This is a genomic window from Sphingomonas sp. Leaf20, from assembly GCF_001421535.1.
Classification (GTDB): Bacteria; Pseudomonadota; Alphaproteobacteria; order Sphingomonadales; family Sphingomonadaceae; genus Sphingomonas.
In genome coordinates this window covers 56,337-171,679 of the sequence record NZ_LMKN01000010.1, presented here as the reverse complement: position 1 = coordinate 171,679, position 115,343 = coordinate 56,337, and the positions used below count along the sequence as shown (strand labels likewise).

At 66.9% G+C, this 115,343-nt stretch carries 99 protein-coding genes, 2 pseudogenes and 1 other annotated feature (2 of these 102 cut by a window edge); of the genes and pseudogenes, 58 read left to right on the top strand and 43 right to left on the bottom strand.

Annotated elements, in window-relative coordinates; all coding sequences use genetic code 11:
- Nucleotides 1-1,484 carry the 5' portion of a ribonuclease R family protein gene (locus ASE72_RS17735; protein WP_056024776.1) on the bottom strand. The gene continues 733 nt to the left of window position 1, outside the view, so the window shows 1,484 of its 2,217 coding nt (coding positions 1-1,484); its start codon is at nt 1,482-1,484; the stop codon falls past the left edge of the window.
- A 132-nt stretch (nt 1,485-1,616) separates the two neighbouring features.
- On the opposite strand from ASE72_RS17735, the gene ASE72_RS17730 reads away from it, so the two are divergent.
- Entirely contained in the window at nt 1,617-1,886 is a 270-nt protein-coding gene (locus ASE72_RS17730; RefSeq protein ID WP_056024772.1) for a hypothetical protein, read from the top strand.
- 15 nt (nt 1,887-1,901) lie between these two features.
- Here ASE72_RS17730 and ASE72_RS17725 read toward each other — a convergent pair whose 3' ends face one another.
- A complete protein-coding gene (locus ASE72_RS17725; RefSeq protein ID WP_056024768.1) occupies nt 1,902-2,897 on the bottom strand; it encodes a polysaccharide deacetylase family protein in 996 nt (331 codons plus the stop codon).
- Nucleotides 2,894-4,741: a sensor histidine kinase gene (locus tag ASE72_RS17720; protein WP_235532435.1), complete on the bottom strand. Its 1,848-nt coding sequence runs from the start codon at nt 4,739-4,741 to the stop codon at nt 2,894-2,896. The genes ASE72_RS17725 and ASE72_RS17720 overlap by 4 nt, the downstream gene beginning before the upstream one ends.
- A gap of 195 nt (nt 4,742-4,936) precedes the next feature.
- Here ASE72_RS17720 and ASE72_RS17715 point away from each other — a divergent pair, with 195 nt between their 5' ends.
- On the top strand, nt 4,937-5,404 hold the full coding sequence (locus tag ASE72_RS17715) for an Lrp/AsnC family transcriptional regulator (RefSeq protein ID WP_056024765.1): 468 nt from the start codon (nt 4,937-4,939) through the stop codon (nt 5,402-5,404).
- A 114-nt stretch (nt 5,405-5,518) separates the two neighbouring features.
- Here ASE72_RS17715 and ASE72_RS17710 read toward each other — a convergent pair whose 3' ends face one another.
- On the bottom strand, nt 5,519-6,811 hold the full coding sequence (locus ASE72_RS17710; RefSeq protein WP_056024762.1) for a hypothetical protein: 1,293 nt from the start codon (nt 6,809-6,811) through the stop codon (nt 5,519-5,521).
- Between the two features lie 165 nt (nt 6,812-6,976).
- Between ASE72_RS17710 and yaaA the strand changes: the two genes are divergently transcribed.
- The 4 genes from yaaA to ASE72_RS17690 all read left to right on the top strand — a co-directional run bounded on the left by yaaA (nt 6,977) and on the right by ASE72_RS17690 (nt 11,804).
- On the top strand, nt 6,977-7,726 hold the full coding sequence (gene yaaA / locus ASE72_RS17705) for a peroxide stress protein YaaA (protein WP_056024881.1): 750 nt from the start codon (nt 6,977-6,979) through the stop codon (nt 7,724-7,726).
- Entirely contained in the window at nt 7,723-8,409 is a 687-nt protein-coding gene (locus ASE72_RS17700; RefSeq protein ID WP_056024760.1) for an SDR family NAD(P)-dependent oxidoreductase, read from the top strand. Before yaaA ends, ASE72_RS17700 begins: the two co-directional genes overlap by 4 nt.
- A 267-nt stretch (nt 8,410-8,676) precedes the next feature.
- Nucleotides 8,677-11,457 (top strand): DNA gyrase subunit A, encoded by a 2,781-nt coding sequence (gene gyrA, locus ASE72_RS17695; protein WP_056024757.1) that lies wholly within the window; start codon nt 8,677-8,679, stop codon nt 11,455-11,457.
- The gene (locus tag ASE72_RS17690) at nt 11,454-11,804 is read left to right on the top strand and encodes a DUF952 domain-containing protein (RefSeq protein WP_056024754.1); all 351 of its coding nucleotides are present in this window, start codon (nt 11,454-11,456) and stop codon (nt 11,802-11,804) included. Before gyrA ends, ASE72_RS17690 begins: the two co-directional genes overlap by 4 nt.
- A 102-nt stretch (nt 11,805-11,906) precedes the next feature.
- Here the strand turns inward: ASE72_RS17690 and ASE72_RS17685 are convergent, their stop codons facing one another.
- Nucleotides 11,907-13,388 (bottom strand): SulP family inorganic anion transporter, encoded by a 1,482-nt coding sequence (locus tag ASE72_RS17685; RefSeq protein ID WP_056024878.1) that lies wholly within the window; start codon nt 13,386-13,388, stop codon nt 11,907-11,909.
- A 68-nt stretch (nt 13,389-13,456) separates the two neighbouring features.
- Nucleotides 13,457-13,512: a sequence feature (sul1 is cis-regulatory element that is thought to sense ions involved in sulfur or methionine metabolism; They are found in Alphaproteobacteria), on the bottom strand.
- 117 nt (nt 13,513-13,629) lie between these two features.
- Between ASE72_RS17685 and ASE72_RS17680 the strand changes: the two genes are divergently transcribed.
- Genes ASE72_RS17680 through ASE72_RS17665 form a run of 4 tightly spaced genes read left to right on the top strand, consistent with a single transcriptional unit; the run spans nt 13,630 to nt 16,649 of the window.
- Nucleotides 13,630-14,283: a PepSY-associated TM helix domain-containing protein gene (locus ASE72_RS17680; RefSeq protein WP_056024875.1), complete on the top strand. Its 654-nt coding sequence runs from the start codon at nt 13,630-13,632 to the stop codon at nt 14,281-14,283.
- A gap of 11 nt (nt 14,284-14,294) precedes the next feature.
- Nucleotides 14,295-14,777 (top strand): DUF2271 domain-containing protein, encoded by a 483-nt coding sequence (locus tag ASE72_RS17675; RefSeq protein ID WP_056024751.1) that lies wholly within the window; start codon nt 14,295-14,297, stop codon nt 14,775-14,777.
- 41 nt (nt 14,778-14,818) lie between these two features.
- Complete coding sequence (locus ASE72_RS17670; RefSeq protein ID WP_056024748.1) at nt 14,819-15,655, top strand: DUF4198 domain-containing protein; 837 nt, start codon at nt 14,819-14,821, stop codon at nt 15,653-15,655.
- 4 nt (nt 15,656-15,659) lie between these two features.
- Entirely contained in the window at nt 15,660-16,649 is a 990-nt protein-coding gene (locus ASE72_RS17665) for an FAD:protein FMN transferase (RefSeq protein ID WP_235532434.1), read from the top strand.
- Between the two features lie 19 nt (nt 16,650-16,668).
- Here the strand turns inward: ASE72_RS17665 and ASE72_RS17660 are convergent, their stop codons facing one another.
- From ASE72_RS17660 to ASE72_RS17645, 4 genes are all read right to left on the bottom strand, one after another.
- Entirely contained in the window at nt 16,669-17,352 is a 684-nt protein-coding gene (locus tag ASE72_RS17660) for a Fe2+-dependent dioxygenase (RefSeq protein WP_056024745.1), read from the bottom strand.
- The gene (locus ASE72_RS17655) at nt 17,346-18,095 is read right to left on the bottom strand and encodes a tetratricopeptide repeat protein (RefSeq protein WP_156350629.1); all 750 of its coding nucleotides are present in this window, start codon (nt 18,093-18,095) and stop codon (nt 17,346-17,348) included. The genes ASE72_RS17660 and ASE72_RS17655 overlap by 7 nt, the downstream gene beginning before the upstream one ends.
- Before the next feature lie 8 nt (nt 18,096-18,103).
- Nucleotides 18,104-20,521 carry a TonB-dependent receptor gene (locus tag ASE72_RS17650; RefSeq protein ID WP_056024742.1) on the bottom strand — a complete coding sequence of 806 codons (2,418 nt, stop codon included), beginning with the start codon at nt 20,519-20,521 and terminating at the stop codon, nt 18,104-18,106.
- A gap of 69 nt (nt 20,522-20,590) precedes the next feature.
- Nucleotides 20,591-21,022, bottom strand: a complete 432-nt coding sequence (locus ASE72_RS17645; RefSeq protein WP_056024739.1) for a DUF488 domain-containing protein — start codon at nt 21,020-21,022, stop codon at nt 20,591-20,593.
- 58 nt (nt 21,023-21,080) lie between these two features.
- Here ASE72_RS17645 and trmFO point away from each other — a divergent pair, with 58 nt between their 5' ends.
- A complete protein-coding gene (gene trmFO / locus ASE72_RS17640; RefSeq protein WP_056024866.1) occupies nt 21,081-22,448 on the top strand; it encodes a methylenetetrahydrofolate--tRNA-(uracil(54)-C(5))-methyltransferase (FADH(2)-oxidizing) TrmFO in 1,368 nt (455 codons plus the stop codon).
- On the opposite strand, the gene ASE72_RS17635 is transcribed toward trmFO, so the two are convergent.
- Nucleotides 22,384-22,857, bottom strand: coding sequence for an EF-hand domain-containing protein (locus ASE72_RS17635; RefSeq protein ID WP_056024736.1), 474 nt, complete (start codon nt 22,855-22,857; stop codon nt 22,384-22,386). The genes trmFO and ASE72_RS17635 overlap by 65 nt on opposite strands.
- Nucleotides 22,858-22,933: 76 nt before the next feature.
- A complete protein-coding gene (locus ASE72_RS17630; protein ID WP_056024733.1) occupies nt 22,934-23,632 on the bottom strand; it encodes a hypothetical protein in 699 nt (232 codons plus the stop codon).
- Nucleotides 23,633-23,678: 46 nt separating this feature from the next.
- On the opposite strand from ASE72_RS17630, the gene ASE72_RS17625 reads away from it, so the two are divergent.
- The 3 genes from ASE72_RS17625 to ASE72_RS17615 are packed head-to-tail and all read left to right on the top strand — an operon-like array spanning nt 23,679 to nt 26,619.
- Complete coding sequence (locus ASE72_RS17625; protein ID WP_082446260.1) at nt 23,679-25,352, top strand: TadE/TadG family type IV pilus assembly protein; 1,674 nt, start codon at nt 23,679-23,681, stop codon at nt 25,350-25,352.
- Complete coding sequence (locus ASE72_RS17620; protein ID WP_056024727.1) at nt 25,349-25,975, top strand: TadE/TadG family type IV pilus assembly protein; 627 nt, start codon at nt 25,349-25,351, stop codon at nt 25,973-25,975. The genes ASE72_RS17625 and ASE72_RS17620 overlap by 4 nt, the downstream gene beginning before the upstream one ends.
- The gene (locus ASE72_RS17615) at nt 25,972-26,619 is read left to right on the top strand and encodes a TadE/TadG family type IV pilus assembly protein (protein ID WP_056024723.1); all 648 of its coding nucleotides are present in this window, start codon (nt 25,972-25,974) and stop codon (nt 26,617-26,619) included. Before ASE72_RS17620 ends, ASE72_RS17615 begins: the two co-directional genes overlap by 4 nt.
- A 75-nt stretch (nt 26,620-26,694) precedes the next feature.
- Here ASE72_RS17615 and ASE72_RS17610 read toward each other — a convergent pair whose 3' ends face one another.
- Both ASE72_RS17610 and pdhA read right to left on the bottom strand, forming a co-directional pair.
- Entirely contained in the window at nt 26,695-28,119 is a 1,425-nt protein-coding gene (locus ASE72_RS17610; protein ID WP_056024720.1) for a pyruvate dehydrogenase complex E1 component subunit beta, read from the bottom strand.
- Complete coding sequence (gene pdhA / locus ASE72_RS17605; protein ID WP_056024717.1) at nt 28,119-29,168, bottom strand: pyruvate dehydrogenase (acetyl-transferring) E1 component subunit alpha; 1,050 nt, start codon at nt 29,166-29,168, stop codon at nt 28,119-28,121. The genes ASE72_RS17610 and pdhA overlap by 1 nt, the downstream gene beginning before the upstream one ends.
- A 393-nt stretch (nt 29,169-29,561) precedes the next feature.
- On the opposite strand from pdhA, the gene ASE72_RS17600 reads away from it, so the two are divergent.
- Genes ASE72_RS17600 through ASE72_RS17590 form a run of 3 tightly spaced genes read left to right on the top strand, consistent with a single transcriptional unit; the run spans nt 29,562 to nt 33,237 of the window.
- A complete protein-coding gene (locus ASE72_RS17600; protein ID WP_056024714.1) occupies nt 29,562-30,914 on the top strand; it encodes an MFS transporter in 1,353 nt (450 codons plus the stop codon).
- Nucleotides 30,911-31,831 (top strand): cysteine synthase A, encoded by a 921-nt coding sequence (gene cysK, locus ASE72_RS17595; RefSeq protein WP_056024711.1) that lies wholly within the window; start codon nt 30,911-30,913, stop codon nt 31,829-31,831. Before ASE72_RS17600 ends, cysK begins: the two co-directional genes overlap by 4 nt.
- Before the next feature lie 5 nt (nt 31,832-31,836).
- A complete protein-coding gene (locus ASE72_RS17590) occupies nt 31,837-33,237 on the top strand; it encodes a cell wall hydrolase (RefSeq protein ID WP_082446263.1) in 1,401 nt (466 codons plus the stop codon).
- Nucleotides 33,238-33,348: 111 nt separating this feature from the next.
- On the opposite strand, the gene ahcY is transcribed toward ASE72_RS17590, so the two are convergent.
- Both ahcY and ASE72_RS17580 read right to left on the bottom strand, forming a co-directional pair.
- Nucleotides 33,349-34,782 (bottom strand): adenosylhomocysteinase, encoded by a 1,434-nt coding sequence (gene ahcY / locus ASE72_RS17585; RefSeq protein ID WP_056024708.1) that lies wholly within the window; start codon nt 34,780-34,782, stop codon nt 33,349-33,351.
- 178 nt (nt 34,783-34,960) lie between these two features.
- Entirely contained in the window at nt 34,961-35,521 is a 561-nt protein-coding gene (locus ASE72_RS17580; RefSeq protein ID WP_056024705.1) for a YqgE/AlgH family protein, read from the bottom strand.
- A gap of 112 nt (nt 35,522-35,633) precedes the next feature.
- Here ASE72_RS17580 and ASE72_RS17575 point away from each other — a divergent pair, with 112 nt between their 5' ends.
- The 3 genes from ASE72_RS17575 to ASE72_RS17565 all read left to right on the top strand — a co-directional run bounded on the left by ASE72_RS17575 (nt 35,634) and on the right by ASE72_RS17565 (nt 38,253).
- On the top strand, nt 35,634-36,113 hold the full coding sequence (locus ASE72_RS17575; protein WP_056024702.1) for a peroxiredoxin: 480 nt from the start codon (nt 35,634-35,636) through the stop codon (nt 36,111-36,113).
- A gap of 86 nt (nt 36,114-36,199) precedes the next feature.
- Nucleotides 36,200-37,651: an AMP nucleosidase gene (locus ASE72_RS17570; protein ID WP_056024699.1), complete on the top strand. Its 1,452-nt coding sequence runs from the start codon at nt 36,200-36,202 to the stop codon at nt 37,649-37,651.
- 110 nt (nt 37,652-37,761) lie between these two features.
- On the top strand, nt 37,762-38,253 hold the full coding sequence (locus tag ASE72_RS17565) for a hypothetical protein (RefSeq protein WP_082446259.1): 492 nt from the start codon (nt 37,762-37,764) through the stop codon (nt 38,251-38,253).
- Between the two features lie 183 nt (nt 38,254-38,436).
- Here ASE72_RS17565 and ASE72_RS17560 read toward each other — a convergent pair whose 3' ends face one another.
- Together ASE72_RS17560 and ASE72_RS17555 are read right to left on the bottom strand one after the other, a co-directional pair.
- Entirely contained in the window at nt 38,437-40,269 is a 1,833-nt protein-coding gene (locus ASE72_RS17560) for a M2 family metallopeptidase (protein ID WP_056024857.1), read from the bottom strand.
- Nucleotides 40,270-40,443: 174 nt separating this feature from the next.
- On the bottom strand, nt 40,444-41,205 hold the full coding sequence (locus ASE72_RS17555) for an alpha/beta fold hydrolase (RefSeq protein ID WP_056024696.1): 762 nt from the start codon (nt 41,203-41,205) through the stop codon (nt 40,444-40,446).
- Nucleotides 41,206-41,540: 335 nt separating this feature from the next.
- Between ASE72_RS17555 and ASE72_RS17550 the strand changes: the two genes are divergently transcribed.
- Nucleotides 41,541-42,179, top strand: a complete 639-nt coding sequence (locus ASE72_RS17550) for a YitT family protein (RefSeq protein WP_056024854.1) — start codon at nt 41,541-41,543, stop codon at nt 42,177-42,179.
- A gap of 133 nt (nt 42,180-42,312) precedes the next feature.
- On the opposite strand, the gene ASE72_RS17545 is transcribed toward ASE72_RS17550, so the two are convergent.
- A complete protein-coding gene (locus ASE72_RS17545) occupies nt 42,313-43,341 on the bottom strand; it encodes an aspartate-semialdehyde dehydrogenase (protein WP_056024692.1) in 1,029 nt (342 codons plus the stop codon).
- Nucleotides 43,342-43,537: 196 nt separating this feature from the next.
- Nucleotides 43,538-45,874 (bottom strand): S9 family peptidase, encoded by a 2,337-nt coding sequence (locus tag ASE72_RS17540; protein ID WP_056024687.1) that lies wholly within the window; start codon nt 45,872-45,874, stop codon nt 43,538-43,540.
- 262 nt (nt 45,875-46,136) lie between these two features.
- Here ASE72_RS17540 and ASE72_RS17535 point away from each other — a divergent pair, with 262 nt between their 5' ends.
- Complete coding sequence (locus ASE72_RS17535) at nt 46,137-46,832, top strand: DUF6975 family protein (protein WP_200916373.1); 696 nt, start codon at nt 46,137-46,139, stop codon at nt 46,830-46,832.
- A 68-nt stretch (nt 46,833-46,900) separates the two neighbouring features.
- On the opposite strand, the gene bla is transcribed toward ASE72_RS17535, so the two are convergent.
- A complete protein-coding gene (gene bla / locus ASE72_RS17530; RefSeq protein ID WP_056024684.1) occupies nt 46,901-47,770 on the bottom strand; it encodes a class A beta-lactamase in 870 nt (289 codons plus the stop codon).
- A 124-nt stretch (nt 47,771-47,894) separates the two neighbouring features.
- Here bla and ASE72_RS17525 point away from each other — a divergent pair, with 124 nt between their 5' ends.
- The 5 genes from ASE72_RS17525 (at nt 47,895) to ASE72_RS17505 (ending at nt 52,528) form a co-directional block, all read left to right on the top strand.
- Nucleotides 47,895-48,749 (top strand): AAA family ATPase, encoded by an 855-nt coding sequence (locus ASE72_RS17525; protein ID WP_056024681.1) that lies wholly within the window; start codon nt 47,895-47,897, stop codon nt 48,747-48,749.
- A 67-nt stretch (nt 48,750-48,816) separates the two neighbouring features.
- Nucleotides 48,817-50,286 (top strand): hypothetical protein, encoded by a 1,470-nt coding sequence (locus ASE72_RS17520; protein WP_056024677.1) that lies wholly within the window; start codon nt 48,817-48,819, stop codon nt 50,284-50,286.
- Nucleotides 50,287-50,344: 58 nt separating this feature from the next.
- Nucleotides 50,345-50,890, top strand: coding sequence for a CHAP domain-containing protein (locus tag ASE72_RS17515; RefSeq protein WP_056024674.1), 546 nt, complete (start codon nt 50,345-50,347; stop codon nt 50,888-50,890).
- A gap of 63 nt (nt 50,891-50,953) precedes the next feature.
- Nucleotides 50,954-52,132 carry a vWA domain-containing protein gene (locus ASE72_RS17510; protein WP_056024671.1) on the top strand — a complete coding sequence of 393 codons (1,179 nt, stop codon included), beginning with the start codon at nt 50,954-50,956 and terminating at the stop codon, nt 52,130-52,132.
- 93 nt (nt 52,133-52,225) lie between these two features.
- Complete coding sequence (locus ASE72_RS17505; RefSeq protein ID WP_156350625.1) at nt 52,226-52,528, top strand: hypothetical protein; 303 nt, start codon at nt 52,226-52,228, stop codon at nt 52,526-52,528.
- A gap of 91 nt (nt 52,529-52,619) precedes the next feature.
- On the opposite strand, the gene ASE72_RS17500 is transcribed toward ASE72_RS17505, so the two are convergent.
- A complete protein-coding gene (locus ASE72_RS17500) occupies nt 52,620-53,759 on the bottom strand; it encodes an anhydro-N-acetylmuramic acid kinase (protein WP_082446258.1) in 1,140 nt (379 codons plus the stop codon).
- 212 nt (nt 53,760-53,971) lie between these two features.
- Between ASE72_RS17500 and rimO the strand changes: the two genes are divergently transcribed.
- Nucleotides 53,972-55,300, top strand: a complete 1,329-nt coding sequence (gene rimO, locus ASE72_RS17495) for a 30S ribosomal protein S12 methylthiotransferase RimO (RefSeq protein WP_056024661.1) — start codon at nt 53,972-53,974, stop codon at nt 55,298-55,300.
- Between the two features lie 40 nt (nt 55,301-55,340).
- Here rimO and ASE72_RS20370 read toward each other — a convergent pair whose 3' ends face one another.
- Entirely contained in the window at nt 55,341-55,487 is a 147-nt protein-coding gene (locus ASE72_RS20370) for a lmo0937 family membrane protein (protein ID WP_156350623.1), read from the bottom strand.
- A 163-nt stretch (nt 55,488-55,650) separates the two neighbouring features.
- Between ASE72_RS20370 and ASE72_RS17490 the strand changes: the two genes are divergently transcribed.
- Together ASE72_RS17490 and ASE72_RS17485 are read left to right on the top strand one after the other, a co-directional pair.
- Complete coding sequence (locus ASE72_RS17490) at nt 55,651-57,045, top strand: serine hydrolase domain-containing protein (protein WP_056024848.1); 1,395 nt, start codon at nt 55,651-55,653, stop codon at nt 57,043-57,045.
- Nucleotides 57,046-57,056: 11 nt separating this feature from the next.
- Entirely contained in the window at nt 57,057-58,442 is a 1,386-nt protein-coding gene (locus ASE72_RS17485) for a leucyl aminopeptidase family protein (protein WP_056024658.1), read from the top strand.
- Here ASE72_RS17485 and ASE72_RS17480 read toward each other — a convergent pair.
- Both ASE72_RS17480 and tpiA read right to left on the bottom strand, forming a co-directional pair.
- On the bottom strand, nt 58,430-59,128 hold the full coding sequence (locus ASE72_RS17480) for a hypothetical protein (RefSeq protein WP_056024655.1): 699 nt from the start codon (nt 59,126-59,128) through the stop codon (nt 58,430-58,432). The genes ASE72_RS17485 and ASE72_RS17480 overlap by 13 nt on opposite strands.
- A 117-nt stretch (nt 59,129-59,245) precedes the next feature.
- Nucleotides 59,246-59,992 carry a triose-phosphate isomerase gene (gene tpiA, locus ASE72_RS17475; protein ID WP_056024652.1) on the bottom strand — a complete coding sequence of 249 codons (747 nt, stop codon included), beginning with the start codon at nt 59,990-59,992 and terminating at the stop codon, nt 59,246-59,248.
- Nucleotides 59,993-60,108: 116 nt separating this feature from the next.
- On the opposite strand from tpiA, the gene ASE72_RS17470 reads away from it, so the two are divergent.
- Together ASE72_RS17470 and trpE are read left to right on the top strand one after the other, a co-directional pair.
- Complete coding sequence (locus tag ASE72_RS17470; protein ID WP_056024649.1) at nt 60,109-62,055, top strand: peptidylprolyl isomerase; 1,947 nt, start codon at nt 60,109-60,111, stop codon at nt 62,053-62,055.
- Nucleotides 62,039-63,544, top strand: coding sequence for an anthranilate synthase component I (gene trpE, locus ASE72_RS17465; protein WP_056024646.1), 1,506 nt, complete (start codon nt 62,039-62,041; stop codon nt 63,542-63,544). Before ASE72_RS17470 ends, trpE begins: the two co-directional genes overlap by 17 nt.
- Before the next feature lie 54 nt (nt 63,545-63,598).
- On the opposite strand, the gene ASE72_RS17460 is transcribed toward trpE, so the two are convergent.
- Nucleotides 63,599-64,048 (bottom strand): hypothetical protein, encoded by a 450-nt coding sequence (locus tag ASE72_RS17460; protein ID WP_056024643.1) that lies wholly within the window; start codon nt 64,046-64,048, stop codon nt 63,599-63,601.
- Between the two features lie 271 nt (nt 64,049-64,319).
- On the opposite strand from ASE72_RS17460, the gene ASE72_RS17455 reads away from it, so the two are divergent.
- Genes ASE72_RS17455 through moaC form a run of 4 tightly spaced genes read left to right on the top strand, consistent with a single transcriptional unit; the run spans nt 64,320 to nt 67,159 of the window.
- On the top strand, nt 64,320-64,922 hold the full coding sequence (locus ASE72_RS17455) for an anthranilate synthase component II (RefSeq protein ID WP_056024640.1): 603 nt from the start codon (nt 64,320-64,322) through the stop codon (nt 64,920-64,922).
- Complete coding sequence (trpD, locus tag ASE72_RS17450) at nt 64,919-65,911, top strand: anthranilate phosphoribosyltransferase (RefSeq protein ID WP_056024637.1); 993 nt, start codon at nt 64,919-64,921, stop codon at nt 65,909-65,911. The genes ASE72_RS17455 and trpD overlap by 4 nt, the downstream gene beginning before the upstream one ends.
- 1 nt (nt 65,912) lies before the next feature.
- Nucleotides 65,913-66,689: an indole-3-glycerol phosphate synthase TrpC gene (gene trpC, locus ASE72_RS17445; protein ID WP_056024634.1), complete on the top strand. Its 777-nt coding sequence runs from the start codon at nt 65,913-65,915 to the stop codon at nt 66,687-66,689.
- The gene (moaC, locus tag ASE72_RS17440; protein ID WP_056024631.1) at nt 66,686-67,159 is read left to right on the top strand and encodes a cyclic pyranopterin monophosphate synthase MoaC; all 474 of its coding nucleotides are present in this window, start codon (nt 66,686-66,688) and stop codon (nt 67,157-67,159) included. Before trpC ends, moaC begins: the two co-directional genes overlap by 4 nt.
- A 45-nt stretch (nt 67,160-67,204) precedes the next feature.
- Here the strand turns inward: moaC and ASE72_RS17435 are convergent, their stop codons facing one another.
- The 5 genes from ASE72_RS17435 to ASE72_RS17415 all read right to left on the bottom strand — a co-directional run bounded on the left by ASE72_RS17435 (nt 67,205) and on the right by ASE72_RS17415 (nt 73,559).
- On the bottom strand, nt 67,205-67,504 hold the full coding sequence (locus ASE72_RS17435; RefSeq protein WP_056024628.1) for a putative quinol monooxygenase: 300 nt from the start codon (nt 67,502-67,504) through the stop codon (nt 67,205-67,207).
- Nucleotides 67,505-67,585: 81 nt separating this feature from the next.
- Nucleotides 67,586-69,226, bottom strand: a complete 1,641-nt coding sequence (locus ASE72_RS17430; RefSeq protein ID WP_200916369.1) for a Na+/H+ antiporter — start codon at nt 69,224-69,226, stop codon at nt 67,586-67,588.
- Nucleotides 69,227-69,326: 100 nt separating this feature from the next.
- Nucleotides 69,327-69,941 (bottom strand): response regulator transcription factor, encoded by a 615-nt coding sequence (locus ASE72_RS17425; RefSeq protein WP_056024626.1) that lies wholly within the window; start codon nt 69,939-69,941, stop codon nt 69,327-69,329.
- Nucleotides 69,942-69,987: 46 nt separating this feature from the next.
- Entirely contained in the window at nt 69,988-72,546 is a 2,559-nt protein-coding gene (locus tag ASE72_RS17420; protein WP_156350621.1) for a PAS domain S-box protein, read from the bottom strand.
- Nucleotides 72,547-72,944: 398 nt separating this feature from the next.
- Nucleotides 72,945-73,559: a gluconokinase gene (locus tag ASE72_RS17415; RefSeq protein WP_235532433.1), complete on the bottom strand. Its 615-nt coding sequence runs from the start codon at nt 73,557-73,559 to the stop codon at nt 72,945-72,947.
- Between the two features lie 179 nt (nt 73,560-73,738).
- Here ASE72_RS17415 and ASE72_RS17410 point away from each other — a divergent pair, with 179 nt between their 5' ends.
- The 3 genes from ASE72_RS17410 (at nt 73,739) to ASE72_RS17400 (ending at nt 77,677) form a co-directional block, all read left to right on the top strand.
- Nucleotides 73,739-74,476: an outer membrane protein gene (locus ASE72_RS17410; protein WP_056024616.1), complete on the top strand. Its 738-nt coding sequence runs from the start codon at nt 73,739-73,741 to the stop codon at nt 74,474-74,476.
- 82 nt (nt 74,477-74,558) lie between these two features.
- Entirely contained in the window at nt 74,559-76,742 is a 2,184-nt protein-coding gene (locus ASE72_RS17405; RefSeq protein WP_056024613.1) for a penicillin acylase family protein, read from the top strand.
- 239 nt (nt 76,743-76,981) lie between these two features.
- Nucleotides 76,982-77,677 carry an OmpW family outer membrane protein gene (locus tag ASE72_RS17400; RefSeq protein ID WP_082446255.1) on the top strand — a complete coding sequence of 232 codons (696 nt, stop codon included), beginning with the start codon at nt 76,982-76,984 and terminating at the stop codon, nt 77,675-77,677.
- A gap of 4 nt (nt 77,678-77,681) precedes the next feature.
- Here the strand turns inward: ASE72_RS17400 and ASE72_RS17395 are convergent, their stop codons facing one another.
- Nucleotides 77,682-79,316 carry an amino acid ABC transporter ATP-binding/permease protein gene (locus tag ASE72_RS17395; RefSeq protein ID WP_235532432.1) on the bottom strand — a complete coding sequence of 545 codons (1,635 nt, stop codon included), beginning with the start codon at nt 79,314-79,316 and terminating at the stop codon, nt 77,682-77,684.
- Nucleotides 79,313-80,989 (bottom strand): thiol reductant ABC exporter subunit CydD, encoded by a 1,677-nt coding sequence (gene cydD, locus ASE72_RS17390; RefSeq protein ID WP_056024610.1) that lies wholly within the window; start codon nt 80,987-80,989, stop codon nt 79,313-79,315. Before cydD ends, ASE72_RS17395 begins: the two co-directional genes overlap by 4 nt.
- 120 nt (nt 80,990-81,109) lie before the next feature.
- Between cydD and ASE72_RS17385 the strand changes: the two genes are divergently transcribed.
- The 4 genes from ASE72_RS17385 (at nt 81,110) to ASE72_RS17375 (ending at nt 84,748) form a co-directional block, all read left to right on the top strand.
- Nucleotides 81,110-82,681, top strand: coding sequence for a cytochrome ubiquinol oxidase subunit I (locus ASE72_RS17385; protein WP_056024606.1), 1,572 nt, complete (start codon nt 81,110-81,112; stop codon nt 82,679-82,681).
- A 13-nt stretch (nt 82,682-82,694) separates the two neighbouring features.
- Nucleotides 82,695-83,834, top strand: coding sequence for a cytochrome d ubiquinol oxidase subunit II (gene cydB, locus ASE72_RS17380; RefSeq protein ID WP_056024602.1), 1,140 nt, complete (start codon nt 82,695-82,697; stop codon nt 83,832-83,834).
- 26 nt (nt 83,835-83,860) lie between these two features.
- On the top strand, nt 83,861-83,974 hold the full coding sequence (gene cydX, locus ASE72_RS19840) for a cytochrome bd-I oxidase subunit CydX (protein WP_082446254.1): 114 nt from the start codon (nt 83,861-83,863) through the stop codon (nt 83,972-83,974).
- Nucleotides 83,975-84,037: 63 nt separating this feature from the next.
- Nucleotides 84,038-84,748, top strand: a complete 711-nt coding sequence (locus ASE72_RS17375) for a Crp/Fnr family transcriptional regulator (RefSeq protein ID WP_056024599.1) — start codon at nt 84,038-84,040, stop codon at nt 84,746-84,748.
- On the opposite strand, the gene ASE72_RS17370 is transcribed toward ASE72_RS17375, so the two are convergent.
- Together ASE72_RS17370 and ASE72_RS17365 are read right to left on the bottom strand one after the other, a co-directional pair.
- A complete protein-coding gene (locus tag ASE72_RS17370; protein WP_156350617.1) occupies nt 84,745-85,338 on the bottom strand; it encodes a hypothetical protein in 594 nt (197 codons plus the stop codon). The two genes, ASE72_RS17375 and ASE72_RS17370, sit on opposite strands and share 4 nt — an antisense overlap.
- 122 nt (nt 85,339-85,460) lie before the next feature.
- Nucleotides 85,461-86,378, bottom strand: a complete 918-nt coding sequence (locus tag ASE72_RS17365; protein WP_056024593.1) for a hypothetical protein — start codon at nt 86,376-86,378, stop codon at nt 85,461-85,463.
- On the opposite strand from ASE72_RS17365, the gene ASE72_RS20365 reads away from it, so the two are divergent.
- From ASE72_RS20365 to ASE72_RS17355, 3 genes are all read left to right on the top strand, one after another.
- Nucleotides 86,377-86,526 carry a hypothetical protein gene (locus ASE72_RS20365; protein WP_156350615.1) on the top strand — a complete coding sequence of 50 codons (150 nt, stop codon included), beginning with the start codon at nt 86,377-86,379 and terminating at the stop codon, nt 86,524-86,526. The two genes, ASE72_RS17365 and ASE72_RS20365, sit on opposite strands and share 2 nt — an antisense overlap.
- Nucleotides 86,527-86,731: 205 nt before the next feature.
- Nucleotides 86,732-88,183: a glycoside hydrolase family 125 protein gene (locus ASE72_RS17360; RefSeq protein ID WP_056024590.1), complete on the top strand. Its 1,452-nt coding sequence runs from the start codon at nt 86,732-86,734 to the stop codon at nt 88,181-88,183.
- A 40-nt stretch (nt 88,184-88,223) separates the two neighbouring features.
- The gene (locus tag ASE72_RS17355) at nt 88,224-90,551 is read left to right on the top strand and encodes a GH92 family glycosyl hydrolase (protein ID WP_056024586.1); all 2,328 of its coding nucleotides are present in this window, start codon (nt 88,224-88,226) and stop codon (nt 90,549-90,551) included.
- Nucleotides 90,552-90,584: 33 nt separating this feature from the next.
- On the opposite strand, the gene ASE72_RS17350 is transcribed toward ASE72_RS17355, so the two are convergent.
- Nucleotides 90,585-91,823: an amino acid deaminase gene (locus ASE72_RS17350; RefSeq protein ID WP_056024583.1), complete on the bottom strand. Its 1,239-nt coding sequence runs from the start codon at nt 91,821-91,823 to the stop codon at nt 90,585-90,587.
- An 89-nt stretch (nt 91,824-91,912) separates the two neighbouring features.
- Here ASE72_RS17350 and ASE72_RS17345 point away from each other — a divergent pair, with 89 nt between their 5' ends.
- From ASE72_RS17345 to ASE72_RS17335, 3 genes are read left to right on the top strand one after another with little or no spacing between them, the layout of a single operon-like run.
- Nucleotides 91,913-93,370, top strand: a complete 1,458-nt coding sequence (locus ASE72_RS17345; RefSeq protein WP_056024580.1) for an N-acyl-D-amino-acid deacylase family protein — start codon at nt 91,913-91,915, stop codon at nt 93,368-93,370.
- A 4-nt stretch (nt 93,371-93,374) separates the two neighbouring features.
- Nucleotides 93,375-93,767, top strand: coding sequence for a RidA family protein (locus tag ASE72_RS17340; protein ID WP_056024577.1), 393 nt, complete (start codon nt 93,375-93,377; stop codon nt 93,765-93,767).
- 1 nt (nt 93,768) lies between these two features.
- Entirely contained in the window at nt 93,769-95,106 is a 1,338-nt protein-coding gene (locus tag ASE72_RS17335) for a GntT/GntP/DsdX family permease (RefSeq protein WP_056024573.1), read from the top strand.
- A gap of 72 nt (nt 95,107-95,178) precedes the next feature.
- On the opposite strand, the gene ASE72_RS17330 is transcribed toward ASE72_RS17335, so the two are convergent.
- The 4 genes from ASE72_RS17330 to ASE72_RS17315 all read right to left on the bottom strand — a co-directional run bounded on the left by ASE72_RS17330 (nt 95,179) and on the right by ASE72_RS17315 (nt 102,318).
- Entirely contained in the window at nt 95,179-97,764 is a 2,586-nt protein-coding gene (locus ASE72_RS17330; protein ID WP_056024570.1) for a glycoside hydrolase family 3 protein, read from the bottom strand.
- Between the two features lie 72 nt (nt 97,765-97,836).
- Nucleotides 97,837-100,854 (bottom strand): TonB-dependent receptor plug domain-containing protein, encoded by a 3,018-nt coding sequence (locus tag ASE72_RS17325; RefSeq protein WP_056024567.1) that lies wholly within the window; start codon nt 100,852-100,854, stop codon nt 97,837-97,839.
- A 274-nt stretch (nt 100,855-101,128) separates the two neighbouring features.
- On the bottom strand, nt 101,129-101,872 hold the full coding sequence (locus ASE72_RS17320) for a TorF family putative porin (protein WP_235532431.1): 744 nt from the start codon (nt 101,870-101,872) through the stop codon (nt 101,129-101,131).
- The gene (locus tag ASE72_RS17315; RefSeq protein ID WP_056024564.1) at nt 101,869-102,318 is read right to left on the bottom strand and encodes a hypothetical protein; all 450 of its coding nucleotides are present in this window, start codon (nt 102,316-102,318) and stop codon (nt 101,869-101,871) included. The genes ASE72_RS17320 and ASE72_RS17315 overlap by 4 nt, the downstream gene beginning before the upstream one ends.
- A gap of 442 nt (nt 102,319-102,760) precedes the next feature.
- Between ASE72_RS17315 and ASE72_RS17310 the strand changes: the two genes are divergently transcribed.
- The 9 genes from ASE72_RS17310 to ASE72_RS19835 all read left to right on the top strand — a co-directional run bounded on the left by ASE72_RS17310 (nt 102,761) and on the right by ASE72_RS19835 (nt 112,685).
- Nucleotides 102,761-103,042: a hypothetical protein gene (locus tag ASE72_RS17310; protein WP_156350613.1), complete on the top strand. Its 282-nt coding sequence runs from the start codon at nt 102,761-102,763 to the stop codon at nt 103,040-103,042.
- Between the two features lie 156 nt (nt 103,043-103,198).
- Nucleotides 103,199-104,683, top strand: coding sequence for a carboxylesterase/lipase family protein (locus ASE72_RS17305; protein WP_056024833.1), 1,485 nt, complete (start codon nt 103,199-103,201; stop codon nt 104,681-104,683).
- Nucleotides 104,684-104,697: 14 nt separating this feature from the next.
- A complete protein-coding gene (locus tag ASE72_RS17300) occupies nt 104,698-105,459 on the top strand; it encodes an SDR family NAD(P)-dependent oxidoreductase (protein WP_056024558.1) in 762 nt (253 codons plus the stop codon).
- A gap of 129 nt (nt 105,460-105,588) precedes the next feature.
- Entirely contained in the window at nt 105,589-107,769 is a 2,181-nt protein-coding gene (locus ASE72_RS17295) for a TonB-dependent receptor (protein WP_056024555.1), read from the top strand.
- Nucleotides 107,770-107,773: 4 nt separating this feature from the next.
- On the top strand, nt 107,774-109,174 hold the full coding sequence (locus ASE72_RS17290; RefSeq protein ID WP_056024553.1) for an FAD-binding oxidoreductase: 1,401 nt from the start codon (nt 107,774-107,776) through the stop codon (nt 109,172-109,174).
- Nucleotides 109,171-110,475: an MFS transporter gene (locus tag ASE72_RS17285; RefSeq protein ID WP_056024551.1), complete on the top strand. Its 1,305-nt coding sequence runs from the start codon at nt 109,171-109,173 to the stop codon at nt 110,473-110,475. Before ASE72_RS17290 ends, ASE72_RS17285 begins: the two co-directional genes overlap by 4 nt.
- A 68-nt stretch (nt 110,476-110,543) precedes the next feature.
- Nucleotides 110,544-111,290: a helix-turn-helix transcriptional regulator gene (locus ASE72_RS17280; RefSeq protein ID WP_056024830.1), complete on the top strand. Its 747-nt coding sequence runs from the start codon at nt 110,544-110,546 to the stop codon at nt 111,288-111,290.
- Nucleotides 111,287-111,982, top strand: a complete 696-nt coding sequence (locus tag ASE72_RS17275; RefSeq protein ID WP_056024548.1) for a FadR/GntR family transcriptional regulator — start codon at nt 111,287-111,289, stop codon at nt 111,980-111,982. Before ASE72_RS17280 ends, ASE72_RS17275 begins: the two co-directional genes overlap by 4 nt.
- Before the next feature lie 430 nt (nt 111,983-112,412).
- Nucleotides 112,413-112,685 carry a DUF3606 domain-containing protein gene (locus ASE72_RS19835; RefSeq protein ID WP_327196496.1) on the top strand — a complete coding sequence of 91 codons (273 nt, stop codon included), beginning with the start codon at nt 112,413-112,415 and terminating at the stop codon, nt 112,683-112,685.
- Between the two features lie 195 nt (nt 112,686-112,880).
- On the opposite strand, the gene xth is transcribed toward ASE72_RS19835, so the two are convergent.
- The 4 genes and pseudogenes from xth to ASE72_RS19820 all read right to left on the bottom strand — a co-directional run.
- Nucleotides 112,881-113,678: an exodeoxyribonuclease III gene (gene xth / locus ASE72_RS17270; protein ID WP_056024545.1), complete on the bottom strand. Its 798-nt coding sequence runs from the start codon at nt 113,676-113,678 to the stop codon at nt 112,881-112,883.
- Nucleotides 113,679-113,703: 25 nt separating this feature from the next.
- A pseudogene (gene ligD, locus ASE72_RS17265) lies at nt 113,704-114,357 on the bottom strand (non-homologous end-joining DNA ligase); the annotation flags it as partial.
- A gap of 564 nt (nt 114,358-114,921) precedes the next feature.
- A pseudogene (locus ASE72_RS19825) lies at nt 114,922-115,075 on the bottom strand (transposase); the annotation flags it as partial.
- A gap of 109 nt (nt 115,076-115,184) precedes the next feature.
- On the bottom strand, nt 115,185-115,343 hold the 3' portion of the coding sequence (locus ASE72_RS19820) for a response regulator (RefSeq protein ID WP_082446251.1). 228 nt of this gene lie beyond the right edge of the window; only the last 159 of its 387 coding nucleotides appear in the window; its start codon lies off the right edge, out of view — the gene reads right to left on this strand; it ends in the stop codon at nt 115,185-115,187.

Below are 115,343 nucleotides of genomic sequence, written 5' to 3'. Positions count from 1 at the left end.
AACGGCACACCGAACGTCTCGAGATAATCCTTCAGCGCCGCCAGCTTCTCGCGGCTCGGCGGCTCGTGGTCGCGGTACATGACCGGCGCCTTCTTGCCCTCGAGCGCCTTGGCGGCGGCGACGTTCGCCGCGATCATGTAATCCTCGATCAGCCGGTGCGCATCGAGCCGCTCGCGCGGGGCGACCGACATGATCCGCCCCTTCTCGTCGAGCACCACCCGCCGCTCGGGCAAATCGAGGTCAAGCGGCGCGCGCGCATCACGCGCCTTTGCCAGCGACGCCCAGCAGCCCCAAAGCGGCTTCAGCACCGTCTCGGTCATGTCGAGCGCCAGCGTGCCGTCGATCGCCGCCTGCGCCTCCTCATAGGCGAGGTTCGCCGCGATCCGAACGACCGCGCGGGTGAAGCGCCACGACTTGAGCGACCCGTCGCGACTGATCACGAGGTGACAGGCGAGCGCGGCGCGATCCTCGCCCTCCTTCAGCGAACAGACGTCCGCCGACAGGATCTCGGGCAGCATCGGCACGACGCGGTCGGGGAAATAGACCGAGTTGCCGCGCCGCCGCGCCTCGCGGTCGATCTCGGACTTGGGCCGGACATAGAAGCTGACATCGGCGATCGCGACGATCGCCTTCCAGCCGCCGGCATTGGCGGGATCCTCATCCGCCTCCGCCCAGACCGCGTCGTCGTGATCGCGCGCATCCTCGGGGTCGATCGCGACGATCGGCAGGTGGCGCAGATCCTCACGGTCGTCGCCCAGCGGGAGCTGCGCGACGCGCTTGGCCTCGTCGATCGCCTCGACCGCGAACACGTCGGGGATGCCGTGCTTGTGGATCGCGATCAGCGAGAAGCTGCGCGCGGCGAACGGGTCGCCCAGCTTGTTGACGACCCGCGCCGCGATCCGCGGCGGCTTGCCCGCCAGTTCGGCAAGCACCAGATCCCCCGGCGCGGCGCCGCCCGCATCGGCGACCGCGAACTCGCGTCGCTCGCGCTTGTCGACGCCGGTCAGCCACAGCCGCCCCGCCTCCTCGCGCAGCACGCCCAGCACCTGTTCGGAGGCCGGCGCGAGCACCTTCATCGGATGCGCGGTCCAGCCATTGCCAGCTTCCTCGGTCCGCGCGAGAATCCGCTCGCCGATCCCCAGCGCGCCGCGCTTGCGTTCGCGCACGCGCAGCCGCGGCGGTGGCACGCCCTCGGCCTCCCAGCGCTCAGGGACCGCCCAGACATTGCCCGCATCGTCGACGTCGGCGATCCGCAGCACGGTGACCTTGGGCACGCCGCCCATTTTGTGGAACGCGCGGCCGGGCGCGCTGTCGATCAGCCCCTCGTCCGCCATGTCCTTCAGCAACGCCTTCAGCCCGATCTTGTCCTGCGCGCTCAGGCCGAAACCCTTGGCGATCTCGCGCTTGCCCGCGGGGACGTCCGACGACGCGATGAAGTCCAGGATCTGCTGGCGGCTCGGAAGACCGGCTTTTGGTTTGTACATCGCTCCCAGATAGGGTGCGTTGCGCCACGCGTCACCCGTTACCGGCAACACGCTGCAGGACCGTGAAAATCAGCCCTTGCGTGCGCACGGCATAGGCATATCATCTGCATATAAAATATAAGGAGAGAGACAGTGACGACGCCGCTACGGCTCGAAGCCGATCCCGAGGACAAGAACCTCGTCATCCTGCAGAGCCTGATCTGCCTGCTGCGCGAAAAGAACATCCTGTCGCGTGCCGATATCGAGGATCTCTGCGCAACCGTCCAGCGACGCGCCGCCGACCCGACGACGGATCCGATGCCATGCCAGGCAAAAGCCGCGCGCGAAGCCGCGGCGGAAGTCGCGCAGATCGGCGATTATATCGGCCGTCGCTATGGCGGAAAGCATCGCCGCGCGATCTGAACGCCGCGCGCAGGCCTAGGCCTCGCGGATATTGTCGAGGATCTCCGCGATCGACGCATTGCGCACGCCGAGACGGTCGAGATGGTCGAGCATCGCGGTCCACCAGTCGTGAAAGCGCTGCAGATCGGCGCGATCGCGGACATAGGGCGTGTGCCCGGGTGCGAGCGACGGCGAATGAAACGAGAAGTTGAGGAACGCCGCGCCCTCCCCGATCGCGATCGTCACCGCCTCGATCGCGGCCGCTATCGGCATGTCCTCGGGCGTCATCGCGACGCGCGACAACAGACCCAGACGCGAGAAGACGCCGCGTGCACGGGGAACCCGCGACAGCGCCCGGTACAAAGCGGCCCCGCCGCCGCGCAGCCTGCCGGTATGCACCGTCGTCAACGGCAGTTCGATCAGCGATCCTGCATGATGGGGCTCCGACCCGATGCCCGAAAAGTCGGGCCCGCCCTGCCCGCTGTAATCATAGCCCGACCGGACCGAGCTATCGATCCGGTATCCCATCGCCGCGAGGATCGCGAAGCTGTCGGGCCCGATCCCGTACCGTCCCGCGCGATAGACCCGCGGCCGCGTTCCGAAGGCTGCGGTGATCGCGTCGGTCAGCACCGCGATCTTGGCGGCTTCGACGCCCGCGGGCAGGTTCGCGGCATAGCTGGTCACCGCGCTGATCTCTTCGACGATCGGCGGATTGACCCAGCCATGCAGTTGCGCACCGATTTCAGACCGGCCGTCGGCGACCACCGCCTGGAGGATGTCGACCGACCGCGGATCGCTGACGATCGGCAGGTCGACGACGCAGGCGAGCGCAACGCCGCGATCGGCGAAGCGGCGATGTGCCGCGGGAAATGCCGCCATCGCCCTAGTCGAATAGGGGGCGGTGCCGAGCGGACGACGCCAGTCGAACTCCTCCTCGACATCGACGAACAGCGTGAAGCACGGACCGAAGCCGCTTTTCCACGTGACGTGGTGTTCCGGTGCGGGCCGTTCGGGCCGATAGCGCGCGATCACCGCAGGCCGTCGAGCACCCGTTCGCTCCGCTCGGTCGCCACGGCGGGCAGGCGCAGCGTGAGGCGGTCCGGCCCGAATGCGAGATGCCCGCCGAGCTCGACCGCAAAATTCTGTGCAAGCCGAAGCGCGAACCCGGTACCGAGCAGCGGCGCACCCTCGCGCTCATGCTCGCGCTCGGTATCGATGCTCAGCAGGATGTTGGCGGCGTGCACCGCGAGCGAGCGCGGCCGGTCGAACCCGATGCAGACTTCGCCAGCGGTCGCCTCGACCCCGACCATCAGCATCTCGTCCTTGCTGCTCGCCGATACCAGCGTTGCCAGCAACCGGCTCACCAGCCGCTCGACCGCGCGGTCGTCGCCGGCGATCTCGCAGGGGCCCGCGGACGGATCGACCATCACATGCGCGCCGCGCAACGCCGCGAGCGGGGTCAGGTCATGCACGACCGCATTCAGCAGCGGCAGCACGGGGACGACGGTCGGACGCAGGTCGAGCGCATGCCCCTCGATCCGCGCGGCGATGTCGAGATCGTCGATCGCAGCCAGCAGGTCCGACGCCTGGCGACGGATCGTCGTCGCGCGGTCGCGGTAGGTCGGCGCCACGGGGCCCAGCAACTCGGTCTCGATCAGTTCGGCAAACCCCGCGATCGCATTGGTCGGCGTGCGCAGCTCGTGGACCAGCTGTCGCAGCGAATCGGATACCGGCGAATTCGCCTTGTCGGGGGCGACCGCGAGTTCGGCCATCTCGTCGCGGCGCGGCCGGCGCGCGCTGCCGCGAAAGCCGATGAACCGGCCCGATCCCTCGTCGAACACGGGAACGCCCGACACGCGCCACGATCCCGCCGCGTTCGAGAGACCGCCGACCTGGAGTCGCGCCGCCTCGAACGGCGACCTGCGACGATACCCGCCGACCGCGACGCCATCGATCTGGACCTCGCCCTGTCTCGCCGCATGTGCGACCGATACGCCGATCAGCGCGGCGCGCGACACGCCGTCGACCCAGCGGATCACGCCGGCCGCATCGGTCTCGTACCGGAAAGCCTCCGGCGGCGCCGCTGCCGTCGCCGGCGCGACCTCGGGAACGACCCGGTCGCGGTTGAACGCGTCGATCCGCTTGACGAGGTCGGAAATCTCGAACCGCTCGGGCGCAGGCGACGCGGTCGAGACGGGCTCCGGCATCGCGGTGTCGCTGGCCTGGGACGCCGGCTCACCGGGTTCGGCGGCATGACGCAGAGCCTCGGCCACGAACGGCAGCCCGCGCGCGATCATCCCCAGCGTCATGAACGGCGACGCGCTCAGCGGCGTATCGGGCGACGGCGCCGACGGCGCGGCGGCCGGTGGCGACGCGACCGGATCCTCGCTTACCGCCACGGCATCGACGGGGACGGCCACGACAGCGTCAGAGCTCACCGCAGGTTCGGGATGCCCCAGCACGAAATCGGTCGATCCGAAGCTCTCGAGACCCCGCCCGACCGCGGGCGGCAGGTCGCGGCGGTGGCGGAGCACCGACCGTCCCGCTGGGGTCAGCCGCGGCAGCAATGCAAGCCAGTCGTCCGCATCGAGCGTCGCCGTCCGCAGCACGGGCGCTGCGATCGCAAGGCGGTCTTCGGCGAAAAATCCGACCAGCGCGGCGTCGGGGGCGGCAAAGGCGAGCGCGCGTGCGCTGCTCGCCCTGATCGGTTCGGGAATATCGGGACGCAGCGCACGAAGACATGCCAGCGCCTCGCCATTCGACGGACCACGGCCCCTGCCCATCAGGTCGACGAGCTGCCGCCATGTCGATTGCGCGCCGAAGCTCGTCGACATGTCGGCAGATAACACTGTCTTCAGGCTATCATCGAAGCGCACGTCGTTCCCCGGATCGACGCTGCACGGCAAACGTCATAACTGTGTCATACCTCCGCAGCGCCTGAGAGGAAACCGCAGAATTGCCGCGTTTCCGTGCTGCGTCGCAATGTGGGACAATTGCGTTCTCCGGTAATTATCTTATAGCTAGCCCATCCGAACCGCATGGTTCGAAACGTTTGATGGGAGTTGCGCGTAATGAGTTTTGACCGGATCGATCGTCAGATCCTGTCGCTTCTGCAAGCCGATGGTCGCATGACCAATGTCGACCTTGCAGACCAGGTCGGATTGACCGCTCCACCCTGCCTGCGCCGCGTCCGTGCGCTCGAGGAAGCTGGCGCGATCCGTGGCTATCACGCCGACCTCGACGCCAGCCGCCTCGGATTTCCGATCACCGTGTTCGCGATGGTCAGCCTGCGCAGCCAGGCGGAGCACGACCTGACCGCGTTCGAGACGCATATCGCGGACATTCCCGAAATCCGCGAATGCCACATGCTCAACGGCGAGATCGACTTCATCCTGAAGATCGTCGCCGCCGACCTCAAGAGCTTCCAGGAAATCCTTACCACGCACCTCACCCCGGCGCCCAATGTCGCCAGCGTGAAGACCTCGCTGACGATCCGCACCGCGAAGGCGCTGTCGGGAATTCCCGTCACCGTCGACTGATCGACCGGTCCACGCGCCGCTAGGGGGTCGCGTCGTTCTCCAACGAACCGGACGCGGGACGAAAAAAGGGGCGGCATCGCTGCCGCCCCTTTTCCCTTAGCCTACACCTGATGGTCAGGCGGTCGGTGCATTCATCCATGCAGTCCACAGCTGGGCCTGCTCCATCCGCGGGGTCGTCTTGACCGCTGCGAAGGATGCAGCCGCACCCGCCTTGTCGCCCGACTTCGCCTGCGCGATGCCGAGGTGGAGGTTGACGTCGTCGGCGTTGACGCCGCCCTTGCTCAGCGCGACCTTGTACAGCTCGATCGCCTTGGCATAATTGTCCTGCCCGAGATACGCATCCGCCGTACCCGCGGCGAGCTTGCCGTCGGCGTTCGTCGTCGCCTTCTTCTCGAGGCCCGCCAGCGGACCGTCGTTGCGGATCGCGGTCGCGGTATCGGTCAGCAGCGTCTTCGCCATCGTGTTCGACGCCGGGATCTTGCCCGAAGCCATGCCTTCCTTCAGCACGGCCTGCGCTTCGCTCGGAAGCCCGCGACGGTTCACGCTGTCGGCATATTCCAGATAGTCGTTCTGGTCGGCCAGCGACTTGGTCTGGCGCATCAGGCGGAACATGTCGATCTTCTGCGTTTCGTCGAGCGTCACGACGCCGTTCTGCTGCAGACCGAACGTCACGATCACGTCACGCCACGTCTTGGGCGACGGATAGGCGACCGCATATTTCTGCAGCCAGGCAAACGTCTCGGGCTTCAGCTTGGCACCGTTCGCCTTGCTGATCGCGTAACGGTAATAATCCTCGGGCGCCTTCTTGCCCGCGGCCGTCGATGCGGTCACCGACGCATCGAGATCGGCGAGGCCGTTCTTGACGTCGCCGCTCTCCATCTTCGCCTTGACGATCTGGAGATCCAGATCCTCGTTCGTGTAGCCGAGCGCCTTGGCCTTCTGGAAATACTGGACGGCGACCGGATACTGCTTGCCGTTGAACGCGAGCGCACCACGACGATAGGTGTAGCGGCCACGCATGTCCGCGGGCGTGCTCGGGTTGGCGATCAGCACGTCGAGCGGGCCGGCGAGCACCGTCTCGTTCAGCGGCGCGTTCGGATTGGCAGCCTGCTGCGCCGCGAGCTTCTGCTGCTCGAGGTCATAGCGCAGCGCGGCGCCGATATACTTGTCGTCGTCGGTCTTGGCGGCCGCGTCGATCTGCGCCAGCGCGGGCTCGGCGGTGGCGAAATCCTTCGCCGCGATCGCGGGCTGTGCGACCTGCGCCGCCTTCAGCACGTCGGGGCTGAGCTTGAGGCCGGGCTTGGCCTCTTCCTTCTTCGCCATCGCGGTGGCGGGGGCGATCAGCGCCATGCCGCTTACGCCGGTGGCGAGCACCGCGGCCAGTGCGAGCTTCGAAATGGTCTTCATGCGGGGACTCTCCTCGTGCGTATGTGCGCCTTGGCGCGACGCTATATGGGTGTGGCGGCCGGCGTTCAAGCGAACAGCCGAAGATGGATGATGACGACGCGTCTTATCCCTCCTGCGCACTGAACGCCAATTGAACGGCGCGAGTTGCACCGCTACGTGTTCGCGATGATTGCCGTCCTATCGCCCGCCAAGACGCTCGACTACGAGACGGCGCTACCCCCGCTCGATCCCACCACGCCGCGCTTCGCCGCCGAGGCGACGACGCTCGCGCATGCCGCCGCGAACCTCACCCAGAAGAAGCTCGCCGCGCTGATGCATATCTCGCCCGCGCTCGCCAAGCTGAACGCGGACCGGTTTCGCGACTTCGACACGCTGCCCGAACGCCCCGCGCTGTTCGCGTTTGCCGGCGACGTCTATACCGGGCTCGATGCCGGGACGCTCGACGAGCCGGCGATCGACTATGCGCAGGATCACCTCCGGATTCTGTCGGGGCTGTACGGGCTGCTCCGTCCGCTCGATGCGATGCGGCCATACCGGCTCGAAATGGGCACGCGCTGGGCACCGCGGCACAAGAAGCTGACCGACTGGTGGCGCGACCGGATCGCCACGCTGCTCGCAAAGGACGTCGAGGAAGAGGGCTCGGGGACGATCCTCAATCTCGCCAGCCAGGAATATTGGGCCGCCGCCGACGGCCAGCTGCCATCGTCGATCCGGGTCGTCGCGTTCGACTTCCGTGAAGGTTCAGCGCAGAAGTTCGTCAGCTTCCACGCCAAGAAGGCCCGCGGCATGGCGGCGCGCTGGATGGTCGAGCACCGCATCGACGATATCAAGGGGATGAAGGGCTTCGACACCGACGGCTATGCGTATGACGCGGCCGGTAGCACCGACGCGCAGTGGCGGTTCGTCCGCGCATGAGCAGCGCAGTCGTCATCGGCACCTCGGGTGGAATCGGCAAGGCGCTCGAGGAGGCGCTTCTCGACGAGGGAGCATTCGACACCGTCCACGGCTTCTCGCGCTCGGACACCGGCGAGCGTCATCTCGACCTCGAGGATGAGGCGAGCATCGCCGCCGCCGCCCTGCGCGTCGGATCGCCGACGCTGGTGATCGTCGCGACGGGACTGCTCCACGACGGCGACAAAGGGCCTGAAAAGGCGATGCGCGATCTCGATCCGGCATGGATGGCGCGCAACTTCGCGATCAACGCGATCGGCCCCGCGCTGGTCGCCAAGCATTTCCTCCCGACGATGCCCAAGGCGGGGCGGATCGTCTTCGCGGTGCTCTCCGCGCGCGTCGGGAGCATCGGCGACAACAAGCTTGGCGGCTGGTACGGCTATCGCGCGTCGAAGGCCGCGCTCAACCAGCTCGTCCGGACGATCGCGATCGAGGACAAGCGCCGCAATTCGAGCGGGATCGTCGTCGGTCTGCATCCCGGTACCGTCGACACCGGGCTGTCGCACCCGTTCCAGGGCAACGTCACGCCCGGCACGCTGTTCAAGCCCGATCGCGCCGCGGTCCAGCTGCTCGACGTGATCGACGGGCTCCGCGCGCCCGACAGCGGCAAGCTGTTCGCATGGGACGGCGCCGAGATCGCGCCGTAACCCCGTGCAATCCTCCCCGCCAATTCGTCACCCCAGCGAAAGCTGGGGCCTCTCCCCGCATCCGGCGACGCTCGTCCCATAATGAGATCCCAGCTTCCGCCGGGATGACGGATAGGCGTGGCCGCGCTCCCGCCAAGCCGCAACCACCCGCAAAATACCCATGAAACCCATCCCGCTCGCGTGCGTACGCGTGCGCGGGGGTAGTAAGGCGCCTGCCCCTCGGCTAAGGTGTGTCATCGTACCGAAACAAGCCGAAAGCCTTCAGATTTGACCGACGAGACCATGCTCGCCGAACCCACCGGCGGCGAGCCAGCCGGCATTGCCACCATCTCGATCGTCGACGAGATGAAGTCGAGCTATCTCGACTATGCGATGAGCGTGATTGTCGCCCGCGCGCTGCCCGATGTGCGTGACGGCCTGAAGCCCGTCCATCGCCGCATCCTGTACGGCGCGCATGAGAGCGGCTTCGTCGCCGGCAAGCCCTACCGCAAGTCGGCGCGTATCGTCGGTGACGTGATGGGTAAATATCACCCGCACGGCGACAGCTCGATCTACGACGCGTTGGCCCGCATGACGCAGGACTGGTCGATGCGCGTGCCGCTGATCGACGGTCAGGGCAACTTCGGCTCGATGGATCCCGATCCGCCCGCAGCGATGCGCTACACCGAGGCGCGCCTCGGCAAGGTGGCCAACGCGCTGCTCGGCGATCTCGACAAGGACACGGTCGACTTCACGCCCAATTATGACGGGTCGGAGCGCGAGCCGTCGGTGCTGCCGGCGCGCTTCCCCAATCTGCTCGTCAACGGCGCGGGCGGCATCGCGGTAGGCATGGCGACCAACATCCCGCCACACAATCTCGGCGAAGTCATCGGCGCGTGCCTCGCCTATATGGACAATGGCGCGATCACGACCGAGGAATTGTTCGAGATCGTCCCCGGTCCCGATTTCCCGACCGGCGCGATCATCCTCGGCCGCGCCGGCGCCAAGTCCGCCTATGAAACCGGCCGCGGCTCGATCATCGTCCGCTCGCGCCACGTCGTCGAAGAGGGCAAGGGCGACCGCCGCTCGATCGTCCTCACCGAAATCCCGTTCCAGACCGGCAAGAACGGCCTGGTCGAGAAGATCGCCGAAGCCGCCAAGGACAAGCGCATCGAAGGCGTCAGCGACATTCGCGACGAATCGAGCCGCATGGGCGTGCGCATCGTCATCGACCTGAAGCGCGACGCGACCCCCGACGTGGTGCTCAACCAGCTCTGGCGCCACACGCCCGCGCAGTCGAGCTTCCCCGCCAACATGCTCGCGATCCGCGGCGGCCGCCCCGAGCTGCTCAACCTGCGCGACATCATCGGCGCGTTCATCACGTTCCGCGAACAGGTGATCACGCGCCGCTCGAAGTTCGAGCTCGCCAAGGCCCGAGAGCGCGCGCATCTGTTGCTCGGCCTCGTCATCGCCGTCACCAACCTCGACGAAGTCGTCCGCATCATCCGCGGGTCGTCGAGCCCCGCCGAAGCGCGCGGCAAATTGCTCGCACGCGAATGGCCGGTCGCGGAGATCGCGCCGTACATCGCGCTCGTCGAGGCGGTCGAGGACAAGCAGCAGGAGGGCATCTACAAGCTGTCCGAGCCGCAGGTCCGCGCGATCCTCGATCTGCGTCTGCACCGCCTCACCGCGCTCGGCCGCGACGAGATCGGCGACGAGCTGAAGGTGCTTGCGGCCTCGATCGCCGAGCTGCTCCACATCCTGGGTGACCGCGCCAAGCTGTACGAAGTGATGCGCGGCGAGCTGATCGCGATCCGCGACGAATTCGCCACGCCGCGCCGCTCCGAGATCGCCGCTGCCGCCAACGGCATCGACGACGAGGATCTGATCGAGCGCGAGGACATGGTCGTCACCGTGACCATGCAGGGCTATATCAAGCGCACCAGCCTCGACACGTTCCGCGCGCAGGCACGCGGCGGCAAGGGCCGCGCGGGCATGTCGACCAAGGACGAGGACGTCGTCACCGAGCTGTTCGTCACCTCGACGCACACGCCGGTGCTGTTCTTCTCGAACCTCGGCAAGGTCTATCGCTACAAGGTCTGGCGCCTGCCCGAGGGTGGCCCAGCGACCCGAGGGCGCCCGATTATCAACCTGCTGCCGCTGGCGCCGGGCGAGACGATCTCGACCGTGCTCCCGCTGCCGGAGGATCTGAGCGAGTGGAGCCGCCTCCACGTGATGTTCGCGACGCAGCGCGGGCTCGTCCGCCGCAACGCGATGGATGCGTTCACCAACGTGCCGTCGAACGGCAAGATCGCGATGCGCTTCGAAGAGGGTTCGGAGGACAAGCTGATCGGCGTCGCGCTGCTCACCGAGCATGACGACGTGCTGCTCGCGACGCGGCTCGGCAAGGCGATCCGCTTTGCCGGCGACGACGTCCGCGAGTTCCAGAGCCGCACCTCGACGGGCGTGCGCGGCGTGACGCTGAAGGGCGACGACGAGGTCATCTCGCTGTCGGTCCTCCATCGTGTCGGCGCGACCCCCGAGGAACGCGAGACGTACCTGAAGTTCGCCCCCTGGAAGGGCGAGCGCGAGGGCGATCACGGGATGGGCGACGAGCGCTACAACGATCTCAAGGACCGCGAGCAGTTCATCCTGACGGTCTGCGAGAACGGCTATGGCAAGCTGTCGAGCGCGTACGACTATCGTCGCACCGGCCGCGGTGGTCAGGGCATCACCAACATCGACAACATTGCGCGCAACGGTCCGGTCGTGGCGAGCTTCGCGGCTGCCAAGGGCCATCAGCTGATGCTGGTGACCAACCAGGCCAAGCTGATCCGCACGACGCTCGCGTCGCTGCGCGTCATCAGCCGCAACTCGGCGGGCGTGAAGCTGTTCGACGTCGCGAAGGGCGAGCATGTCGTCTCGGCCGCGCGGATCGAGGAGACCGAGGAAGACGCCGAGGTGAACCTGGCCGACGCAACGCCGGAGCTCGCGCCCGACACCGGCGCGACGATCGGCGAAGACACGGCAGCGGGCGATCCCACCGAAGGCCAGGGGGATAGCGAATGAGCCGCGACCCAATCGCCTACAAGGTGCTGACGGGCGAGCAGCTGGCGTCGCTGGAAAGCGGCAGCTTCGCCGGCGCGCCGGTCGATCTGGCCGATGGCTATATCCATCTGTCGACCGCGGAACAGCTGACCGAGACGGTCGACAAGCACTTCGCCGGCCAGTCCGACCTCCACGTCGCCGCGGTCGATCTCGAAGCGATCGGTGACGACGTGACATGGGAAGAGTCGCGCGGCGGGCAACTCTTTCCGCACATCTATAACGGCCCGCTGCTGCTCGAGACCGTGCTGTCCTACGGCCCGCTCGAACGCGACGACGCCGGCCAGGTCAAACTCCCCGTAGCCGGCTAACCCCCTGACCAATCCTCCCCCGCCAGGGGGAGGTGGCAGGCAAAGCCTGACGGAGGGGGCGGCAACGACGACCTCGTTGTAACCGCACCCGCCGCTACCCGATCACCCCGCCAGATCGCGCATCAACGGCGCATGGCGATCGACCAGCACCTCGCTGGCCCGATTGAGCCCGACGACCTCGACCGCCACGCCATGCCGCCGCAGCTTGCCGACGACGTCGTCGAGCACGCCGACGGCGGTCACATCCCACAGATGCGCGCCCGTCAGGTCGATCCGCACATACTTGGCCTCCTCGCGCAGGTCGAACGTGTCGGCGAAGATATCCGCGCTGGCGAAGAACACCTGCCCCGTCACGCGGTAGATCCGCGTGTCGCTGGCGGCGTCGTAGTCGACCGCCACGTCCATCAACCGCGTGACCTTCCACGCAAAGAACACGCCGCTCAGCAGCACGCCGACCCCGACGCCGAGCGACAGGTCGTGCGTTGCGACGGTGACGACGACGGTCGCCAGCATGACGACGCTCGACATCTTCGGGTGCCGCGCGAGGTCGCGCAGCGAGCCCCAGGAGAAGGTGCTGATCGACACCATGATCATGATCGCGACCAGCGCCGCGACCGGCACCTGTGCGACCCATGGCCGCAGCGGCACCATGACCACGAGCAGGAACACGCCCGCGACCATCGTCGAGAGCCGTCCGGTACCGCCATAGCGGACATTGCCGACGGTCTGCCCGATCATCCCGCACCCGGCGATCCCGCCGAACGCGCCCGCGGCGACATTGGCGAGCCCGAGCCCGGTGCATTCGCGCGCCTTCGAGCTGCGCGTCTCGGTCAGCTCGTCGACGACATTGGCGGTCATCATCGATTCGAGCAGACCGACCGCCGCCATCGCAAACGCATAGGGCGCCACGATCCGCAGCGTATCCCAGGCGAACGGCACGTCGGGCAGCCCGAACGACGGCAGCGAGTCGGGCAAGCGCCCGAGATCGCCGACCGTCTTCAGTGGCATAGGAAACCACATCGCGATCGCAGTCAGCACGACGATGCAGATCAGCGGCGACGGGATCGCACTCGAGATCCGCGGCACGAGATAGATGATCGCAAGACCGACCGCGATCATCGCATAGGCCTGCCAGCTGACGCCGACCATCTGCGGCACCTGCGCCGAGAAGATCAGGATCGCCAGCGCGTTGACGAAGCCCGCATGGACCGAGCGCGACACGAACCGCATCAGCACGTCGAGCTTGGCGAGCCCGAACGCGATCTGGAGCACGCCTGCGAGCATCGTCGCGACGAGCAGATATTGCAGCCCGTGCGCGTGGACGAGCGCGGCGGCGACCAGCGCGACCGAGCCCGCCGCGCCCGAGATCATCGCGGGGCGTCCGCCGGCAAACGCGATGACGATGCCGATCACGAACGAGGCGAACAGGCCGACCTCGGGATCGATCCCGGCAACGAAGGAGAAGGCGATGACCTCGGGGATCAGCGCAAAGGTGCCGACCATCCCCGCAAGGATGTCGCGGCGCGCGGCGGCGGGGCCGCTGAACCATTCGGCTCGGTAACGAGAAAACGATAAGGATGTCATGGATGTATCCGCATAGGACGCACGATGCTGCGGCGCGCTGGCCGGCAGTCGATGGAAAGGCGTCGTTGCGTTGTCCGGCGGATCGGCGGCCGGAATAGCCACCCGGAATTTCACCGGGTCCTTGTGAATGTCCGCCCCCTACCTCCCCCGATGCTGCATTGCAACAGGGGAAGAACCGAATCTATTGATAATGGGTCGCAATAGCCTTGCCAGAGCCCAACCGTTGCGATAGCGCTTGAGCGTGACCACCCCGCCCCCCAAAGCTGCACCGACACCGCAACAGCGCAAGCGCCGCTGGCGGGGATGGTGGCTGAAACAGCTTCACAGCTGGCACTGGATCAGCGCCGCGCTGTCGTTGGTCGGCATGCTGCTGTTCGCGGTCACCGGGCTCACGCTCAACCATGCCGCGACGATCGGCGCGACGCCCGTCGTCACCGAGCAGGCGGCGATCCTGCCCGCACCGCTCCGGCCCCTGCTCTCGCGCACGCTGGCACCGGACGCGCGCCTGCCATCGTCGGTCGCCAGCGCCGTTGCCGCGGCGACCGGGCTCGATCCTGCCGGCCGGGCGGTCGAATGGTCGGATACCGACGCCTATGTCGCGCTCCCGCGTCCCGGTGGCGACGCCTGGGTCAGCATCGACCGCGCGACCGGCCGCATCACCGCCGAGACGACCGATCGCGGCTGGATTTCGTATCTCAACGACCTGCACAAGGGCCGCAACGCGGGGACCGCATGGTTCTGGTTCATCGACGTCTTCGCGGTCGCGTGCATCGTCTTCACGCTGACGGGTCTGCTGCTGCTCCAGCTGCACGCGCGGCATCGGCCGGCGACCTGGCCGATCGTCGGTGCCGGGCTCGCCATTCCCGCCATCCTTGCCATCCTGTTCCTGCATTGAGGGGTTCTGCCATGCGTCTGTCCGCGTTTGTCCTGATCGGCGGTGCCGTCGCGGCGCCCGCTGCTGCCGGAACCGTGACCATCACGATCCCGCGCCTGAACGTCGCCGAATATCACCGGCCCTATGTCGCGGTCTGGCTCGACCCGGTCGGTGGCGGTGCGCCGCGGACGCTCGCCCTGTGGTACGACGTCAAGAAGGCGGGCAACGAACCCGGCACCAAATGGCTCTCGGAGCTGCGCGCATGGTGGCGCAAGGGCGGACGCGGGCTCGCAATGCCCGCGGACGGCATCAGCGGCGCGACGCGCGCACCCGGCCGGTACAGCATCCCCCTCCCCGCCACGCTCAAGCCCGGCAACTATGTCCTGAACGTCGAGGCCGCACGCGAGACGGGCGGTCGCGAACTCGTCAGCATCCCGCTCGTCGTCCCGGTGCGCGCCGCCGCGCAGGGCGCGGGCAAGACCGAACTCGGCGCGATCGCGCTGTCGCCGCGCTGACGCGCCCGCCCCTTCCCGCCTTTCCCGTTAGGAACAGCCTCATGACACCCCTGGTCGCACGCCTGATCGCCGCCGCCGCACTCGTGTCGGTCCCCGCCGCGCTGTCCGCGCACCGCATGTGGATGCTGCCTTCGGGCACGGTGTTCTCCGACACCAGCGGCTGGGTGACGGTCGACGCCGCCGTCTCGAACGACCTCTTCTTCTTCGATCACCAGCCGCTCCGCCTCGACGGCGTCAAGGTCTGGCAGCCCGACGGCAGCGAGGGCGTGCTCCAGAACGGCGCGACCGGACGCTATCGGTCGGTATTCGACGTCAGGCTGGACAAGCCGGGGACGTGGAAGATCGGGACGCAGATGAACGCCGTCATGGGCAGCTTCAAGGTCGACGGCGTCGAGAAGCGCCTCGGCCGGCGCGGCCCGCCGCAGCCGGGTGCCCCGGCCCCGCTCACCGTCGCGGACATTCCCGCGAACGCCACCGACGTGAAGCTCGCCGAGACGTCGACGCGCAACGAGATCTTCGTCACCGCGGGCGCGCCCACCACGACGGTCTTCAGGCCGACGGGCAAGGGGCTCGAATTCGCGCCCGTCACGCATCCCGACGAGCTCGTCGCGGGCGAGACCGCGACGTTCCGCTTCCTCGTCGACGGCAAACCCGCACCGGGGCTCAAGGTGACGGTCATCCCCGGTGGCAAACGCTATCGCAACGACGAGGGCGCGCGCGAGCTGTCCACGGGCGCCGACGGCGTGCTCAGCGTCACCTGGCCCGCGGCAGGGATGTACTGGCTCAACGCGACGTTGACCGATGCGAAGGCGACCACGCCGCGCGCGACCGAACGGCGGATGAGCTATGTCACAACGCTCGAGGTGCTGACGCCGTGACGTCGTGCGGATAGCGCTGCCGCCATCGATCGACCCCGCGGCGTTCGGTAACCGCGATCCCGCCGCCACGCTCGTCGACCTCCGCGGCGAGACGATGGGCACGAGCTGGTGCGTACGCTTCGCGGCCCGCAACAGGGTCGACGTGGCGGCGCTCGACCGGGCGATCGTCGCGCGACTGGCGGGGCTGGTCGCCGAGATGAGCCACTGGGCGCCGCAGTCGCTGCTGTCCCGTTACAACCGCGCGGCCGCGGGGACGTGGTTCGCGCTTCCCGCCGATTTCGCGCGGTGCATGACGCAGGGGCTGTCGATCGCCCGCACGACGGATGGCGCGTTCGATCCGGCGATCGGCCGGATCGTCGATGCCTGGGGGTTCGGCGCGAGCGGGCAGCCCCGCCGCCCCGACGCCGCGGCGATCGCAGACGCGCGTGCGCTGTCGGGTTGGCAGCGGCTGACATTGGCGACGCAGGCAATCGCGACGCAGGGCGCGATGCTCCACCAGCCGGGCGGCGTTGCGCTCGATCTGTCGGGTATCGCGAAGGGGCACGCGGTGGATGCGGTCGCGGATCTGCTCCGGACGCACGGCATCGCGCATGCGCTGGTCGAGATCGGCGGGGAGCTGGTGGGGCGGGGCATCAAGCCCGATGGCGACCCGTGGTGGGTCGATCTCGAAAGCCCGCCGGGCATGGTGCTGCCACCACTGCGGATCGCGCTGCACGGACTCGCGGTGGCGACGTCGGGGGACTACCGCCGGGGCGCGCACACGCTCGACCCGCGCACGGGACGGCCGATCGCGACCGGCGTCGTCTCCGCCAGCGTCATCCACGCCACCGCCGCCGCCGCCGATGCCTTCGCCACCGCGCTGACCGTGCTGGGACCCGTCGACGGCCTCGCCCTCGCATCGGATCTGGGGATCGCGGCACGGCTGGTGACGGTGATCGACGGCAGGGAAGTCGAGCATCTCTCGCCCGCGTTGCACGCGATGCTCGACGACTGACCCGCTTGCCCGGCTCGGCTTAGACGTCCGCCCAGCGTCGCAGCAGATTGTGATACACCCCGGTCAGCTGCACGACGCTCGGGTCCGCCAGCCCCTTGTCGACCGAGACTGCCTGCACCGCCTGATCGAGATCGAACAGGATCCGCCGCGACTCCCCGTCGCGGACCATCGACTGCAGCCAGAAGAACGACGCCGTGCGCGTGCCCCGCGTGACCGGCATGACGCGGTGGAGGCTGGACGCGGGATAGAGCACCATGTGCCCGGCGGGCAGCTTGACCGATTGCGGCCCGAACTGCCCCTCGATCATCAATTCCCCGCCGTCATACTCCGCGGGATCCTCAAGAAACAGCGTCGCCGACAGGTCGCTGCGGATCCGGAAGTCACTGCCGCGTTTGACGCGGACCGCGGTATCGACATGAAGCCCGAAATCCTGCCCGCCGGCATAGCGATTGAACAACGGCGGAAACACCTTCAGCGGCAATGCGGCGGCAACGAACAGCGCGCTTCGCCCCAGCGCGTCGAGCACGATACCGCCCGCCTCGCGCGCCGCCGCGCTGTCCTCGGGCAGCTGCGCATTCCGCTTGGCGAGCGCGCTTTGTGCCCCCGACGTCGCATTGCCATCGACCCAGGGCGCCGCGTCGATGATCGTGCGCACGTGCGCGACCTCCGCCGGGCTCAGCACATCGGGGATCGCGATCAGCATGCGGCACCCAGGCGGAGCGCGGCGACGCCCTCGCTCCGAAACGCGGCGACGTCGCTTTTCGCAAGCCACGCCTCCGCCTTGGCGACGAACGACGCGTTGCCCCATTCGCCCGCACGCGTCAGCCAGCGCAGCGCGGCCGCGATCTCGCCCGCAGCACCCAGCATCCGCGCGTGGTTGAAGCAGCCGCGGAAATCGCCGCCTTCCGCAGCGCGCGCATAGCATGCCGCCGCATCGGTCATGCTCCGCGGCGTCGCCCAGCCGTCCTCGTGGAAGCTGCCGATGACGTTGACCGCCTTGGCGGGTGCGAGCCCCGCGCCGTCCCGTTCCGCGCGCCGCAGCCAGCCGAGCGCCGCCACCCGGTCCTCGGGGACGCCATCGCCCAGCGTCAGCAGCGTCGCATAATTGTACATCGCCCAGTCGAGCCCGCGTCCGGCAGCGATGCGGTAGCACGCCGCCGCCTTCGCCTTGTCCGGCGCCGTCCCCCAGCCAAGGTCGTAGCAGCGCCCGACCATGTTGAGCGCCATCAGGTGATGCTGCGCCGCCGCCCGCACGAACCATCCGAGCGCGGCGGCGGGGTCGCAGGGCACCCCGGCGCCGTCGAGCAGCATCTGGCCATAGACCGCCTGCGCCTCGGCGAGCCCCGCTTCGGCACCCTCGCGGATCAACGCCGTGCGCTCCTCGGGCGCACCCGACAGTCGTACCGCGATCGCCTCGGGGGTCAGCGCATCGATCGTCGTCACCACCGCTCTCCTCAGAACTTCAGGTTGATCGTGCCGAAGATCGTCCGCCCCGGCGCGATCCCTGCATAATGCGTCGTGAACACCTGGTTGAAATAGGTCTTGTCGGTCAGGTTCTGCGCATTGACCGCGAGTTCGATGCTCGGCGTCAGCGCGAAGCTCGCGCGCGCGTCGAACCGCCAATAGCTCGGCACGTCGCGCACGATCAGCTTGGTGGCCGGATTGACCGTGACCACCCCCGCGGCGGTCTGCGTCGCGGTGCGATTGTCCTGATAGCCGCCGATGACATTGTCCATGTAGATCGCGGTGCCGCCGAGCTGGAGCCGCTTGAACAGCGTCACGTTGGTCGTCGCGGTAAAACTGTTCCTCGCGGTCTGCTGCAGCTGGCGGCCGGTGTTGACCGAGGGCACCGCGACGATCCGGGCCGGCTGCGCCCCGACCGCGGGCGCGGTCAGCGCGGTGAAGCCGCCATCGACGATCTCGGGATCGAGATAGCTGTAGCCGCCGAACACCGTCCAGCCCGGCACGATCGTCCCCGTCGCCGACAGCTCGATACCCCGGATCCGCGTCTCGCCGACAAAGGCGACGGTGGCGTCGTCGCCCGTCACGCGCGCGTTGCTGATCTCGGTCTGGAACGCCGCAACGCTCAGCGCGAGCCGTTCGCCAAGCACGTTCGCCTTCGCGCCGACCTCGTAACTCCTGGTCTTCTGCGGTTTCAGGCTGTCGAGCAGCGCCGCGTTCGCACCGGTTGCGCTGGCGGGTATCGCATTGTCCTCGCGCCCCTCGCCAAGCAGGCTGTTGGGTGGTGTCGCCGCCGTCGCATAGCTCGCATACACGCTGGTCTCCGGGGTCGGCTTGAAGACGAGCCCCGCCTGCCAGTTGAACAGATCGTCCGCCCGCGTCACGCGGACCTGCGTCGCGCCCGCCGCGATCGCGACCGAGCGGAAGTGATCGTACCGCGCGCCGAGGTTGAGGACGAGCTGCGGCATCAGCGTGATCGAGTCGTACGCATAGACCCCCTTGCTCGTCGCGCTGTTCTGAACGCGCGTCGTCTGCGCGCTCGGGACGATCGGCGTCGCCGCCGCGTCGGCACCGCTCACCGAATTGACCCAGGGGTCATAGGGGTTGGGTGCGAACAGGCTGGTGCAATTGTACCGCGCCACCCCCTCGGCGGTGCAGCGCGGGTCTGTCGTGACCAGCAACGTGCCACGTCGCGCGCGCTCGGCCGACACTTCGGCGCCAACCGAGATGCTGTGCTCGATCCCGCCCGTATGGAACACGCCGTACAGGTCGGTCTGGTTGACGATGCTCTCGTAATGGCTGTCCCGCGTGTTTGCGCGCCGCCAGACGCGGCCGGTCGCAAACACGTTGCCCTGGCTGTCGTCAGGCTGCGTGTAGATATAGCGCTGGACGCTGTCGCTGAACCGCGACGTGTTGCGCAGCGTCAGCGCACCGAAGTCATGCTCGACCCGCAGCATCGCCTGATGGTTGGTCGTGTCACGAAAATCGCGGTTCGCCAGACCATAGAAGGTCGCGCGATCGACCCGCCCCGTGCTCCCGTCGGCGAGCGTGACCGTGCCGATCGCGGGGCGGACCCGGATCGTCCCCGTTCCCGGCGCATTGGCGAGCGTGTTCAGATACGGGATCCCGCTGTCGGGAAGGTCGTGGCTTTCGAGATAATAATAGCTCGCGGTCAGCCGGGTCGGCGTGCCGAGCCCGATCGTCACGCTCGGCGCGACGCCCCACCGCCGCGCGTAGAGCGCGTCGCGACCCGCAATGTCCTGGTCGTGCCACAGCCCCGCGATCCGCACCGCGACCGAGTCCGCGACCTTGACGTTCACGTCCGCGGTCGTCCGCTTGTACGACGCCTCGCCATAGCTCGCACTCGCGCGCACGAACGTGTCGAGCTGCGGCAGTTTCGACACGACGTTGATGGAGCCGCCCGCCGATCCCCGCCCGCCCAGCGTCGAGTCCGACCCGCGGACGATCTGGACATTGTCGACCGCGAAGACCTCGCGGCTCTGCGCGCCCAGGTCGCGGACGCCATCGAGATAGATGCTCCCCTGACTGTCGAAGCCGCGGATGAACGGCCGGTCGCCGACCGGATTGCCCCCCTCCGCCGCGCCGAAGGTGATCCCCGGCACGGTACGAAGGGCATCCTGAAGACTGTTCGACCCGGTCTGCTCGATGATCTCGCTCGGCAGGACGAGGATCGATCGCGGCGTATCGAGCAAGGGCGCCACGCGCTTGGGTTCGTCGTCGGTCGGTCGCTGACCCTTGACGAGGATATCACCGACCTGCGGCGTATCGGCGTCGACGGGCCGGGTCCGCGGCGCGTCTGCCGCATGCCCCGGCGCGCTGGCGAGAAACCCGACGCAGGAGAGCGCGAGGAAGCGACCGGCCGTGACCGGCCGTGACAAAATGTTGGACATGATGGAACCCCTTTACGGGCTCCTCGCTATTGCGACTGATTATCAGAGTCAATAGCATGACCCATCACATCAGGTGAAAAGGTCGACCACCTCCGCGCCATCGCCCACCGCGTCGAGCAGCAGCGTGCGGTGACAGTGACACGGATCGCGTTCGTAGCAGAGCAGCGCGCTCGGCTTCTCCGCCGCCAGCCCGAGCATGATCGCCGCCTGCGCCTGTGCCTCGGGCAGCTCGAGCTGCGCTTCGTACACCGCGGTCAGCGTCGCGACGTCGCCCTTCTTCGCGGCGTCGCGCCCGGCCTTGGGCGTGCCCAGCGCCTTGAGGTGGACATACCCGATCCCTGCCTCGCCCAGCGACGCGGCGAGCGATGTCTTCGAAAACCCCGGCCGGCGCGACAGCGGCAGCGCGCGGACGTCGATGACACGCTCGACCCCCGCCGCGGCAAGCGTGCCGATAAAGTCCGGCATCGTCGTGGCTTCGTACCCGATCGTGAAGATTTTCATGGCGTCGAAATGGGATTGCGGACCTGACACGGCAAGCGTCCGGCGCTATCTGACGGGGATGACCCACGACATTCACGTTATCGGCGGCGGCCTTGCCGGATCCGAGGCCGCCTGGCAGCTCGCAGAAGCCGGCCTCAAGGTGCGCCTGTCCGAAATGCGCGGCAGCGGCGAAGCGACGCCCGCGCACCAGACCGACGGCCTCGCCGAACTGGTATGCTCCAACAGCTTCCGCTCGGACGATGCCGAAAGCAACGCGGTCGGCCTGCTCCACCAGGAACTGCGCACGCTCGGCTCGCTGATCATGCGGCAGGCAGATCTCCACCGCGTCCCCGCAGGCTCCGCGCTCGCGGTCGACCGCGACAATTTCTCGAACAGCGTGACCGAGGCGATCGACCAGCACCCGAACATCACGCTGGTCCGCGAACGGATCGACGCGCTGCCCGACGGCCCGACGATCATCGCCACCGGCCCGCTGACCGCCGCGTCGCTCGCCGCCGGGATCGGGGCCGAGACCGGCCGCGAGGCGCTCGCGTTTTTCGACGCGCTCGCACCCATCGTCCACCGCGATTCGATCGACATGGACACCGCGTGGTTCGCCTCGCGCTGGGACAAGGGAGAGGGCAAGGATTACATCAACTGCCCGATGGACAAGGACCAGTATCTCGCCTTCCACCAGGGGCTGGTCGACGGCGAGAAGACCCCGTTCAAGGACTGGGAGAAGGACACCCCCTATTTCGACGGGTGCATGCCGATCGAGGTGATGGCCGAGCGCGGCGTCGACACATTGCGCTACGGTCCGATGAAGCCCGTCGGTCTCGACAATCCCAAGACGGGCCGCTGGCCCTACGCCGTCGTCCAGCTCCGCCAGGACAATGCGCAGGGCACGCTGTGGAACATCGTCGGCTTCCAGACCAAGCTCAAGCACGCCGACCAGGTCCGGCTGTTCCGCACGATCCCGGGGCTCGAAAACGCCGAATTCGCGCGGCTCGGCGGCCTCCACCGCAACACCTTCATCCGGTCGCCCGAACTGCTCGACCAGACGTTGCGCCTGAAATCGTGCCCCAACATCCGCTTCGCAGGCCAGATCACGGGCTGCGAGGGGTATATCGAGAGCTGTGGCATCGGGTTGCTCGCCGGGCGGTTCGCCGCGGCCGAGCTGACCGGGCAGACGCTGACGCCGCCGCCCTTCGCGACCGCGCTCGGCGCGCTGCTCGGGCACATCACCGGCGGCGCGGAGGCCGAAACCTATCAGCCGATGAACGTCAATTTCGGCCTCTTCCCGCCGATCCCCGGCCGGACGAAGAAGACCGATCGCAAGCGCATGTACACCGACCGGGGCCGCGCGGCGCTGGCGGCGTGGCTCAACTCTCCTCCGACGGCGCCGGAACCGGCGGACAGGCAGCCCGAGACGACGGCTTCCGCTTGACCGCGGTGGCGGCGAATTCGGGCGGGGTCATCGCGCCCGACCGGTCCTTGTCCGCGGCCGCGAACTTCGTCGTCGCCTTGAGCGCCCACTCGTCGAACGACAGCCGCCCGTCGCCGTCGACGTCGAGCTTCGCATAGGTCTTGCGGCGCGCGACGAGATATTCGTCGCGCGTCACCGCGCCGTCGCGGTCCTTGTCATAGCGGTCGAAGCGCTTCTGTTCGCGTGTCAGCTCCGTCGCCTCGGGCGCGGCATCGGGTAATGCGCCCGGCACCACGTCAGCGCCCCCCGCGACCCGGCCCGCGGGCTGCGGCTTCAGCACCGCGGCCGAGGGCGCCTTCCCTCCCAGGAAGAGGACCGCCGCGCCGGCGAACGCGATCAGCGCCGCCCCACCCGTCAGGTATCGCCACATCGCCGCTCTCCCCGCAGGCGGACATCGCCCCGGTCGCCACGCTAGCGCCTCCGTCGGCCGCGCCCAATCCGATCGGTCAGTATCCGACCAATCGGTGCAGCAGCAGCCGCCCGACGCGCGCCGGACTCCCCGCCGGCCGGCGCGCCGGATCGACGTCCGCCCGCGCGAGCAGCGCGAGCGCCCCCAGCGCCCGCGCGCGGCGTGGCCAGCGTCCCGTCAGCGCGCGGTCCAGCCGCGCACGCGCGCGCATCGCGACCGCCGCCGCCCGCGCGTCATCCGACAGCCGCAGCGCCAGATCCGCCAGCGCCCAGCCCTGCCCGGCGAGCGCGATCCGCGCGTCGTCGACGTCCGAAAGCTTCGCCGCCGCCGCGAACAGCAATCCGCCGCGCCCCTGCGCGAACCGCTCGACCGCATCGTCCTCGAGCGGCGTCTCGAGCAGCGCCTCCCAGCCCTCGGCGATCGCGGCGAGCGCAGCCCCGGACACGCGCGGCACGACATGCGCCGCAAGCGCCTGGAGGACCGGCTCGGCGGGCGGCGGCGCGCTGTCCAGCCTGACCAGCGCCTCATACCACCAGGTCAGCCGCATCTGCCCCACCATCGGTTCGCGCGTCGTCTTCAGGATCGCCCCCAGCGTCGTATCGAGCGCAAACAGCGCCTCGAGCCGCGGCTGTACGGCCGAAGGCGCGTAGCCGATCGCCAGCCCCCGTTCGCGCTCGGCGAGCGTCGGGACGCCATGTCCCTCCCCGGCATCATCATCGCCGCGCCCGTTAACCATATCGCTTGTGCTCCGCTTATGAACTCCCGGCGTAAGGCACGGGCGAATGCCCCCCTTACGTTGGCCCGCCATGCGATTGCGCAAGACTAGAGCATCATCGTCCGCACGAGGTTTCCTGGGTTCGCTCGCGCGCGACACGCGTGGCAACGTCCTGGCGATCGTCGCCGCCGCGATCCTGCCGATGACCGCGTTCGTCGGCGCAGGCCTTGATCTCAGCCGCGCCTATCTCGTCCGCACGCGGCTCCAGCAGGCCTGCGACGCCGGCGTTCTTGCCGGGCGACGGACAATGGGCGCGGGCGGCTCGCTGACGACTCCGGTGACGGATCAGGTCACCAGCTACGTCAATTTCAACTTCCCGCAGCGCTCGCTGGACACGACCGCGTTCCCGGTCACGCCGACGCTGACGAGTTCCACCGACACGATCAACCTGACCCTGTCGACGACGATGAACACAGCGATCATGCGGCTGTTCGGCACGGCGACGATCCCGGTCTCGGTGACGTGCAGCGCGCGCGACGACTATGCCAATATCGACATCGTCCTCGTGCTCGACACGACGGGCTCGATGGCGTGCGCGCCGTCGCGGACCGCGGCGACGTGCAGCACCTATGCCAACAATGAATCCGGCTACACGCTGCCCGTCAACGGCAAGAACGTGAGCTATGTCGGCGAGGAGCGAAGCGGTACCACGAACGTCTCGCGCATGCAGGGCCTGAGGGACGCGCTGAAATCGCTGCAAGCCCAGATGGCGATCATCGAGGATCAGTTCGCGGCGGCATCCTCAAGCTCGCGCAAGCGGATCCGTTGGGCGATCGTCCCCTTTTCGCAGATGACCAACCCCGGGTTCAGTACCGGCGCTGCGGGAACGACCTTGTATTCGCGCAATCCCAGCTGGTTCAACAGCAGCGGATCCTATCGCTATTCACGCTGCAACGCCTACAGCAGCAGCTGCGCCTATGCGCCCGCTACCACCTCGCATGACGCCGACTGGATCAGCAAGACATGGGACGGCTGCGTCGAGGAGCGCGCTACGAGCAACCTCATTACCGCGACCTCGAGCTACCAGATTCCCGGCAATATCCCCGCCAACGCGTATGACCTGAAGTTCGACGAAACACCGACCAGCACGGAACGGCGCTGGACGATGGCGGATCCCAACGCCACCGGCGTTGCGCAGTACGCCTGCCCCAAACCGATGCGCGAACTGGGCGCGATGACGGGAAGCGATTTCAACAATTACTTCGCCTTTAACAACGGGTTCGTTGCCAATGGCGGTACCTATCTCGACATCGGCATGCTCTGGGCGGCGCGGTTCCTCTCGCGCACCGGCCTATGGGGCACGGAAAATCCGGAGTTCTACAACGGGTTCCCGGTGAAGCGGTACGTCATCCTGATGACCGACGGCGAGATGGATACGGGCAATCTGGGCTACGGCGCCTATGCGCAGGAATATTTCTGGAAGCGGATCACCAACAATGGCGACCGCGACACGTCCGACGACAACCACAGCAAGCGCCTGCTGATGACCTGCGCCGCGATCAAGAACATGGAAGCGCAGATCTACGCAATCTCGTTCGGCAACGGATCGACGCTGTCGGCGGATCTCGAGGCCTGCTCGTCGGGCGCCGGCTATGGCTATCGCGCCGCCGACAGTGCTGCGCTCAACAAGGCGTTTCAGGACATCGGCGAGAATATCGGTTCGCTGAGACTGTCGAAATGATCGCCCGGACGACGCTGCGCCTCGCCGCCGACCGGCGTGCGGCGACGCTGCCCGAGTTCGCGCTCCTGCTCGTCCCGCTGTGCGTGATCATCATGGGGACGATGGAGGTCGGCTATCAGGCCTATGTCCGCTCGGTCACGCTCGGCGCGCTCGAGACGCTGACGCGGGCGGTCACGCTGCAGAACGCCGATGCCAGCACGAGCGAGGCCGAATTGCGCACGCAGATCAGGCGTGTCGCGCCCGCGGCGACGATCGATATCGTCCGCGGCAGCGTCAATCGCTACAACAGCTTCGGCACGCTGGAACGCCTGACGCAGGACCTCAACAACAACGGCATCCTCGACGGGCCGGTCGATACCGATGGCAACGGCGTCCCCGACAAGTCGGACTGCTGGGAGGACGTCGACAATAATGGCGTGCGCAACATCGTCACCGCGGGTGCGGACGGCATCGGCGGCGCCGACGACATCGTCAAATACACCGTCACCGTGAGCTATGATCGCCTGTTGCCCGTGCACCGCTTCATCGGCGGCACCGCGCGCGCCTCGACGCAGGCGACCACGGTCGTCCGCCSCCAGCCGTTCGAGGCGCAGGCCTCGCCCACGATCCGGTGCAAGTCATGACGCTCGCGCCCGCTTCGCCGCCGCGGTCCGGCCTTCGCGCGCTCGCACGCAACCGGTCGGGCGTCGCGATGCTCGAATTCGCGCTGTCGATGCCGATCTTCATCGCGTTGACGATGGTGGGGATGGAAACCGTCAACCTCGCCTATGCGACGCAGAAGATCGGGGACATCGCGACGCTGACGACCGATCAGATCGCGCGCATCCGGATCGGCATCAGCGAGGCCGACATCACCGAATCGCTCGACGGGATCAAGACGACGGGCGCGACGCTCAACTTCGCCGCGAACGGGCGGGTGATCGTCTCGAGCGTCCAGCCGATCGTCGATGCCGCGGGCAAGGTGACCGACCAGAAGATCCGCTGGCAGCGCTGCACGGGCGCGATGACCGCCACCTCGTCCTATGGCGTCGCAGGAGCGTCGCTCGGGGTGGCGGGGATCGGCCCGGCGGATCGCAAGATCGCTGCGGGGCCCAATGACGAGGTCATCTTCGTCGAGGTCGTCTATCGCTACCAGCCGCTGATCTCGAACAGCTTTCTCGGCGCGCGGACGCTGCGATCGGTCACGGGCATGATGGTCCGCGAGCGCAAGGTCAACGACGTCCAGTCGACCGGCACCGCGTCATCCTGCTCGACCTTCACCGCCTGACGCGGTGACGTTCCGGGCGCCGCCGCCCGGCAGTCCGGGCACGCCGCCGAAACGGCGTGCCCGAGCCCGACACGATTACTTGTACGTCACCTTCTTCGCCGCAGCGACGACCTTGGCGACGTCGACCAGCATCAGCTTCTCGAGGTTCGCCGCATAGGGCATCGGCACGTCCTCGTTGGTCACGCGCAGGACCGGCGCGTCGAGGTCGTCGAAGCCGTGCTCCATCACCACCGACACGATCTCCGACGCGATCGAGCAGGTCGCCCAGTTTTCCTCGACGATGATCATGCGGTTGGTCTTGGCGAGGCTTTTCAGCACCGTCTCGGTGTCGAGCGGCCGCAGCGTGCGCAGATCGATGACCTCCGCGTCGATGCCTTCCTCGGCGAGCTTTTCGGCGGCTTCGAGGCTGATGCCCACGCCGATCGAATAGCTGACGATCGTGACGTCCTTGCCCTCGCGCACGGTCCGCGCCTTGCCGATCGGCAAGACGTGGTTGTCGAGCTTGGGCACGTCGAAGCTGCGGCCGTACATCAGCTCGTTCTCGAGGAACACGACCGGATCCTCGGTACGGATCGCCGCCTTGAGCAGCCCCTTAGCATCCGCCGCGTCATAGGGCGCGATCACGATCAGGCCGGGGACGCTCGCATACCAGGCCGCAAAGTTGTGCGAATGCTGTGCACCGACGCGCGACGCCGCACCATTGGGACCGCGGAACACGATCGGGCAGCGCATCTGGCCGCCCGACATGTAGTTGGTCTTGGCCGCCGAGTTGATGATGTGGTCGATCGCCTGCAACGCGAAGTTGAAGGTCATGAACTCGACGATCGGGCGGAGCCCGCCCATCGCCGCGCCCGCACCGATGCCGGCAAAGCCGTATTCGGTGATCGGCGTGTCGATCACGCGACGCTCGCCGAACTCGTCGAGCAGACCCTGCGTCACCTTGTAAGCGCCCTGATATTGCGCGACTTCCTCGCCCATCACGAAGACGCGGTCGTCCTCGCGCATTTCCTCGGCCATCGCATCGCGCAGCGCCTCGCGGACGGTCGTCTTGACCATCTCGGTACCCTCCGGGATCGCCGGATCGGTCTTGCCGACCTTCTCCGCCGACGCGACGAGCTGCTGCGTGCCGCTCTCGGCCTTGGCAGGCGACGCGCCCTCGGGAACCGGCGGTGCCTTGTCGTCCGACGGCGTTTCCTTCGGTGCGGCATTGGCGGCCTCGCCCGCGCGTGCCTCGGTCGGCGCGGAGTCGGCGCTCTCGCCCTCTTCGAGCAGCGTCGCGATGACGGTGCCGACCTTCACATTGTCGGTACCCTCGGCAACCATGATCTTGCCGATCGTGCCTTCGTCGACCGCCTCGAACTCCATCGTCGCCTTGTCGGTCTCGATCTCGGCCATGATGTCGCCGGACTTGACGCTATCGCCTTCCTTGACGAGCCATTTGGCGAGCGTACCCTCTTCCATCGTCGGCGAGAGCGCGGGCATCTTGATCTCGATCGCCATCAGTACGACTCCACCAGAACGTCGGTGTACAGGTCGGCGGCATCCGGCTCGGGCGTCTGTTCGGCGAAATCGGCGGCTTCGTTCACGGTCTTCCTGATCTCTTGTTCGATGGACTTCAGGTCCGCCTCGGTCACGCCCTGCGCGTCGAGCAGCTTCTTGACGTGGTCGATCGGGTCGGACTTGTCGCGGACGGCCTGGACTTCGTCACGCGTACGGTACTTCGCCGGATCGGACATCGAGTGCCCGCGATAGCGATAGGTCTTCATCTCGAGGATGACCGGGCCCTTGCCCGCGCGGACCCATGCCAGCGCTTCCTCGGCGGCACCACGGCACGCCAGCACGTCCATGCCGTCGACCTGGATGCCGGGGATGCGGAACGATTCGCCGCGGCGATAGAGCTGGTCCTCGGCCGAGGCGCGATTGACGCTCGTGCCCATGGCATACTGGTTGTTCTCGATCACGAAGATGATCGGGAGTTTCCACAGCTCGGCCATGTTGAAGCTCTCATACACCTGGCCCTGGTTCGCCGCACCGTCGCCGAAATAGGCCATGCAGACGCCGCCATCGTCGGAATATTTGTGCTTGAACGCGAGGCCGGTGCCCAGCGACACCTGCGCGCCGACGATGCCGTGGCCGCCATAGAATTTATGCTCGGTCGAGAACATGTGCATCGACCCGCCCTTGCCCTTCGAGATGCCCGAGCCACGCCCGGTCAGCTCGGCCATGATCACCTTGGGGTCGATCCCGTAGGCGAGCATGTGGCCATGGTCGCGATAGCCGGTGATCACTGAATCGGTGTCGCCGTTGAGCGCGGACTGCAGCCCGACCGCGACCGCTTCCTGGCCGATGTACAGATGGCAGAAGCCGCCGATCAGACCGAGGCCATAAAGCTGCCCCGCCTTTTCCTCGAAACGGCGGATCAGCAGCATCTGCTTGTAGAAGGCGAGCAGTTCGTCCTTGCTGGGCTCGTACGGCTTGGGTTCGGCCGGTCGTTCGCGGTTGGTGATCGGCGGTTCGGCGATTGCGCGTGCTGGGGGGGCTTTGGCCACGATGTGGGAAACCTCGTTTTCCGTAGGGGAGTTGATGGAGCCTATAGGCGCGGACGGGGCCGAACATCAATTCCCGTCTGGGGTATGCGGTTCTGCGCGGCTCCGAACCCCCGCGGCTCGTCGCGCGCACCGGGTCCCCTGCCGCATGCCTTGCCTCAGCCGGACACCGCCCCCCCCTCCCCCCGTCATCCTGACGAAAGTCAGGATCCAGAGTAACGCAGGGCAGCGCCTGTAACTCTGGATCCTGACTTTCGTCAGGATGACGGAGGATGACGGAGCCTGACGGAGCATGACGACAGCGACCGGTAGAAGCGGAGCCGCCCCCGCCCTATCCCCGCCCCAAGCAAAGCTCCGGTTGCCCTTCGCGCGCGCTTCCCCCTAAAGCCCGGGACGATGGACCCGACGATCGACCCGCATCAGCATCCCTTCCGGATCGCCAATTTCCGCGCCTATTGGCTGTCCCGCTTCACCGGCACGATCGCGGTCAGCGCGATGTCGATCGTCATCGGGTGGCAGGTCTACAATCTCGCGCGCGAAACGATGGACATCCGCCAGGCCGCGTTCATGCTCGGGATGATCGGCTTTGCGCAGTTCGTCCCGCTGTTCCTGCTGACCCCGATCACCGGGCTCGTCGCGGACAGCTTCGACCGTCGCTGGATCGTGCGCGGGACCACGGGACTGCTCGTGCTGACCGCGGCGACGCTCTGGCTGCTGACCTGGTCGGGCCATCTGACGCTCGGCGCGCTGTTCACCGCGGCGGTCGCGTTCGGCGTCGCGCGTGCCTTTTCAGGCCCGGCCTATTCCGCGCTTGCCCCCAATCTGGTCCCCCGCGCGGTCCTGCCGACCGCAATCGCCGTCAGCTCGATCGCGTGGCAGGTCGGCACGATCGCCGGGCCGAGCGTCGGCGGGCTGCTCTACGCGATCCATCCCGAGGTCGCCTACGGCGTCGCGACGTTGCTGTTCCTCGTCGCGCTCGTCTTCATGTTCCTGATCGGCCCGGTGGCACAGCCCGCCGCGCAGACCGATCACCGCCCGCTGGCACGGATCATCGAGGGCTTCACCTATGTCCGCCGCAACCGGCTCGTGCTCGCGACGATCACGCTCGACCTGTTCGCGGTGCTGCTGGCGGGCGCCACCTCGCTGCTGCCCGTCTATGCGCGCGACATCCTCCACGTCGGGTCGCAGGGCCTCGGCGTGCTCGCGGCGGGAATGGGGATCGGCGCCGCCGTCACCGCGATCTGGTTCTCGTTCCGGCCGATGAGCAGCAATGTCGGCGTGAAGATGCTGATCGCGGTCGTCGTGTTCGGGCTCGCGATCCTGACCTTCGGCGTCGCCTCCCCGATCGTCGACCTGCTCGGCATCGCGCCCGGCACGATCGCCGGCATCCCCGTCCACCCCGCCTTCCTGCTCAGCCTCGTCGCGCTGATCGTCGCGGGGGGTGCCGACATGATCTCGGTCTATGTCCGCCAGTCGCTGATCCAGCTTCACACCCCCGACGTCATGCGCGGCCGGGTCAGCGCGGTCTCGCAGCTGACGATCTCGGCATCGAACGAGCTCGGCGAGTTCGAGAGCGGCGTGATGGCGGCGATGCTCGGCCCGGTCGGTGCAGTGGTGTTCGGGGGCGTCGGTGCTATTGCCGTCACGATCGGCTGGGCGCGGCTGTTCCCGGAACTCGGACGCGCCAAGACCTTTGATCCGCCAGAGATACTAGAGACCGAACCCCAGCACGGAGAAGCCAAGCCATGAAGGCCCACACGATCCTCGACACGATCGGCAACACGCCGCACATCCGCCTGTCGAAGCTGTTCCCCGACTCCGAGGTCTGGGTGAAGTCCGAGCGCTCGAACCCCGGCGGTTCGATCAAGGACCGGATCGCGCTCGCGATGATCGAGGCGGCAGAGGCGGATGGTCGCCTGAAGCCCGGCGGGACGATCATCGAACCCACCAGCGGCAACACCGGCGTCGGTCTCGCGATGGTCGCCGCGGTCAAGGGCTACAAGCTCGTGCTCGTCATGCCCGAGAGCATGAGCCTCGAACGCCGCCGCCTGATGCTCGCTTATGGTGCGACCTTCGATCTCACCCCGCGTGAAAAGGGGATGAAGGGCGCGATCGAGCGTGCGCGCGAACTCGTCGCGCAGACGCCCGGTGCGTGGATGCCGCAACAGTTCGAAAATCCTGCGAACATCGACGTGCATGTGCGTACGACGGCACAGGAAATCCTCAACGACTTCCGCGATTCGCCGATTGACGTGATCATCACCGGGGTCGGTACGGGCGGTCACATCACCGGCGTCGCACAGGCGCTCAAGGCCGAATGGCCATCGCTCAAGGTCTATGCGGTCGAGCCCGCCGCGTCGCCCGTGATCGCGGGCGGCCAGCCCGGGCCGCATCCGATCCAGGGCATCGGCGCGGGCTTCATTCCCGCCAATCTCCACACCCAGGCGATCGACGGCGTGATCGAGGTCGATGCCGCGGTCGCCAAGGACATGGCGCGTCGTTCGGCGAGCGAGGAAGGCATATTGGTCGGGATCAGCTCGGGCGCGACGCTTGCGGCGATCCTGCAGAAGCTGCCCGACCTGCCCGACGACGTCCGCGTCCTCGGCTTCAACTACGACACCGGCGAGCGCTATCTGTCGGTGCCGGACTTCCTTCCGGAGCAGTGAAGACGATGATCGACGCGCGTGGCGACGCCGGCGCCCTACCGGACGCGCCCGGCGAAGAGACCACCGGGACCGGCACGCGCCGGTCGACGCTGGTTCGCGTGTCGGTACTCGCGATCGCCGCGGCGGCGATCGCGGTACCGTCGCTCGTCGTGTCGGACCCGCCCGCCGTCCGCAAGCGGGGGGTGCCGGTCATCCCCCGCCCCCGCGTGGTGCCGCAGGCGGAGCTGCCACAGGTCGAACCCGTCAAGTTCGTCGATCTCGCGCCCGAGGATGCGCGCGCGTTCAACGCGAGCGTCCCCTTCTCGACCGACCCCAACCCCGCCGCGCGGCCATTCCGTTTTGCCGGCGGAACCGCGGATCGCGCGCGCGCGACCGACTGCATGGCCGCGGGCATTCTCTACGAGGCGGGCGACGACACGCTCGGCGAACGCGCGGTGGCGCAGGTCGTGCTCAACCGGCTGCGGCACCCCGCCTTCCCCAAGACCGTCTGCGGCGTCGTCTTCGAGGGCGAGGCGCGCGAGACCGGCTGCCAGTTCAGTTTCAGCTGCGACGGCGCGCTGCGCCGATGGTCGCCGAGCGACGACGCATGGCGGCGTGCGCGCGAGGTCGCCGCCGCCGCGCTCGCGGGATCAGTGTATCGCCCGGTCGGCTATGCCACGCATTACCATACCGACTGGGTCGTCCCGTATTGGCAGTCGAGCCTCGACAAGATCGTCGCGGTCAAGTCGCACCTGTTCTTCCGCTGGTCGGGCTGGTGGGGCACGCCCCCCGCGTTCCGCCGCCAACCCGAGGGCAGCGAACCCGTGATCGCGCAGCTCGCGCAGATCTCCGACGCGCACCGCACCGGCGCCGCGCTCGAGCAGGCCGACGCGGCCCTCGCCGAGGCGTCGGCGGCGATGGGCTTCGTCTTCGAGGGCGACACCGCGGGCGCCGGTCCCGACGTTGCGGCGGCTTCGGCGGCGCCGACCCCCGCCGCCGACCGCGACACGTTGCTCGTCGTCTTCCCGCCGGGCACGCTGTCGGCGAGTTTCCAGACCGTTGCGGTCGAGGCCTGTGGCGACCGCGCCTTCTGCCGCTACATGGCATGGGCGGACCGCACCAAGGCCGCGACCAGCCTGCCGCTCACCCCCGCGCAGACGTCGGCGATGACGTTCAGCTATATGCGTGACCGGGCGAACAGTTACGAGAAGTCGCTGTGGAACTGCCAGCAGGTCCGCCGGACCGATCTGTCGCAGTGCATGCGGACTCAGCAGACGCTGCGTGCGGTCCCCGTCGCGGGCGACCCGCCATCCCCCGCGGCCGTACCGCCCCGCGACCTCGATGGCGTCCGTCGCAAGCCGGGCACTGCCGCCGCGTCGTCGGCGCCGTCGCCGACCGTCAAACCGGATCCGAAGACCGCGTCCTAACCACCTGCGAACCCGGCAGGATCTGGTCGGTATCACTTGCCCCAAAACGACAAAGGCCGCGTCCACCTCCCGGTAGACGCGGCCCCGTAGCGCGGTCGATCGCGTGGGCGATCAGTAGCGGTAGTGATCCGGCTTGAACGGGCCTTCGACGGGCACGCCGATATAACCGGCCTGCTTGTCCGACAGCTTCGACAGCTTCACGCCGAGCTTTTCGAGGTGCAGCGCTGCGACCTTCTCGTCGAGATGCTTCGGCAGGACGTACACTTCGTTCTTGTAGTTCTCGCCCTTCGTCCAGAGCTCGATCTGTGCGAGCGTCTGGTTGGTGAACGAGGCCGACATCACGAACGACGGGTGACCAGTCGCGCAACCCAGGTTCACGAGGCGACCCTTTGCGAGGATGATGATCTGCTTGCCGTCCGGGAACTTCACCAGGTCGGTGCCCGGCTTCACTTCGGTCCAGTCATAGTTGGACAGCGCGGCGATCTGGATCTCCGAGTCGAAGTGACCGATGTTGCAGACGATCGACATCGGCTTCATCGCCTTCATGTGATCGGCGGTGATGACGTCGGCATTGCCGGTTGCGGTGCAGAAGATGTCCGCGCGCTTCACGGCGTCTTCCATCGTCACGACCTCGAAGCCCTCCATCGCCGCCTGCAATGCGCAGATCGGATCGACTTCGGTCACCATCACGCGTGCGCCGCCGTTGCGGAGCGACTGCGCCGAGCCCTTGCCGACGTCACCGAAACCGGCGACGCAGGCGACCTTGCCCGCGAGCATGACGTCGGTCGCGCGACGGATCGCGTCGACCAGCGATTCCTTGCAGCCGTACAGATTGTCGAACTTCGACTTGGTGACCGAGTCGTTGACGTTGATCGCGGGGAACGGCAGCTCGCCCTTCTTCGCGATCTCGTACAGGCGGTGAACGCCGGTGGTGGTCTCTTCCGAAACGCCCTTCAGGTTCTTGACCGTCTCGGTCAGATAGCCGGGGTTCTTCGCGACATACGCTTTCAGCGCACGCTGCATCTCGACCTCTTCCTCGTTCTCGGGCTCGGGCATCGTGTGGCCGGCCTCGAGCTTGGCGCCCCAGAGTGCGAACATCGTCGCGTCGCCGCCGTCGTCGAGGATGATGTTGGCGGTCTGGCCTTCGACGTCGCGATCCCACGAGAAGATGTCGCCGACATAGTTCCAGTAATCGGCGAGCGTCTCGCCCTTGATCGCGAAGACCGGCACGCCGGTCGCGGCGATCGCGGCGGCGGCATGATCCTGCGTCGAGAAGATGTTGCACGTCGCCCAACGGACGTCGGCGCCGAGCGCGGTCAGCGTCTCGATCAGCACCGCGGTCTGGATCGTCATGTGCAGCGAACCGGTGATCCGCGCGCCCTTGAGCGGCTGCGCTGCGCCGAATTCCTCGCGGAGCGCCATCAGGCCCGGCATTTCGGTTTCGGCAATGTTGATCTCGGCGCGGCCGAAATCGGCGAGGCTGAGGTCGGCGACGACGTAATCGGTCTTGCCGTCCGTCTTCTGGGGCGCGAGCGTGGTGGCCACGAGGATGTCTCCTGGAAATCTTTGATCGGCGAGCCTCATGCCCGTGCCGGATGCGCCGCCGCATAGAGGATCGAGCGCGCCAAATCAAATATAAAGATATCTTTATATGACGCCCGAAACCCCGACGACGGTCCTAGACCACCCGAACTTTCCTCGCCCGCCAAGCAGAAGGATCCGGTCAGGCCCGCCCCGTCTCCGCCACCAGCAGCCGCGGATCGACCCCCGCCTTGGCGAACGCGCTCGTCCAGCGGTCCTTCGCCGCGGTCTCGAACAGCAGGTCGGTATCGCCTGCGACGTTGAACCAGCCGGGGCGGGACAGTTCGCCCTCGATCTGCCCGCCATCCCAGCCCGCATAGCCCAGCGCGACCACCCACTGCGACGGCCCCTTGCCCTCGGCGATCGCGCGCAGCACGTCGACCGTACCCGACAAGGCCCACAGCCCGGCGACATCGATCGTATCCTGCCCGCCCCAATCGCGCGAATGCACGACGAAGCCCCGCCGCGGCTCGACCGGTCCGCCGAAATGCACCGGTGCGTTCGGCGCGTCGCCCGGCGCGATCTCGAACTGCTCGAGCAAATCGTGGAAACCCAGGCCGTCAATCGTCGCCCCAAGCCCGATCCCGATCGCACCCGTCGCATCGTGGCTGCACATCGCGATGACCGCGCGCGCGAACCGCGGGTCGCTCATGCCGGGCATCGCCAGCAGGAATTGTCCGGAAAGAAAGGCCGTCTTGTCCATGCTTTGTCACATAGCGACGCGGACCCCCAGCCGCCACGCTTGAAATCGCCATGCCGCCATCCGAGGTACTGGTCCGCTCCGAGACCTTCTCGCGACACCCAGGAGATTATCCATGACGATCAGCGTCGGCGACCGCCTTCCCAACACCAAATTCGTCAAGGCCACGGCCGATGGCCCCGATCAGATCGAGTCCGAGAGCTTCTTCGCGGGCCGCAAGGTCGCGCTGTTCGCCGTCCCCGGCGCGTTCACGCCGACCTGCTCGGCCAAGCACCTGCCGGGCTTCGTCGAGAAGGAAGCCGCGCTGAAGGCCAAGGGCGTCGACGAGATCGCCTGCACCTCGGTCAATGACGCGTTCGTGATGGACGCATGGGGCAAGTCCGCGGGCGCCGGCGACATCACGTTGCTCGCCGACGGCAATGGCGACTTCGCCAAGGCGATCGGCCTGACGATGGACGGCTCGGGCTTCGGCATGGGCACGCGCAGCCAGCGTTATTCGATGATCGTCAACGACGGCGTCGTCGAACAGCTCAACGTCGAGGCCCCGGGCGAGTTCAAGGTCAGCTCCGCCGAACACCTGCTCAGCGAGATCTGATCCGTTTCGATCCTCCCCCGCGAGGGGGAGGATTTGGCGTCGCCCGACGTCTTGCCTCCGTAACCTGCCCCGCGTAACACTGCGCGATGACAATCGCATCCGATCTGGTCGCCGAACTCGACCGCCTCTACCGCGCCTCCGTCGCGCGTCTTCAGTCCGCCATGAGCGCGTATATCGCCGACGGCACCGTGCCCGATCCGGCCAGCCGCAGCGACGGCGCGTTCGCCTATCCCGAGATCCGCCTGATCTACAAGGGTGGCGTCGACCGCCCCACGCCGCTGCGCTCGTTCGGGCGGATGGTGAGCCCCGGCGAATACCGGATCAGCGTCACCAAGCCCGCGATCTTCGCCGATTATCTGACCGAACAGCTCACGCTGCTGATCGAGGATTATGACGTCGACGTCGAGGCGGTCGAGGGGCGGCAGGAAATCCCCTTCCCCTATGTCATCGATCCCGGCCACGCGCTCAGCCTCGACGAGGTCTCCGCGACCGAGCTCGCCCGCTTCTTCCCCGCCACCGAGCTCGCGCATATCGGCGACGAGATCGCCGACGGCCTCTGGGTCGCGCAGGACGCTATCCGCCCGCTCGCGCTGTTCGACGGGCTTCGCACCGATTTCAGCCTCGCGCGGCTGCGCCACTATATGGGCACCCCCGCCGAGCATGCGCAGCGCTTCGTATTGTTCACGAACTATCACCGCTATGTCGATGAATTCGTTCGCTGGGCGGGAACGCAGCTCGGGCCGAAACCGGATGGAACGCCAAGCCGCTTCACCAGCCTGTCGGGCGCGGGCGGGATCACGATCTCGTCGGGCGACGACATCGACAAGATCATCTCCGACAGCGCATGGCGCCGTCACCAGATGCCCGCCTATCACCTGATGGCGGACGATCGGACCGGCATCACGCTCGTCAACATCGGCGTCGGACCATCCAACGCCAAGACGATCTGCGACCATCTTGCGGTGCTGCGTCCCGAGGCGTGGCTGATGATCGGGCATTGCGGCGGGCTGCGCCCCAGCCAGCGGATCGGCGACTATGTCCTCGCGCACGCCTATCTGCGCGACGACCACGTCCTCGACGACGTCCTTCCGCCCGAGATCCCCGTCCCCGCGATCGCCGAGGTCCAGGTCGCGATGGCGAAGGCTGCCGAGATCGTCTCGGGTCAGTCGGGCGAGGATCTCAAGCGCCGCCTGCGCACGGGTACGATCGTCACCACCGACGATCGCAACTGGGAATTGCGCTATTCGAAGTCGGCGCTGCGGTTCTCGCTCAGCCGCGCGGTCGGCATCGACATGGAATCGGCGACGATCGCCGCGCAGGGCTATCGCTTCCGCGTCCCCTACGGCACGCTGCTCTGCGTTTCGGACAAGCCGCTCCACGGCGAACTGAAGCTGCCGGGCCAGGCCAACCGCTTCTACGAGCGCGCGATCAGCGAGCATCTGCGGATCGGGATCGAGACGTGCGAACAATTGCGGCTCGAGGGCGCCAAGCTCCACAGCCGCAAGCTGCGCGCGTTCGACGAGCCGCCGTTCCGCTGAGCCGCCGTTCCGCTGAGCCCCCGTTCCACTGAGCGATGGCGTCGTCGACGGAGCGGATCGGGGCGCAATGCGTTACGCATCCGGAATCATTTTCATCAGGGAGCATAGCCGTGGCTGACACCGATACCCCCGATACGGACGTCAAGAAGCCCGTGACGCGCCGCCGTGCCCCCCGCAAGACGGCGGCCCCGGCAGCCTGCAAGGTGGCACCCAAGGCGACGCCGAAACCCGCGACCGCGGCCAAGCCCGTCGCTGAAAAGCCCGTGGGTCCCACGCCGCGCAAGCCCGCCGCCAAGCCCGCGCCCAAGCCGCGCTCGACGAAGCGCAGCACACCGCGGCCATCCTCGGCACGCAAGCCGATCGCGAAGTCGCCGATCGCCACCGCAACCGACAAGGTCGGCGGCAAATGGGGTGCGGCCGCGATCGCCGGCGGGGTCGCGATGATCGGCGCGGCCGCCGCGCTCCTCACGCTGCGCGGCAGCACGCCGAAGGACGCCCCGGCTCCGAAGGCCAGGGGCAAGGGCGCGCATCAGGCAGACGGCACCGATTCGTCGAAGTCGTTCGAGTCCGGCATCGCCGACGCCGGTACGATCCCCGAATAATCGCCCCAGCGCTCCCGCGCTCACCGCGGCGAAGGCCGGCGCCCCCTCGTCATCCTGACGCAAGTCAGGATCCAGAGCCAGGCACGCCGCCCTGGGCACGTCCGGGTCCGCCGCCCTCCGTCACGACAACGGAATGACGACGAATCCGGCCACCCCCGCGGTTGCCCCAGCCGCGACCGCCGCTCACCAACCTGTAGGCTTGCCCTTGTTCTGCACGTCGAGCCACGTCTTGAGCGGCTTGAAATACTCGACCAGCGCCGCGCCCGACATCGCGCGGCTCCCGGTGAACACCTGCAGCGCATCGGGCCACGGCTTGGACTGTCCCATGCTCAGCATCGCGTTCAGCTTCGTGCCGACCGCCTTGTTGCCGTAGAACGAACAGCGATGCAGCGGCCCCTTCCACCCCGACTGCTCGCACGCCGCCTTGTAGAACTGGAACTGCAGTACGCGCGCGAGGAAGTAGCGCGTATAGGGCACCGCCGCCGGGATGTGATATTTCGCGCCCGCGTCGAACTTCGTCTCGTCGCGCGCGACCGGCGGCTTGATCCCCTGATATTGCAGCCGCATCTGGTCCCACGCCGCCTGATAGCCGGTCGTCGGGATCTGCCCCGAGAACACGCCCCAGCGCCATTTGTCGATCAGCAGCCCGAACGGCAGGAACGCGACCTTGTCCATCGCCTGGCGCAGCAACAGGCCGATGTCCTTGTCCGCACTCGGCACCTTGGCCTGGTCGAGAAGTCCGATCTTCACCAGATAATCGGGCGTGATCGACAGCGCGACGGTGTCGCCGATCGCCTCATGGAAGCCATCGTTCGCGCCATTCTTGTACAGCATCGGCTGCGCCTTGTACGCGCGCTGATAGTAATTGTGGCCGAGCTCATGGTGGATCGTGACGAAGTCGTCCGCATTCACCTTGGTGCACATCTTGATGCGGATATCGTCCTGGTTGTCGATATCCCAGGCCGAGGCATGACAGATCACGTCGCGGTCCGCGGGCTTGGTGATTTGCGACCGCTTCCAGAAGGTCTCGGGGAGCGGCGCAAAGCCCAGCGACGAGTAGAAGCCTTCACCCTGCTTCACCATCTTTACCGCGTCATAGCCCTTGGCCTTCAGCAGCTCGCCCGTGTCGAAGCCGAGATCGCCAGCCCCCTTGGGGGCGACGATGTCATAGATATTGCCCCATTCCTGCGCCCACATGTTGCCGAGCAGATCGCTGCGGATCGGCCCGGTCTTCGCCTGGACCGCATCGCCATATTTCTCGTTGAGCTTCCACCGCGTATAGGTGTGCAGCGACATGTAGAGCGGCTCGACCTCTTTCCAGATCTTGTCGGTCAGCGCGGCGAACTGCTCGGGGCTCATGTCGTAGCCCGACCGCCAGAGCGCGCCCACATCCTTGTAGCCGAGCTCGCGCGCGCCCTCGTTCGAGATCGCGGTCATCTTGGCATAGTCGCCGCGCATCGGCGCACCGACCGCGTCGTTCCAGCTCGTCCACATCTCCTGCAGCTTGGCGGGATCGCGGCTCTCGCCCATCGCCGCCTCGATGTCGGAGCCGTTGATCGGCTTGCCGTCGAGCGTCCCCATGCCCTTGCCGTAGGAGGACGACATCTTCGTCGTCAGCATCGACAGCTCGTCCGATGCGCCCGGCCGCGTCGGCGCGGGCAGCGTCAGCCCCCCGCGGAGCAGGTCGAGCTTGCGCTTCGTGTCGACCGACAGGCCCGGGACATTGGCGTATTTCGCCGCACCCAGCGCGTATTTGACGCCGAGATCGGTCATCTCCGCCCCCGACTTCGCCGCGAGCGCATCGGTATCGTCGGTGATGTAGGTCGCGTTCACCCACGCCACGCGCGAGGCGTCGACCGACTTGGCGGCAAAGACCTTTTCCGCCTCGGCGACGAACGCATCCGCCTGCGCGGCGGTCGGCCTGGACGCAGCAGCGGTGGCCTGAGCACCGGCCACCGACGGCGCGGCGCACAGCGCGCCGGCGAGAGCAAACATCGAAACGCTGAACCGAACCATCATCATCCCCTTATCGTGAAGCCCTGATGGATGATCCGCCGCCGGATGGTCAACCCGCCCCTTGATGCGGCCTGCGCACCCCGCCCCGTCATCCTGACGAAAGTCAGGATCCAGAGCCAAGCCGTGCCGCCCCCCGCAACCCTGGGTCCTGATTTTCATCAGGATGACGGAAACTTAGCCCGCAAGGAAATCCGCAATCGCCTGGCCGAGCTCGGGCTTCACCACCGCGCTCATATGCCCGCCCGGCGTCGCGACATAACGGCCATGCGGCAGCACCGCGGCGAGGTCCGGCGCCGACCCGTTATCCTCGTCCTCCGCGCCGCAGACGACCAGCGCCGGCTGCTCGATCGCCTTGACCGCCTCGATCGGCGTGTCCGCGAATGTCTCGAGAATCCCGAGCAGCGCGACCGGATCGCCGCCCGTCGTCTTCAGAAACGCCTCGGCCAGCCATTCAGGCGTGCCCTGAACATGCTTGCCGAGATTACTGAGAATGTTGCGAAAATGCCCTGCGCGCCGCGACGTCTCGGTCAGCCCGGCGAGCCCCATGCCTGAAAAGATCACGCGCCTTGGCGTCGCGCCCGTCGCGAGCATCCGCGACGTCGTCCGCGCGCCGAGCGAATAGCCGCCGAGATCATAATCGGTGAGCCCGAGATGATCGACCAGCGCATGACCATCGAGCGTCAGCGCATCCGCGGGGTAGAATTCCAGCCCGTGCGGCTTGCCGCTCTCACCGTGCGCGCGCAGGTCGGGCATGATCACGCGGAACCCCTTGGCCGCGATCTTGGCGGCGTGGCCGTAGCGGATCCAGTTGGTCTTCGCGTCGGAGAAATAGCCGTGGATCAGCACCACCGGCCGCCCCTCGCCGACTTCGCGCCACGCGATCCGCGTGCCGTCGAAGCTCTCGAAATACTGCGTCTCGGTCGGGGAATGTGCCACGGATCCAGATCCCTGTAGTGATAGGATGTCGCCGCCCCCGTCCGACACACGCCCCCTTGCTGTCAACCGCCACGAAGAGACGCGCTCCGAGGAGTATCCGCGCCCCACCCCCACGTCATCCTGACGAAAGTCAGGACCCAGAGCCACGAACGCGGCGCTTGGTACCCTTGGATCCTGACTTTCGTCAGGATGACGGGCGCGCATCGTTATGGCCCCGCCGCACCACGCCATCACAAAAAGGGGTAGTGTGACGCGCAAACTTCTCTAGCTATGGCGCAAGGATCGCGTCGGACGATTCACCGAGGATGCGCGAAGGGCCCGACCAAGGACCCGCAATGCCGCCATCTGCCGCCACCCTCCCCATAGCCACCCTTCCGCTGGGACGCCCGCACAGCATCGCGGAGGATTTCTACGCGCTCGTCATCGGCTGCATCCTGCTCGTGATCGGGCTCGTGTTCCTGAAGGCGGCCGGGCTCGTCACCGGCGGAATCGCCGGGATCGCGCTGCTCCTGTCCTATCTGGTGCCCTTGCCGACGGGCGTGCTGTTCACGCTGATCAACCTGCCCTTCTTCCTGTTCGCGCATTACGCGATGGGCCGCCGCTTCGCGATCAAGACGATGCTGGTGAATGCAGGGATCGCCGCCTTCTCGACCTTTGCGGGCGGATCGATGCACGTCGACCAGATGCACCCGTTCTTCGCCGCGGTCGTCGGCGGCACAGTGATCGGGCTCGGCATCCTCGTCCTCGCGCGGCATCAGGCCGGGGTCGGCGGCACCGGCGTCGTGACGCTCTGGCTGCAGCGCACGCGCGGCTGGAATGCGGGCCGTACGCAGATCGCGCTCGACGTCGTGATCCTCGCCGCAGCGATCCCCGTGGTCAGCACGGGCCAGCTCGTCTGGTCGGTGCTCAGCGCGGCGGCGATCAGTCTGATCCTGATCGCCTGGCACCGGCCGGGACGGTATATCGGGCACTAATCGCCGCCGACCCTCTCCGTCATCCCGGGCCCGACCCGGGACCCAGAGTATCAAGGGCGACATCTATGGCACTGGGTCCCGGGTCGAGCCCGGGATGACGGGAGTGCGGCACAGCCTCCCCCAGATCAGTCCCTTACGCGTCCTTCTTCAGATGCCGTCGACCGAGCAGCTCGGCGATCTGCACCGCGTTCAGCGCCGCGCCCTTGCGCAGATTGTCCGACACGCACCACAGGTTGATCCCGTTCTCGACGGTCGAATCCTCGCGCACGCGGCTGATGAAGGTCGCGAACTCGCCGACGCATTCGATCGGCGTGATATAGCCGCCATCCTCGCGCTTATCGATCAGCATGACCCCGGGCGCCTCGCGCAGGATGTTCTGCGCCTCCTCGGCCGAGATCTCGTTCTCGAACTCGATGTTGATCGCTTCCGAATGGCCGACGAACACCGGCACGCGGACGCAGGTCGCGGTGACCTTGATCTTCGGGTCGAGGATCTTCTTGGTCTCGACCACCATCTTCCACTCTTCCTTGGTCGAGCCGTCGTCGAGGAAGCTGTCGATGTGCGGGATCACGTTGAACGCGATCTGCTTGGTGAACTTCTTGGCCTCGGCCGGGTCGCCGACGAAGATGTTGCGGCTCTGCTCGAACAGCTCGTCCATCCCCTGCTTGCCCGCCCCCGACACCGACTGATAGGTCGCGACGACGACGCGCGTGATCTTGGCGGCGTCATGCAGCGGCTTGAGCGCGACGACCATCTGCGCGGTCGAGCAGTTCGGGTTGGCGATGATGTTCCGCACCTTGTAGCCGTCGATCGCGTCGGCGTTCACTTCGGGCACGATCAGCGGCACGTCCGGATCCATCCGGTACAGCGACGAATTGTCGATCACGGTGCACCCTGCCGCGGCGAACTTCGGCGCATAGACCGCGGTTGCCTCAGACCCGATCGCGAACAGCGCCATGTCCCAGCCGCTGGGGTCGAAATTCTCGATATTCTGGCATTTGATCTGCTTGCCGGTGTCGCCATAGTCGACCATCTCGCCTTGGCTGCGCGACGATGCGACGCAGGCGATCTCGTCCGCGGGAAATTCGCGCTCCGCCAGGATGTTGAGCATTTCGCGCCCGACATTGCCGGTCGCCCCTGCGACCACGATCCGATAACCCATCACACTTCTCCGATTGTACCCGCCCCGCCGGGGTTTGCGCGCGTCCTTAAACGTCCCGAACGACGCCCGCCAGATAACTTTATTTCGTCTGTGGCAAGCCAACGCTCCCCGTCATCCTGACGAAAGTCAGGATCCAGGGCCACGAACGTCACCGCTCATGGCCCCGGATCCTGGGTCGAGCCCAGGATGACGGAGCTTACTGAACCGGCTTGTCCTTCACCGTCCGGTCGAGGAAGTTCAGGATCGTCCCCCAGACATGCTCGCTAATCCCCGGCCCCGCGACGCGGTGCGTATAGCCGGGGTAGAACATCATCTCGAACGGCGTCGCGGTCGCCTGCATCTTGGCGGCCACCTTGGTCGAATTGTCGAGGAACACATTGTCGTCCGCCATCCCGTGGATCAGCAGCAGCGGATCCTTGATCAAGGGTGCATCCTCGACCGCCGCCGACGTCGCATAGCTCGCCGGATCGGTCTTCGGATCGCCCAGATACCGCTCGGTATAATGCGTGTCGTAGAGCTGCCAGTCGGTGACCGGCGCGCCCGACACCGCGGCAGCATAGACCCCCGGCGTCTTCTCGAGCATCTTCAGCGACATGTACCCGCCGTACGACCAGCCATAGGTCGCGATCTTGCTCGGCTCGACGAACGGCAGCGTCTTCAGATACTCCGCCCCGCTCAGCTGGTCCTCGACCTCGACCGTCCCCATCGCGTGATAGATATGGTCCTCGAACTTCTTGCCGCGGTTGTACGAGCCGCGATTGTCGATCTGGAAGAAGATCCAGCCCTGATCGACGAGATATTGCGGGAGCGGCCCCTGCCAACCGCGCGTGACCTGCTGGCCGGTACCCGGACCGCCATAATGCTGGAAGAAGACGGGATATTTCTTCCCCGGCTCAAGCGGCGGGGTGATCATCTCGTAATAGAGCGTCGTGCCGTCCTTGGCCTTCAGCGTGCCGAACTTGGTCTGCTGGTGGCTCGCGGCATAGGGGTAATAGGGATGCCCCTCCTTGACCGCATTCTCGTTGATCCACGAGATCCGCTTGCCGGCCGCATCCGCCAGATAGACCTGCGTCGGCTGTGACGGGTTCGAGCGCGAGACGATGAACCGCGTTCCCGCAGCGTCCATCGTCGCGCTGTTCCACCAGCCGCGCTCGGTCAGCCTGGTGATCGCGTTCGGCTTGGCGACGTCGACCGAATAGAGCTGCTGCTCGAGCACGTCGTCCTTGTTGCCCGTGAAGAACAGCCGCCCCTTCGCCTGGTCGACACCGACCAGTTCGGTCACCACCCAGTCGCCCTTGGTCAGCTGCGTCCAGCGCCCCGCCGCAAACCGGTAGAGATGGCCATAGCCGCCGCGCTCCGACCGCCAGATCAGGCTGCCGTCGTTCAATACGCGGTACGCGTCGGACAGGTTGAGCCAGCTCTTCACCCCCGATTTCTCGGTGAACAGGATCGTCGACTTGCCCGTCGCGGGGTCGACGCGGAGCATCTCGAGCAGCTTCTGATCGCGGCTCTGGCGTTGCACCAGCAGCATCGTCCCGTCGGGCGTCCAGTCGACGCGCGCGAGATAGATGTCGGGGTTGGTCCCCAGATCGACCTTCACCTGCCCCGACCCGTCGGGCTTCATCACGTAAAGCTCGACGAGTGCGTTGGGCGTTCCCGCGGCGGGATAGCGCTGGTCATAGACCTTGGTCCCGGTCGCGCCGATCGACGCGCGCGTGAAGATCCGCACCGGCGCCTCGTCGAACCGCTCGACCGCGACATAGCGCTCGTCGGGCGACCACCAATAGCCCGTAAGGCGGTCCATTTCCTCTTGCGCGACAAATTCCGCCTCGCCGAAATGCACGGTGCCGCCGCCGCCCTTGGTGACCGCGCGCGCCTCGCCACCGCCGAGCGGCTGGACGACGAGATTCTGGTCGCGGACATAGGACACGAACCCGCCCTTGGGGCTGATCACCGGGTTCAGCTGCCCGCCGGGCTTGTCGGTCAGCCGGCGGACCTTGCCGTCGAGCGTCGCGATGTACAGGTCGCCGTCGAGCGGCACGAGGATCGACTTGCCGTCGGGCGCCCAGTCATAGGCGACGATGCCCTTCGACCCGGCGATCCGCGCCCGCTCGCGCTGCATCTTCTCGGCCTCGCTCAGCTCGGCGCCGCTGCCCACGCTCTTCGAATCGACCAGCATCCGCTCCTGCCCGGTCGCCGTATCCACCGCCCACAGGTCGAAGCGTTCCTTCTCGTCGGTCCGGTTGCGCAGCGACGTGAGCAAGCCGCCATCGGGCGACAGGCGAACCGCGCGTGGCTGGGGCCCCGACAGGTCGGGATTGGCGAACACGCGCGCCAGCGTGAGGTCGCCAGGTGCACCGACCGCCGGACCGCCCGCGTCGACGCCCGTCTCGCCAGTCTGGGTGGGGGTCTGCGCGGAAGCCTGCGCCGGGACCTGCGTGCCCGCCGGCGTACCCGTCTGCGGCGCGTCGTTAGCGGCCATGGCGGCGGATCCGACCGAAGCAAGTGCAAGCCCGAGCAACCATGTACGCATCCTGTAGTCTCCGAGGGAACAGCCGCGACGGACGGCCGGCAGCGTGCGCGTTATCGCGGTGCACCCCGCCGAGGTAAAGCCGGTTTCGCGCCGCCTGCCACGGGGTCCGCTGCGGGGTTGCCGGGGAGCCGGCGTCCCGTTGCACCCTCATGGTTACACGCTGGTTAACGCCGCATACACCTCGTCTTTACGCGCCCTGCTCCAAAGCATTGATACAGGACGGTGCGTATGGGGCGCATGCGGTTGGCACGACCGGGGCATCATGGATTTGACGACGGCATTCGACGGAAAGGGCGGCGACGCGAAGGGCAATGCCTGGACCGTCGTCGTGCGCCTCGGTGACGCCGATGGCAGCAGCGCGCATCCGCACCTCCGCCGGCTGCTCGCCGCGGTCGCCACCCCGCTCCCGGTTCCGCTCCAGCGCACGCTGTCCGATGCGGTCCACGCGATCTGCGACGTGCACGGCCGCTTCCCCGGAATGATCGAGGACGCGCTCGCGCACGCGCGGCAGCCCGAGGCGCTGCCCTGGATCGAAATCGCAGCGCGCAGCTTCGCCGCCGAGCGCACCTTCCTCGCGCAGCTCACCGCCGCGGTCGGCCCCGTGCCGTCGACGCCGGGCCAGGCCGAGACGGAGGCAGCACTCGCGGGGCTGCGTCATGCGCTCGGCATGCTGGGCGGATCGGGCCGTGCAGGCTGTGCGAGCGGGGCGATCGCGGCGCTGCTCTACGACTGGGTCGCGGTGCGCGGGGTCCTCGATGTCGCGGCGTCGCGGCTCGAGGTCGACGCGCCGGCACTCTCGATCCCGACCCCCGACGACTGCGCCGCGATCGTGCCGCGGCTCGGCACCGGCGCGGGTCGCGAGCGCGCGATCGCGTTCGGCGCGCAGCAATTCTACGCGCAGCACCGTGGCCTCTGGTCGCTGCTCGAAGCCCGCGCCAGCGCGCGCGGCGATATCTAGGCCGCTCCCCGCAGCGATATCTAGGCCGCTTCCCGCGGCGATCTCCAGGCCGCTCGCCGCGGCGATCGTCAGGCCAGCGTCGCCGCCACCGCGCGACCGATACCCGCAAACAAAGCCGCGAACTGCGCCTCGACCGGCGATCCCCCCCGCGTATAGACGCTGACCACGATCGGCACGCCCGGCCGCGGCCAGACCAGTGCGATGTCCCCCGCCGCATCGCGTCCGTTGTTGCCCGTCTTGTCGCCCACCGCCCAGCCATCCGGCAGACCCGCGCGCAGCCGGTTGTCCCCCGTCCGGCAGCCCTTCAGCCACGCCACCAGCGTCGCGCGCGACCCCGGCGACAGTACAGGACCCAGCGTCAGCGTTTCGAGGATTGTCGCCATCGACCGCGCCGTCGTCGTGCTGCGGATTCCGCCGGGCGGGGTCCGGTTCAGGACCGGCTCGACATCGTCCAGTCGCGTCACGTCGTCGCCCAGCGCGCGCCAGAACCGCGTCATGCCCGCGGGACCGCCAATCTCGCGGAGCAGGATATTGGCGCAGCTATTGTCGCTCTGCTCGACCACCGCGCGGCACATCTCGCCGACCGACATCGCCCCGCGCGCCAGGTTCGCGCGCGCGACCGGGGCATGCCAGTCCTGCATGTCCGCGGCGTCGAGCCTCAGCGGGTCCGCCAGCCGCGCACGACCGCGATCGACCCGCGCGAGAACGCACGCGGCGAGCGACGCCTTGAACGTGCTGCACATCACCATCCGTTCGTCGGGTCGCCACGCGATCGTCCGCCCCGTCGCGACGTTACGCGCATAGACGCCGACATGCCCGCCGGTCGCCGCTTCATACGCCGCGATCACCGCCGGCGCGCCGGGCCCGCGCGCCATCGCCGGCCCGGTCAGCGCTGCCGATAGCCCTGCGAGGAACGTCCGCCTGTCGAGCCTCTGCATCACGCCCTTTTCTCCTGACCACGCAGCCATAGCGGACTGTGGACCTGCGGCCCATACTGCGCCTTGCGCATCGCCCCCATCACCCTCTATCCATACCCGTAATTCGAATCTGACGGGAACTGGCATGAAGCGTTTCGAGGGCACCCAGAGCTATGTCGCCACCGATGATCTGAAGGTCGCGGTGAACGCCGCGGTCACCTTGCGGCGCCCGCTGCTGATCAAGGGCGAACCCGGCACCGGCAAGACCGTGCTCGCGTACGAGATCGCCAAGGCGCTCGGCGCGCCGCTGATCGAGTGGAACATCAAGTCGACCACCAAGGCGCAGCAGGGGCTGTACGAATATGATGCGGTCGCCCGCCTGCGCGACGGCCAGCTCGGCGACGAACGCGTCCACGACATCGGCAACTATATCCGCAAGGGCAAGCTCTGGGAGGCGTTCACGCAGCCCGCGCCGCCCGTCCTGCTGATCGACGAGATCGACAAGGCCGATATCGAGTTCCCCAACGACCTGTTGCAGGAACTCGATCGGATGGAGTTCCATGTCTACGAGACCAAGGAAACCGTCCGCGCGGTCGAGCGCCCGATCGTCATCATCACCAGCAACAACGAGAAGGAGCTGCCCGACGCGTTCCTGCGCCGCTGCTTCTTCCACTATATCAAGTTTCCCGATCGCGACACGATGCAGGCGATCGTCGATGTCCACTTCCCCGGTATCCAGCGGATGCTCGTCTCGCGCGCGATGGACCTGTTCTACGACGTCCGCGACGTCCCCGGGCTCAAGAAGAAGCCCTCGACCTCCGAACTGCTCGACTGGCTCAAGCTGCTCCTGCATGAGGACATGCCGCTCGAGACCCTGCAGAACCGCGATCCGACCAAGGCGATCCCGCCCCTCCACGGCGCGCTGCTCAAGAACGAGCAGGACGTGATGCTGTTCGAACGCCTCGCCTTCATGGCCCGGCGGCAGAAGAACCAGGGCTAGGCACGGGCGCGCCACGGGGGACGCCGAAGTCCGACTCACGCGCCTTTAACGAGTGCCGGCGCATAGCGTGGCGGTGCGCACGTCCGCCTCCCTTGCCGCCATCCCGTCAGCGGCGCGTCTGTCGCTCGCTGCGATCGTCGTGCTTGGCTTCGCGTTGCGGATCGTCTCCGCGCGGGGCGGACTGTGGATCGACGAGGCATGGTCCGCGGTGCTCGTCGACCGCGCGGAGTCACCGCTCGGCGTGTTCGTCGCGATCAACCACGACAACAACCATTATCTCAACAGCCTGTGGATGCTCGCGCTCGGCTTCGGCGCCGACCCGCTGGCGCTGCGCAGCCTCTCGATCGCCACGGGAACGCTCACGATCCTCGTCGCCGCCGCGATCGGCGCCCGCCGGTCGACGCGGCATGCCCTGGTCACCGCGCTGCTGTTCGCGACCTCACCGATCCTCGTCAATTACGGCAGCGAAGCGCGCGGCTATGCGCCGATGCTGCTGGCGGCGACCACGTCGATCCTCGTCGTCGGACGTTGGCTCGAGACGCGCGCGCCGACGCGCCCCGTCGCCTGGACGCTCGGCGCGCTCACGCTCGTCGGCCTTCTCGCGCAACTCACGATGCTCTTCGTCACCGTCGCGATCGGCGCATGGATCGCGCTGACGCTCCGCCAGAAATCCTCGACGCGCGCGGCTGCTATCGCGACGGTGCGCGTGATGGCGCCCAGCATCGTCGCGGTCCTGCTCGTCTTCGGGCTGCTGCTGGGCGCCGCCGCGGCGAGCGCGACCGGACTCCAGGTCGGCGACTATTGCCCGTTCGCATTCTCGAGCCTGTTCGCTGCGATCGGTGTCATGATCGCCACGACGATCGGTGCGACCGCGCTCCCGGGCTGGGCGATCGCGGCGGTCGCGCTCGTCGTTCTGGGCGCAGTCTGGCACGCGCTGCGCCGGGATCGCCCGATGGCCTGGTTCCACGCGGCCGCGATCCTCGGCCTCCCGACCGGCTTCATCCTGCTGCACGTCGCCAATAGCGGGATCCCGCGCTATTTCCTGCTGTCGAGCATCGCCCTCCTCCTGCTCGTCGGCGACGCGATCGCCGACCTGTTCGCGCGCGGATCCGCCAAGCGGATCGGTGGCACGGTGCTGCTCGTCATGCTGACGCTCGGCAGCCTCCAGTCGGTCCGCACCGAAGCCGCGCGCCGCCGCGGCGACATCGATGCCGCGGTCATCCGGATGCGTGCCGAGGCACCAGCGGGTACGACCGTCCATGTCGACCATCTGCGCTCGGTCGCCGCGTTGCGCGTCGCGGCCGCCACGCATCGCTATCGTCTCGCCATCACCGACGACTGCAGGCCCGCGCGCTTTGCGCTGGTCGACCTCGAGACCGGCGCGCCCGCCGAATCGAACGTGAGGCGGTGCGCGCGCCGCTATGCCCGCCGGCTCGCGCGCCGCGGCGGCATGCTGTCGCCGACCGACTGGGCGTTGTACGACTTGGCTATGCCACGCTTCGTCGAACATCATCGACATCAACGAGGGTCATGGTGAATAGCGTTAACCTTGTGCGGCAACGTGCTGGTCATGTCCTCGCCATTAGGGTCCGCGCATGTATCGCTTTCCCCGACTTCTCCTCGCCGCAGCGATAGCGGTCGGCACCGGGTCCGCCGCAGGCGCGTCGCTGCTCGATTATGTCGGCCAGTGCGTTCCCTTCGCGCGTGCCGCGTCTGGGATCGAGATATATGGCGACGCCTGGACCTGGTGGCGCCAGGCGGACGGCCGCTACCAGCGGACGCACGCGCCCAAGGTCGGCTCGGTCATCGTCTTCGCCAAGACCGGCCGGTTGCCGATGGGCCATGTCGCGGTCATCAGCCGCGTCGTCGAGAAGCGTGTCGTGATGCTCACCCACGCCAACTGGTCGCGCCAGAACGGCGAGCGCGGTCACGCCGAACAGGACGTGACGCTGTTCGACGTATCCCCGCATAACGACTGGAGCCGGGTGAAGGTCTGGTACAAGGACGTCGACGGTCTCGGCGGCGGGATCTACCCCGTCTACGGCTTCATCCACGGCGATGCGCGCCCCGCGGCCGAACTGACCAGCCGCAATCCCGATTATGTCGGCGCGTTGATCGACGCCTACGTCCCGGGCAGCTGACGCCGCATACCCGATACTCGATTCCGCCTCGACTTCGGGCGACGGGATCGGCAGGGTGCAACGATGTTCCTGAACTTTCTCGACGAACTGCGCAGCGCGGGCATCGCCGCCAGCCTTAAGGAGCATCTACTCCTGCTCGAGGCGCTCGACGCCGAGGTGATCGAGCGGACGCCCGAGGAGTTCTACTATCTCTCGCGCGCGGTCTACGTGAAGGACGAGGGGCTGCTCGACCGCTTCGACCAGGTCTTCGCCAAGGTCTTTCGCGGGCTCGCGACGAGCTATGGCACCACGCCGACCGACATCCCCGAGGACTGGCTGAAGGCGGTCGCCGAGAAATTCCTCACCCCCGAAGAAATGGCCGCGATCGAGTCGCTCGGGTCGTGGGACGAGATCATGGAGACGCTCAAGACGCGGCTCGAGGAACAGCAGGGCCGGCATCAGGGCGGCAACAAATGGGTCGGCACTGGCGGCACGTCGCCGTACGGCAATGGCGGGTACAACCCCGAAGGCGTCCGTATCGGCGGCGAGAGTCGCCACAAGCGCGCGCTCAAGGTCTGGGACCAGCGCGAGTTCCGCAACCTCGACAACACGCGCGAACTCGGCACGCGCAACATCAAGATCGCGCTGCGCCGCCTGCGCCGGTTCGCGCGCGACGGCGCCGCGGACGAGCTCGACATCGACGGCACGATCGCCGGCACCGCGCGACAGGGCTATCTCGACATCGTCATGCGCGCCGAACGCCGCAATGCGATCAAGATGCTGCTGTTCCTCGACGTCGGCGGCTCGATGGACCCTTTCGTCAAGCTCTGCGAGGAACTCTTCTCCGCCGCGACGACCGAGTTCAAGAACCTCGAATTCTATTATTTCCACAATTGCCCGTACGAGGGCGTGTGGAAGGACAATACGCGCCGCTTCGCCGAGCGGACCCCCCTGTGGGACGTGCTCCACAAGTTCGGCCACGACTACAAGCTCGTGCTCGTCGGCGACGCGTCGATGAGCCCGTACGAGATCACCCACCCCGGCGGCTCGGTCGAGCATTTCAACGAGGAGCCCGGCGCCGTGTGGATGCAGCGCCTGACAACGACCTATCCATCCGCGGCATGGCTCAATCCCGTGCCCGAGGCGCAATGGGGATATTCGCAGTCGGTCCGCATCATCCGCGAGCTGATGACCGACCGCATGTACCCGCTGACGCTCGCCGGGCTCGACGACGCGATGCGCGAACTGACGCGCAAACGCTGAGCCGCGCCGGTCGCTCGCCGGCTTGATGACCGTAACGGAACCGTGACGGACCCGGTCTGTTTAACCCGCATCATCCCTGTGCGAGGAATATTTATGTCGTCTATCCCGAACTCCGCCATGCCGCATGCCAAGGTCAAGCATGACGACGACGTCGCACCGCCCGCCAAGGGCGACTGGATGGACGACGCGACCGATGCGGCAAAGGCCGGCATCGTTACTGCGACCGACGCGGTGAAGTCGCACCCCAAGACCGCGATCGCCGTCGGCGCGACGCTGGTCGCCGGGATCGCCGCCGCGATCGCTGCGCCCGCGCTGCTGTCGAAGGATGCGCCGGAAAAGAAGACCCCGCCAAAGCCGGCCCCGAAGAAGCCCGCCAAGCCGAAGAAGTCGCACTGATACGCGCGTCCGGCCCCCCGGCCGGACCAACCGTCGCACCACCCCGGAATCCGGGGTGGTCGCGCCGTGACATCCGAAACACCCGCGACGTTCAGACCCGGTCGACCACCCCGCCGGTCATTGCCACGGGCACCCCCGTCGTCCCTGGAAAGCTGATCGGCAACCCCTTGAGCGTCCGCACCGCCATATAGGCGAAGCCCTCCGCCTCCAGCGCATCGCCGTTCCACCCGAGCGTATCGGTCGCCTCGACGACCAGCCCGGTCGCGGTCGCGATCATCCCCAGCATCGTCGGATTATGACGCCCGCCACCCGCGACCAGCAGCCGCTTCGGCCGCGCGGGCAGATGCCGTACCGCGTCCGCGACCGTTGCTGCGGTGAACGCCGTCAGCGTCGCCGCGCCATCCGCCGCCGACAGCCCGCGCGCGGGCTGGATCGCGAAATCGTTGCGATCGAGCGACTTGGGCGGGGGTGCATCGAAGAACGGGTGATCGAGCATCGCCGTCAGCACCGTCTCGTCGACACGCCCCGCCGCCGCGAGCGCGCCGCCCGCGTCATAGCGTGCGCCCGTTTCCGCTTCGACCCAGCTGTCGATCAGGCCGTTCGCCGGCCCCGTGTCGAACGCGACCAGCCCGTCGCCCGCAACCGACCCGGTGGCGCGTTCGGGCGACATCTCGCGCGAATCGTGCGCGTCGCCGGGAATGAAGGTGATGTTGCCGACCCCGCCGAGGTTCAGCACCGCGACGGGTCCGTCGAGCGCCGCCGCCAGCGCCGCATGATACACCGGCAGCAACGGCGCGCCCTGCCCGCCCGCCGCGACATCCGCCGACCGGAAATCGGACACCGTCGTGATCCCCGTCGCACGCGCCATCGCCGCACCGTCGCCGATCTGCCAGGTCCAGCCGCGATCGGGGCGATGCGCGATCGTCTGCCCGTGAAACCCGATCACGTCGATCTCGGCGGCGGCAACGCCCGCATCGGCGAGCAGCTTGTGAACCGCAAAGACATGCGCGCGCGTGATCAGGTCGCCCGCCGCGACGATCGGCGGGCTCGCGCGCGGCCGCTCGAAGGTCAGCGCCATCCGCGTCGCCTCGGCGAGCTGCGCGCGCGCGGCATCCGAATAGGGTTCGCCGCGAAACGCGATCGCGCGCACCCGCTGCTCGCCATCGGTCTCGATCAGCGCCGCATCGATGCCGTCGAGCGACGTTCCCGACATCAGTCCAATAGCCAGCATGCCCAACCCCCTTCGCGCGAGGCCCAGCCGGCGCGCATCCCCTCCCATGCCGCCGCACCCGATCGAAGTCGAGCAACGCGGCCGTGGAATGCGGCAGGCGCCCCCGTTTCCGCGCCTGCATCGCGGCGCCGCCGCCGCGTGACCCGTCCGCGCACGGCCTTTTCGCAGCTGCCTAGAAAAAACCGAACTTTGCGCCTATGTGCGCGGCTCCCATGGCAACCATACTCCCCACTCCGCCCAAGATCGGCATGGTCTCGCTCGGCTGTCCGAAGAATCTCGTCGACAGCGAGCGGATCCTCACGCAGCTGCGCGGCGACGGCTATCAGATGTCGCCCGACTATGCCGGCGCCGACGTCGTGCTCGTCAACACCTGCGGATTTCTCGACTCGGCGAAGGAGGAAAGCCTCGAGGCGATCGGCGAAGCCATCGCCGAAAATGGCCGCGTCATCGTCACCGGGTGCATGGGCAAGGAAGCCGACGCGATCCGCGCGCGCTTCCCGCAGGTGCTCGCGATCACCGGCGCGCATGAATATGAGCAGGTCGTCGGCGCGGTGCACGAGGCCGCCCCGATGCCGGCCTCGGCGTTCCTCAACCTGATCCCCGACGCCGGGCTCAAGCTGACCCCGCGGCACTACAGCTATCTGAAGATCTCGGAGGGCTGCAATCACCGTTGCTCCTTCTGCATCATCCCATCGTTGCGCGGCGATCTCGTCAGCCGGCGCCCCGACGCGATCCTGCGCGAAGCCGAAAAGCTCGTAGCCGCGGGCACGAAGGAGCTGCTCGTCATCAGCCAGGACACGTCGGCGTACGGCGTCGACCTGCGCCACTCGGTGTGGCCGCTCAAGGGCGGTGGCGAGGTCCGCGCGCATATGACCGATCTCGCGCGCGAGCTCGGCAAGATCGCGCCGTGGGTGCGGCTGCACTACGTCTATCCCTATCCACATGTCGACCACGTCATCCCGCTGATGGCGGAGGGCCTTGTGCTGCCCTATCTCGACATTCCGTTCCAGCACGCCGCGCCCTCGGTGCTGCGCCGGATGAAGCGTCCGGGCAACGACGCCAAGGTGCTCCAGCGCATCCACAAATGGCGTGAGATCGCCCCCGACATCACGATCCGCTCGACCTTCGTCGTCGGCTTCCCCGGCGAGACCGAGGAGGATTTCCAGTATCTGCTCGACTGGCTCGACGAGGCGCAGCTCGACCGCGTCGGCGCATTCCGGTTCGAACCCGTCGAGGGCGCCGCGGCCAACGCCTTGCCCGACCACGTGCCCGAAGAGCTCAAGGAAGAGCGGTACGCCCGAATCATGGAGAAGACCGCGGCCATCTCGGCGGCCAAGCTGCAGGCCAAGATCGGTCGCACGCTCGATGTGATCATCGACGTCGTCGACGATGAAGGCGCGACCGGCCGTTCACAGGCGGATGCGCCCGAGATCGACGGCGAGGTCTTCCTGCGCGACGCCGGCCACCTCACCGTCGGCGACATCGTGCCGGTGACGATCGAGGATGCCGACGACCACGATCTGTACGGCGTCCCTGCCTGACGCGCTGGTCTCCCCCGCAGAAGCGGGGGAGACCGGGACTTCAGACGACGTTGCGACCGGTAAACAGCTTCACCAGCACGACGACGACCGCGATCACCAACAGGATGTGGATGAGCCCGCCCGCGACGTGGAAGGCGAATCCGGCCAACCAGAGGATCAGCAGGATGACGGCGATGGTATACAGCATGAGTTCGTCCCCTCGGTAATGACAGGCTTGCGGCCCTATATCGAAACGCCGCTGTAACGACCCCTGTTCCGGCGTCTTGCCGGCTATCGCCTAACCCCCTCAACCGTCACGTGATTAATATCACGGCGTTGCGCGGATGATCCGGTTCTGCTTCGTTGCGCACATGCTGACCCGTCTTCTCGCCGTCGCGGCGCTCGCGTTGCCGATCCCCGCCCTCGCCCAGTCGCTCACCCCCGACGAGACCACCCGGATCGACACGCTCGTCACCGGCGCGCTCGCCGATACGGGCGTGCCGTCGGCCTCGATCGCGGTGGTGCGCGGCGGCCGCGTCGTCTTCACCAGGGCGTATGGCAAGCCGTCCGAGACGATCCGGACCGCCGATCCGGCCCTCCCCTATCAGATCGCGTCGATCTCGAAGCAGTTTACCGCCGCCGCGATCCTGCTGCTCGAGGACGAGGGCAAGCTCAAGCTCGACGACACCGTCGCGACCTACGTCCCCGGGATCACCGGTGGCGACCGCTTCACGATCCGGCAGCTCCTCAGCCATACCGCGGGGCTGCAGGATTACTGGCCACAGGATTACAGCTTCGCCGCGATGGCGCATCCGGTCACGCCGCAGCAGATCGTCGATCGCTGGGCGAAGAAACCACTCGATTTCGCGCCGGGCACGCAGTGGCAATATTCGAACACCGGCTATGTCGTCGCGGGGATGATCGTCGAGAAGGTCGCAGGCGTGCCGCTGCTCGCGTTCCTCCAGCAGCGCATCTTCAAGCCGCTCGACATCCGCGCGCTCGATCAGGACAAGGCGATCGGCAAGCGCTTTCCGCAAGGCTATGGCCGGTTCGCGCTCGGCCCCGTGCGCGCCGAGACGCCCAGCGCGCCCGGCTGGCTCTACGCCGCGGGCGAGCTTTCGATGAGCGCGGGCGACCTCGCCAAATGGGACGTCGCCCGGCTCGCGCGCACCACGCTGCCCGCGGACGACTGGGCGGCGCAGGAAACCCCCGTCAAGCTCGCGGACGGTTCGACCAACGGTTATGGCCTCGGCGTCTCGACCGGCACCGCGAACGGCCGTCGCTATGTCGAGCATAGCGGCGAGGCGGTCGGTTTCCTGTCCGAGAACATCGTCTATCCCGACGACAAGGCGGCGATCGTCGTGCTCACCAACAGCTGGTTCAGCGACGCGGTCAGCCGCATCTCGACGGGGATCGCCCGGATCATCCTCCCGCCCCCCGCGGCGAGCGCGGAGGACGCCGCCGCGCTGCCCCGCGCCCGCGCGGTCTACGACCAGCTCCGCGCCGGCACGCTCGATCGCGGTCGCCTGACCGAAGACGCCAATTTCTATTTCAAGCCGGTCGCGCTCGCGGACTACAAGGCGAGCCTCGGCGCGCTTGGCGAACCGACCGGTTTTGCACAAACCGGCCGCGCCCGCTTGCGCGGCGGCTTCGTCAACCGCACCTACCGGATCACCTATCCCGACCGCACGCTCTCGCTCAGCACCTATGCCGAGCCCGGCGCGGCCGGCCGGTACGAACAATTTCTCGTGGCCCCCTCTCAGTAACTGGCACGCAAATGACAGATTTTGCTTCCCTGCTTCACCCCGACCGCGGCCAGCCCGCCACGCCGATCCACGTCGTCCGCCCCGAAGCCTTCGCGACGTGGCGCGCCGCGCAGACGCCGCGCATGCGGACCGCGGTCGCGGCGCACGGCCTGACCGGCAAGCCCGGCGACCGCGCGGTGCTGCCGGGCGATGCCGCGGACGACTGGTCGATGCTGCTGGTATGTGACGAGGCGACGGCATCGCCGTGGCGGATCGCCTCGCTCGGGGGCTCGCTCCCCGCGGGCACCTACCGTATCGCAGACGGCGCGGTCGGCGCCGCCGGGCTCGGCTGGATGCTCGCGCAGCATGTCTTCGATCGTTATCGCAAGCTTCCCGCAAAGGGCGCGCGCGTCCTCCTGACCACCGACGCGGCATCGATCGACGCGACCGTCCGCCTCGCCGAGGCGACCGCGCTGGTCCGCGACCTCGTCAACACCGGCGCATCCGACCTCGGTCCCGCCGAACTCGAGGCCGAAGCCGAGGCACTCGCGGCGCGCCACGGGGCGACCGTCACGACGACGCGCGGCGATGCGCTCGCGACGGGCTATCCGATGATCCACGCGGTCGGCCAGGCCGCGTCGAAGGATCGCGCACCGCGGCTGATCGAGCTCGAATGGGGCGACCCCGCGCATCCGCGCGTCGCGCTCGTCGGCAAGGGCGTCTGCTTCGACTCGGGCGGGCTCGACATCAAGCCCTCGGCAGGCATGCGGCTGATGAAGAAGGACATGGGCGGCGCCGCGCACACGCTCGCGCTCGCAGCCCTCGTGATGGGCGCGCGGCTTCCCGTCCGCCTCCATCTGCTGATCCCCGCGGTCGAGAACGCGATTGCGGGCAACGCCTTCCGCCCCGGCGACGTGCTCGACACGCGACAGGGCCTGACCGTCGAGAACACCAACACCGATGCCGAGGGACGGCTCGTGCTCGGCGATGCGCTGACCCGCGCGGTCGAGGGCAAGCCCGACCTCATCCTCGATTTCGCGACGCTTACCGGCGCGGCGCGCGTCGCGCTGGGCCCCGACCTGCCGCCGCTGTTCACCGACGACGAGACGCTCGCCGCGGACCTGATCGCCGCGAGCCACGCGCAGGCCGACCCGGTCTGGCGGATGCCGCTCTGGAACGCGTATGACGACATGCTCAAGTCGGACGTCGCCGACCTCGTCAACGCGCCCGATGGCGGGTTTGCGGGCGCGATCACCGCGGCGCTGTTCCTGCGCCGGTTCGTGCCCTCGGGGATCGCCTGGGCGCATCTCGACGTCTTCGCCTGGCGCCCGGTCGGCAAACCCGGGCGGCCCAAGGGTGGCGAGGCCTATGCGCTCAGGGCCGCCTTCACGATGCTCGCGCGCCGCTACCCGCGCTGATCGGCGATCTGCCCGAACGGCAGCAGCCGGTCCGCGAGCGCCTGGACCTGCTGCGCATCGCCCGCCTTCAGCGGCACCATCACCGCGACCGCCGCCCGGCGCACGATCATGTCGACCGCGGTCGGGGCGGGCGCGCGGCTCGCCATCTCGACGAGCTCGCGCCCCCGCCGGTCCTCGGGATCGAGCTCGAGCCGCAGCAATCCGGCAAGCCCCGCGAACATCGCGCGATTGCCCCCGAGCGCGACCGACCGGTCGAGCGCCGCATAGCCGACCGCCTTCTGCGCGCCCGCCGCCGCGCGTCCGACGAACCGCCCGAGCTTGGCGATCACGCCGACATGCCATGCCCCCAGCGCCGCCTGCGCCTCCGCATTGCGCGGGTACCGCAGCACGAGCGCCTCATATTGCTTGCGCGCACCGATCGCCTGCCCGCGATTGCCGAGCAGCTTGGCGCGATAGCCATTGGCCAGCGCCTGGACGATCGCCGCATCCTGATCCTGCGGTGACGCGCGCAGCGCCTGCCCCGCGACTGCCGCGGCGCGGTCGATCCGCGCCAGCGCCACGCTGCGGTCGCGATCGACGAACCCCGCCTGCGTCAGCAGCTCGCGCGGCGTCTCCGCGCACGCCGGGGTCGCGGCGATCGCCGCGCCCACAGCGACGGCGATCCACGCCGAATTCGATCCTGCCACAGAACCTCCCCCCGAATCATCGCGCCGCCGCCCCAGGACCGGCCGGCACGACTCGTCGCGCCGACCTCGGGTCAGTTCATGGACTATCCTGCATTTACCGTGAGTTGATGCAAGTAATCAGCAGCGGGCGGCGGCCTCGACGATCGGCACGAACTTGTCCGCCGTCAGGCTCGCGCCGCCGACCAGCGCACCATCGACGTTCGCGGTCGACAGGATCGCCTCGGCATTCGCGCCGGTCACCGACCCGCCATACAGGATGCGGACGCCCGCCGCCGCATCGCCGATCAGCATGCGCAGCTTGGCGCGCGCGATCGCATGGATCGCGGCGATCTCGTCGAGCGTCGGCGTCCGCCCGGTGCCGATCGCCCAGCGCGGTTCGTAGGCGAGCGTGAACCAGCTGCCATCGGCATTGTCGGGCACCGACTTCTCGATCTGGGCCTGGACGACGCGTTCGGCGCGATCCGCATTGCGCTCGGCCTCGGTCTCGCCGCAGCACAGGATCACGCGCAGCCCCTGACGATGCGCCGACGCCGCCTTCGCCCAGGCATCGTGGCTCGTCTCGTGCTGATCGGCGCGGCGTTCCGAATGGCCGACGATCGTGAACCGCGCGCCCGCCTCGAGCACCATCGCCGCCGATACGCAGCCGGTATGCGCGCCCGACTCGGCCTCGTGCACGTCCTCCGCACCGATCGAGAGCGCCGGGACGCGCTCCGCCGCCGCGGCGATCAGCGTGAAGGGCACCGCGATCTCGACATCCACCTCGGGTGCGGCCGCCGCCGCCGCCGCGATCGCATCGAGCTCGGCCAGCGCCGCTCTCGACCCGTTCATCTTCCAGTTTCCCGCTACCAGCTTGCGCCGCATCATGCTCTCCAGACAGTCGTTTGTTCCCGGATAGCGCGAGGGGCGCGCCGCACAAGCTTGAAGCGCGAAGAGGCAGACCGTAAAGCGGGACCGATTCAGTCCCTGTCGATCGGCCATTCATGCTCAGTTTCTTCCGCCGCCTCACCCAGTCGAGGTTCGGTGTGATCATCACCTTCGGGGTCCTCGGGATCATCGCGCTGGCCTTTGCGGCGGGTGACATGACCGGCCTGGGCAGCACCGGACCGGGTGGCCTGACGGGCGATCACGTCGCCACGGTCGGCAAGGCGGACGTGACCGCGAACGAGCTGCGCACGCGCGTCCAGACCGAGATGGAGGGCTTCCGCCAGCAGCAGCCGACGCTCGACATGGCCAGCTACGTCCAGCAGGGCGGCTTCGACGGCACGCTCGACCGGATCGTCGCCAGCCTCGCGCTCGAACAGTTCGGCCGTGCGCAGGGCATGGTCGTCAGCAAGCGCGCGGTCGACGGACAGATCGCCAGCATTCCCGCGCTGCAGGGGCCGACGGGCAAATTCGACCCGATGCTGTATCAGCGCGTGCTCGTCGAGCGGAAGCTGACCGACGCACAGATCCGCAGCGACATCGTCCGCGATACCTATGCGCAACAGCTGATCCTGCCGACGCGCGGCGCCTCGCAGGTCGCGAGCCAGCTGGCCCTTCCCTACGCCTCGCTGCTGCTCGAAAAGCGCAGCGGCGTCGTCGGCTTCATCCCGACCGCCGCGGTCCCTGCGGGCCCCGCGCCGACCGATGCCGAGCTGAACACCTTCTACCGCCGCAACGTCGCCCGCTACACCGTCCCCGAGCGCCGCGTCGTCCGCTACGCGCTGGTCGATGCGAACCAGGTCAAGGCGCAGGCCACGCCGACCGACGCCGAGATCGCGCGCCAGTATCAGCAGGATCGCGCGCGCTACGCCCCGACCGAAAAGCGCACGATCACGCAGGTCGTCGTCGCCGATCAGGCGGGCGCGACCACGCTCGCCAACGCGGTCAAGGGCGGCCGTACGATCGCACAGGCAGCCCAGGCTGCCGGACTCGAGGCCTCGACGCAGACGGGCGTCGAAAAGGCGGCCTATGCCGGCACGACCAGCGCGCAGGTCGCGGATCAGGTGTTCGCCGCGGCGAGCGGTGCGGTGGTCGGCCCGGTCCGCACGCCGCTCGGCTGGACCGTCGTGCGCGTCGACACGATCGAGAACGTCCCCGCCAAGACGCTCGACCAGGCGCGTGCCGAGATCGCGACCGCGCTCGGCGCGCAGAAGGCGCAGGAAGCGCTGAGCAAGATCCACGACGCGATCGACGACGGCCTGTCGAACAACGCGACGTTCGACGAGATCGTCGCCGACCGCAAGCTGACCGCGACGACCACGCCCGGCCTGATCGCCGACGGCACCAACCCCGACGCGCCCGGCACCCCGGCCGATCCCGCGCTCGCGCCGATCCTCAACGCCGCGTTCCAGGCGAGCGAGGGCGACGCCCCGCAGATGGTCCAGACCGGATCGGATGGCAGCTTTGCGCTGGTCGGGCTTGGCCGCGTCGTCCGCGCCGCGCCGCGCCCGCTCGCGCAGGTCCGCCCTGCCGTGCTGCGCGATCTGACCGCCGACCGCGCCGGCCAGGCCGCGCGCAAATATGCGAATGCGGCGCTCGCCAAGATCAACGCGGGCATGTCCGTCCAGCAGGCGCTGGGTCAGACCGGATTCGCGGTCCCGCCCGTCCGCCCGCTTACGGCGGCACGCGCGCAGATCATGCAGAACCCGCAGGGCACGCCTCCCGTGCTCTCGCTGATGTTCAGCATGGCGCAGGGCACCGCCAAGACGCTTGCCGGCCCCGATGGCTGGTTCGTCGTCAAGCTCGACAAGATCGATCCGGGCAACGCGACGGGCAATCAGGGCGCGATCCGTGCGGCACGCGGTTCGATCGCACGCAGCGTCGGCGGCGAATATGTCGAGCAGTTCGTCAAGGCGGTCCGTGCGCAGGTCGGCGTCAAGACCGACCCCGCCGCGGTCGCCCGCGTCCGCACGCAACTCCTGTCGCCGGATGGCTCCAATAACTGAGTCGGCACGCGCCGCGCTGGCCGCGGGACGGCCGGCGCTCGTCTGGCGACGTCAGGTCGCGGACACCGAGACGCCCGTCGCCGCCGCGCTCAAGCTCATCGAGCCCGGCCGCGGCGACTTCCTGCTTGAATCGGTCGAGGGCGGCGCAACGCGCGGCCGGCACAGCCTGATCGGGCTCGCCCCCGACCTGCTGTTCCGCGCGGTCGGGCAGAAGGCGGAGATCAACCGTCGCTGGGCCACCGACCGCGACGCGTTCGAGCCGTGCGCGGAACCGACGCTCGCCGCGCTCCGTGCGCTCGTCGCCGAATGCCGTTCGGACGTTCCCGACGAACTGCCGCGCGCGCTTGCCAGCCTTGTCGGCTATTTCGGCTATGAAACGGTCGGTCTGGTCGAGACGCTGCCGCAACCCGATCGCGATCCGCTGGGGCTGCCCGACATGATCTTCGTGCGGCCGACGGTCGTGCTCGTGTTCGACCGTCTCGCCGATGCGCTGTACCTCGTCGCGCCCGCCTGGCCCGACGTGTCGCTCGATCCGGCGACGATCGTCGCGCGCGCCGAGGAGCGTCTCGATGCCGTCGCCGCGCGACTTGCCACGACGCCGCTTCCCGCCCCGGTCCGCGCCGACTGCCCCGAGCCGCGCTACACGCCCGCGATCGCCCCCGAACGGTACGGCGAGATGGTGGCCAGTGCGAAGCGCTACATCCTCGCGGGCGACATCTTCCAGGTCGTGCTCGCGCAGCGGTTCAGCGCGCCGTTCTCGCTACCGCCGTTCGAGCTCTACCGTTCGCTGCGGCGGATCAACCCGTCGCCCTTTCTCTACCATCTCGATCTGCCCGGCTTCTCGCTGATCGGTTCGTCCCCCGAAATCCTCGTGCGCGTCCGCGATGACGAGGTGACGATCCGGCCGATCGCGGGCACGCGACCCCGCGGACGCAGCGCGGCGGAGGACGAGGCGAACCGCGTCAGCCTGCTCGCCGATCCCAAGGAGCGCGCCGAGCATCTGATGCTGCTCGATCTCGGGCGCAACGACGTCGGTCGTGCGGCGACGCCGGGCTCGGTCCGCGTGACCGACAGCTACGGCGTCGAATTCTACAGCCACGTCATGCATATCGTCTCGAACGTCGTCGGCCGGCTGTCCCCCGACAAGGATGCGCTCGACGCGCTGTTCGCGGGCTTCCCCGCGGGCACGGTCAGCGGCGCGCCCAAGGTCCGCGCGTGCCAGATCATCGCCGAGCTCGAACCCGAGCGGCGCGGTGCCTATGCCGGCGGGGTCGGGTATTTCTCGCCCGACGGATCGATGGACTCGTGCATCGTCCTGCGCACCGCGGTCGTGAAGGACGGCATGATCCATGCGCAGGCCGGTGCGGGGATCGTCGCCGACAGCGATCCGGCGTCCGAACAGCGCGAGTGCGAGGCCAAGGCCGGCGCGATCCTGGCTGCCGCGCGCGAAGCGATCACGCGCGCCGCCGCGCCGACCTTCGGACAATAAAAAAGCCGCTCTCGTCCTGGACGAGAGCGGCTTCCGGATTACCCCGGCTTCGGCTTAGCGGCCGTCCGCCTGCCCCGTCGCAGCCGCGCGACGCTCGGCGGCAAACGCGCGCGCGCGCATCTGCGAACAGCCCGACTGCCCGCCTGTCCCGACCGGCGAACAGGTATCGGGGAGGCCACCCGCGACGCGTCCGACCTCGTCCGCCGTCGCGGCGCGGTTTACCCAGCTCTGGTTCTGGGCGGCGATCGGGCCATCGTCACGCAGTTCCTTCGGGATGCGATAGGGCTGGTCGAGCGTCGAGCACACGACGATCTCGCCCGTGCTCGACGCCGGACATTTCTGCCCCGCGCCCAGCGTGACGCTGCGGATCCGCTGCGGCGGCTGGCCGGTCTCCGATCCCTGGTCCTGCCCCTGTTCCTGCGCTACGGGCGCGGCAGGCGCGGTCTGGGCCGAGGCCAGCGCGGGCGTGGCGAGCAAGGCGGCGATAAGCGTCAAACGAAACATGTATTAGGGCTCCTGTTATATACGGAACGTCTACCGCGCCACGTTTCTCCATGCTGAATGCAAAGCGCCCTGCATAGGCCTGCATAGGCGTGCATCGCACCGCCCAAACCACGCTCGACTTCCCCATCGCATACGTCGAACGCATCATTGCTCCCTGTCATGCGCCCTGTCATGCGCATCTTTGCACTGCTGTCTTCTCCCTGGACATCCCCCTCCGAATCCCTGCCCGCAACACCATTGCACGACGCCCGTCATCGTCTATGGCGGGGCGATGATCCTGGTCGTCGACAATTACGACAGCTTCACCTGGAACCTTGTCCATTATCTGATGGAGTTGGGCGCCGAGGTGGAGGTCGTCCGCAACGATGCGATCTCCGCCGGACAGGCTCTGTCGTCGGGCGCGGACGCCTTTCTCATCTCGCCCGGCCCCTGCACGCCGACCGAGGCAGGCGTCAGCCTCGACCTCGTCGCGGCCTGCGCCGACGCGGGCAAACCGCTGCTCGGCGTGTGCCTGGGGCACCAGGCGATCGGCCAGCACTTCGGCGGCAAGGTCGAGCGCGGCGGGCTGATGCACGGCAAGACCTCCCCCGTGCTGCACGACGATACCGGGTTGTATCACGGGCTTCCGTCGCCGTTCATCGCGACGCGCTATCACTCGTTGATCGTCAACGCGGTCCCCGACACGCTCGTCGTCAACGCCACCGCGCAGGACGGCACCGTCATGGGCTTCCGTCACGCGACGCTGCCGATCCACGGCGTGCAGTTTCATCCCGAAAGCATCGCCACCGAACACGGCCACGCCATGCTCGCCAACTTCCTGACGATGGCGGAAATTCCGCACGAACTGCCGGCGCGGCTGCGGGTGCCGTCATGAGCGTGACGGTACTGCTCCCCGATCCCTCGACACCGCTATCGCGCGAATCCGCGCGCGCGGCGTTCGCCGACATCCTCGATGCACGTGCGAGCGAAGACGCGATCGCGACGTTCCTGACCGACCTGTCGCGGCGCGGCGAGACCAGCATTGAAATCGCCGAGGCGGCGCGCGCGCTGCGCGACCGGATGATTCCGATCGACGCGCCCGCGGGAGCGATCGACGTCTGCGGCACCGGCGGCGACGGCCATCACACACTCAACGTGTCGACCGCGGTCGCGCTCGTCGTCGCCGCGTGCGGTATCCCCGTCGCCAAGCATGGCAACCGCGCCGCCTCGAGCAAGGCGGGCGCCGCGGACACGCTCGAGATGCTCGGTCTCGACATGGACCGTGCCGGGGCGACGGCCGAGGCGAGCCTGCGCGACATCGGCATCGCGTTCCTTTTCGCCGCCAACCACCACCCGGCAATGAAGCGCATCACGCCGATCCGCCGCCGGATCGCGACGCGGACGATCTTCAACCTGATGGGCCCGCTCGCCAACCCCGCCCGGGTCACGCGCCAGCTGATCGGCATCGCCCGCCCGGACTATGCCGCGCTCTATGCAGAGGCACTCGAACAGCTCGGCACCGAAGCGGCGTTCGTCGTATCGGGCGAGGAGGGACTCGACGAGCTGTCGGGCGCCGGCCACAGCGTCATCGCAAGCGTCGGCACCGCCAAACTGCCACGCCGCGTCACGCCCGAGGATGCAGGGCTTGTCCGCCATCCGATCGACTCGATCCGCGGCGGCGACCCGGCGCATAATGCGGACGCGCTCCGCCGTCTGCTCAAGGGCGAGCGCAGCGCATACCGCGAAGCCGTCCTCCTCAATGCCGCCGCGGCGCTCGTCGTTGCCGGCCACTCCCCCACCCTCGTCGACGGGGCGGTCTCGGCCGCCACCGCGCTCGACGACGGCAGCGCGGATGCGCTGCTGGCCCGCTGGATTGCCTACTGACATGACCATGCTCGATCGTATTCTTGAGACAAAACGTGCGGAGGTCGCCGCGCGCAAGGCCACGACCTCGCTGTCAGACATCGACGCGGGCATCGCCCGGATGTCCAAACCGCGCGGCTTCCGCGCCGCGCTCGACGCGAAGACGGGCTATGCGCTCGTCGCCGAAGTCAAAAAGGCGAGCCCGTCGAAGGGACTGATCCGCGCCGATTTCGATCCCCCCGCGCATGCCCGTGCCTATGAGGCCGGGGGTGCCGCCTGCCTGTCCGTCCTGACCGACGAGACGTGGTTCCAGGGGGCCGATGCCTATCTCACCGCGGCGCGCGACGCGGTCTCGATTCCCGTTTTGCGCAAGGACTTCATGGTCGATCCCTGGCAGGCGACCGAGGCGCGCGCGATCGGCGCCGACGCGATCCTGATCATCGTCGCGGCGCTCGACGACATACAGATGGCAGAGATCGAGGCCTCGGCACTCGAATGCGGCATGGACGTGCTCGTCGAGATCCACGACGCGCATGAACTCGAGCGCGCGCTGAAGCTCAAATCCCGGCTGATCGGGGTGAACAATCGCGACCTGCGCGACTTTACTGTCGACTTTCAGCGGACATACGACCTCGTCGACCGCGCGCCGCGCGACTGCACGTTCGTGGCGGAAAGCGGTCTGACGACGCGCGCCGATCTCGATGCGATGGCGGAGAAGGGCATACGCTGCTTCCTGATCGGCGAGGCGCTGATGCGGCAGGATGATGTCGAGGCGGCAACGCGCGTGCTGATCGGATGAGCGGCCTTACGCATATCGACGGCGCCGGCGCCGCCCGCATGGTCGATGTCGGCGGCAAGACGCCGAGCGCACGCGAGGCCGTGGCGACCGGCCGTATCACCATGTCCGCGGAGGCGGCGCTGGCAATTGCCGATGGGTCCGCCAAGAAGGGCGACGTGATCGCGGTCGCCCGTGTCGCCGGGATCATGGCGGCAAAGCGGACGAGCGATCTCGTCCCGCTCTGCCACCCGCTCCCGCTCACCAAGATCACGCTCGACCTCGACGTCGACGCAAGCGGCGTCACCGCGACCGCGACCGTCGCGACCGACGGCAAGACGGGCGTAGAGATGGAAGCGCTGACCGCCGTGAGCGTCGCGCTGCTGACCGTCTATGACATGGCAAAGGCGATCGACAAGGCGATGGTGATCGACGGGGTTCGCCTGCTCGAAAAGCGCGGCGGCAAGTCGGGCGACTGGACCGCCCCGCGCTGAGCAGAGCGGGCGCGATCCGAGCTCTAGCTCAGCTAGGCTCCGACGTCATTCCGCGACGTCGATCGCCTCGGCCTTGATGATCGTCGGCCGTGCAGCCGCCAGGTCGCGCGCGGCGGCACCGAATGCCTTGAAATGGTCCGACTGCATATGCGCGTCGACCGCCGCATCATCGACATAGCGCTCGTTGAAGACGAACCGGCGGTCGCCGTCGGATTCGCGCCAGAGTTCGTAATAGAGCACGCCGGGTTCCTGTCGCGAGGCCGCGACACAGACGCGTGCCGCCTCGATGAACGCATCCTCGCACCCGGGCCGCGCAGAAACGAACGCGACGATCTTTACCGCCATATCAAGCTCCCAGTTTTGATGGTGACGTGTGCGCCCCTGCGCCGTCCCGCGCAACCCCGCCACGGTCTGGTATAGGCACCGCTACCCGCGATAGCGTGCCTCGAGCAGATCCAGCTCACGGACGAGTTTCTGGACCGTGACGCTGCCGATCTGCCGCTCGCGGGCGAGTTCGATCACGAGCGCACGCTCCGCCTGGAGCGCGACGAGCTTGAAGTCGCGCTCGAGGCGATCCTGAAGTCGCGCCTCGGCGGCCATCTTGGCGGATCCGCCCCGGCTGTCGATCCGGTCGCGATAGACGTCCATGACGCGCCCGCCCGCGGTCGCGTAGAAATCGGCATCGCCCATCCGCTCGGCCAGGTCATGCTGCGATCGTTCGACCGCCCGGATCGCCGCCTGCGCCGCCGCCACCCGCGCGGCATCCTCCTCCGCCTGGAGTGAGGGTTCCGACGGCATCGTCAGGCCGTTCAACAGCACGGGAAGCGCGAGACTCGCGACGATCAGCGACACGATGATGACGCCTGCCGCAAGAAATATCGCGAGGTCGCGCGCGGGGAACGGCGTTCCGTCGTTGAGTACCAGCGGGATCGTCAGGACGCCTGCCAGCGTGATCGCGCCGCGCACGCCGGCGAGCGACATCGCGGCGACCAGCCGCCAGTCGGGGCTCTGCTGCGTCGCCCCGCCGCGGTTCCGCCGCCGCAACAGCGTCAGGCGCAGCGATACCCAGACCCAGGCGAACCGCAGCATGATCAGCCCCGCGACGATCGCGAGCACGTACGCGCCCAGCCACCACGTGCCCGCATGCCCGGTCAGCTGCACCGTCTGCCGTGCCACCGCGAAGATCGCGGGAAGCTGCTCGCCGAGCAGCACGAAGATGATGCCGTTCAGCGCGAACTGGATCGTGTCCCAGACCGAATTGCGACGCATCCGCGTCGTCGGCAGCGCCTGCCGCGAGATCTCGGCAAACGTCATCGTGACGCCGGCCGCGACGGCGGCAAGGATGCCCGATGCATGGATATGCTCGGCGAACAGATACGAGCCGAACGGGATCAGCAGGCTCACGAGGATCTGCGACCCCGATTCCTCGCCGAACCGCCGCGAGACCCAGGCCTTGGCGCGGGTGACCGCCAGCGTGACGACGACGCCCACGACCAGCCCCGCACCCGCGACCCACAGGAAGCTGAAGGCGGCATTCGACGCCGAGAATGTTCCGGTCAGCGCGGCCGCGATCGCGAAGCGGAGGCAGACGAGACCCGATGCGTCGTTGAGCAACGATTCGCCCTCGAGGATATGCATCATCCGCTTCGGGATGGGCACGCGTGCCGCAATCGCGGAGACCGCGATCGGATCGGTCGGCGACACGACCGCCGCAAGCGCGAACGCGACCGCGAGCGGCATCGCCGGGATCATCCAGTGGATGAACAACCCCATCCCGATCACGGTGATCAGCACCAGCCCGAGCGCAAGCTCGACGACTGTCGACAGATCCTTCAGCAATTCGTCCTTGGGGATCCGCCATCCATCGAGAAACAGCAGCGGCGGCAGGAACAGCAAAAGGAACAGCTCGGGATCAAGCGTGACGCGATAAGACGTCGAGAGGCCGATCACCGCGCCCAGCATGATCTGCACCAATGGTGTCGGGATCGGCACGGGAAGCATTCTTGAGATGGAGCCGCTCACGACGACCGCAAGCAGGAGAAACAGGACGATCGAGACGGCTTCCAACAGATACTCCCGGATTGAGACGCCCCCTCTTAAGGACCTCGATCCGCACGCAACACCCCCTTTGGACACGCGCAGACGTCACATCGCACTGTCCGCGACACTAGTCGGCGGTGACCAGTCCCGCGGCAAAGGCGATCCGCAGCGCTTCGGACAGGCTGCGAACATCGAGCTTGTCCATCAGATTGGCGCGATAGATCTCCACGGTACGCGGACTGAGGCTGAGTTCATGCGCGATCACCTTGTTCGGGTGGCCCTCGATCAAGCCCCTCAGGACATCGGTTTCTCGCGCCGACAGGCGGGCAATACGCGCACGCGCAGTCCTGGCGCGCTCCGCGGCGACGCTTTCCGTCTCGAACCGGTCGAACGACTGGTCGACGATGCGCAGGAGCACATGCGGATCGCAGGGTTTTTCGAGAAATTCGAACGCGCCCGACTTCATCGCTCGGACCGCCAGCTGCACGTCACCCTGCCCCGTCAGCATGATCGGCGCAAACCGCGGCGCGAGCGGTGCGATCCTTCGAAGGACCTCGAGCCCCGTCGTCCCGGGCATGTGATGATCGAGCAGAACGACCCCCGGATCGCAATCGTCGAGCGCGGCCAGGAAGAGATCGCCCGATCGAAACGCGCGGATGATCAGGTTCGATCGAAGCGACAGCAGCCCCTGGACCGAGGCTCTGACCGCATCATCGTCGTCGACTATGTAGATGGTGCGCATCTGCGTGTCCTTTCAAGCGGCGTAGGGTGGGTTCGGCACGACATGGTCATCGCGGTCGAACGCAGGGCAGGGTGAACCGGAAACATGCGCCGCCGTCGGGCATGTTCGATGCGGTGAGCATTCCGCCATGCGCTTCGACGATGCGACGGCATATCGAGAGGCCGATCCCCATCCCCCCCTCGCCCTTCGACGACGTGAACGGGGTGAAGAGGCGCGAGAGCACGGCATCCGACAACCCCGGGCCCTGGTCCCGAACGCTGATCTCGATCTCGCTCGGCGACAGGCGACGCGAACCGATCGTCACCTCGCGCCGATCGGGCGGCATGCCGGCCAACACCTCGAATGCATTGCGGATGAGATTGACCATGACCTGCTGGATCTGGATCCGGTCCGCGAGCATGACGTCGGCGGACCGCGACAGCGCGAAGGTCACGCGGATATCCGGGCGCTGGCTTCCTGCCGCCAGCAGCGCGGCCGCCTCGCGCAGCGTCGTCTCCACCGGCTCGATCCGCATGTCGGATTCGCGCTTGGCGACGAATTCCCTCAGGCGGTGGATGATGTCGCCCGCGCGCAGCGCCTGCGCATTGGCAAGGTGCAGCATCTCGCGCAGCCGGGGCTGGTCGACCTGACCGTCGGGTACATCGAGAAGCAGCTCGCCCGTCGCGACGAAATTGGCGATCGCCGACAAGGGCTGGTTGAGTTCGTGCGCGAGCGCCGCCGCCATCTCGCCGACCGCGTTGAGGCGAACCACGTGCATCAGCTCCTGATGCACCTGGCCGAGCCGCTCCTCCGCGGCGATCCGGTCCGATATGTCGCGCACGAACCCCGTGAAGACGCGTTCGCCCGCCACCCGCGCTTCGCCAACATGCAGTTCGATGGGGAAAATGCTGCCGTCGACGCGCTTTGCCGTCAGCAGCCGGCGATCACCGATGACGCTCCGCGCGCCCGCCCGCAGATATCGCCTGAGATACCGGTCGTGCCGTTTCGCATCGTCGTCGGGGATCAGCGTGGCGACGTTGCTGCCGATCGCGTCCGCGGCGCAATAGCCGAACATCTGCTCGGCCGCCGCGCTGAACGAGCGGATCTGCCCCCGTTCGTCAATCACCACCATCGCATCGGGTACGGTTTCCAGGATCGACCGGAGCTGTGCCTCCTGCGACAGCAGCGCCGCCTCGCGTTCCTCGTGCCGGGTGATGTCGAGCGTCAGGCCGACGGTCTTCACGAGATTGCCCGCGCGATCGTAGAAGCACCGCGCCGATCCCTCGAGCGCGCGCCGGACCCCGTTCGCCTGCGACAGGCGGTAGGTGTAGCTGATGCGGTCCGCCCGTGTCGCGACCGCCGCGGAGATCGTCCGCTGGATATCGGCGAGGTCGTCGGGATCGACCAGCGCGGCCCAGCTTTCGAAATCCTGGATCGTGCCAGGAATGATCCCGAGCCTTTGCTCCGATCCTGCGGCCCAGGTCAGCCGGCCCGACGCAACGTCCCATTCGAACAGGCCGATCTCGTGCGCGGTCGCGGTCAGCGCGAGCCGATCCTCGCTGGCGCGCAACGCGGCCTCCGCCTTCAGCCGCGCGCCGATATCGGTCATCGACAGCACCAGAACCGCGCCGCGCGCCGAGTTCGCGACGGGACGCGCATGCTCGATGACGTGGACGAGCCGGTCGTCGCGGCATCGCTCGACCAGCTCGCGTTCGACATCGGCGTGCCGCGCCCGTGGTGCAGCCGCGCCGCCAGGCGCACGCGAATCGAGCAGCTCGTGCTTGGCCCGCCCGAGCGCCTCGCGTTCCGACCAGCCGTACAGGTCTTCGCAACCGCGCGACCAGTGCACGATCCGCCCGTCTGCATCGATCAGCGCCATCGGCGCCGCGTCGAGCGCTTGGCTCAGTTCGACCAGTGCCGCACGCCGCTTCGCCGCGCTCCGCATCGACCATGCCAGCAGGATCGCGATCGCCGCGAAGTTCAACGCGATCGTCGACATTTCGCCCCATAGCGGCGTGACCCACCCCGCCTCGACGGCCCCGAATTCGGCGAGCGATGCCAGCACGGGCTCGACCATCAGGAGCGGGACGACGAGCCGCATGACGCGCCATTCGGGCGATGACAGCCCTGCCGCGACGTCGATATCGCTACGCCACGCCAGCACCCCCAGCGCGAGCAGCAGCGTCTCGATGGCGGCAGGCAGCGAGGTCGAGAACAGGCGCCACCCCGCCGCATCAAGCGCCTCGGCCATCGGTACGAACAGCAGCGACAGGCTTGCGAATGCCAGCGCCGATCCTGCGATGCCGAGCGTGACATAGCCAGCACGACGCGTGGCGACCGGTGTCAGCATGATCGCCAACGGAAGGCCGATCAGCACCAGCGCATGGATGATCCCGGGCGGCGTCGCGCGACCTGCGAGCGAACGGTTCACCTCCGCGACGAACAGCCATCCGTCGATGCCCAGTCCCAGCGACGGCAGCGTCACCAGCCGTGCGGCGCCGATCGCGATCGGAACGATGAGCAGCAGCCGGGCCAAGCGGTGCGACTGTGCTGACACGTACAACCCGAAGCCTGCCGCCATGAACAGGTATGCGACGCTGCTGAACGGCAGTGACGGCTCGATCATCCCAAAGCTTGTCAGATCGGGTTTATCGAGGATCCAGCCCAGCAGCGTCAGCAATGCACTGACCGCCCCGCCGCAAATCCCCCAGCGAGCGATAACGAGCCCCGGGAGTCTGGCCTGCCTTTCCGGTCTTGCTCTGTCGCGATTATCCATCAGCAGCAAATACTATACAATTCGGCCCACCGACACCTAAGCTAACCGTAACCGTTTTGAGGTTATTTGCCCGCTGTCGACCCGATGTCTTTCAGACTGGTTGCCGGAGATAATTAACCAACTCATTTATACGAATTGGCGAAGACCTGTCATGTTGGCTGATAAAATGGCGGATGCGCTGGAACTACGACAAGTCCGGTCGACACAGGCGCTGGCACTGCGAGAATCTCTCTACCTCTGCTTCCGGTTTATCGCACGTGTCCCCCTTGAGCGGGGCTGTTCGTCCGAAGCCATGCGAGCGCCAGGTTGCATAGCGCGTCGGGTGCCGTCGTGGCCTCCAGCGTCAACGCGCATTCATCAGCCCCCGGCGGTTCGAGTATCGCCAGCTGGCTCTCCAGGAGGCTGGCGGGCATGTAATGGCCCGCCCTGGCGACGAGGCGTCGTGTCAGTTCCTCTTGTCGCGTTTCAAGCAGGATGAAGCGCAGCGGCACGTGCGACGCGGCCGACAGCCGGTCGCGATAGCTGCGCTTGAGGGCCGAGCACGCCGACACCGCGATCCCGGCCCCTGCCCCCGTGCCTGCTGCCCCACTGCCCGCCCCGCCGGCTGCTGCCACGCCGATCGCCTCGCCCAGCCGGTCGAGCCATGGCCAGCGATCCGCATCGTCAAGCGGTTGCCCGGCCCGCATCTTCGCGATGCTCGCGGCCGCATGATAGTCGTCCCCCTCGAGCAGCGGACAGCCGATACGCTGCGCAAGCAAGGCCGCGAGCGTCGACTTGCCGCTGCCACTGACGCCCATCACGACGACGCCGTGCGGCACCGCCGGGCGATATCGCGTGCCCATCGCTTTAGGCTCGATTGGCATATCCCACTCCGCTTTCATGAATGCGCCTTGCAGTCCGACGCGCCGCTATCGGTCGTCTCTATCCGATTGACCATTACGACTTTTGTCGCGGTACTGCCGGAGACTTTCCCGATCGCCCCGGAACGGACGAACACCAACGGAGTTTTTCGTCGAAACAAGGGGATGGTACGATCAAAGACATGAGAAAACGGACCGTTCTGTTCGCGCTGATGGCAGCGAGCACGCCCATCCCCGCGCATGCGCAGACCTTCGTGGATGTCTTTGCAGGTCGATCCTTCCCCGAACGGACCGCGGCCTCGATCACCGCGAACGAAGCCAGGATCGACGATGTAATCATTCCCGCACAACTGCGGATCAACGTCGAAAGCCTGAAGCCCACCCATTCGACGATCTTCGGCGTCCGGGCGGGGCACTGGTTCGACTGGTTCGGCGTCGCGGTCGATGCCGCCACGCTGAACCCCGACGTGAAGCGACAGACCGTCCGCGCGACCGCGAATCTGCGCTTCGACGAGCAGGTCTTCGGCAGGGAAGTCATCGTCGACCCGGGCCGGTCGGTCGCGGTCGACATACCCCGCGTCGGCGTACCCACCACGGCCACCTTCGCGGCCTTGGCGATGGTCCGCGTACCGCGTTCCGGCGTGCAGCCCTATGTCTTTGCCGGACCTGCCTATCTCGTTACCGACAGCGACATCAGCGGGCACTGGGGCGTACGCGCCGGCGGCGGGGCCAAGATACCGCTGTCCCGCTCGATCGCCGTGTTCGGCGAGTATCGGTATACCGGTGTCAACGACGCGCGTGCCGTGGCCGGTCGCATCGGTGGTACCGCACGCGGCGTGTCGGGCTCGACCGGCGATATTCTCGTCGGTCTCGACGTGCGCAATCACAGCCTGGCTGGCGGCATGAGCTTCTCGTTCTGACTTGAGGCAAGCGCACGGCGCGGCGACCGGTCGCGCACGCCGATCCATGGTCTTTCGAGGTGTTCGTCCCTACCGTGCGCCAATGCATATGCTCCTTCGTCACGCGCGCAATCCGGTGATCCTGTTGGCGCTGCTGACAGCGGCTTCCAGTCCCCCGACGACGGATCTGTCGCGATGGAAGGCGCAGGCCGACCGCGTCACGATCACGCGGGACGACTGGGGCATTCCGCATATCCTTGGCCAAACCGACGGCGATGCGGTGTTCGGTCTCATCTACGCGCAAGCCGAGGATGATTTTGCGCGGATCGAGGCAAATTATCTGACCGCGCTCGGCCGCACCGCGGAGGCTGAGGGTGAGGATGCGATATGGGCCGATCTGCGTCAGCGGCTGTTCGCCGACCCCGTAGTGCTGGAACAGCAATATGCGGCCAGTCCAGCCTGGTTGCGGACGTTGATGGACTCCTGGGCGGACGGGCTGAACTATTATCTGGCAACGCATCCGCAGACCAAACCCAAGGTTCTCCGCCGTTTCGAACCCTGGATGGCGCTCAGCTTCACCGAAGGCAGCATCGGGGGCGATATCGAGCGGATATCGCTCAGCGAACTGAAAACCTTCTATGGCAACCCGACGCCGCCCAGCCCGGAGGAGCAGGGCATTGTCCCGCGTGAGCCGTCCGGGTCGAACGGCATCGCGATTGCCCCCCGCCTGACCACCGGCGGTCGCGCGCTGCTGCTCATCAATCCCCATACGAGCTTCTATTTCCGCTCCGAGGCGCAGATGACGAGTGCCGAAGGGCTCAACGCCTATGGGGCGAGCACCTGGGGCCAGTTCTTCATCTATCAGGGCTTCAACCCGACCGCCGGCTGGATGCACACCTCGTCCACGGTCGACAATGTCGATGAATTCGCCGAGCGGATCGCCGGTCGCGCAGGTGGCTACAGCTATCTGTACGGCAGGGCCCGCCGGCCGGTCGCGACCAAGGTCGTCACGTTGCGGTTCCGCAAGGCGAACGGCTTGCTCGGCGAGCGGCACTTCACGACCTATCGCACGCATCATGGCCCGATCGTCGCAAGCCGAAACGGGCGCTGGATCGCGACCGCACTGATGTGGAAACCCGTCCCGGCGCTCGAGCAGAGCTATCTGCGGACCAAGGCGCACGACCTTGCGAGCTACATCGCCGTCGCGGACCGCAAGGCGAATTCGTCCAACGATACGCTGTTCGCCGACCAGAAGGGCGAGGTCGCGTTCCTGATGCCGCAGTTCATGCCGATCCGCAGCGACCGGTTCGACTATACCCGGCCCGTCGACGGCAGCGACCCCGCGACCGACTGGCGTGGCCTGCACACGCTCGCCAGCCTGCCGAGCGTCGCGAACCCGCGTACCGGCTGGGTCCACAACACGAACGACTGGCCCTGGAGCGCTGCGGGGCCCGACAGTCCCAAGGCCGCAGACTATCCCCGGTACATGGATCAGGTCGGTGGCAACGCGCGCGGCGTCCATGCCGACCTGCTGCTGACCGGAAAGAGCCAGTGGACGCCGGAGACGCTGCGCGCGGCGGCGTTCGATCCGTATCTGCCCGCCTTTGCACGGCTTTTGCCGGGGCTGATCGCCGCATGGCAGGCGCTTCCTTCCGGCGACCCGCGGCGTGCCGCGCTGGAGGCACCGATCGCGCTGCTTGCGAAATGGGACCACCGCTGGGGTTATGACAGTGTCGCCACCAGCCTTGCGGTGTTCTGGGGCGATCAGCTCTGGCGCGAGGTCGGCGGTCTTGCGCAGGCCGAACGGGTCAACGTCCCCGACTACATCGCCACACGCGTGCAACCCGACGCCAAGCTTGCCGCGCTGTCCGCCGCGGTGGATCGGCTGACGCGCGACTTCGGCGACTGGCGCACGCCGTGGCAGGCGATCAATCGCTTTCAGCGGCTCGACAACGCGATCCGGCCGCATTTCGACGACGACCGCGGCTCGACACCCATAGCCTTTACATCGGCCCAATGGGGGAGCCTCGCGTCGTTCGGCGCCAAGGCCTGGCCGGGAACGAAGCGTTATTACGGCACCAGCGGCAACAGCTTCGTCGCCATCGTCGAATTCGGTCCCCGCGTGAAGGCGATGGCGGTGATGGCGGGCGGCCAAAGCGGCGACCCGGCGTCACCGCACTTCGACGATCAGGTTACGCGGTACGCGCAAGGCAATCTGCGGCCGGTCTATTTCCATCCCGAAGACCTCAAGGGGCATGTCGAGCGTCGCTACCGTCCGGGCGACTAGAGTCACATGCGACGACCGGCGTCGACATGCTGTGCGCACGGATTGGCCCTCTTCCGAATACGCGAGATATGGTCGGTGAACGCGAAGCGGTCGCGAGGGTCAGCCAGGCCGTGTGGCAGGGTCGCGTGCCGCCGCGGCGCGACGTCTTTGACTGCGGTCAACCCGATCCTTGTCCGCAATCAACGCTCTGGCGCCTGTGGGCGACTAGCCCGACGGCATTGCAACACAGGAGCCGGACCATGCCTTCATTGATCAAGAGCCTCGCCGTCGGTGCGACCATGGCAATGGCCATGACGGCACCGGCTTTTGCGGAGACCGATCCGGCGCCGCGGCAGGGGATCGCCGCGGGCGACGTGTTGCTGCGCGCGCGCGCGATCCTGGTTGCCCCGAACGAGACATCAGGCAGCATCCTGCCGGCATTTCCCGGCGAGCGCGTCCGTGTCGACAACAGCATCATGCCGGAGGTCGACGTCACGTACATGGCGACGAACCATATCGGCTTCGAATTGATCGCGGCGACGACCAAGCATCATGCAGACGGCCGCACCGGCACGACGGGCACGATCGGCAGGCTTGCCTCGACCTGGGTGTTACCGCCGACGCTGACCGCGCAATATCACGTGAACCCGACGGGCGCGGTTCGCCCCTATGTCGGTGCTGGTCTGAACTACACGATCTTCTGGAACGAGACGGCGTCGAACGCTCTGGTCGGGGCGGTCGGGCGAACCGGCGTCCACATGAAGGACAGCTTCGGCTGGGCCGCGCAGGCGGGCGTCGATATCGACATCACGCCAAAAGTCTTCCTGAACCTCGACGTCAAATATATCGACATCGATACGACCGCACGGCTGCGAACGACGGCGGCGGGTGTGCAGCGTGTAGCAATCAGCCTCGATCCGCTGGTGTTCGGGGTGGGGCTCGGCGTGCGGCTGTGACGCCCTAGGCCGGCACGGCGCGGTCCGTATCGGCCCGCGCCGCGTGTGCGCGGGGCTCGGGCGCGACCGCGATCTGCCGGTCGCAAAGCGCGACCATCACCGGGCGGTGGCTGACCATGACCAGCCCCTGCCCGGTACGCGCGAGCCGGGCGGCAAGGCCCTGGGCGACGCGCCGCTCGGTCGCCGCATCGAGCCCCTCGCTGGGCTCGTCCAGCAACAGCCAGGGCGCCGGGACGAGGTACGCGCGGGCAAGCGAAAGCCGCCGCCGCTCTCCGCCCGACAGCCGCACGCCATGCTCGCCGATCCAGCTGTCCAGCCCGTCCGGAAGGCCTTCGATGACCTCGGTGAGCGCGACATCGGCAAGCGCCACCCACAGCGCGTCATCGCCGACCAGCGGATTGCCGAGTGTGAGTGTCTCGCGGACCGTCCCCGCGAGCAACGCCGCATCCTGCGGTGCCCAGCCGAACGTCGCTCGGCGCGCGGCAAGCGGAATACCGACGATGTCCTCGCCGTCGATGCATGCCGTGCCCGGTGCCACCGGTCGCAGCCCGAGCAGACTTTCCACGAGCGTCGTTTTGCCGGTTCCCGATGCGCCGATCAGCGCGACACGCGAGCCGGCCGGGAGATGCGTATCGAGCAGTTCGATCGACCACGCGGCAACGCCCGCGCTGCAGCCCTGCTCCGCCACCGGGCCTGCCAGCAGGTCGTCGAGCCGCGTCTTCGCCTCGCGCACCGCACTCTGCTGCGCAAGGCCGCGCAGGACCGGCGCCGCGCCGTCGATCGTCATCACTGCGGCCAGCGCGCACAGTGCCGCGATCGCCGCGCCCGCGGGTGCGGCGATCAGCAGGACCGCAAGACCCGCCGCACCGAGCGCGACCGCCTGGATGAACTCGAACCAGCCGACGACGCAGGCCTGTGCGCGCTGGGCCTCCGCGAGACGCAGGCTGCTTGCGTCGACCGTCTCCAGCGCCTGCGCCTCGATACCGTAGCAGCGCAGTTCCGCCGCCGCGTCGGCCATGCCTGCAAAGGCGTCCTTCAATGCGCCACTCGCGCGCTGTACCTCGCGCCCCGGCGCATCGAGACGTCGGGCCAGCACCCCCGCTATCGCCAACAGCCCCGACAGACACACCATCAGCGCGATGACGGACCACGGCCCCCCAAGCACACACAAAACCAGACCGCTCGCCAGCGCCGCAATCGCGCCGGGAACAGCGGAGAGCCGGACGAACTGCGCCTCGACAGCGCTGACATCCTGGACGATGCGCGCAGTGGCCTCGCCCGGCATCAGCGCGAGCGCCTGTGCTACGGGACCGCGCGCGAGCCCGAGGAACAAGGCGGGGCGGATACGGGCAAGCGCGCCGAACGCCGCCTCATGGCTCGCAAGCCGCTCGCCATACCGCCCGGCGGTCCGGAGGATCGCGAGCAGTCGAATACCCGCGCTCGGCAGCATGTAATTGAACGCGTACGCAGCAGTCGTCCCGGCGAGCCCCGCCATCGCCGCGGCGGTGATGAACCATCCCGACAGTCCGAGCAGAACGACCGAAGCCAGCGCAACGACCGCCGCAAACCCGCTCGCGCGCCACAGTCCCCGCCGTTGCCGTCGTCGCTCGTTCGCAAGAAGCATGTCGATCGCGGTCACGTGCGGTCTCCCAGATCGATGACGAGATCGGCGATCGCGGCGAGCTTTGCGCTATGGGTCGCGATGATCGTCGTGCGGCCGGCGGAGGTCCGCGCAATCGCCGCGATCAGGCGCGCTTCGGACACCGCATCGAGATGCGCAGTCGGCTCGTCGAGCAACAGCACGGGAGCCGGCTTCAGGATCGCACGCGCCAGCGCGATGCGGCGCCGTTCTCCCCCTGACAGGCTGCTGCCCCTCGCATCGATCACCGCCGCCAACCCGCCCCGCGCGAGCAGCATCGGCGCCAGGCCAGCGATGCGCGCGACCTCGGCGATGCGCTCGGAGGATGCCGTGGGATGCGCAAGCGCGATGTTCGATCCGATGGTTCCCGCCAGGATCAGCGACGACTGGCCCATCCATGCGACCATCGGCGCGATGCTGCCGATCGCGCCCAGGTCCTGGCCACCGATCGACACGCGGCCGGCCGACAACGGTGCAAGGCCGAGCAACAGATGCAGCAGGCTACTCTTGCCGCTCCCCGACGCGCCGATCAGCGCGACGATCATCCCCGGCGAAACGTCGAAAGAAACGCCAGACACCGCCGCGCGCTCCTGACCGGCGTAACGGATCGAAACGGACTCGAAGCGGATCGCAGGCACCGTTTTCGGCACGAGACACACCAACGGCGCAGGCGTCGCCTTGGCCGTTTCCACAGCCGCCAGCCGCTCGCCTGCGGTCTCTGCCGCCTGCCGATCGTGGTACGCCGCTGCCAGCCGGCGCATCGGCGCGTAGAATTCGGGGGCAAGCGCCAGCACGAAGAATGCACGGCCGAGATCGAGCGTTTCGGGCACCGGGAACGGCAGCAGACCCAGCAGGTTGAACCCGGCATACACAGCGACAAGCGCAACCGACAACGCCGCGAAGAACTCGAGCGCTCCCGACGACAGGAACGCGACGCGGAGCACGCGCATCGTACGCCGTGCAAGGTCCTCCGAGGCCTCGCCGAGCGCGCGCGCCTCGCGTGCTTCCGCTCGAAAGGCCAGCACCGTCGGCAGTGCACCGATCCGGTCCGCGAACAGCTCCGACAGCCGGGCAAGCGCGACGAACTGGCGCCGCGACGCATCCGCTGCGGCACCGCCAGCGAGGATCATCGCCACGAGGAACGGAAAGAACGTCGCCACGAGGATCGCCGCAGCGATCGGGCTCGCGGCAGTCGTTGCCGCCAGCACGATCAAGGGCGCGACCGCCGCCGCCTTCCGCGCGGGCAGGAAACGCGCGACATAGCCGTCGATCGCATCGACCTCGTCCACCGCCGCACTCATCAGCGTACCCGTCGTCGCGTCGGAACCCGGGCTGCGGTGCAGCGCCGCGTCGATGATGCGCCGCCGCAGCCGTATCTTCGCGCGGTATGCGCCGCCCGCGCCGACCCGCACAGCAAGCATCGCGCACCCGCCGCGTCCGATTGCCGAACCGCCCGCGAGCAACGCCCAGGGCAGCATTGCGGCCACCCCGTCGTGCGCGGTCACGACGCCGCCCGCCAGCCCGGCCGCGAACCCGATCGCGGCGACACTGTCGAGCAGCAGCAGGCTCGTCGACAGCCGCACGCCGCCGCCATCGGCGACCACCGCCTTCAGATAGGTACGCGACGCGCGCGCGTGATCCCGTGAAACGTCGGCCGTTGCGATGCTGCTCATGCCACCGCAATCGACGGCGCCGCCGTGCGCGTCTTTGACCGCGGTCAATGTTTGCGCTGCCCCCGGTGCCTAACGCCTTCGAGGACAGGGCCGGTCGACGGCCTTCTGGGGAGCGTCATCATGGACCTTGCGGTCATCGACCTGTCGCGGCTGCAATTCGCGCTGACAGCTTTGTACCATTTCCTGTTCGTCCCGCTGACGCTCGGCCTTTCGATGATGCTGGTCATCATGGAGTCAGTGTACGTCATGACGAACCGGCCGATCTGGCGCGTCGTCACCCGGTTCTGGGGACGGATCTTCGCGATCAACTTCGTGCTGGGCGTTGCAACCGGGCTGACGATGGAATTCCAGTTCGGCACCAACTGGTCGTATTTCTCGCATTATGTCGGCGACATCTTCGGCGCGCCGCTCGCGATCGAGGGGTTGATGGCGTTCTTCCTCGAGGCGACCTTCGTCGGGCTGATGTTCTTCGGATGGGAGCGGCTGACGAAGCTCGGCCACCTGATCGTCACGTGCATGGTCGCGCTCGGCACCAATTTGTCGGCGCTGTGGATCCTCGTTGCAAACGGCTGGATGCAGAACCCGACCGGCGCCGAGTTCAATACCGACACGATGCGGATGGAAGTCAGCGATTTCGGCGCAGTGCTGTTCAACCCGATCGCGCAGGCCAAGTTCGTCCACACCGTCAGCGCGGGCTATGTCTGCGCGTCGGTCGTCGTGCTCGGCATCTCGGCGTTCTGGCTTCTCAAGGGACGCTATACCGCGGTGGCACGGCGTTCGATGACGGTCGCCGCCGCATTCGGGCTTGCCGGGTCGCTCTCGGTTGTCGTGCTCGGCGACGAGAGCGGGTACGCGCTGACCGACAACCAGCGGATGAAGCTCGCGGCGATCGAGGCGGCCTGGCACACCGCCCCTGCCCCCGCCGGCCTGACCCTGTTCGGGTTGCCCGACGTCGCCGCACGCGAAACCCGCTATGAGGTGCAGATTCCGTGGGTGCTCGGGCTGATCGCGACGCGAAGCCTCGATAGCGAGGTGACGGGGATGTCCGAACTGGTGCTGAAGGCGCAGGAACGGATCACCTCGGGCGTCATCGCCTATGATGCGGTCGAGCATCTTAAGATCGACCGCACCAATATCGCCGAACGCGCGCGGTTCGAGGCGCACAAGCGTGATCTGGGCTATGCGCTGCTCCTCAAACGCCACATCGCCGATCCAAGGATGGCGAGCCCGCAGCTGATCGCCGCGACCGCGTGGGACGTCGTCCCGAACGTGCCGCTGATGTTCTGGAGCTTCCGGATCATGGCGTTCATCGGCTTCTTGATGATCGCGCTGTTCGGCACCGCATTCGTGCTGACGTCGCTCCGACTGCACATGCAGACGCGCTGGTTCCTGAAGCTTGCGGTCATCGCGATCCCGCTGCCCTGGATTGCGATCGAGCTCGGCTGGATGCTTGCCGAGATCGGACGACAACCCTGGGCGATCGAGGGGGTGCTGCCGACGTTCCTGGCAGCGTCGTCGCTCACCCGCGGGGTGCTGTGGACGACGATCATCGGCTTTACCGCGATCTACGGCACGCTGGCGGTCATCGAGGTGCGGTTGATCCTGTCGACGATCCGAAAGGGCCCGTTCGAGGATCACGAGGATTTCCGGCCTGCGCCACACGTCGCTCACGACGTCGCCGTCACCGCCTGAGGGGAGACCAGACATGTTCGACTATGAAACACTGCGTCTGATTTGGTGGGCGCTCATGGGGGTCTTGCTCATCGGCTTTGCGCTGACCGATGGCTTCGATCTGGGCGTCGCGGCGATGCTCCCGTTCGTCGGTCGTACCGATGCCGAGCGACGGATGGTGATCAACTCGATCGGTCCGACGTGGGAGGGTAACCAGGTATGGTTCATCCTCGCCGGCGGCGCGATCTTCGCGGCGTGGCCGTTCGTCTATGCGATCAGCTTTTCGGGCTTCTACCTCGCGATGTTCCTCGTTCTGGCCGCCCTGATCTTGCGCCCGGTCGGCTTCAAATACCGCTCGAAGCGCCCGGATCCGGCGTGGCGGTCGCGGTGGGACTGGGCGCTCTTCGCGGGCGGGTTCGTGCCGGCGCTCGTGTTCGGCGTGGCGGTCGGCAATGTCCTGTCGGGCGCGCCCTTCCGCCTCGACAGCGACATGCGCACGGTGTTCGACGGCAGTTTTCTCGGGCTGTTCTCGCCGTTCACGCTGTTGTGCGGGCTGCTGTCGGTATCGATGCTGATGCTCCACGGCAGTGCATGGCTGGCGATCAAGATCGAACATGGCGCGGTTCATGATCGCGCCCGCACATTCGGAACGGTCGCCGGTTTGGCCTCGCTCATCTTGTTCGCAGTCGGCTGGGGCTTCGTCGCGCAGGCGGATATCGGCTTTCGCATCGTCGGTGCGATCGATCCCTCGGGCCCGTCCAATCCGTTGCACACCACGAGCGAGATCGCGCGTGGCGCGTGGCTTGCCAACTATGGTCGCTACCCCTGGATGACGATCGCCCCGGTGCTCGGGTTTGGCGGAGCGGCACTTGCGCTGGTCGGGATCCGGCGGGGCTGGGAACGGGCGGCGTTCGCAGGGTCGTCGGCATCGGCCACGGGCATCATCGCAACCGTGGGGCTGTCGATGTTTCCGTTTATCCTGCCCTCCAGCATCGACGCGCATTCGAGCCTGACGCTGTGGAACGCGTCGTCGAGCGCGCGGACGCTCGGCATCATGCTGCTCGTCACCGTCGTACTGCTGCCGATCGTGCTGGCCTACACCGCCTGGGCCTACTCGGTGATGTTCGGCCGGGTCACGACGCGCGAGGTCGCGACAAACCCCGATTTCTATTGAGCCGGCATCATCAAGGACATCTAATCATGTGGTATTTCACCTGGGTTCTCGGCCTCGGGCTCGCGGTCGGCTTCGGCATCCTCAATGGTATCTGGCATGAGTTCCATCTGCCGATCGCGGATGATGGGGATAGCGCCTGAACGCATTACGCCGCTGCAAAGAATTCACGCGGATATTCGCGATGGTCATACTATACCCGGTCAATGGCTCACCACGATATCTGCGCGGATTGCGCCGTCCGCGACCAGGCTCTTTGCAGCAGCCTGACCGATCTTGAGCTGACCGCGCTCAATACGCTTGGCCGCCGCCGCAAGATTACACGCGGCCAGACGTTGATCTGGGCGGGCGACGACAGCATCATCTGTGCAAACCTCCTGTCCGGCGTGCTCAAGCTGGTCGCGGCGACGCCCGATGGTCGCGAGCAGATCGTCGGGCTGCTGTACCCCGCCGATTTCGTCGGCCAGCCCTATGCCGGCCAAGCCGATTTCACGATAACCGCGCTGACCGACGCGGAACTTTGTATCTTTCCGCGCGACGCGTTCGAACGCGTGCTTGAGGATCATGCGCGGATGGAGCGACTGCTGTTGCAACGCACGCTCGCCGCGCTGGCGGTGGCGCGGACCCGGATCCTGTCGCTGGCGCGCAAATCGGCGCAGGAGAAGATTGCAGGTTTTCTGCTCGACATGGCGTTGCGCGCGTCCGCGACCGGGTGTTGCGCGACGCCCGGCGGCCCGATCACGTTCGATCTGCCACTGACGCGCGGCCAGATCGCCGACGTCCTCGGACTGACGATCGAGACGGTCAGCCGTCAGATGACCCGGCTGAAGGCCGCAGGCGTGATCGCACTCCCGGGGGGGCGGGCGATCACGATCTCCGATGAAGGCGCGTTGCAGGACCTAGCCGAAGCCGCCTAAACCGCGCGTCGCGCGCAAAGGCTGTCGATCAACACCGCCCGCGCAGTGTGACTGAGGCGCGGGGCACCGAGCAGCAGCACGACCAGCTCGGTGAAGGCCATCGCCGCCCTGCATCCTTCGAAAAAACCGCGCAGCATGAAGCCGAATGCTTCCGCCCCCGGCCTCGAAGCACCGGACAGGACCGCCACTATGTCGTCCGCATCGATCGCGTCGCTCAGATGCCGTGCGCGGATCCGCCCGAGCAGCGCAGCCGTCAGCGCGTCGACACCATCGCGCGCGAACAACGCATCGATCACGGCATTTTCCTGATCGCGATGCCCGGCGACGATTGCCTGCAAGCTGCGGCCGAGGGCGCCAGCCTCGTCGTGCGAAAGCTTCTCCGGCAAGAGATCGGCGCATGCTTCGAGGCGATCGCACAGGCCGTGAAGCCTGGCGTGATCCGCGACCAACGCCCGCAGGTCGGTCGCATCGATGACATGCCGGGCCCTGCCCGACGCCCGGCCGTCGCGCTGTCCGTCGTGCTCGGTCATCATCCCTCCTCGTCCGGGCAGCTTGCACGGCACCGGGAATGCGGCATTGACGATGATCAAACGCTGCGCTGCGGCGCGCTCCTCCGTCCCGCCCCCGTTTGCAAATGCACCGCCGGAGACGGGGCACACGTTACGCAGGATGCCTGCACGTCGTACCGCGCCCTCGAGCGGGGCAGCCTGGGTCAGTCGAGCGTTCCCGTATGCATGAGATGCCGGACGTCGCGCGCGATCTGGTTGTTCGCCCCGAGCCGCTCGATCAGTTGCGCCTGACGGCTTCCGCGCAGCCCGGCCGTCGTCAGATGCTTGTCACGCACATAGGTGTAGACGCCACTGACGGCGAAGGCCGAGGCATAAGCGATATGCGCCTTCTGCGCGTTCTGCGTTGCCAGAAAGGCGTCGGATTCGAAAAACCTGCGACGAGTGAGCGGGGACTCGAACGCGAGTTCGATCACCGCGATTACCGTACGGGACGCTGGTACTTCATGATCGACGTTGGGCGCAGGCGGCGCGGGCTCTGCATTGTCGTACCGCTCGGGCAGGTGCAGCCGGAGCTTGATCACCGCGTCGTCTGCCACCAGCGTCTCGGCAAATCCGCGCATGAACTCGCCGAATGCTTCCAGATCCTCGGTGGCGGCACCAAGATGGACGTGGATCCGGTCCAGTCCGTCATCGCCGTTGGGCACCGGATCGGCGACGCGGTCGATCAGCGTCCGCGAGCCCTGTGGCAACGCATAGGCAACCGTCGCCGCAAACATGTTCTGCTCGTCGGCGAACAGGATGTGGCTCGCGGCATTGAAGACATCCTGATCCGCCTTCGACGCGAAACCGATCTCGACGCCGCCGTCGAGTTCATAGTCCGCAAACGTCTCGATCCCGTCGATCGCAGGCCAGAGATGCGCGTCCTGCTCGCGGTTCACATGATGCTGGACATACCAGGCGAGCCCCGGAATGCGCGCGCACAACGGCCCGTGGACGTCGCGCCAGTAGGTCGCGAACACCTCATGAGGAACGCGGGGCCGGCGCAACACCGTCGTGTAGCTGTTGATCGCAATGCTGGCATCGCGCTCCGCATAATCGGTCGCGCCAGAGACTTTTACCATGAATGAGCTCCTGATCGTACAGGTGCCCAACGCGCGCGCCGAACATGCGGCAGCCGGTGGGGCTCCTATTTATTCGGCGCTCGCCGCGAACGATCACGCCGGCTGCATTGCCGTCGCAGCGGCGTCGAACGAGCCGCAAAGCGAATAAGGAAAATTACTTTACCCTTTCGCTTGATCCCCATGCCTGACCTCGTTATCAAGTTCATAATAGGATACCTTGATCGCATTCGGCACAGCGATGATTTTGGGACTGCCAGAAAGTCCCGATGCCAAACGCCGTGCAACATCGGACGATCCGATAGCTTTAATTACTCTTGGCATAAGCTATATCCTATTATCGAGAGAATATCCAGATGAACGATTCCACTCTGAGAGGACTTAACCGTCGCGAAGGTTTGGCGATGTCGGTCAGCGCGATGCTTCTCGCAGCTACACCCGCCAGCGCTCGAAAACATGCAGCCCCCCCCGATCGCCGTCCGCCCGTTGCGCGCAGACGCTTCGTAAGCATTGCCGTCGAACACGAGATCGCGCGCGTGAAGGCGAAGATCGCGGACCCCGGCCTCGCGCAATTGTTCGAAAATTGCTACCCCAACACGCTCGACACCACCGTCTTCACCAGCACCATCGACGGCAAGCCCGACACGTTCGTCATCACCGGCGACATCGAGGCGATGTGGCTGCGCGACAGTTCGGCGCAGCTCCAGACCTACGTCCATCTGTGCCGCCAGGACCCTGCGCTGCGCCGGTTGTTCCAGGGCGTGATCCAGCGGCAGGCGCGCTGCATCCTGATCGACTCCTACGCCAATGCATTCATGGCCGATCCCACCGCCAAGTCGAACCTCGGCGCGGTAACCGACATGACCGAGATGCGGCCGGGCGTCGCCGAGCGGAAGTGGGAACTCGATTCGCTCTGCTATCCGATGCGGCTGGCGCACGCCTATTGGAGCGAAACGAAGGACCCCGTTCCGTTCGATGGATTGTGGGCCAAGGCGATGGCGCGCGCCGTCGCGACGATGCGCGAACAGCAGCGCAAGACCGGCGACGGACCGTATAAGTTCGAGCGCGTCAATCGCCATGCGACCGAGACGCTGATGCTGAAGGGAATCGGCGCGCCGACGAGCAAGGTCGGCTTGATCCATTCGATGTTCCGTCCGTCCGACGATGCCTGCACGCTGCCGTTCCTGATCCCGTCCAACCTGTTCGCGGTTGCAGCCCTGCGGATGCTGGCGAAGATCCATGCCGAGGCACGCCACGATACCGCTGCCGCGGCCGACTGCATCGCATTGGCAGACGAGGTCGATGCCGCGCTCAAGGCGCATGGCCAGATGGACGACGGCAAGGGCAGCAAGGTCTGGGCGTTCGAGGTCGACGGGTTCGGCAATGCGATCTTCATGGACGACGCGAATGTGCCGAGCCTGTCCGCGCTGCCGTTGCTGGGCGCCGCCCCGCGGACCGATCCACTGTATCGCCGCACCCGCGCGCTCGCCTGGAGCACGCGCAATCCGTATTTCTTCACCGGCACCGCAGCCGAGGGCATCGGCGGCCCGCACAAGGGGCTCGGCATGATCTGGCCGATGTCGATCATCGTCCGCGCGATGACCAGCGATGACAATGCCGAGATTCGTCAATGCCTGAAGTGGCTGAAGACGACCGATGCGGGCACCGGCTTCATCCATGAATCGTTCGACAAGGACGATCCCGCGCGCTTCTCGCGCCCGTGGTTTGCCTGGGCGAACGGCCTGTTCGGCGACCTGATCCTCGATCTCGAGCGTCGTCGCCCGGCGTTGCTGGCTGAACGTTTCTGACCTGCTTCCCCACACCGTCCCTGACTCAGGAGAGTATCGCTTGATCCGCGCCAACCGTCGCCAGTTGCTCGCAGGCTCTGCCCTTGCCGCGCTCGGCACCGCCCTGCCGTCCGTCGCTTCGGCGCAATCGTCCAGGGCGGCGGTCAAGAACACGGCCCCCAATCTGTTCGTCGGCACCGGCGGGCACGGCCACACCTTCCCCGGCGCGACCATGCCGTTCGGGATGGTGCAGTTGTCCCCCGATACCAACAATTTCGGCTGGGATGCCTGCTCGGGCTATCACCAGTCAGACCGCTCGATCATGGGCTTCTCGCATACCCATCTGTCGGGGACCGGGATCGGCGACATGCTCGACGTGCTGGTGGTGCCGACGCGCGCGCCGTTGAAGCTCGTCCCCGGATCGCGCGAAAACCCGGCATCGGGCTATCGCCAGCGCTATAGCGAGGAACATGCCGAGCCCGGCTATTACCGCGTGAAGCTGGACTCCGGCGTCGTGGCGGAATTGACCGTGACCGAACGGACCGGATTGCACCGCTACACCTTCGCCAAGGGGCCGGGACACATCCTGATCGACTTCACGCATTGCAAGCAGGAGACCGAGGCGGAGCTGATCCGGATCGAGGATGCCGCGCTCGCCCTCAGTGACGATGGGACGCTGACCGGCAGCCGGCAGGTCTTCCGCTGGGCCGAAGGACGGCGGATCCACTTCGCGATGCAGCTTTCTCGAAAGCCTGACCGCGTGCAATTCTTTGGCGACGACGATCGCCCCGTCGCGCCGGGTGCGAAGGGCGTGACCGGCCACCGGCTCAAGGTCGCGTTGTTCTACGACGATGCGGGCGCCGCGCCAATCCTCGTCAAGACCGGGATCTCCGGGGTTGACGTCGACGGTGCGCGCGGCGCGCTGGCGGAAGCGCCGGGCTGGACATTCGATCGCGCCAGCACCGCCGCACGCCGGACCTGGGCAAAGGAACTCGACATCCTGCGCGTGTCCGGCGGCACGCCTGCGCAGCGCACGATCCTGTCGAGCGCGCTGTACCATACGCTGATGGGGCCGACGTTGTTCAGCGACCGCGACGGGCGCTACATGGGGCTCGACCAGCAAGTCCATACGCTCGCCGCCAGCGAGCGTGCGTACAGCGCCTATTCGCTATGGGACACGTATCGCGCGCTGCATCCGCTGATGACGCTGGTGCGCCCCGACATGGCCGAACGCTTCGTCCACGACCTGATTCGCCAGACGCAGCAAAGCCCGTACGGTCCGCCGACCTGGCCGCTCCAGGGGTTCGAGACGGGCTGCATGAACGGCTGGCATTCGGTCGTCGTGCTTGCCGAAGCACACGCCAAGGGGATCAAGGCCGATTACGCGGCGGCCTGGCCCAACATCCGCAAACGCGCATTCGATGCAAGCTACAAGGACAGCCTCGCGACGCTCGGGCGCGACCATTACATGAAGCTCGGCTATATTCCGGCGGACAAGATCAAGGAGTCGGTCAGCCGTACGCAGGAATATGCGTATGACGATCACGCCATGGCGGCACTGGCGGACGCAATCGGCGAGCGCAGCGATGCGGCGGTCCTGCGCAAGCGCAGCGGCAACTGGCGGAACGTGATCGACCCCAAGATCGGGTTCGCGCGCCCGCGCTTTGCCGATGGAAGCTGGTGGGGGCCGTATGATCCAGTCACGCTCGGTCACATGCCGCAGCCGCGCTGGCGCGATTATACCGAGGCCAACGGCTGGCAGGCGACGTTCCTCAACCAGCATGACATCTACGGCATGATCGCACACATGGGCGGCGACACGGCGTATGAGGCGAAGGTCGATTCCTTCTTCAACGCGCCCTCGACCCTCCCCGACAATGCGCCACCCGACATTGCCGGGCTGGTCGGGCAATATGCGCACGGCAACGAGCCTGGCCACCACGTCGCCTATCTCTATGCCTATGTCGGCGCGCCGTGGAAGACGCAGGCGATGGTGCGGCGGCTGTGTGCCGAGATGTACAAGAACGATCCCGACGGCGTGATCGGCAACGACGATTGCGGGCAGATGAGCGCGTGGTTCATCCTGTCGTCGCTCGGCTTCTATCCGGTCGACCCGACGACGGGGATCTATGTGCTAGGATCACCGCTGTTCGACACCGCGGAACTGCGCGTCGGTGCGGGCAAGACCTTGCGCGTCCGCGCGATCGGCAATGCGCCCGACCGGCCCTATGTCCAGTCGGTGCGCTGGAACGGCAAGCCGTGGACGAAGAACTGGATCGCCCACGCCGACATCATCGGCGGCGGGGAGCTCGAGTTCACGATGGGCGCGAAGTCGTCGCGCTTTGGCGCAGGGGTTGCGGATCGTCCGCCGTCCGCACCACGCGCCTGACGAAACCGGGCGGGGGTCGCCCCCCGCCCGCCTTCAGAAGAACGTCTCCACGACGTCGATCACCGTGAAATCGTCATCGACCACGAGAATCTTGCGCCATTTGTCGAAGGTCAGGCACGGGTGCGATATGTCGAACGCGATCACGTCGCCGACCGCGATGTCGTCGCCCGGCGCGATCGTCAGATACGCATGCTGGTCCATCAGACCGGTAACTTCCCAGTGGACCGGTGCCTCGGCGGGACGATCGTCGCGGTCGGGGCGGAACAGCGTCGCCGGGCGTGGCAGCCCCGCGTCGAACGCGACGTCGCGCTTGCCCATCGCGATGATCGCACGCGTCGGATCGGGGATCGACTGCACCACCGCCCAGATCCGCAGTGCCGGGAGCAACGCCTCGCCGAAGGTCGGGGCGACGGCGTTGCGCTTGAGGATCGCTTCCTGCGCGACCCGGTACAGTCCGTCGTCATGGCTGATGTAGCAACCCGGACGCAGCACGACCTCGACCTCGCCCGCCTTCGCCATCGATGCGGTTTCGTCCGCGACGATGTCATACCAGGCGGACCCCGCCCCCGACAGGATCGCCGGCATCCGGTCGATCCGATCATCCGCGATCAGCCGCTTCGTCACCTCGACCGCGCGACGGACGAACCGGCGGACATGCGCTTCGTCGGGAAGCACGCCCTCGTAGAATTCCACACCGCCGAGCCGAAGATGGTCGCCCCATGCATCGAGCGCGGCGAGAACCTCCGCAAGCCCCGCTTCATCGCGAACCCCGGCACGATACCCGGGCTGATCGGGCTCCGGCGCGAGTTCGATCAGCACGTCGAGCACTACGCCCGCCGACCGGCATCCCTCGCCCAGCAACGCCACGCCGGCTGCGGAATCGACGATGCAGATGACGTGCTGGTCGGGGATCGCCAGCAGACCGACGACCGCAGCGACATTCGCCTTTCCGACGATCTGGTTCGCGATCAGGATCCGGCGGACGCCGTGCGCAGCCGCGACCTGCGCCTGCTGGCTCGTCGCGACCGTGATGCCCCACGCGCCGTGCGCGATCTGTCGCTGGAACAGCTTGGGGGCCATCGTCGTCTTGCCGTGCGGCGCAAGCGAAACGCCATAGGCATCGATAAACGACCGCATCCAGTCGAGATTATGCTGCATCCGCCGCTCGTTGAGCACCGCCGCCGGGAAGCTGACATCGCCGCGCAACAGGTTCCACGGGTCTGCACCTTCGGTACCTGTTCCCTTGTCGAGCTCGAGCTTCTGATCGTTCACGCGCCTGCTCCTCGTTAAGGAAAATTGTTTACATTATTCTGCGCTAGGGTGACAACGCCGTTGTGACCGGAACCGTCGGGGATAGTGGAATGACACGGACGATCATCGCCGGGGTGAGCGTGTACGACGGTACCGGCGCCCCAGCTTACGGCGCGGATGTCGAGATTCGCGACGATATCATCGCGAGCATCCGCCCGGCCGCCAGCCATCCCCCGACCGATTCTATCGATGGACGCGGGCTGGTGCTCGCGCCGGGCTTCATCGATGCGCACACCCATGACGATTTCGCGGTGATTGCCGCGCCCGCCATGACCGCCAAGGTGACGCAGGGTGTGACCACCGTCGTCGTCGGCAATTGCGGGATCAGCGGCGGCATGGATGTCACGGCGCATGGTGACCTGCCCGATCCGCTCGTGCTGTTGGGCGCTGCGGACGCATTCCGGTACGACGACTTTGCCGCTTATGCCCAGGCGGTGGACCGCGCGGGCCCTGCCACCAACGTGGTCGCGCTGGTGGGGCATACCGCGCTGCGCGCGCGGCACATGGACGCGCTCGACCGCGATGCGACGGGGGCCGAGCGCACGGCGATGCGCGCCGATCTGACGACCGCGCTCGATGCCGGCGCGTTCGGGTTTTCGACGGGTCTCGCTTATGCCAACGCAAATGCGGCATCGACCGAAGAGGTCATGGAGCTCGCAGAGGCGCTGCGCGACACTACTGCCCTGTATTGCACGCACTTGCGGAGCGAAGCGGGCGAGATCGTCGCGGCGCTCGACGAGGCGTTCGCGATCGGCCGACACGCCGCCGCGCCGGTGATCGTCTCGCATCTCAAATGCGCGGGCGCGCCGCAATATGGCCGCAGCGGCGAAATCCTCGCGATGCTGGAAACGGCCGCGTTGGAGCAGCCGGTCGGGTGTGACTGCTACCCGTATACCGCCAGTTCCTCGACGCTCGACCTGAAGCAGGTCGTCCCCGAAACCCCGATCAAGATCACCTGGTCCGAGGCGGAGCCCGCGCAAGCCGGGCGCATGCTCGCCGACATCGCGGCAGACTGGGGCACCGATCTGCGGACGGCCGCCGAGCGGCTGCAACCCGCAGGTGCGGTCTACCATTGCATGACCGACAGCGACGTCGACCGGATCCTCGCGCACGACCTGACGATGGTCGGGTCGGATGGCCTGCCGTGCGATCCGCGCCCGCATCCTCGCCTGTGGGGCAGCTTTCCCCGCGTGATCGGCCATTATGCGCGCGACCGTGGATTGTTCTCGATGGCAACCGCGATCCGCAAGATGACCGGCCTTCCCGCCGACCGCTTCGGCCTGAGCGACCGCGGTTATGTGCGCGAGGGGCTGGCGGCAGATCTGGTCCTGTTCGATCCAGCGCAGATCGGCGACCGCGCCACCTACGACGATCCGACCATCCCCGCCGCCGGGATCCTCGGCGTGTGGGTCAACGGCATCGCGACCCTGACGCTTGCGGGCCCGACCGGCGCACGCGGCGGCCGGATGCTGCGGCGTCCAACCCATCCCACCACCAAAGGACTTTGAAGACATGACCGACGAACTCAAGCGCTACGGCGTCGAAGGCGGCAGCGGCACCGGTGGCCAGCATCTTCCGTTCGCGCGCGCTGTCCAGGCCGATGGCTGGCTCTTCGTGTCCGGCCAGGTGCCGATGGTCGATGGCGAAGTGATCGACGGCGGGATCATCCCGCAGACTCACCAGGCGATCCGCAACGTCCTGAAGATCCTGGAAGAAGCCGGCTACGGCCCCGAACATGTCGTCCGTTGCGGCGTGTGGATCGACGACGCGCGCGACTTCATGTCGTTCAATCGCGTGTTCAAGGAATATTTCGGGGCGAACCCGCCGGCGCGCGCCTGCGTCGTTTCGCAGATGGTCGTCGACTGCAAGGTCGAGGTCGACTGCATCGCCTGGAAGAAGCCCTAAGATGGCGCTGGGCGGCCTGCTCCTGATCGAGGCGGGGGTCGCGGTCGCCCTGCTCATCGTGCTGATTGTCCGGGTTCGACTGAGCCCGTTCATCGCGCTTACCCTCGTCTCGCTCGGGCTGGCGCTGGTCGTCGGGATTCCACTCGGCGGGATCGTCAAGAGTTTCGAGGCGGGGGTCGGCGGCGCGCTCGGCCATATCGCGCTCGTCGTCGGGCTCGGCACCATCCTCGGCAAGATGATGGTCGAGTCGGGCGGTGCCGAGCGGATCGCGGATACCGTCATCGGTTTCTTCGGGCCCGCCCGCGCCGACTGGGCGATGATGACGGTCGCGCTAATCGTTGGGCTGCCCGTGTTCTTTGAGGTCGGGTTCGTCCTGCTCGTGCCGATCGTCTTCACGCTCGCGCGGCGGCTTGGGCAGCATCCGATGCGGATGGGGCTGCCGATGGCGGCTGGCCTTTCGGTGGTCCACGCAATGGTCCCGCCGCATCCCGCCGCTTTGCTCGCAACGCAGGCGTATAACGCCGACGTCGGGCTGACCGTGCTGTTCGCGCTGATCGTCGGCATCCCGACGGCGGCGATCGCAGGGCCGCTGTACGGGCGGCTGATCGTGCCACGGCTGGCACCCCTGCCGATTGCGCCTGTCCCGGTTGCGGACGAACATGACGACCGGGTGCTCCCCGGCTTCGGGATAACGCTCGCGACGTTGCTGCTTCCGGTCGTGCTGATGATGGCGGGCAGCCTGGCGACCGCGGTCGCCGTGCCGGGATCGACCCTTGATGGCATCTTGCGCTTCGTTGGAACCCCCGTGGTCGCGCTGCTTGCCGCGGTTCTCGTCAGCTATTGGACGCTTGGCCTCGCGCGCGGGATGAACCTCGGCACGATCCAGAAATTCACCAACGACTGCCTCGCGCCCACCGCGATGATCACGCTGGTGGTTGGCGTCGGCGCGGGGTTCGGGCGGGTGCTGATCGACAGCGGCGTGTCGGACGCGATCGTCGCCGCCGCGACCAGCGTGCATCTGCCGATCGTCCTGCTCGCCTGGCTGATCGCGGCACTGATGCGCGTTGCAACCGGATCGGCGACGGTATCGATGGCCACCGCCGCCGGAATCATCGCGCCGCTTGCCGCCGCCAATCCTGGCATCCGCCCCGAGTTGCTCGTCCTCGCGACGGGCGCGGGATCGGTGATCCTCAGCCACGTCAACGACGGCGGCTTCTGGCTGGTGAAGGAATATTTCGGGCTCAGCGTCGCCGACACGATCCGCAGCTGGACGGTGTGCGAGACGCTGATCTCGGTCATCGGGCTGGTGCTGACGCTCGCCCTGTCACTGGTGGTCTAGCACCCCGTTCACCGTTGTCCGGTGGAGGACCCCAAAATCGACGCAGCTAGCGCGCGACGTCGCTGCGAACAGTCATTTCGGAAGCACGATGCGATCGCCAGTGATGGTCACGTCGGTCCACACCCCCCCACCCGTTGCCTCGGCATCACCCGGTTGTCCGCCTGCCACGAACAGCCGGTAGTGCCCGGGAACGATCGCGCGCGTTCCGTCACGCTCGACCAGACTGAGGCTGCGCGGTTCGATCGTGAGCGCAACCGCACGGCGTTCGCCGGCACGCAGCGTGGTCCGGCTGAACCCCACGAGTTGCCGCTGCAGCACGGGCGTGGTGCGGCCCTGTTCCTGCGGCGCGGTCGGCGCGAGATAGGCCTGTACGACCTCGTCGCCCGCGACCTTGCCGACATTGCGGACCCCGACCGTGACGACCAGCGGCTGCCCCGCCACGATGCTGGTCGTCGAGGGCGAGACCGCGTCATACGCAAAGCGCGTGTAGCTGAGCCCATGACCGAACGGATACAACGGCGTGCCGGTGAAGAAGCGGTAGGTCCGGTTCTTCATGCTGTAGTCGATATACGCAGGCATATCGCGCGTCTGCGCATAGACCGTCACCGGCAGCCGCCCGCCGGGATTGATATCCCCCGCGAGCATCCGCGCGATCGCGGTCCCACCCGACTGGCCGGGATACCAGGCCGCGACCACCGCATCGGCGTTCTGCTTGCTCCATGCGTCGGCAATCGCCGAGCCGGTCATCTGCACCACGACCAGCGGTTTCCCCGCGGTCGCGAGCGTTTCCAGCAGCGCACGTTGCGGCTGCGGAAGTTCGATCGCGGTGCGATCGCCGCCGATGAACCCGGGTACGTCGAGCCGCAACGCCTCTCCCTCCAGCGTCGGGGAGAGGCCTGCGAACACCACCACCACGTCCGCTGCACGCGCGACCGCCAGCGCTTCCTCGCGTTGCGCCGCATCGGGCGCGACCCAGCGCAATCCTATCCCGCCGTCTTCACTGACATGGCGATATTCGATGCGGATCGCGTGCGGCTTGGTGTCTTCGAGGTCGACGCTCGCCTCGACCGCGCTGTCGTCGCCGACATCGGTGATGATCGCCTTGTCATCGAGCCATAGCTGCACCGGATCATGCCCGTCGCAATCGAAGCAGCGCGCGACGTCCAGCCGCAGGCGATAGCGTCCCGGCGCGGGCGGCGTGAGCTGCCCGGTCCAGCGGACCCCGTAGCCCTTTTCCGCCAACCCCGGTGCAGGCGGCGCGCGGTCCCAGTCGAAGTCGATCTTGCGGTCCTGCCGAGTGACCGAAGCCATTCCGGTCATCGCGCTGGTCCGGAAATACTCGCCCTTCAGCCCAGGCTTTCCGCCTGCCGACAAAGCGGTCTCGGGCACGGGCAACGGCACCCCTTCGGCAAGACCGCTGCCCTGCGCATAGCGGACCTGCGCCGCACCGAAGCGCGTGCGGATCCCCTCCAGCGGGGTGACCGGGGCCGCGGCGGTGCCATGATAATTCGCCTCGAGCACATCGAGCGAGTCCGCATTCGGCCCGATCACCGCGATCTTGAGACCGGGCTTGAGCGGAAGACGGTCCTTGTTGGTGAGCAGCACCAGCGACTTTTCCGCCGCAATCTGTGCCAGCGCGCGGTGCGCCGTCGTATCCACCTGCGACGGCTTGATCCGATCCCACGGGCTCCGTTGCCCGAATGCGATCCCAAGCGCCGCACGCGACGACAGCACCCGGTGCAAGGCGGCATCCACAGTGGCTTCGGGAACGAGGCCCTGGCGGACCGCTGCGGGCAGCGCATCGTAGCTTGGCCCGCAATCGAGATCGGTGCCCGCCGAGAGCGCCGCGGCGGCAGCGCCGGGCAGGTCAGGCTTATAATAATGGAAGGTGGTGATGTAGCCGACCGCGTCGCAGTCCGACACGACCATCCCGCGGAAATTCCAGTCACCGCGAGCACGGTCGTTGAGCAACGCTGCCGACGCGCACGCCGGCGTGCCGTGCAGCGAATTATACGCGCACATGATCGATCGTGCGCCGCCCTCGATCACCGTGCGGCGGAAGGCGGGGGTATAGGTCTCCGCCATGTCGCGCGGCGACACGTCCGCATCGAAGCTGTTGCGCCCGGCTTCGGGGCCCGAATGCGCGGCATAATGTTTGGGGGTGGCGATCGCCTTGGGGTGGTCGGGATCCGGCCCCTGGATTCCTCGCACGAACGCGACGCCGAGCGTGCCGGTCAGGTACGGATCCTCGCCATAAGTCTCCTGCCCCCGGCCCCAGCGCGGATCGCGGAAGATGTTGACGTTGGGCGACCAGATATGGAGCCCCGAGAAGCGACGCCGGTCGCTGGTCCTGGGCTTGGCATTGTACTTGGCGCGGGCCTCGGTCGAGACGACGTCGCCGACCTGATGGAGCAGGTCGGTGTCCCAGGTCGCGGCAAGCCCGATCGCCTGAGGGAAGACGGTCGCGATCCCATCGCGCGCGAAACCGTGGAGCCCCTCGCTCCAGTAATCATATCCGGGCAGGTCCAGCCTGGGCACCGCCGGCGCGGTGCTGCCGAGCTGCGCCGCCTTTTCCTCGAGCGTCATTGCCGAGATCGCCGCTCCGACGGCCGGCGTGGTGGTCTGGGGACCGGCGGCCATCAACAGAAAGAGCAGCATCGACGTCCCTCGCAACAGGCCGGAGTATCGAGGGCCGGATCGCGCCGATCGGCTATCCGGCCCGCGTTCGCGTCAGAAGTTGGCGCGCATGCCGACACGGAACGCACGACCGACCACGTCGTAGAGGCCCGGATTGGTCACATCGCTCGGGACCGTCGCTGCGTCCTTGTTGAAGACGTTGTCGACCTTGACGTACCCCTGCACGGCGGGGGTGAACTTGTACGACGCACCGACATCGACATACAGCGCACCATCGAGATGGTTACGGTCGATCGTCGGATTGTTGATCGTCGATACCGGGCAGTCGGTCTGGCACACGACGAACTCGTTGCTGATCACGCCCGCGCTGATCCAGCGTTCCTGTAGCGTCAGCGCGAACAGGTCGGTCGTCCAGTCCTGCATCGCGAGGACCTTCCAGCTCGGCGTCGCACCCTGCCCCAGGTTCACGCCTGCACCCTGGATCGGGATCGTGTTCGGCAACCCGCGATCGGACACGAAATTCTTCACGTGCGTGGCGAGGCCGCGCACCGTGGCCCGGCCGGGCAAGCCGATACCGGACAACGGGATCTGATAGCTCGCCTCGATGTCAAAGCCGTCGGTGAAGATCGAGGCGAAGTTGAACGGCTGGACCGTCACCGATGCGTTGTTCGCATCGCTGATGTCGAAGCTGTTGCAGGTGAACGTCACGCCGGCGAAGCAGAGGTTGATCTGCGTCTGCGCGTCCAGTGCCGCGATCGCGCTGTTGATCTTGATCCGGTAATAATCGACCGAGATATTCAGCCGCGGCGCCCAGCTTGGGCGGGACAGGATGATGCCGAACTCGGTATTCCGCGCGACTTCGGGGCGGAGTGCGGGGTTGCCCGTCGTCGTCTGCAACACGGTGAGCGTGCGTCCCGGGGTGAACGGATCCGTCGTCCCCGTACGGTTGCTCGTGACCGGCGCCGCGAACAGCTCGCTCAGATTGGGTGCGCGAATGTCGCGCGACGTCACGCCGCGAAGCCGGATGCCGTCGAGCGGCGTATCCCACGTCCCCCCGATCTTCCACGTATAGACGGTTCCCGACGTGCTGTAGTTCGTCGCACGCGCGGCGCCGTTCAGGTTGGCCTTGCCGATGGCGTCGGAGTCGAACAGCGGCGCGTTCAGTTCGAGGAACGTCTCATACACGCTATAGGCGCCGCGCCCGTCGCGGTAGTTGCCGGCATACCAGTTGCCACCCTGTGGGTTGAGCAGCGGATCGCTCGGATACTGGTCGTTATACGCACCGCTGGTCACGACGCCGTTGCCATAGGGATCGGCATTGACGCTGTAGAATTCGTGGCGGTACTCTCCGCCGAACGCGAGTGCCAAGGGCCCCGCGGGGAGTTGCAGCGGTTCGCCACTTACCGAGAAGCTGGCGACGTCCTGCGTCTGGCGGGTGTGCTGATAGGGTCCGTTTTCCGGCGTGATGTAGTTCAGCGCGGCGGCGCTGGGCGTCTGTCCGCCAATGATGTTGATCGGGACGCAACCGCTGGCGACGGCGACCGGATTTGCGCAGGTGATCGTCCCGTCAGGCGCGCGGACCGCCTGGATCGCGGCATTGTACCGCGGGATCACCGGGATATCGTGAACCGTGATGTCGGTGATCCCGGTGCCGTGCGCGTAATAGGCGTCGTAACGCCAGTCGCTGCCGAACGCCTGGACCTTGCCCTTGGCCCCCGCGACGAACCGGTACTGCTCGCGCTCGGTCCGGACGGTGATCGGATTCGGGAAGATCGCATTGCTGACGCCGTAGCGGAACTCCGTGATGCCATTCGCGTCACAGGCGGCCTGGACCGATGCCGGGACATAGGGATTGGAGCATTGCAACGTCAGATTGCCGAACTGGGCGGACCCGATATTGGGGATGTTGCCCGTCGTGACCCGTGCAACGTTCACCGTCGTGTAAATCTCGTTGTCGGGCGCGATATCGAAGCCGATCCGGCCATAGCCACTCAAGCGCGTGATCGAGGATTTGAGCGAATTCGCATTGGTCACGTTGCCCGACCGGTCACCGCCCTCGCAGACGCCGTTGAAGCAGCCCAGAACATTGCCATTGGCGTCCCGCGCCGGAACGCCGTTCGACCCATAGTCGAACTGCCGGGGATTCCCGTCCATATCGAACGCGGTGCCTTGCAGCGGGCCTGCCGTGATCAGCCCGTAAAGCGCCGTGTTGTTCGCCTGCGTAAAGCTGCGGTCGAGATACTGCGGCAGCCCGTCGTCCATGATCCCGCGGTTGATCAGATTGCGCGAAACCAGCCAGTTGCGTCCGCCCGGGCCGCTGCCGTTGGGATCCGAACCGACGCCGAACCCCGCCGACCCGATACCGTCTTCATGACTGTATTCGCCGCTGCCGATGATGTGGAGCCGGTCGTTGAGGAGCGATTTTCCGACCGCAGCCTGGACGGTGTAGTTGCCGTCGTCGCCATACGTGCTCACCCCGGACTGGAGGTTGGCCTTGAACCCGGTGAAGCGCGTGTTGGTCACGAAATTGACCACGCCGCCGACCGCGTCGGATCCGTAGCTTGCGGACGCACCGCCCGTCACGACGTCGACGCGGTCGATCAGCAACTGGGGGAAGAGGCTGACGTCAGCGACGCCGGTGACATTGGCGCCGACGACGCGCTGGCCGTCGATCAGCGTCAATGTCCGGATCGGCTGCAGACCGCGCAGGCTGAGTGCGCTCAGGCCCTGCACGCCCGTCGAGGTGCCGTTCGACCCCACCGTTGCGCCCGTGCTGCCCTGTAGTGACGGCAACTGCGCCACGGTCGTAAACACGTTTGGCTGCGCGTTCTTGCCGATCGCGTCCGCGTTGAGGACCTGGGTCGGCGTCGGTGCCGTGAAACCGGACGCGGTGATACGCGATCCCGTGACCACGATGTCGGATTGACCTGAGGCGGGCGCCGCTGGCGCCTCGGCAGCCTGCGGGGCTTCCACAGCCTGATCAACGGGGGCCTCCGGCGCAGGTACCGGCGCGGGCGCGGTCGGCACCTCCTGTGCGAGCGCTGGCGATGCCAGCATCGTCGATGCGATGAAAATCGCTCGCAGCGATTTCAGAGTGGTGGCCCGCTGCATCAGGATCTCCCCTTGTGGCCGCGGGGTCAATTGGGACCTCCGAGACTGAAACTTGTCCTAAATCAATCAGACACCCTACCGCAATAAATATTTCATCAAGTTTCTTTATCTATTAGATTGGAATTCTTTGTCAGGGTTGATCGTATGTGTCGCACTGCAGCACCGCCCGACCGATACCGAACAGACGTCGAGATGCCGCCGGGAAGCGCGCACTGCCCGACGGTCTACAATCTCGCGAAATTCTGAGCCGGTGTCGTTCGGCTCTGCAGATCTGTCAGAACGAAATCTGGACGCGGCCGAGGACCCTGTCCGCCACGTTGCCGCGATCGGCGAACCTGTTGGCGTCACCCCTCCGGGCGACGTCAGTGCCGACATAATCCACGCCGATCGTCAACCGATCACGACGATGTTCGAGCCCAAGCCGCCAATTGGTGTAGCTTCCGCCCGGTCGAAGGCGCTCGGCACGAACGGGGTCGCTGACACTGCCGGTCGAATGGCCGAGTTCGCCGAGTATCGTGAGCGGCGTACCGGGAATACCGGCATTGGCGCTTGCATAGAGATAGACGTTGCTGCCGCCGATCGCCCGCTGCGACGGGGCCGCCGTGGCACCTAGCGTCGCGTATACCGGACCATAGGCATAGCTTGCCGATACCGCACCCTCGACATAGTCCATCCGCCCCCGCGCACCGGCGAACGCATGCCCGATGGCATCGGTGCGGATCCGGACCGCGCCAAGGTCCCAGCCGGTCCCGACGACGAGGTCGACCACCGCGTCGGCGCCGTCATGTCGCGCGCTGCCACGCGTCGTCACCGCCCGCGCCGATACATCGATCGGCCCGAGCGAAACCCGAACGTCCCCGGCGGCGGCGGCGCGCCCCTCGGTCCAGCTCAGGCCCCGCCGTACCTCGTCGGTCATGACCTCGACAGAGGCCGAACGGGCATTCTGGGCAACTGCCGGCGTCACGAGCGCCCAGCCCGCGACACCGAGCATGCCTGCCCGCGTCAGATCCGCGATCATCCGGCGCGCTGCTCGCCGTGGATCCGATCGAGTTCGGCACGCAGCATTGCTTCGTCTTCCTGCGCCACGACCATCAGATGACGCTTCATGTCCGCGGTCTTGTCCGCAACTTCCCGCGTGATCGCTCGCCGACTCGCGACGCACCAGCCAGGCCGGGTACCCGACACGCCAGGCTCGCTGTCGATGGTGCGGACAAGGTTCGTACCCGATGCCGCTACGGCATGACGCGCCACGGTCATGGTTGCAGCCCAGTCGCAGCGCAACGACGACGCTCGGCCGCCGGGAGATACCGCGCCGACCTGCTTGTGCGTGATGGCGACATCACCGCGATATTTTACGGCGACCGGACCCGTGTGATGATCGACTTGATTCTGGTGATCCACGGACATGCCGATCACGGCGCCAGTGGCGGCGAGTGCCAGCCCGGCTGTGAGTAGATACGCCATATGTGCTCTCCTTTGATCTTCCGATCACGGGGGATCGGGACTGCTGATCCTTTCGGATGATGGATCGGACCAGCTGAGATGAGAGGAGGCAATCAGGCCAGGCCTAAACATCGAGCTACCCCGATGCGGTCCGACATCACGTTCGACCGAAGACAAGCGCCAGAGGGGCCCGGCCCGCATGGTCAAACTAACGTTTCGGCAGCGAGGGTCAAGATGATTATAGGTAATCACCGCAGCTGTTGACATGAAACGCGCGCATCCCGATGTTACGTCGATGGACGCTCTTGCAACCCATAAGCGTTTTCGCGACCACGCCGGCCAACTCGCCGCACGCGATTAGCCCGAGCTCGCGACCGCGTGTCGCTTGAGTTCGGGCTTTATTCGATCTGACCTTTGGGATGCGCTTGGCGCGCCCATGTTCTCGAATAGCGGAAACCGCACAGTGGCAGACCATAACTCAAAGACTGACGGGTATTACCGGGGCAGCACGCTATCGCGCACGCAAAACGATGTCGTGACGATGCCGGCCAGTAACGCGCCCGAGTCCGCAACACCGGGCCAGGGTGGCGCGCGGCTCGACCGGTTGAATTTGCAAGCCGATCGATACGAGAGCCGGGATGACATTCAGAACTGGCTCGGCCGGCTCATGGACCTCAATCTCGTCCTCCTCATCCTGTTCGTTGGCGTTCCGGTGCTTGTCTATTGCATCGTCGAAACGGGTTGAACGGTTCTTCGGCTCACGCAGTATCGCGGCCAACCCCACGCGTTTTGAGCCGGGCGCGCGCATTGCCGCCGCTGGGCATCGTATTCCTACCGCGAGGCATAGCCACCGCGCTTCCCTGGCGCCCCCTTCCCGCGGCATGATCCGACGATGGTAACGATGCGCAATGAAATCGTGAGGCTCGCCACTGGCGACGTCCAGGGCTGTTCGGAAGACGGCGTGTCGTTCTATCGCGCCATCCCGTACGCCGCAGCCCCGGTGGACGAAAATCGGTTCCTCGTCCCCCAACCTGCTCTTCCGTGGGCAACGCAGCGCGACGCGACGGCGCCGGGGGCAAACGCGCCGCAGCGGACGCGACAGGTGCCGGGGCTGGATGCCGCGCCGCTGATCGGTACAGGCTGGTCGAAGGGCGACGCGTATCTGACGCTCGACGTCCTTCGTCCCGATGACCAGCGCACCGCCCTCCCCGTCATGGTCTTCATCCACGGCGGCGGGTTCGTCGTCGGCTGTAAGGACGCGTCGGTACAGGACGGCAGAAGCTTCGCACGCGACGGCATCGTCTATGTCGCGCTGAATTACCGGATGGGGATCGACGGGTTCCTGCCGATACCGGGCGTGCCGACCAACCTCGGCCTGCGCGACATGCTCGCCGGGCTTGGCTGGGTGCAGGACAACATCGCGGCATTCGGGGGTGATCCCGCGAACGTCACGGTGTTCGGCGAAAGCGCAGGCGCGATGGCGATCGCCGACCTGATCACCTCGCCACTCGCCAAGCGCCTGTTCCGCCGCGCGATCGTGCAGAGCGGACATGGCGGCATGACGCGCGATATCGGCGTTGCGCAGCGTCTGGTGCGCAAGCTCGCGAAGCTCCTGCGCATCACCCCCGATCGCGCGGGCTTTGCCAGCGTACCTCCCGGCGAGGCCATGCTCGACGCCGTGGAGAAGGTCTCGCTCCCGACGACGCGCCTCGACCTGCGCGGTCCCGACGGACGCGAGCCGGTGTTCGGGATCAGCCGCTTCGTACCCGTCCATGGCGACGACGTGCTCCCGATCGCGCCGCTCGACGCGCTCAGCCAGGGTGCAGGCGCCGAGGTCGACCTGCTGATCGGCAGCAATGCCGAGGAGATGAACCTCTATCTCATCCCCAGCGGTGTCCGCGACAAGCTTGGCAAGCTGCTCGCCTGGTTCGTGCTCCGCAAATCGCAGCCGCGCGCATGGGCGGTGCTCAAGGCCTATGGCATGGGCAGCGGAAAGGCGCCCGGACAGGCGCTGACCGATGCGATGACCGACCTCGTCTTCCGCTGGCCCGCGCGGCGGTTCGCCGAGGAGCATCAGGGGCGCACGCATCTGTACGAATTCGAATGGCGCTCGCCGCGCTTCGATGGTGAGCTCGGCGCCTCGCACGGCATGGAACTGCCGTTCGTGTTCGACAGCCTTGCAACCTGCACCGGCGAGGACGGCCTGTGCGGCACCAGTCCGCCGCAGGACCTGGCGGATCGTGTCCACAGGCTCTGGGTCGATTTCGCGCGCGACGGCTCGCTCCCCTGGGCACCGTTCGAGCGCGACACGCGGATCGTCTACAGGCTTGCCGCCGGCGAAGCACGGTTCGAGCCGCCGATGCCCGCCGCTCCATTCCTTCCCTGACCGGAGCGCCCCGCATGTATTTCGACCGTCTGCGTCTCGATGGCCGCACCGCGCTGGTCACGGGTGGCGCGCAGGGCATCGGCTATTGCTGCGTCGATGCGCTGGCCGAGGCAGGCGCACGCGTCACGATCGCCGACCGCGATTCCGACGCGATCGATGCGGCGATCGATTCGCTCCGCGCGAAAGGCCATGACGTCGACGGCGTCGTCCTCGACGTCACCGACCCGGGCCGGGTGACTCAAGTCGCCGATCAGTTCGGCACGATCGACATCCTCGTCAACAATGCCGGCATCGCGCGCAGCGAGACCGCCGCCGAAGACGTGACCGACGAGCATTGGCGCGACGTCATCGACGTCAATCTCAACGGCACATTCTGGTGCGCGCGCGCCTTTGGCCGGCACATGCTCGCGGCCGGAAAGGGCAGCATCGTCAACGTCGGATCGATGTCGGGGTTCATCGTCAATCGTCCGCAGCCGCAGAGCTATTACAACGCGTCGAAGGCCGCCGTGCATCACCTGACGAAGAGCCTTGCCGCGGAATGGGCACCGCGCGGGGTACGCGTCAACGCGGTCGCGCCGACCTATATCGCGACGCCGCTCAACGCCTTCGCCGACAAGGACGGCGCGATGTACAAGCGCTGGATCGACGGCACGCCACAGGCCCGCCTCGGAGATCCGGAGGAGGTGGCCTCGGTCGTCCATTTCCTCGCGAGCGACGCGGCCAGCCTGATGACCGGCAGCATCGTGCTCGCCGATGGCGGGTATAGCTGCTGGTGAGCGACCCCGCATACCGGCCAAGCCTAGAATCCGATCGGCATAGTCGTCAGCCTTTCCGATAGGTCGGGTCGAGCGCACAACCTTTCAGACAGGTGAGCAAAGACTCGCCAGCCGTAGAGAGGATTACCGATGCGCCTTCGCACCCTGCTTGCTGCCTCGACCGCTGTCGTTCTCACGCTGCCCGTGCCGAGCTGGGCGCAGGTCGCCGACACCCCCGACGCGACCGCCTCCACCCCGCCCGGCCAGGCCGCCGCCGCCGCGCCGCAGACCGGCGATCAGGACATCGTCGTCACCGCGCGCAAGCGGGCAGAGACGTTGCTCGACGTGCCGATCGCCGCGACCGCGATTAGCGGCAACACGCTGACAGAACGCGGTATCAATTCGGTTCGCGAGGCCGCGGCGCTGACCCCGGGCCTGAACATCGCGAGCGACGGCGCGGGGCGCGCGTTCGTCTCGATCCGCGGCGTCGGCGTCACGCTCGTCCAGTCGGTGCAGCCTGGCGTCGGCCTGTTCATCAACGGCATCTACCAGCCCAACACGTCGTACCTGAACAACCCGCTGCTCGACATCGACCGGATCGAGGTGCTGCGCGGGCCGCAGGGTACGCTGTACGGCAAGAACACGCTGGGCGGCGCGATCAACGTCATCACCCGCCAACCCTCCAACGCGGTCGAGGCGCGCGGCAATCTGAGCTTTGCCGGACCCGACGACAGCATCCTGGCGTCGGCGTCGGTCAGCGGCCCGATCATCAGGGACAAGCTGCAGGTCCGGATCGCCGCCGGCCACCGCCAGCAGGACGGCTTCCTGCGCAATCCGCTGCTCGGCACCGACGCCAGCCCGTTCAAGACGGACTCGCTGAACGGCACGATCCGCTTCGCGCCGGTCGACGACATCGTGCTGACCGTCAACGGCTATTATGACTGGGTGAAGGGCGCGAACACGCCCTATGCGCGCGTCACCAGCCCGACCGACTATTCGCGCAATGTGCAGTTCAACGCACTGTCCCGCGTCGAATATCGCTATCGCGGCGTCAATGCCCGGCTCGAGACGCCGATCGACGCGATCAGTTCGAAATTCACGCTGGTCGGCTCCTATGACGCGCGCAACGGCATCTCGCCCGACAGCGACGCCGATTTCGGTCCGCTCGACATCGCCCGCTCGGCCGGCACGGACAAGCTGCGCACCAAGACCGTCGAGGCGCGTCTCGATACCGAGATCGGCAGCACGCTGAGCTCGCTGTTCGGTCTGTTCTACAGCCGCGAGACGACCGGCGCGACCGACACGACGCGGATCGTCCCCGCCAATCTCACCCGCCTCACCAACAACGCGACCCAAGCGGACACCTATGCGGCGTTCGGCACGCTGTTCTGGAAACCGACCACGGCCTGGGAAATCGCACTCGGCCTGCGCTACGACCATGAGAAGCGCAGCGCCACCGGCGACGTCGCGATCTCGGTCGGTCCGGTCAGCCTGCCCCCGACCATCACCAACGCGCAGTTGAAGTCCGACCAGGTCGAGCCGCGGTTGTCGATCACGCGCCACTGGACCCCCCAACTGATGACCTACGCCTCGGTTGCGCGCGGCTATCGTGGTGGCGGCTTCAACGCGCCGACCGCGCCGATCCGGACCTACAAGGGTGACTCGGCCTGGACCTATGAAATCGGCTCCAAATACGTCTCGCCCGACCGCGTGTTCAGCCTTTCGGGCGACATCTTCTACAATGACTATTCCGATTATATCGGGCTCAATTCGATCGCGCCGGCGACCGGCGGCGGGCTGGTCACGGTCGATCTCAATTCGGGCGACGTCGAAAGCTACGGCGCCGAGCTCGAAGCGACGCTGCGCCCGGTCAGGAACTGGACGATCAACGGCAGCGTCACCTACGTCCATGCGCGGCTCACCGATTCCACGCCATACACGCGCGTGACGGGGCGAACGCTGTCGTCGGACCGGCTGACCTTCCAGCCCGATTTCACGGGCAATATCTATAGCGACTACACGATCCCGCTTGGCGGCACCGACACGCTGACCCTGACGGGCGGCGTCGTCGCCAAGGGCCGCCGCCTTGCCGGGACGCTCAACCAGACCACGCCCACCTTCCTCAAGGGCTATGCGCTGGTGAACACGGCGATCACCTATCGGACGGGGCCGATCGAATTGGCGGTGTTCGCCAACAACCTGCTGCAGAAGGACTATTTCGACGCCTATATCGAAAAGACCACGTTGCAACTCGCGGGGCTTCCCGCCTCCGATCTCGGCATCATCGGTGACCGCCGCCGTATCGGCGTCCGCCTCGGTTTCAGGTTCTGATCCCATGCATCTCGACACGTCCTTCGTTCGGGCAGCGCTCGACCCCGCATTCCTCGCCCGGCTGCGCGACCGGTTCGGGACCAGCCTCCACCTGACCGACGCGATGCTGCGCCAGCACGGCGCGAACGAAGCGCATTTCGATGTCGTCCTTCCCGACGCGGTCGTCTTCGCGCGCTCGACGCAGGACGTGGTCGACCTGGTCACCCTGTGCGTCGCTGCCGACGTCCCGATCGTGCCGTTCGGCGCGGGGACCTCGATCGAGGGCAACGCCGTCCCGGTCCGCGGCGGCGTCAGCGTCAATCTCGGCGAAATGAACCAGATCGTCGCGGTCAACGCCGACGACTTCGATTGCACCGTGCAGGCCGGATGCCGCCGCGAACAGCTCAACGAACATCTGCGCGATACCGGGCTGTTCTTTCCGATCGACCCGGGTGCCAACGCCACGATCGGCGGCATGGCGTCGACCCGGGCGAGCGGCACCAACGCGGTCCGCTACGGCACGATGCGCGAGGCGGTTTTGAGCCTCACGGTCGTCACCCCCGATGGCAAGGTCATCACGACCGCGCGCCGCGCGCGCAAATCCGCCGCCGGCTATGACCTCACACGGCTCTACGTCGGCAGCGAAGGCACGCTCGGCATCATCACCGAGGTCACGCTGCGCCTGCATCCGATCCCCGAGACGATCTCGTCCGCCGTGTGCGGCTTCGAAAGCCTCGAGGGGGCGATCACCACCGTCGTCCAGGCGATCCAGGTCGGCGTACCGCTCGCGCGGGTCGAGATCCTTGACGACATGCAGATCCGGGCGGTCAACGCCTGGTCAAAGCTCGGACTGCCCGAGGTGACGACGTTGTTCTTTGAATTCCACGGCTCGCCGAACGGCGTCGCCGAGCAGGTCGAGATGGTCAGCGCGCTCGCCGCGGACAATGGCGGTGGCGACTTCGCCTGGTCCAACCTGCCCGAAGAACGCGCCAGGCTCTGGAAGGCGCGGCACGAAGCCTATTATGCGGCGGTCGCGCTCAGGCCCGGTGCGGTCGGCTGGACCACCGATGTCTGCGTGCCGATCAGCCGCCTTCCCGAATGCATCACCGCGACCAAGCATGACCTTGCCGGCGCGAGCATGCCCGCGACCATTCTCGGCCATGTCGGCGACGGCAATTTTCACGTGATCTTCGCGATGGACCCGAATTCGTCCGACGAACTGCGCGAGGTCAAGGCGATCAACGACCGCCTCGTCGCCCGCGCGCTTAACATGGACGGCACGTGCACCGGCGAACACGGCATCGGTCTGGGCAAGCAGGACTGGCTGGTCAAGGAACTCGGCGACGCGGTCGACGTGATGCGCGTGCTCAAGCGCGCCCTCGATCCGAAGAACCTGTTCAACCCCGGCAAGATCTTCAGCCTGTGACCGGCGCATCGCCGCCGCCGGCGCCTCCGTTCGCCCGCTCGCTTCTGCCATTGTTCGCGCTCGCGCTGGCGATGATGCTCGGTTTCGCACTGATGGGCTCGTTCGGCACCGTCCAGGAGGGCGCGAAGGCCGAGCTGCACCTCAGCGACTATAGCCTCAGCCTGATCCAGGGGTTGAGCGCCGCGCTGCCGCTCGCGCTCTTTTCGATCCCGATCGGTATCCTCGTCGATCGCCACAACCGCGTGCGCATCATGCTCGTGCTGGTCACGACGTTCGTCCTCGGTACGATGCTGACCGCGTTCGCGAACAGCGTCCTGCTGCTGTTCGTCGCGCGGATGCTCACCGGGATCGGCACGACCGGCGCGCTCACCGCGGCGCTATCGCTCTGTGCGGACCTCTGTGCACCGACGCAGCGAGGGCGTGCGCTGCTCATCATCAATCTCGGCAAGTCGCTTGGTCAGGCGATGGCATTCGGGCTAACCGGGATCCTGTTCGGCATGGTCGCGCATGGCGGCGCGCCCGCGCGGTTCTGGCAAGCGGCACCGTGGCGCAGTGCGCATCTCATGCTCGGGATCCTCGGCGCCATCCTGATGATCCCGCTATTCCTTATGCGCGAACCCGCCCGTCGGGAGGTTGCCGCCAGCACGCATGCACCACTGCGCGTCGTCGCCGGCGAACTCTGGGCACGCCGCAACTTCCTGCTGCCACTGTTCGTCGGCCAGGTCGGCGTCGTCATGGCGGACGCCGCGGCAGCGATCTGGGCCGCGCCCGTTCTCTCGCGCAGCTTCGGCCTGCAGCCCGATCAGGTCGCATATTGGATGGGGCCGCTCATCTTCTTCGCAGGCTTGCTCGGCGCGATCCTGGGCGGGCTTTCTGCCGACTGGGGTCAGAAAAGCGGACGACGTGGCGGGCTGCTGATCGGCGCCGTGATCGCCGCCGCGATCGGCATCCCCGCGGCACTCTTCCCGATCGCGCCGTCGGTGCCGGTGCTCGCCGCGACGCTCGGTACGCTGCTGCTGTGCGGCGCCGTCACTGGCGTGGTGACGTCGGTCGCGCTGACCGTCCTCATTCCCAACGAACTTCGCGGGCTCTGCATCGGCGCGTTCATCGCCATCGCCGGGCTGATCGGCTTCGGCGTCGCACCAACCTTGGTGGCCGTCGCCAGCAGCCTCTACGGCGGCGAAAGCCATCTCGATCAGGGCCTCGCGACGATCGGTACGCTCACCAGCCTCCTGTCGCTGATCGCCTTCTACGTCGCGATGCGTCGCGCGCCCTTGTCCGCGACGAGCGAACCTATCTGAAAGCAGTTGCGTTAGCTATCCGATAGGTTATGATGGCCTTCTACCTGGAAAACGGGAGGAGAGGCATGATGAAGGCACGGATCGAGGTATCGCCGGAGATGGTCGCGCTTGTCGGTGACGGCCCCGCCGCGCTCGATGACTGGACCGAGACTGCCATCGGCTTCAGCTACGTCTTCTCCCCCGCGACCTGCGCATTCCACCCGGATGCCGACACGGCCGGCGATCTGGCAGCAGCCGATATAATGTTTATCGTCCAGCGCGACGCGTGCACGCGCATCTTCGGCATGCTGCCCGACGCTGCGGCGACCTGGCACATGCCAAGCCAGATGCGCGGGATCGCGCTCGCGGTCCGCGACTGTCGGCTCACGGGCCTCGCCGCGACGACGTTGCGCGTCGCCAAGAGCATCGAACTCCTGTGTGCGACCTTCGAACAGCTCGGCGATGGCAGCCTGATCCCGGCCGATGGCACCGGCGCGCTGACCGCCTCCGAGGCGGGGCGCATCGCCGCGGCACGCGACCTGATCGACAAGCGCTGGAACGAAAAGCTGACATTGGAGACGATCTCGCGCGCATGCGGCATCAACCGCGCGCAGCTGACACGTGGGTTCCGGTCGATGTTCGCGATGAGCGTCGCCGATGCGATCGCCGACCGCCGACTGGGTGGCGCGCGCCAGCTGCTGCTTGCGACCGACTTGCCCGTGTCGGCGATCGGCTACAAATGCGGCTATCTCAACAATGCGAGCTTCACGCGCGCCTTCTCGCGCCGCTTCGGCCAGGCACCGACCCAGCTCCGCAACGCCCGGCTCGCCGCATGAGCGACTCGCTGGTCGACCAGGCCGTCCGCCGCGTCCGCGCGCACATCCGCGACCATGATCTGAAGGTCGGCGACACGCTTCCCGGCGAAGGTCATTTCGCGACGGAACTCAGTGTCAGCCGCGCGGTCATGCGCGAAGCTTTCGGTGCACTCGCCGCGCTCCGCCTCATCGACGTCGGCAACGGTCGCAAGGCCCGGGTCGGCGCGATCGACGGTTCGGTGATGGCGGCCTCGATCGACCACGCGGTCGCCACGGCGCAGGTCACGACCACCGAAGTGTGGGATGTCCGGCGCACGCTGGAGCTGCGCACAGCCGCGCTGGCCGCCGAACACCGCAGCGATCAGGACGTCAGGGTGATAGCCGATCATGCCCGGCAGATGGCGTTGTACGCGAACGATCTCGATCGACTCATCGGCCATGACATCGCCTTTCATCAGGCCATTGCGCGGGCCGGCGGCAATGCGCTGTTCCATCAGATCGTCCGCTCGTTCGAACAATTGATGCGGGTAGCGGTGCCAACCGCTTGGTACACGCGCGAAACCGAAGCGCAACGCGACGTGGTCTTCCACGTGCATCAGGACATCGCGCAGGCAATTGCAGACCGGGCGCCAACCGAGGCAGCGGCGCTAATGGACTCGCACTTCGACAATGCGATCAGCGACGTCTTTCGCGGGAAAGCGCACTCGGCGTAGGCAAGACACGCACGCTGATTTAGCGGCTTCACGTCGAATGCCTCGGTCCTGCGGTCGCGATCACGCAAGCCGACGCAACATTTCTTGATGCTGGCCCCTTCGACGGGAACCCTGAGGGGCACGGATTTCAGCAGTACTTTAAACCCTGGATGCGCTGCCGTTGATCGGATCCATTCGCTTATCGCTACGGCAACGCCGGCGGACAGAATTGCCTCATTGTCCGTCCAGTCGCTCGGCGCGCTGACGTAAATGTTGCTTCTATGCGCGAGTGCAGAAATGCAAAAGGCCCCCGCGGCGTTGACCGAGGAGGCGTTGCAAGTCAAGTTGGTTGCGGGGACAGGATTTGACCGCTGTAGAACTCGATTCTGCCTGACGAGCAGCGCCATCGTGTCACCCACCGCGGCGGTTTAGTGGACGACTTGACGTAGCTATTTCCCGAAATTCCTCGGGAACGTCTTGTGGCCCAAGCGTTTCAAAGTCTCGGAGTTTTAAGGACGTAAAAATAGCAGACGACAAAAGCAAGACCGACGGCCGTGATCGCAGCCGTGTTTCGGGTAGCGAACCTTACGAGGTCGAGTATTTCGCCCAGAAGCATGGATTGAGTGCGCAGCAGGCGCGTGACCTAATTGCCGAGGTCGGGAACGACCGTGAAAAGCTCGACGCTGCTGCAGGCAAGATAACCGGTCAACGCGGTAGCGCCTGAACACCGGCAAGGTGCTGTCTCAGCGCCGTCGAAATGAGCAGATGTCACCGGCGCCCCGCGACAGCCGGAGCGCAGTGCCCGAAATTACGCGGGATGGCGACCTGCGCCTGCAGGCCTCAGCGGCTTTGGACGGGCGTCCCAAGCCGGCGCATTATCAAGTGCACAGTGTAACGATCGCTTGCGCCGGCCCGACAATCAGGTTGCGGAACGCTTCCGTCTCGCGGCCTTCAGTTTCATCCAGACAGGGGCATGGTCGCTGGACTTCTCCCAGCCCCGGACGTGATGATCGACCTGCGCGTCCGCCAGTCGCGCGGCCGCAGGGGCGTTCAGGAGAAGATGATCGAGCCTTAGCCCGGCATTGCGACCATACGCGTTCCTGAAGTAGTCCCAGAACGTGTAGATCGTTTCGTCGGGATGCTTTGCCCGCAGCGCATCCAGCCAACCCTGATCGATCAAACGAAAGAACGCGGCTCGGACTTCTGGCGCAAACAGCGCGTCCTTGATCCATCGTTCCGGCTTGTAGACGTCCATCTCGGTCGGCATCACATTGTAATCGCCGGCCAGCACGACCGGCGCATCGGTGCCGAACAGCGTGGCCGCATGGGCGATCAAGCGTTCCATCCAGGCGAGCTTGTAGTCGAACTTCGGACCCGGCCTCGGATTGCCATTGGGTAGATAGAAGCCTGCTATCAGGATACCGCCAACGGCCGCTTCGAGATAGCGGCTCTGCACGTCGTCCGGGTCGCCCGGCAACCCCCGTCGGGTCTCGACGGGTTCGGCGCCCCGGGCGAGGATGGCGACGCCGTTCCAGCTCTTTTGACCCTGCCAGATCGCGCCATAACCAGCCGCCTCGATCGCGCTCAATGGGAACTTCTCGTCCGGCGCCTTCAGTTCCTGCAGGCAGACGACGTCGGGCTGTGCTTCCTCCAGGCAGCGCAGAAGCACCGGCAGGCGACCGTTGATGCCATTCACGTTGTAAGTCGCGATCTTCATCGGCGCACCGGGCGAAGAGAGTCGATCATAGGTCGGGCAAAATTTGGTCAGCGCGTCCCCAACCGACCAGATCCTTTGACGCTGCGCGCTTCAGCAGCGCGCCTGCATCGCCGATATGCCAGCCCGATGCGCGATCGAGTTTAGCGAGCTCTTTCCACGTGATAGGCACGGCAACGGGCGCGCCCTCGCGAGCACGAGCGCTGTACGGCATAACTGCCGTCGCCCCGCGCTGATTGCGCAAATAGTCGATGAAGATGCGTCCGGTTCGCTTGGCCTTTGCAAGGGCTGCGGTAAATCGATCGGGTTCGGACTGGGCCAGGACGAGTGCCAAGCGGTGTGCGAAATCCTTCACGGCCGGCCACTCGTCTTGCGGTGTTAGCGGCGCGATGACGTGAATGCCCTTTCCGCCCGTCACCATCGGAAAGGTCTTGAGACCCATCTGGGCCAACACGTCGCGAACATGAAGGGCCGCGGAAATGACGTCCTTGAAATCGAGGCCTTCATCAGGATCAAGATCGAACACCAGCCGGTCGGCCTTCTCGACGTCTTTGATCCGCGCACCCCAGCCGTGGAACTCGATCGTACCCATCTGGACGCAGGTGACGAGACCCTCGGCATCGTCAACGAACAGATAGGGTTCGTCATGTCCGTCCTTCTCGGCAATCCCGACATGGTGGACATCCACGCTCTCCTCACGGAGCCTGAATCAGATCGCGCCTCTCACATCAATGGGTCCTGACCCTAGCCCGGCCGCTGCTAACGCCTCGTCCGCGTGCTTCAGGTGGCGGGTGTGCGCGAAGAAGAGCAAATCCATCCCGCCGCGGATAGCGTCTTCGCGTAGGAACTGGCCCTTTGACGGTAAGATCACGTCTTGCATGCTGCCATGATTACCGAACGGGCTGCGGAAAGCTACAACATGCTTGCGACAGGGGTGGAATGTTCCTTTGTGACCCTTACCGCCTCTGCGTCCTTGAGTTTGCGCGAAGACGCTAAGCTTGCCGGCTAAAACTTAATCTCTAATACCACAGGCATGTTCCCGTGATGCCATTATAATCTGTCTGATTTTTAATCGCTACTGCTTAGCCCCGGCGCGGCAGGCCATTCGTCGGCTCGGGCGGAAGACATGGGCGGTGATCTAGGCGTTCCGCATGTTGACCATTGAGCACAGGCAACAAGTAAGGGCCGAGCCCGAATTTTAGCCAAAGCGAAGCCATTTTACGGCGCAGCCGTTTACGGCGGTGCTGGGCGCATCACGCCAGCGCAGTCCATTGCGGTTCACGAAAACGATGCCGCTCAACACCCGCCGGTCGTTAACTAGCGGCTTACCATGGCTCTTGAGGGAAATATGGCCGCAGGCGCGGCATCTGTTCGTCCGTCAGCCAGTACAGGTCGCTGATCCCACGCTCTTCTCACGGAGCCTGAATCAGATCGCGCCTCTCACATCAATGGGTCCTGACCATAGCTTCGATATAAGAAGCCTTTAGGCATTTAGTTAAAAAACCTAGGCTATGCGGCGTTCCTCAAGCCGAGTAGGCTCTCAATCGCAATTCCAAGATTGTTTACGGTGAATGGTTTCGCGATAAAACGATCTGCTACATCGGCTCGATTATTAGTTTCACCTGTATGCCCCGACATTACGATTGTCTTCAATGTCGGGCGCAGGCG

What these genes read in the sequence shown, in the direction of transcription:
- ASE72_RS17425 (WP_056024626.1), bottom strand. Translation starts at nt 69,941, where the DNA reads ATGCGCACCATCTACATAGTCGACGACGATGATGCGGTCAGAGCCTCG.
- ASE72_RS17365 (WP_056024593.1), bottom strand. Translation starts at nt 86,378, where the DNA reads ATGGTAAAAGTCTCTGGCGCGACCGATTATGCGGAGCGCGATGCCAGC.
- ASE72_RS17545 (WP_056024692.1), bottom strand. Translation starts at nt 43,341, where the DNA reads ATGGGTTATCGGATCGTGGTCGCAGGGGCGACCGGCAATGTCGGGCGC.
- ASE72_RS17295 (WP_056024555.1), top strand. Translation starts at nt 105,589, where the DNA reads ATGCGCCTTCGCACCCTGCTTGCTGCCTCGACCGCTGTCGTTCTCACG.
- ASE72_RS17490 (WP_056024848.1), top strand. Translation starts at nt 55,651, where the DNA reads ATGCTGACCCGTCTTCTCGCCGTCGCGGCGCTCGCGTTGCCGATCCCC.
- ASE72_RS17470 (WP_056024649.1), top strand. Translation starts at nt 60,109, where the DNA reads ATGCTCAGTTTCTTCCGCCGCCTCACCCAGTCGAGGTTCGGTGTGATC.
- ASE72_RS17500 (WP_082446258.1), bottom strand. Translation starts at nt 53,759, where the DNA reads ATGCTGGCTATTGGACTGATGTCGGGAACGTCGCTCGACGGCATCGAT.
- ASE72_RS17400 (WP_082446255.1), top strand. Translation starts at nt 76,982, where the DNA reads ATGCCTTCATTGATCAAGAGCCTCGCCGTCGGTGCGACCATGGCAATG.
- moaC (WP_056024631.1), top strand. Translation starts at nt 66,686, where the DNA reads ATGAGCGGCCTTACGCATATCGACGGCGCCGGCGCCGCCCGCATGGTC.
- ASE72_RS17580 (WP_056024705.1), bottom strand. Translation starts at nt 35,521, where the DNA reads ATGGACAAGACGGCCTTTCTTTCCGGACAATTCCTGCTGGCGATGCCC.
- ASE72_RS17560 (WP_056024857.1), bottom strand. Translation starts at nt 40,269, where the DNA reads ATGGTTCGGTTCAGCGTTTCGATGTTTGCTCTCGCCGGCGCGCTGTGC.
- ASE72_RS17590 (WP_082446263.1), top strand. Translation starts at nt 31,837, where the DNA reads ATGATCGACGCGCGTGGCGACGCCGGCGCCCTACCGGACGCGCCCGGC.
- ASE72_RS17505 (WP_156350625.1), top strand. Translation starts at nt 52,226, where the DNA reads ATGTCGTCTATCCCGAACTCCGCCATGCCGCATGCCAAGGTCAAGCAT.
- ASE72_RS17315 (WP_056024564.1), bottom strand. Translation starts at nt 102,318, where the DNA reads ATGGCGTATCTACTCACAGCCGGGCTGGCACTCGCCGCCACTGGCGCC.
- trmFO (WP_056024866.1), top strand. Translation starts at nt 21,081, where the DNA reads ATGACCCACGACATTCACGTTATCGGCGGCGGCCTTGCCGGATCCGAG.
- ASE72_RS17610 (WP_056024720.1), bottom strand. Translation starts at nt 28,119, where the DNA reads ATGGCGATCGAGATCAAGATGCCCGCGCTCTCGCCGACGATGGAAGAG.
- ASE72_RS17455 (WP_056024640.1), top strand. Translation starts at nt 64,320, where the DNA reads ATGATCCTGGTCGTCGACAATTACGACAGCTTCACCTGGAACCTTGTC.
- ASE72_RS17415 (WP_235532433.1), bottom strand. Translation starts at nt 73,559, where the DNA reads ATGCCAATCGAGCCTAAAGCGATGGGCACGCGATATCGCCCGGCGGTG.
- ASE72_RS17275 (WP_056024548.1), top strand. Translation starts at nt 111,287, where the DNA reads ATGAGCGACTCGCTGGTCGACCAGGCCGTCCGCCGCGTCCGCGCGCAC.
- ASE72_RS17615 (WP_056024723.1), top strand. Translation starts at nt 25,972, where the DNA reads ATGACGCTCGCGCCCGCTTCGCCGCCGCGGTCCGGCCTTCGCGCGCTC.
- trpD (WP_056024637.1), top strand. Translation starts at nt 64,919, where the DNA reads ATGAGCGTGACGGTACTGCTCCCCGATCCCTCGACACCGCTATCGCGC.
- ASE72_RS17700 (WP_056024760.1), top strand. Translation starts at nt 7,723, where the DNA reads ATGAGCAGCGCAGTCGTCATCGGCACCTCGGGTGGAATCGGCAAGGCG.
- ASE72_RS17405 (WP_056024613.1), top strand. Translation starts at nt 74,559, where the DNA reads ATGCATATGCTCCTTCGTCACGCGCGCAATCCGGTGATCCTGTTGGCG.
- cydD (WP_056024610.1), bottom strand. Translation starts at nt 80,989, where the DNA reads ATGAGCAGCATCGCAACGGCCGACGTTTCACGGGATCACGCGCGCGCG.
- cysK (WP_056024711.1), top strand. Translation starts at nt 30,911, where the DNA reads ATGAAGGCCCACACGATCCTCGACACGATCGGCAACACGCCGCACATC.
- ASE72_RS17375 (WP_056024599.1), top strand. Translation starts at nt 84,038, where the DNA reads ATGGCTCACCACGATATCTGCGCGGATTGCGCCGTCCGCGACCAGGCT.
- ASE72_RS17515 (WP_056024674.1), top strand. Translation starts at nt 50,345, where the DNA reads ATGTATCGCTTTCCCCGACTTCTCCTCGCCGCAGCGATAGCGGTCGGC.
- ASE72_RS17340 (WP_056024577.1), top strand. Translation starts at nt 93,375, where the DNA reads ATGACCGACGAACTCAAGCGCTACGGCGTCGAAGGCGGCAGCGGCACC.
- ASE72_RS17525 (WP_056024681.1), top strand. Translation starts at nt 47,895, where the DNA reads ATGAAGCGTTTCGAGGGCACCCAGAGCTATGTCGCCACCGATGATCTG.
- ASE72_RS17690 (WP_056024754.1), top strand. Translation starts at nt 11,454, where the DNA reads ATGAGCCGCGACCCAATCGCCTACAAGGTGCTGACGGGCGAGCAGCTG.
- ASE72_RS17345 (WP_056024580.1), top strand. Translation starts at nt 91,913, where the DNA reads ATGACACGGACGATCATCGCCGGGGTGAGCGTGTACGACGGTACCGGC.
- ASE72_RS17385 (WP_056024606.1), top strand. Translation starts at nt 81,110, where the DNA reads ATGGACCTTGCGGTCATCGACCTGTCGCGGCTGCAATTCGCGCTGACA.
- ASE72_RS20365 (WP_156350615.1), top strand. Translation starts at nt 86,377, where the DNA reads ATGAATGAGCTCCTGATCGTACAGGTGCCCAACGCGCGCGCCGAACAT.
- ASE72_RS17685 (WP_056024878.1), bottom strand. Translation starts at nt 13,388, where the DNA reads ATGACATCCTTATCGTTTTCTCGTTACCGAGCCGAATGGTTCAGCGGC.
- ASE72_RS17715 (WP_056024765.1), top strand. Translation starts at nt 4,937, where the DNA reads ATGAGTTTTGACCGGATCGATCGTCAGATCCTGTCGCTTCTGCAAGCC.
- ASE72_RS17625 (WP_082446260.1), top strand. Translation starts at nt 23,679, where the DNA reads ATGCCCCCCTTACGTTGGCCCGCCATGCGATTGCGCAAGACTAGAGCA.
- yaaA (WP_056024881.1), top strand. Translation starts at nt 6,977, where the DNA reads ATGATTGCCGTCCTATCGCCCGCCAAGACGCTCGACTACGAGACGGCG.
- ASE72_RS17600 (WP_056024714.1), top strand. Translation starts at nt 29,562, where the DNA reads ATGGACCCGACGATCGACCCGCATCAGCATCCCTTCCGGATCGCCAAT.
- ASE72_RS17360 (WP_056024590.1), top strand. Translation starts at nt 86,732, where the DNA reads ATGAACGATTCCACTCTGAGAGGACTTAACCGTCGCGAAGGTTTGGCG.
- ASE72_RS17645 (WP_056024739.1), bottom strand. Translation starts at nt 21,022, where the DNA reads ATGAAAATCTTCACGATCGGGTACGAAGCCACGACGATGCCGGACTTT.
- ASE72_RS17460 (WP_056024643.1), bottom strand. Translation starts at nt 64,048, where the DNA reads ATGTTTCGTTTGACGCTTATCGCCGCCTTGCTCGCCACGCCCGCGCTG.
- ASE72_RS17675 (WP_056024751.1), top strand. Translation starts at nt 14,295, where the DNA reads ATGCGTCTGTCCGCGTTTGTCCTGATCGGCGGTGCCGTCGCGGCGCCC.
- ASE72_RS17320 (WP_235532431.1), bottom strand. Translation starts at nt 101,872, where the DNA reads ATGATCGCGGATCTGACGCGGGCAGGCATGCTCGGTGTCGCGGGCTGG.
- ASE72_RS17325 (WP_056024567.1), bottom strand. Translation starts at nt 100,854, where the DNA reads ATGCAGCGGGCCACCACTCTGAAATCGCTGCGAGCGATTTTCATCGCA.
- ASE72_RS17510 (WP_056024671.1), top strand. Translation starts at nt 50,954, where the DNA reads ATGTTCCTGAACTTTCTCGACGAACTGCGCAGCGCGGGCATCGCCGCC.
- rimO (WP_056024661.1), top strand. Translation starts at nt 53,972, where the DNA reads ATGGCAACCATACTCCCCACTCCGCCCAAGATCGGCATGGTCTCGCTC.
- ASE72_RS17305 (WP_056024833.1), top strand. Translation starts at nt 103,199, where the DNA reads ATGCGCAATGAAATCGTGAGGCTCGCCACTGGCGACGTCCAGGGCTGT.
- ASE72_RS17570 (WP_056024699.1), top strand. Translation starts at nt 36,200, where the DNA reads ATGACAATCGCATCCGATCTGGTCGCCGAACTCGACCGCCTCTACCGC.
- ASE72_RS17290 (WP_056024553.1), top strand. Translation starts at nt 107,774, where the DNA reads ATGCATCTCGACACGTCCTTCGTTCGGGCAGCGCTCGACCCCGCATTC.
- cydB (WP_056024602.1), top strand. Translation starts at nt 82,695, where the DNA reads ATGTTCGACTATGAAACACTGCGTCTGATTTGGTGGGCGCTCATGGGG.
- ASE72_RS17410 (WP_056024616.1), top strand. Translation starts at nt 73,739, where the DNA reads ATGAGAAAACGGACCGTTCTGTTCGCGCTGATGGCAGCGAGCACGCCC.
- ASE72_RS17710 (WP_056024762.1), bottom strand. Translation starts at nt 6,811, where the DNA reads ATGAAGACCATTTCGAAGCTCGCACTGGCCGCGGTGCTCGCCACCGGC.
- ASE72_RS17575 (WP_056024702.1), top strand. Translation starts at nt 35,634, where the DNA reads ATGACGATCAGCGTCGGCGACCGCCTTCCCAACACCAAATTCGTCAAG.
- ASE72_RS17330 (WP_056024570.1), bottom strand. Translation starts at nt 97,764, where the DNA reads ATGCTGCTCTTTCTGTTGATGGCCGCCGGTCCCCAGACCACCACGCCG.
- ASE72_RS17420 (WP_156350621.1), bottom strand. Translation starts at nt 72,546, where the DNA reads ATGATCGAGCCGTCACTGCCGTTCAGCAGCGTCGCATACCTGTTCATG.
- trpE (WP_056024646.1), top strand. Translation starts at nt 62,039, where the DNA reads ATGGCTCCAATAACTGAGTCGGCACGCGCCGCGCTGGCCGCGGGACGG.
- ASE72_RS17670 (WP_056024748.1), top strand. Translation starts at nt 14,819, where the DNA reads ATGACACCCCTGGTCGCACGCCTGATCGCCGCCGCCGCACTCGTGTCG.
- ASE72_RS17335 (WP_056024573.1), top strand. Translation starts at nt 93,769, where the DNA reads ATGGCGCTGGGCGGCCTGCTCCTGATCGAGGCGGGGGTCGCGGTCGCC.
- xth (WP_056024545.1), bottom strand. Translation starts at nt 113,678, where the DNA reads ATGAAGATCGCGACTTACAACGTGAATGGCATCAACGGTCGCCTGCCG.
- ASE72_RS17300 (WP_056024558.1), top strand. Translation starts at nt 104,698, where the DNA reads ATGTATTTCGACCGTCTGCGTCTCGATGGCCGCACCGCGCTGGTCACG.
- bla (WP_056024684.1), bottom strand. Translation starts at nt 47,770, where the DNA reads ATGCAGAGGCTCGACAGGCGGACGTTCCTCGCAGGGCTATCGGCAGCG.
- trpC (WP_056024634.1), top strand. Translation starts at nt 65,913, where the DNA reads ATGACCATGCTCGATCGTATTCTTGAGACAAAACGTGCGGAGGTCGCC.
- ASE72_RS17535 (WP_200916373.1), top strand. Translation starts at nt 46,137, where the DNA reads ATGGATTTGACGACGGCATTCGACGGAAAGGGCGGCGACGCGAAGGGC.
- ASE72_RS17540 (WP_056024687.1), bottom strand. Translation starts at nt 45,874, where the DNA reads ATGCGTACATGGTTGCTCGGGCTTGCACTTGCTTCGGTCGGATCCGCC.
- ASE72_RS17485 (WP_056024658.1), top strand. Translation starts at nt 57,057, where the DNA reads ATGACAGATTTTGCTTCCCTGCTTCACCCCGACCGCGGCCAGCCCGCC.
- ASE72_RS17630 (WP_056024733.1), bottom strand. Translation starts at nt 23,632, where the DNA reads ATGGTTAACGGGCGCGGCGATGATGATGCCGGGGAGGGACATGGCGTC.
- ASE72_RS17650 (WP_056024742.1), bottom strand. Translation starts at nt 20,521, where the DNA reads ATGTCCAACATTTTGTCACGGCCGGTCACGGCCGGTCGCTTCCTCGCG.
- ASE72_RS17435 (WP_056024628.1), bottom strand. Translation starts at nt 67,504, where the DNA reads ATGGCGGTAAAGATCGTCGCGTTCGTTTCTGCGCGGCCCGGGTGCGAG.
- ASE72_RS20370 (WP_156350623.1), bottom strand. Translation starts at nt 55,487, where the DNA reads ATGCTGTATACCATCGCCGTCATCCTGCTGATCCTCTGGTTGGCCGGA.
- ASE72_RS17635 (WP_056024736.1), bottom strand. Translation starts at nt 22,857, where the DNA reads ATGTGGCGATACCTGACGGGTGGGGCGGCGCTGATCGCGTTCGCCGGC.
- ASE72_RS17550 (WP_056024854.1), top strand. Translation starts at nt 41,541, where the DNA reads ATGCCGCCATCTGCCGCCACCCTCCCCATAGCCACCCTTCCGCTGGGA.
- ASE72_RS17280 (WP_056024830.1), top strand. Translation starts at nt 110,544, where the DNA reads ATGAAGGCACGGATCGAGGTATCGCCGGAGATGGTCGCGCTTGTCGGT.
- cydX (WP_082446254.1), top strand. Translation starts at nt 83,861, where the DNA reads ATGTGGTATTTCACCTGGGTTCTCGGCCTCGGGCTCGCGGTCGGCTTC.
- ASE72_RS17660 (WP_056024745.1), bottom strand. Translation starts at nt 17,352, where the DNA reads ATGCTGATCGCGATCCCCGATGTGCTGAGCCCGGCGGAGGTCGCGCAC.
- tpiA (WP_056024652.1), bottom strand. Translation starts at nt 59,992, where the DNA reads ATGATGCGGCGCAAGCTGGTAGCGGGAAACTGGAAGATGAACGGGTCG.